At 39.1% G+C, this 115,343-nt stretch carries 85 protein-coding genes and 6 pseudogenes (2 of these 91 cut by a window edge); 33 read left to right on the top strand and 58 right to left on the bottom strand.

Annotated elements, in window-relative coordinates:
- The 3 genes in view from gyrA to EXS92_RS04025 are tightly spaced (at most 15 nt apart) and all read right to left on the bottom strand, a layout consistent with a single transcriptional unit that may run on beyond the window.
- Positions 1–2,245: the 5' portion of a DNA topoisomerase (ATP-hydrolyzing) subunit A gene (gene gyrA / locus EXS92_RS04035; protein ID WP_165515649.1), read on the bottom strand. Its footprint begins 242 nt before the window's first position; 2,245 of the gene's 2,487 nt are visible here — the first part of the coding sequence; it begins with the start codon at positions 2,243–2,245; its stop codon lies off the left edge, out of view.
- A 15-nt stretch (positions 2,246–2,260) separates the two neighbouring features.
- Positions 2,261–2,647, bottom strand: a complete 387-nt coding sequence (locus tag EXS92_RS04030) for a diacylglycerol kinase (RefSeq protein WP_165508023.1) — start codon at positions 2,645–2,647, stop codon at positions 2,261–2,263.
- Entirely contained in the window at positions 2,640–3,584 is a 945-nt protein-coding gene (locus tag EXS92_RS04025) for a hypothetical protein (protein ID WP_341848045.1), read from the bottom strand. The genes EXS92_RS04030 and EXS92_RS04025 overlap by 8 nt, the downstream gene beginning before the upstream one ends.
- Before the next feature lie 334 nt (positions 3,585–3,918).
- Here EXS92_RS04025 and EXS92_RS04020 point away from each other — a divergent pair, with 334 nt between their 5' ends.
- The 8 genes from EXS92_RS04020 to EXS92_RS03985 all read left to right on the top strand — a co-directional run bounded on the left by EXS92_RS04020 (position 3,919) and on the right by EXS92_RS03985 (position 14,159).
- Entirely contained in the window at positions 3,919–5,094 is a 1,176-nt protein-coding gene (locus tag EXS92_RS04020; RefSeq protein ID WP_165515648.1) for an acetyl-CoA C-acetyltransferase, read from the top strand.
- Between the two features lie 10 nt (positions 5,095–5,104).
- Positions 5,105–5,803: a CoA transferase subunit A gene (locus EXS92_RS04015; RefSeq protein WP_154411852.1), complete on the top strand. Its 699-nt coding sequence runs from the start codon at positions 5,105–5,107 to the stop codon at positions 5,801–5,803.
- Positions 5,800–6,423, top strand: coding sequence for a 3-oxoacid CoA-transferase subunit B (locus tag EXS92_RS04010; protein ID WP_033777786.1), 624 nt, complete (start codon positions 5,800–5,802; stop codon positions 6,421–6,423). Before EXS92_RS04015 ends, EXS92_RS04010 begins: the two co-directional genes overlap by 4 nt.
- Positions 6,424–6,442: 19 nt before the next feature.
- On the top strand, positions 6,443–7,807 hold the full coding sequence (locus tag EXS92_RS04005) for a TIGR00366 family protein (protein ID WP_165515647.1): 1,365 nt from the start codon (positions 6,443–6,445) through the stop codon (positions 7,805–7,807).
- Positions 7,808–7,935: 128 nt separating this feature from the next.
- Positions 7,936–8,946, top strand: a complete 1,011-nt coding sequence (locus tag EXS92_RS04000; protein ID WP_000465247.1) for a lipid A deacylase LpxR family protein — start codon at positions 7,936–7,938, stop codon at positions 8,944–8,946.
- Between the two features lie 245 nt (positions 8,947–9,191).
- Positions 9,192–11,333: a hydantoinase/oxoprolinase family protein gene (locus tag EXS92_RS03995; RefSeq protein WP_165515646.1), complete on the top strand. Its 2,142-nt coding sequence runs from the start codon at positions 9,192–9,194 to the stop codon at positions 11,331–11,333.
- Between the two features lie 11 nt (positions 11,334–11,344).
- Positions 11,345–13,642 carry a hydantoinase B/oxoprolinase family protein gene (locus EXS92_RS03990; protein ID WP_025275922.1) on the top strand — a complete coding sequence of 766 codons (2,298 nt, stop codon included), beginning with the start codon at positions 11,345–11,347 and terminating at the stop codon, positions 13,640–13,642.
- Positions 13,643–13,658: 16 nt separating this feature from the next.
- The gene (locus EXS92_RS03985; RefSeq protein WP_033599889.1) at positions 13,659–14,159 is read left to right on the top strand and encodes an acetone carboxylase subunit gamma; all 501 of its coding nucleotides are present in this window, start codon (positions 13,659–13,661) and stop codon (positions 14,157–14,159) included.
- Between the two features lie 218 nt (positions 14,160–14,377).
- On the opposite strand, the gene EXS92_RS03980 is transcribed toward EXS92_RS03985, so the two are convergent.
- Positions 14,378–15,037, bottom strand: coding sequence for an NgoBV family restriction endonuclease (locus tag EXS92_RS03980; RefSeq protein WP_164500171.1), 660 nt, complete (start codon positions 15,035–15,037; stop codon positions 14,378–14,380).
- A 62-nt stretch (positions 15,038–15,099) separates the two neighbouring features.
- Here EXS92_RS03980 and dcm point away from each other — a divergent pair, with 62 nt between their 5' ends.
- Positions 15,100–16,404, top strand: coding sequence for a DNA (cytosine-5-)-methyltransferase (gene dcm, locus EXS92_RS03975; protein ID WP_165515645.1), 1,305 nt, complete (start codon positions 15,100–15,102; stop codon positions 16,402–16,404).
- 78 nt (positions 16,405–16,482) lie between these two features.
- Here the strand turns inward: dcm and EXS92_RS03970 are convergent, their stop codons facing one another.
- Positions 16,483–17,295 (bottom strand): 3'-5' exonuclease, encoded by an 813-nt coding sequence (locus tag EXS92_RS03970; protein WP_165515644.1) that lies wholly within the window; start codon positions 17,293–17,295, stop codon positions 16,483–16,485.
- A 138-nt stretch (positions 17,296–17,433) separates the two neighbouring features.
- Between EXS92_RS03970 and feoB the strand changes: the two genes are divergently transcribed.
- Both feoB and EXS92_RS03960 read left to right on the top strand, forming a co-directional pair.
- Positions 17,434–19,362 carry a ferrous iron transport protein B gene (feoB, locus tag EXS92_RS03965; RefSeq protein WP_165515643.1) on the top strand — a complete coding sequence of 643 codons (1,929 nt, stop codon included), beginning with the start codon at positions 17,434–17,436 and terminating at the stop codon, positions 19,360–19,362.
- 252 nt (positions 19,363–19,614) lie between these two features.
- Entirely contained in the window at positions 19,615–21,918 is a 2,304-nt protein-coding gene (locus tag EXS92_RS03960) for a TonB-dependent receptor family protein (protein WP_165515642.1), read from the top strand.
- Positions 21,919–21,956: 38 nt separating this feature from the next.
- Here the strand turns inward: EXS92_RS03960 and fliP are convergent, their stop codons facing one another.
- Both fliP and EXS92_RS08125 read right to left on the bottom strand, forming a co-directional pair.
- Positions 21,957–22,703, bottom strand: a complete 747-nt coding sequence (fliP, locus tag EXS92_RS03955; protein WP_001210287.1) for a flagellar type III secretion system pore protein FliP — start codon at positions 22,701–22,703, stop codon at positions 21,957–21,959.
- Between the two features lie 35 nt (positions 22,704–22,738).
- Positions 22,739–22,828: pseudogene (locus EXS92_RS08125) on the bottom strand (flagellar biosynthesis protein flip); the annotation flags it as partial.
- Between EXS92_RS08125 and glmU the strand changes: the two are divergent.
- The 7 genes from glmU (at position 22,785) to EXS92_RS03920 (ending at position 30,009) form a co-directional block, all read left to right on the top strand.
- On the top strand, positions 22,785–24,086 hold the full coding sequence (glmU, locus tag EXS92_RS03950; protein ID WP_165515641.1) for a bifunctional UDP-N-acetylglucosamine diphosphorylase/glucosamine-1-phosphate N-acetyltransferase GlmU: 1,302 nt from the start codon (positions 22,785–22,787) through the stop codon (positions 24,084–24,086). The pseudogene EXS92_RS08125 and the gene glmU overlap by 44 nt on opposite strands.
- Before the next feature lie 186 nt (positions 24,087–24,272).
- The gene (locus tag EXS92_RS03945; protein ID WP_165515660.1) at positions 24,273–24,623 is read left to right on the top strand and encodes a pantothenate kinase; all 351 of its coding nucleotides are present in this window, start codon (positions 24,273–24,275) and stop codon (positions 24,621–24,623) included.
- 23 nt (positions 24,624–24,646) lie between these two features.
- Positions 24,647–25,129 (top strand): hypothetical protein, encoded by a 483-nt coding sequence (locus EXS92_RS03940; protein ID WP_165515640.1) that lies wholly within the window; start codon positions 24,647–24,649, stop codon positions 25,127–25,129.
- 170 nt (positions 25,130–25,299) lie between these two features.
- The gene (locus EXS92_RS03935; RefSeq protein ID WP_165515639.1) at positions 25,300–27,666 is read left to right on the top strand and encodes a ribonucleoside-diphosphate reductase subunit alpha; all 2,367 of its coding nucleotides are present in this window, start codon (positions 25,300–25,302) and stop codon (positions 27,664–27,666) included.
- 61 nt (positions 27,667–27,727) lie between these two features.
- Positions 27,728–28,675, top strand: coding sequence for a Gfo/Idh/MocA family protein (locus EXS92_RS03930; RefSeq protein WP_165515638.1), 948 nt, complete (start codon positions 27,728–27,730; stop codon positions 28,673–28,675).
- A gap of 56 nt (positions 28,676–28,731) precedes the next feature.
- Entirely contained in the window at positions 28,732–29,499 is a 768-nt protein-coding gene (locus EXS92_RS03925) for a sulfite exporter TauE/SafE family protein (RefSeq protein WP_165515637.1), read from the top strand.
- 3 nt (positions 29,500–29,502) lie between these two features.
- Positions 29,503–30,009: a methylated-DNA--[protein]-cysteine S-methyltransferase gene (locus tag EXS92_RS03920; RefSeq protein ID WP_165515636.1), complete on the top strand. Its 507-nt coding sequence runs from the start codon at positions 29,503–29,505 to the stop codon at positions 30,007–30,009.
- A gap of 62 nt (positions 30,010–30,071) precedes the next feature.
- Here EXS92_RS03920 and xerH read toward each other — a convergent pair whose 3' ends face one another.
- From xerH to mqnE, 20 genes and pseudogenes are all read right to left on the bottom strand, one after another.
- Positions 30,072–31,142, bottom strand: a complete 1,071-nt coding sequence (gene xerH / locus EXS92_RS03915) for a tyrosine recombinase XerH (protein WP_165515635.1) — start codon at positions 31,140–31,142, stop codon at positions 30,072–30,074.
- Positions 31,139–32,435, bottom strand: a pseudogene (locus EXS92_RS03910) (hypothetical protein). The gene xerH and the pseudogene EXS92_RS03910 overlap by 4 nt, the downstream one beginning before the upstream one ends.
- A 957-nt stretch (positions 32,436–33,392) precedes the next feature.
- Positions 33,393–33,799 (bottom strand): annotated as a pseudogene (locus tag EXS92_RS08180) (hypothetical protein); the annotation flags it as partial.
- 164 nt (positions 33,800–33,963) lie between these two features.
- Positions 33,964–35,136, bottom strand: a complete 1,173-nt coding sequence (locus tag EXS92_RS03895; protein ID WP_165515634.1) for a pyridoxal phosphate-dependent aminotransferase — start codon at positions 35,134–35,136, stop codon at positions 33,964–33,966.
- Between the two features lie 159 nt (positions 35,137–35,295).
- The gene (locus EXS92_RS03890; protein WP_120901848.1) at positions 35,296–36,108 is read right to left on the bottom strand and encodes an outer membrane protein; all 813 of its coding nucleotides are present in this window, start codon (positions 36,106–36,108) and stop codon (positions 35,296–35,298) included.
- Between the two features lie 221 nt (positions 36,109–36,329).
- Positions 36,330–38,748, bottom strand: a pseudogene (locus EXS92_RS03885) (SIR2 family protein).
- A complete protein-coding gene (locus tag EXS92_RS03880) occupies positions 38,745–43,583 on the bottom strand; it encodes a DEAD/DEAH box helicase (protein WP_165515633.1) in 4,839 nt (1,612 codons plus the stop codon). Before EXS92_RS03880 ends, EXS92_RS03885 begins: the two are co-directional and overlap by 4 nt.
- A 266-nt stretch (positions 43,584–43,849) precedes the next feature.
- On the bottom strand, positions 43,850–45,151 hold the full coding sequence (locus EXS92_RS03875) for a (Fe-S)-binding protein (protein ID WP_165513304.1): 1,302 nt from the start codon (positions 45,149–45,151) through the stop codon (positions 43,850–43,852).
- Entirely contained in the window at positions 45,148–46,521 is a 1,374-nt protein-coding gene (gene hemN / locus EXS92_RS03870; RefSeq protein WP_165515632.1) for an oxygen-independent coproporphyrinogen III oxidase, read from the bottom strand. The genes EXS92_RS03875 and hemN overlap by 4 nt, the downstream gene beginning before the upstream one ends.
- The gene (locus EXS92_RS03865) at positions 46,521–47,036 is read right to left on the bottom strand and encodes a DUF2603 domain-containing protein (protein ID WP_000413462.1); all 516 of its coding nucleotides are present in this window, start codon (positions 47,034–47,036) and stop codon (positions 46,521–46,523) included. The genes hemN and EXS92_RS03865 overlap by 1 nt, the downstream gene beginning before the upstream one ends.
- A 38-nt stretch (positions 47,037–47,074) precedes the next feature.
- Positions 47,075–48,172 (bottom strand): chorismate synthase, encoded by a 1,098-nt coding sequence (gene aroC, locus EXS92_RS03860; RefSeq protein ID WP_165515631.1) that lies wholly within the window; start codon positions 48,170–48,172, stop codon positions 47,075–47,077.
- A complete protein-coding gene (rnc, locus tag EXS92_RS03855; RefSeq protein WP_165515630.1) occupies positions 48,169–48,867 on the bottom strand; it encodes a ribonuclease III in 699 nt (232 codons plus the stop codon). The genes aroC and rnc overlap by 4 nt, the downstream gene beginning before the upstream one ends.
- Positions 48,842–49,310, bottom strand: a pseudogene (rnhA, locus tag EXS92_RS03850) (ribonuclease HI). Before rnhA ends, rnc begins: the two are co-directional and overlap by 26 nt.
- 1 nt (position 49,311) lies before the next feature.
- Positions 49,312–50,322, bottom strand: coding sequence for a tetratricopeptide repeat protein (locus tag EXS92_RS03845; protein ID WP_165515629.1), 1,011 nt, complete (start codon positions 50,320–50,322; stop codon positions 49,312–49,314).
- Positions 50,323–50,332: 10 nt separating this feature from the next.
- Positions 50,333–51,565 carry a SurA N-terminal domain-containing protein gene (locus EXS92_RS03840; RefSeq protein WP_165515628.1) on the bottom strand — a complete coding sequence of 411 codons (1,233 nt, stop codon included), beginning with the start codon at positions 51,563–51,565 and terminating at the stop codon, positions 50,333–50,335.
- Positions 51,565–52,989 (bottom strand): Asp-tRNA(Asn)/Glu-tRNA(Gln) amidotransferase subunit GatB, encoded by a 1,425-nt coding sequence (gene gatB, locus EXS92_RS03835; RefSeq protein WP_207633371.1) that lies wholly within the window; start codon positions 52,987–52,989, stop codon positions 51,565–51,567. Before gatB ends, EXS92_RS03840 begins: the two co-directional genes overlap by 1 nt.
- Positions 52,989–54,287 (bottom strand): M16 family metallopeptidase, encoded by a 1,299-nt coding sequence (locus EXS92_RS03830; RefSeq protein ID WP_165515626.1) that lies wholly within the window; start codon positions 54,285–54,287, stop codon positions 52,989–52,991. The genes gatB and EXS92_RS03830 overlap by 1 nt, the downstream gene beginning before the upstream one ends.
- A gap of 2 nt (positions 54,288–54,289) precedes the next feature.
- Positions 54,290–55,351, bottom strand: a complete 1,062-nt coding sequence (locus EXS92_RS03825) for a dehypoxanthine futalosine cyclase (protein ID WP_001987885.1) — start codon at positions 55,349–55,351, stop codon at positions 54,290–54,292.
- 1 nt (position 55,352) lies between these two features.
- The gene (gene bamA, locus EXS92_RS03820; RefSeq protein WP_165515625.1) at positions 55,353–58,118 is read right to left on the bottom strand and encodes an outer membrane protein assembly factor BamA; all 2,766 of its coding nucleotides are present in this window, start codon (positions 58,116–58,118) and stop codon (positions 55,353–55,355) included.
- 37 nt (positions 58,119–58,155) lie between these two features.
- Positions 58,156–59,238 (bottom strand): aminofutalosine synthase MqnE, encoded by a 1,083-nt coding sequence (gene mqnE / locus EXS92_RS03815; RefSeq protein WP_165515624.1) that lies wholly within the window; start codon positions 59,236–59,238, stop codon positions 58,156–58,158.
- A gap of 291 nt (positions 59,239–59,529) precedes the next feature.
- On the opposite strand from mqnE, the gene EXS92_RS03810 reads away from it, so the two are divergent.
- The 3 genes from EXS92_RS03810 to EXS92_RS03800 are packed head-to-tail and all read left to right on the top strand — an operon-like array spanning position 59,530 to position 62,018.
- Complete coding sequence (locus tag EXS92_RS03810; protein ID WP_165515623.1) at positions 59,530–60,033, top strand: ferritin; 504 nt, start codon at positions 59,530–59,532, stop codon at positions 60,031–60,033.
- A gap of 15 nt (positions 60,034–60,048) precedes the next feature.
- Positions 60,049–60,672, top strand: coding sequence for a phosphoserine phosphatase SerB (serB, locus tag EXS92_RS03805; protein WP_165515622.1), 624 nt, complete (start codon positions 60,049–60,051; stop codon positions 60,670–60,672).
- A gap of 38 nt (positions 60,673–60,710) precedes the next feature.
- Positions 60,711–62,018: a glycosyltransferase family 10 domain-containing protein gene (locus tag EXS92_RS03800; RefSeq protein WP_165515621.1), complete on the top strand. Its 1,308-nt coding sequence runs from the start codon at positions 60,711–60,713 to the stop codon at positions 62,016–62,018.
- A gap of 8 nt (positions 62,019–62,026) precedes the next feature.
- Here EXS92_RS03800 and EXS92_RS03795 read toward each other — a convergent pair whose 3' ends face one another.
- The 12 genes and pseudogenes from EXS92_RS03795 to EXS92_RS03740 all read right to left on the bottom strand — a co-directional run bounded on the left by EXS92_RS03795 (position 62,027) and on the right by EXS92_RS03740 (position 73,351).
- Positions 62,027–62,617: a uracil-DNA glycosylase family protein gene (locus EXS92_RS03795; RefSeq protein ID WP_165515659.1), complete on the bottom strand. Its 591-nt coding sequence runs from the start codon at positions 62,615–62,617 to the stop codon at positions 62,027–62,029.
- A gap of 44 nt (positions 62,618–62,661) precedes the next feature.
- Entirely contained in the window at positions 62,662–64,068 is a 1,407-nt protein-coding gene (gene aspA / locus EXS92_RS03790) for an aspartate ammonia-lyase (protein WP_001217488.1), read from the bottom strand.
- Positions 64,069–64,125: 57 nt separating this feature from the next.
- A complete protein-coding gene (gene murA, locus EXS92_RS03785; protein ID WP_165515620.1) occupies positions 64,126–65,394 on the bottom strand; it encodes a UDP-N-acetylglucosamine 1-carboxyvinyltransferase in 1,269 nt (422 codons plus the stop codon).
- A 2-nt stretch (positions 65,395–65,396) separates the two neighbouring features.
- Entirely contained in the window at positions 65,397–65,804 is a 408-nt protein-coding gene (locus EXS92_RS03780) for a hypothetical protein (protein ID WP_165515619.1), read from the bottom strand.
- A gap of 11 nt (positions 65,805–65,815) precedes the next feature.
- On the bottom strand, positions 65,816–66,637 hold the full coding sequence (galU, locus tag EXS92_RS03775) for a UTP--glucose-1-phosphate uridylyltransferase GalU (protein WP_000591482.1): 822 nt from the start codon (positions 66,635–66,637) through the stop codon (positions 65,816–65,818).
- Complete coding sequence (locus tag EXS92_RS03770) at positions 66,634–68,316, bottom strand: lytic transglycosylase domain-containing protein (RefSeq protein WP_165515618.1); 1,683 nt, start codon at positions 68,314–68,316, stop codon at positions 66,634–66,636. Before EXS92_RS03770 ends, galU begins: the two co-directional genes overlap by 4 nt.
- Positions 68,317–68,324: 8 nt before the next feature.
- Positions 68,325–68,618 (bottom strand): YggT family protein, encoded by a 294-nt coding sequence (locus EXS92_RS03765; protein ID WP_165515617.1) that lies wholly within the window; start codon positions 68,616–68,618, stop codon positions 68,325–68,327.
- Complete coding sequence (gene gltX / locus EXS92_RS03760; protein WP_165515616.1) at positions 68,615–69,934, bottom strand: glutamate--tRNA ligase; 1,320 nt, start codon at positions 69,932–69,934, stop codon at positions 68,615–68,617. The genes EXS92_RS03765 and gltX overlap by 4 nt, the downstream gene beginning before the upstream one ends.
- A gap of 164 nt (positions 69,935–70,098) precedes the next feature.
- Positions 70,099–70,752 (bottom strand): annotated as a pseudogene (frxA, locus tag EXS92_RS03755) (NAD(P)H-dependent flavin oxidoreductase FrxA).
- 1 nt (position 70,753) lies between these two features.
- Positions 70,754–71,611, bottom strand: coding sequence for an NAD(P)-dependent oxidoreductase (locus tag EXS92_RS03750; protein ID WP_165515615.1), 858 nt, complete (start codon positions 71,609–71,611; stop codon positions 70,754–70,756).
- A 14-nt stretch (positions 71,612–71,625) separates the two neighbouring features.
- Positions 71,626–72,129 carry an SRPBCC family protein gene (locus EXS92_RS07995; RefSeq protein WP_165515614.1) on the bottom strand — a complete coding sequence of 168 codons (504 nt, stop codon included), beginning with the start codon at positions 72,127–72,129 and terminating at the stop codon, positions 71,626–71,628.
- 13 nt (positions 72,130–72,142) lie between these two features.
- Positions 72,143–73,351, bottom strand: a complete 1,209-nt coding sequence (locus tag EXS92_RS03740; RefSeq protein ID WP_165515613.1) for a tRNA nucleotidyltransferase/poly(A) polymerase-related protein — start codon at positions 73,349–73,351, stop codon at positions 72,143–72,145.
- A 62-nt stretch (positions 73,352–73,413) separates the two neighbouring features.
- On the opposite strand from EXS92_RS03740, the gene queC reads away from it, so the two are divergent.
- Positions 73,414–74,091 (top strand): 7-cyano-7-deazaguanine synthase QueC, encoded by a 678-nt coding sequence (gene queC / locus EXS92_RS03735; protein ID WP_165515612.1) that lies wholly within the window; start codon positions 73,414–73,416, stop codon positions 74,089–74,091.
- 239 nt (positions 74,092–74,330) lie between these two features.
- Here queC and oipA read toward each other — a convergent pair whose 3' ends face one another.
- Positions 74,331–75,257 (bottom strand): outer inflammatory protein OipA, encoded by a 927-nt coding sequence (oipA, locus tag EXS92_RS03730; protein ID WP_165515611.1) that lies wholly within the window; start codon positions 75,255–75,257, stop codon positions 74,331–74,333.
- Between the two features lie 180 nt (positions 75,258–75,437).
- Between oipA and EXS92_RS03725 the strand changes: the two genes are divergently transcribed.
- Entirely contained in the window at positions 75,438–75,890 is a 453-nt protein-coding gene (locus EXS92_RS03725; protein ID WP_000554082.1) for a hypothetical protein, read from the top strand.
- 132 nt (positions 75,891–76,022) lie between these two features.
- Complete coding sequence (locus tag EXS92_RS03720) at positions 76,023–76,436, top strand: hypothetical protein (RefSeq protein WP_165515610.1); 414 nt, start codon at positions 76,023–76,025, stop codon at positions 76,434–76,436.
- 4 nt (positions 76,437–76,440) lie between these two features.
- Here EXS92_RS03720 and hydE read toward each other — a convergent pair whose 3' ends face one another.
- From hydE to EXS92_RS03695, 5 genes are read right to left on the bottom strand one after another with little or no spacing between them, the layout of a single operon-like run.
- Positions 76,441–77,979, bottom strand: coding sequence for a hydrogenase biosynthesis protein HydE (hydE, locus tag EXS92_RS03715; RefSeq protein WP_165515609.1), 1,539 nt, complete (start codon positions 77,977–77,979; stop codon positions 76,441–76,443).
- A gap of 1 nt (position 77,980) precedes the next feature.
- Positions 77,981–78,517, bottom strand: a complete 537-nt coding sequence (gene hydD / locus EXS92_RS03710; RefSeq protein WP_165515608.1) for a hydrogenase biosynthesis protein HydD — start codon at positions 78,515–78,517, stop codon at positions 77,981–77,983.
- Positions 78,514–79,188, bottom strand: a complete 675-nt coding sequence (gene cybH / locus EXS92_RS03705) for a Ni/Fe-hydrogenase, b-type cytochrome subunit (RefSeq protein ID WP_021177260.1) — start codon at positions 79,186–79,188, stop codon at positions 78,514–78,516. Before cybH ends, hydD begins: the two co-directional genes overlap by 4 nt.
- Before the next feature lie 12 nt (positions 79,189–79,200).
- Positions 79,201–80,937 carry a nickel-dependent hydrogenase large subunit gene (locus EXS92_RS03700; protein ID WP_165515607.1) on the bottom strand — a complete coding sequence of 579 codons (1,737 nt, stop codon included), beginning with the start codon at positions 80,935–80,937 and terminating at the stop codon, positions 79,201–79,203.
- Positions 80,938–80,946: 9 nt separating this feature from the next.
- Positions 80,947–82,101 carry a hydrogenase 1 small subunit gene (locus EXS92_RS03695; protein ID WP_000499064.1) on the bottom strand — a complete coding sequence of 385 codons (1,155 nt, stop codon included), beginning with the start codon at positions 82,099–82,101 and terminating at the stop codon, positions 80,947–80,949.
- 159 nt (positions 82,102–82,260) lie between these two features.
- On the opposite strand from EXS92_RS03695, the gene mdaB reads away from it, so the two are divergent.
- Positions 82,261–82,845, top strand: coding sequence for an NADPH:quinone oxidoreductase MdaB (gene mdaB / locus EXS92_RS03690; RefSeq protein ID WP_165515606.1), 585 nt, complete (start codon positions 82,261–82,263; stop codon positions 82,843–82,845).
- A 48-nt stretch (positions 82,846–82,893) separates the two neighbouring features.
- On the opposite strand, the gene EXS92_RS03685 is transcribed toward mdaB, so the two are convergent.
- The 4 genes from EXS92_RS03685 to ispG form a co-directional block, all read right to left on the bottom strand.
- A complete protein-coding gene (locus EXS92_RS03685; protein ID WP_165515605.1) occupies positions 82,894–84,936 on the bottom strand; it encodes a DUF262 domain-containing protein in 2,043 nt (680 codons plus the stop codon).
- 233 nt (positions 84,937–85,169) lie between these two features.
- Positions 85,170–86,228 carry a tetratricopeptide repeat protein gene (locus tag EXS92_RS03680; protein ID WP_165515604.1) on the bottom strand — a complete coding sequence of 353 codons (1,059 nt, stop codon included), beginning with the start codon at positions 86,226–86,228 and terminating at the stop codon, positions 85,170–85,172.
- An 11-nt stretch (positions 86,229–86,239) separates the two neighbouring features.
- Positions 86,240–87,445 (bottom strand): 2,3,4,5-tetrahydropyridine-2,6-carboxylate N-succinyltransferase, encoded by a 1,206-nt coding sequence (locus tag EXS92_RS03675; protein WP_165515603.1) that lies wholly within the window; start codon positions 87,443–87,445, stop codon positions 86,240–86,242.
- A gap of 2 nt (positions 87,446–87,447) precedes the next feature.
- Positions 87,448–88,527, bottom strand: coding sequence for a flavodoxin-dependent (E)-4-hydroxy-3-methylbut-2-enyl-diphosphate synthase (ispG, locus tag EXS92_RS03670; RefSeq protein ID WP_000892449.1), 1,080 nt, complete (start codon positions 88,525–88,527; stop codon positions 87,448–87,450).
- 119 nt (positions 88,528–88,646) lie between these two features.
- Between ispG and EXS92_RS03665 the strand changes: the two genes are divergently transcribed.
- From EXS92_RS03665 to EXS92_RS03650, 4 genes are read left to right on the top strand one after another with little or no spacing between them, the layout of a single operon-like run.
- A complete protein-coding gene (locus EXS92_RS03665) occupies positions 88,647–89,774 on the top strand; it encodes a succinyldiaminopimelate transaminase (RefSeq protein WP_165515602.1) in 1,128 nt (375 codons plus the stop codon).
- Positions 89,767–91,116 (top strand): UDP-N-acetylmuramate--L-alanine ligase, encoded by a 1,350-nt coding sequence (murC, locus tag EXS92_RS03660; RefSeq protein WP_165515601.1) that lies wholly within the window; start codon positions 89,767–89,769, stop codon positions 91,114–91,116. Before EXS92_RS03665 ends, murC begins: the two co-directional genes overlap by 8 nt.
- On the top strand, positions 91,116–91,478 hold the full coding sequence (locus EXS92_RS03655) for a hypothetical protein (RefSeq protein WP_000537717.1): 363 nt from the start codon (positions 91,116–91,118) through the stop codon (positions 91,476–91,478). Before murC ends, EXS92_RS03655 begins: the two co-directional genes overlap by 1 nt.
- A gap of 17 nt (positions 91,479–91,495) precedes the next feature.
- Positions 91,496–93,739 carry an endonuclease MutS2 gene (locus tag EXS92_RS03650; RefSeq protein WP_165515600.1) on the top strand — a complete coding sequence of 748 codons (2,244 nt, stop codon included), beginning with the start codon at positions 91,496–91,498 and terminating at the stop codon, positions 93,737–93,739.
- A 140-nt stretch (positions 93,740–93,879) separates the two neighbouring features.
- Here the strand turns inward: EXS92_RS03650 and ppa are convergent, their stop codons facing one another.
- Genes ppa through EXS92_RS03620 form a run of 6 tightly spaced genes read right to left on the bottom strand, consistent with a single transcriptional unit; the run spans position 93,880 to position 100,174 of the window.
- Positions 93,880–94,401 (bottom strand): inorganic diphosphatase, encoded by a 522-nt coding sequence (gene ppa / locus EXS92_RS03645; protein WP_001047374.1) that lies wholly within the window; start codon positions 94,399–94,401, stop codon positions 93,880–93,882.
- 55 nt (positions 94,402–94,456) lie between these two features.
- Complete coding sequence (locus tag EXS92_RS07990) at positions 94,457–95,791, bottom strand: glycosyltransferase family 25 protein (RefSeq protein ID WP_165515599.1); 1,335 nt, start codon at positions 95,789–95,791, stop codon at positions 94,457–94,459.
- A 57-nt stretch (positions 95,792–95,848) separates the two neighbouring features.
- A complete protein-coding gene (locus tag EXS92_RS03635) occupies positions 95,849–96,847 on the bottom strand; it encodes a glycosyltransferase family 25 protein (protein ID WP_165515598.1) in 999 nt (332 codons plus the stop codon).
- 25 nt (positions 96,848–96,872) lie between these two features.
- The gene (locus EXS92_RS03630; RefSeq protein ID WP_165512172.1) at positions 96,873–97,448 is read right to left on the bottom strand and encodes an adenylate kinase; all 576 of its coding nucleotides are present in this window, start codon (positions 97,446–97,448) and stop codon (positions 96,873–96,875) included.
- 16 nt (positions 97,449–97,464) lie between these two features.
- A complete protein-coding gene (gene aspS / locus EXS92_RS03625) occupies positions 97,465–99,198 on the bottom strand; it encodes an aspartate--tRNA ligase (RefSeq protein WP_165515597.1) in 1,734 nt (577 codons plus the stop codon).
- Between the two features lie 34 nt (positions 99,199–99,232).
- Complete coding sequence (locus EXS92_RS03620) at positions 99,233–100,174, bottom strand: chemotaxis protein CheW (RefSeq protein ID WP_165515596.1); 942 nt, start codon at positions 100,172–100,174, stop codon at positions 99,233–99,235.
- A 77-nt stretch (positions 100,175–100,251) separates the two neighbouring features.
- Here EXS92_RS03620 and ligA point away from each other — a divergent pair, with 77 nt between their 5' ends.
- The 4 genes from ligA to EXS92_RS03600 all read left to right on the top strand — a co-directional run bounded on the left by ligA (position 100,252) and on the right by EXS92_RS03600 (position 104,430).
- Positions 100,252–102,222 (top strand): NAD-dependent DNA ligase LigA, encoded by a 1,971-nt coding sequence (gene ligA / locus EXS92_RS03615; protein ID WP_165515595.1) that lies wholly within the window; start codon positions 100,252–100,254, stop codon positions 102,220–102,222.
- Positions 102,223–102,346: 124 nt separating this feature from the next.
- Positions 102,347–102,679, top strand: a complete 333-nt coding sequence (locus EXS92_RS03610) for a hypothetical protein (RefSeq protein WP_000399904.1) — start codon at positions 102,347–102,349, stop codon at positions 102,677–102,679.
- Positions 102,680–102,973: 294 nt separating this feature from the next.
- Positions 102,974–103,675, top strand: coding sequence for an ATP-binding cassette domain-containing protein (locus tag EXS92_RS03605; RefSeq protein WP_165515594.1), 702 nt, complete (start codon positions 102,974–102,976; stop codon positions 103,673–103,675).
- The gene (locus EXS92_RS03600; RefSeq protein WP_165508550.1) at positions 103,675–104,430 is read left to right on the top strand and encodes an ABC transporter permease; all 756 of its coding nucleotides are present in this window, start codon (positions 103,675–103,677) and stop codon (positions 104,428–104,430) included. The genes EXS92_RS03605 and EXS92_RS03600 overlap by 1 nt, the downstream gene beginning before the upstream one ends.
- A 63-nt stretch (positions 104,431–104,493) precedes the next feature.
- Here EXS92_RS03600 and EXS92_RS03595 read toward each other — a convergent pair whose 3' ends face one another.
- The 3 genes from EXS92_RS03595 to hefC form a co-directional block, all read right to left on the bottom strand.
- Entirely contained in the window at positions 104,494–114,060 is a 9,567-nt protein-coding gene (locus EXS92_RS03595; RefSeq protein WP_165515593.1) for a vacuolating cytotoxin domain-containing protein, read from the bottom strand.
- Between the two features lie 151 nt (positions 114,061–114,211).
- Positions 114,212–114,781 carry an outer membrane beta-barrel protein gene (locus tag EXS92_RS03590; RefSeq protein ID WP_165507956.1) on the bottom strand — a complete coding sequence of 190 codons (570 nt, stop codon included), beginning with the start codon at positions 114,779–114,781 and terminating at the stop codon, positions 114,212–114,214.
- Positions 114,778–115,343, bottom strand: partial view of an efflux RND transporter permease subunit HefC gene (gene hefC, locus EXS92_RS03585; RefSeq protein WP_165515592.1) — the end only. It continues 2,521 nt past the right edge of the window; the window shows 566 of its 3,087 coding nt (coding positions 2,522–3,087); its start codon lies off the right edge, out of view — the gene reads right to left on this strand; it ends in the stop codon at positions 114,778–114,780. The genes EXS92_RS03590 and hefC overlap by 4 nt, the downstream gene beginning before the upstream one ends.

Genomic DNA, 115,343 nt, shown 5'->3' with positions numbered 1-115,343 from the left:
GAGTGAGCTTCATGCCAATGACCCCCTTACCTCCACGAGATTGCTCCCTATACGCTTCGGCTAGAGTTTGCTTGCCAAGCCCGTTCTCGCTCACGCTCAAAAGCTTGTTGCTGTCATCGCTAATGACGACCGCACCGACAACAAAATCATTTTCATTCAGCTTAATCCCTCTAACCCCACGAGTCGTTCTTCCGATCTCGCGCACATCTTCTAGAGGGAATTTAATGAAAATACCCAAATGCGATGCGATGAGTAAATGCTTAGCGTTTTTATCCACAACTTTTGCACCCACTAATTCATCGCCTTCATCTAAAACAATCGCTCTGATACCGCTATAACTCCTATTACCGCCAAATTCACTCAAATTGGTGCGCTTCACCACGCCATTTTTCGTGAAGAAAGCTAAAGAGCGTTCATCGCTAAAGTCTTTAGTGCTTAGAGTCGTCATGATTTTTTCATCCGGAGCGAGCGAGATTAAATTCACAACGGCTTTACCCATAGCGATCCGGCTCGCTTCTGGGATTTTATAGACTTTCAAATGATACAATTGCCCCTTATTGGTGATAAAGAGCAAAATATCATGCGTGTTAGCCACAAAAAAGTTTTCAATGAAATCGTCTTCATAAGTGCTGCCTGAAAGCTTGCCTTTACCTCCACGATTTTGCTTTTCATAAGCTTTTAAATCCACTCTTTTCACATAGCCTTTATGGCTCATGCTCACCACCATAGGCTCATTAGCGATCAAATCTTCTGTGTCAATACTTTCGTAAGATTCTTGAATTTCAGTGCGCCTTGGAGAAGAAAACTGCTCTTTGACTTCTAAAAGCTCTGTTTTGACGACTTCATTCAAGCGATCTTCGCTCTTTAAAATGCCATTGAGATCATCAATAAGCTCTAGCAGGTTTTGGTATTCTTCTTTGATCTTATCCCTTTCAAGGCCTGTTAAGCGCTGCAAACGCATTTCTAAAATGGCTTTGCTTTGGATCTCACTCAAAGTAAAACGCTCCATTAAGGCGTTTTTAGCCGCTTCTGGGCTTGGGCTTGTTTTAATGAGCTGCACGATTTCATCAATATTGTCCAAGGCGATCAAATAGCCCTCTAAAATATGCGCTCTGGCCTTAGCCTTTTCTAATTCAAAAATCGTGCGTCTTATAATAATGGTTTTTCTGTGGTTTAAGAAAAGGCGCAACAACTCTAAAAGCGTGAAAATCTTAGGCTCTTTATTGTAAATAGCGAGTAAAATGATGCTAAAAGTGGTCTCCATGGTGGTGAGTTTGTAAAGGTGGTTTAAGACAATTTCACTCATCGCGTCTCTTTTTAATTCAATCACCACTCTAATGCCCTCTCTATCGCTCTCATCGCGCACTTCGCTAATGCCTTCAATTTGCTTTTCTCGCGCTAAATCGCTGATTTGTTCCACTAATTTGGCTTTATTGGTTTGAAAAGGCATTTCATCTAAAACGATGATTTCTTTATTTTTTGTTTTTTCCACATGCACTTTGGCCCGTACTTTCACGCGCCCTCGCCCCGTTTTATAGGCTTCAATAATCCCTGCTTTACCATAAATGATCCCACCAGTGGGAAAGTCAGGCCCTTTGACAAATTCCAAAATTTCATCTAATTCAGCGTTAGGGTTTTCTAAGACATGCGCTAAAGCGTCTATAATTTCATCAATCCTGTGAGGGGGGATAGAAGTCGCCATCCCTACGGCGATCCCATTAGCCCCATTGACTAAAAGGTTAGGCAGACGGCTTGGTAGAATATCTGGCTCTTTTAAGGTGTCATCGTAATTAGGCACAAAATCAATGGTGTCTTTATCAATATCCCTTAAAATTTCTTCACTCGCCTTAGTCATTCTGGCTTCAGTGTAACGCATCGCCGCAGCGTTATCGCCATCAATAGAGCCAAAGTTACCCTGCCCATCCACTAATTCCAAACGCATAGAAAAATCTTGCGCCATTCTCACTAACGCATCATAAACCGCTTTATCGCCATGGGGGTGGTATTTACCAATCACATCACCCACGATCCTAGCGCTTTTTTTGTAAGCGACTTTGGAAGTAAGGCCTAATTCATGCATCGCATACAAAATACGCCTATGCACAGGCTTTAAGCCATCTCTAGCGTCCGGTAAAGCGCGCCCTATGATCACGCTCATGGAATAGGCCAAATAGCTCTCTTCAATAGAAGAATCAATCCCCACTTCTACAATATTTTTTGTTTCATTAACTAAATGATCTTGCATGTGTCTCCCTAAAATTTAATTAAAATAAAGCGTTAAAAGATAACGCCCCCAAATCAAAGCCCAAAAAATAAGCCCTATCAGTTGGGCCGAACTGGCCATGTCTTTAGCCTTTTTGGCTAAAGGGTGGAACTCGGTGCCAGTAAAATCTACAGCCTTTTCAATGGAACTATTGATGAGTTCAACCACCACCGATAAAAAACAAGGCAAGATCAATAGCCCCCATTCTAAAAAATCTTTAGCTAGATAGCTCGCTAGAACGATGCAAAAAAGAGCCAAAATAATAATTTGCCTGAACGCGCTCTCTTCAGCCCATGCGCATTTAAGCCCGTCTTTAGAATAAAAAAGGGCTTTAAAAAGGCGTTTAAACCCTTTAGCTTTGGGCGGGACTTTGAAATCACTCATGGCTTATTGTGTAAGATTGAAAGAAATTCACGCTAAGGCTTTCTAACAAAGCGTTAAAAGTCAGCTTGGCGTTGTCTTTAGCTTGGGCGTTAAGAGCGATTTGGGATTGTTTGTCTTTAGCCATAGAAACAAAGGCTTGCAACAATCCTTTAAAATTCTGTTGGAGTGCGGTATCGTCTTTAAAACGGGATTGGAACAAGGCCATAAAATAGTTTTCTAAAGAAGCTAACGCGCTTTCATAAGAGACGCTAGGGGTTTGAGAACGCAAGCTAAAATAAGGGGAAAAAAAGCCCAAACTCTCTTTATTTTGGTAATAAAAGGCTTCTAAAACATTTTTAAGATGGCGCGCTTGGATAGAAACACCCAACTTTGGCGCTAAAAAACGTAGTTTGTCTTGCAACTCTTCTATGGCTTTAGCGTCTTTAGAACTCAAGGTTTTAAAAATATTTTTAAGGGATAGATTTTCTTGTGCCTCCATTAAACCCTCTTGAAAAAAAGTGTAAGCAAGGATATTTTCTGCATTAGTCAAATCGCATTTTAAGTTGTCATTTAAGGTTTTTTCATCTAAAGCGTTGAATTTTAAAGAGCAATTCAAGCGCGTGGGTTTCATTTTTTCTAATAAGGCATTCAAGTTTTTTAAGGGGATTTGATGGATTTTTTGCTGAATATCTTGTTCTAAAATAGGGGATTGGATTTGAGAATGGACAGAAAGGGTAAGAGAGCTTTTATCTAAAGAATGGAGCTTGATCTTTAAATTTTTAAAATCCACAATAGGGGAGTTTTGAGAATCTAAAAAACTCAGCTCTTTAGAAACGCATGCGATTTTAAAAAACCCTTCGCATTCAAAAGGAGCACCTGCAATCCCCATGCCCTTAATATGGGGGCGTTGATCCAAATAAGCGTTAAGATAAGCGGTTAAAGATTTTTTAACCGACATGCTGGTAAAGAAGATAAACACCCCTAAAAGCACGCAAATTAAAGCCCCGATAACCACCATCCAAGACATGAATTTTTTAGTCAAAAACACCCTTTATTGAAAGCATAATGGCTCTAATTGTAGCATAATCGCGCTTAAAATTAAAGAACGCTTTAATAATGTAATGATAAAAGATCGTGCAATAATCATTGAACGATAAGAATAATATTTTTGTGAAAAAAATAAACGGATCGCTCTCAATCTAAAACAAAACCTAAAACAGAATAAAACTTATTAGGGTTTCAATCACTTAAAAGTGATACTATGATGAGTAAATCAACTTAAAGGCAAAGACATGAATGAAGTGGTTATAGTGGCGGCAAAGCGTAGTGCTGTAGGGAGTTTTTTAGGCTCTCTAAAGAATGTGGGCGCTAGGCAAATGGGCGTTAGCGTGCTTAAAGACGCTTTGAACGCGAGCGGACTTGAGCCTAGCGATGTGGATTCTGTCGTTTTAGGCAATGTCTTAGGCGCTGGTTTGGGTCAAAATATCGCCAGGCAGATCCAACTGGATTCTGGCATACCCAATGACAGAAACGCTTTTAGCGTCAATATGGTTTGCGGATCGTCTATGAAAGCTATCCAATTAGCGCATGACAGCATCGTGCTTGGGTGCGATGAAGTGGTGGTGTGCGGTGGCGTGGAAAACATGAGCGCAGCGCCTTATCTGTCGTTTGACATGCGAGAGGGGAAAAGAATGGGGAATGCAAACATGATAGACTCCATGATACATGACGGATTGTGGGATGCGTTCAATGATTACCACATGGGGATCACCGCTGATAATGTCGCTCAAGCATACCACATAAGCCGAGAAGATCAAGACGCATTCGCGCTCCAGTCGCAACTCAAAGCGAGAGCCGCCATTAATGCAGGGAAATTCCAAGAAGAAATCACGCCTATTGAAATAGCGAATAAAAAAGGCGTGGTGGTTTTTAAAGAAGACGAATACCCTAGAGACACGACGCTAGAATCCCTTGCAAAGCTCAAACCCGCCTTTAAAAAAGACGGATCGGTAACGGCAGGAAATTCATCAGGGATCAATGATGGCGCGAGTATTATCATTTTATGCAGCGCTAAAAAAGCGCAAAAACTGGGGTTAAAAACAATGGCCACTATCAAGGGGTTTGGTTTGGGCGGTTGCAGTCCGGATATAATGGGCATATGCCCAAGCATCGCTATTAAAAACAATCTTAAAAATGTCAAAATGAATCTCAACGACATCAATCTTTTTGAACTCAATGAAGCCTTTGCCGCGCAAAGCATCGCCGTGTTAAAAGAGCTTGAATTAAACCCTAATATCGTGAATGTGAATGGAGGCGCGATAGCGATTGGCCACCCTATTGGCGCGAGCGGCGCTAGAATCTTAGTTACTTTATTGCATGAAATGAAAAGGAGTGGGCATGGCGTGGGTTGCGCATCGTTGTGCGTGGGCGGTGGTCAAGGGCTATCAGTGGTAGTTGAACAAAAATAAGGAGAATGAGATGAACAAGGTTATAACCGATTTAGACAAAGCGTTGAGCGGGTTAAAAGATGGGGATACTATTTTAGTGGGCGGTTTTGGGCTGTGCGGGATACCCGAATACGCCATTGATTACATTTATAAGAAAGGCATTAAGGATTTGGTTGTCGTGAGCAATAATTGCGGCGTTGATGACTTTGGGTTGGGTATTCTTTTGGAAAAAAAGCAGATTAAAAAGATTATCGCTTCGTATGTGGGGGAGAATAAGATTTTTGAATCGCAGATGCTGAATGGAGAAATTGAAGTCGTTTTGACACCGCAAGGCACGCTAGCTGAAAACTTGCGTGCTGGAGGGGCTGGGATACCCGCTTATTACACCCCAACAGGGGTTGGGACTTTGATCGCTCAAGGCAAGGAATCAAGGGAGTTTAACGGCAAGGAGTATATTTTAGAAAGAGCGATAACGGGCGATTATGGGCTTATCAAAGCCTATAAAAGCGACACCCTTGGGAATTTGGTGTTTAGAAAAACGGCTAGAAATTTCAACCCCTTGTGCGCGATGGCGTCAAAAATATGCGTCGCTGAAGTGGAAGAAATTGTCCCGGCCGGGGAATTAGACCCAGATGAAATACACTTGCCAGGAATCTATGTGCAACACATCTATAAGGGCGAGAAATTTGAAAAACGGATAGAAAAAACCACCACAAGGAGCACGAAATGAGAGAGGCTATCATTAAACGAGCGGCAAAGGAATTGAAAGATGGTATGTATGTGAATTTAGGGATAGGCTTGCCCACGCTTGTGGCTAATGAAGTGAGCGGGATGAATATCGTTTTCCAAAGCGAGAACGGGCTATTAGGGATTGGCGCTTACCCTTTAGAGGGGAGCGTTGATGCGGATCTTATCAACGCAGGAAAGGAAACCATAACCGTGGTGCCGGGCGCTTCGTTTTTCAACAGCGCGGATTCGTTTGCGATGATTCGTGGGGGGCATATTGATTTAGCGATTTTAGGGGGGATGGAAGTCTCACAAAATGGGGATTTGGCTAATTGGATGATCCCTAAAAAACTCATAAAGGGCATGGGAGGGGCTATGGATCTGGTGCATGGCGCTAAAAAAGTGATTGTCATCATGGAACATTGCAACAAATACGGGGAGTCTAAAGTGAAAAAAGAATGCTCCTTACCCTTAACAGGAAAAGGCGTGGTGCATCAATTGATAACGGATTTAGCGGTGTTTGAGTTTTCCAATAACGCCATGAAATTAGTGGAATTGCAAGAGGGTGTCAGCCTTGATCAAGTGAGAGAAAAAACAGAAGCTGAATTTGAAGTGCACTTATAGTTTATAAAAGGGGGTGTTTATGTTTTTATTAAGGCATTTGACTTCAGCGTGCGTGTTTTTAGCGTCTAAATGTTTGCCGGACTCTTTTGTCTTGGTCGCTCTTTTATCGTTTGTCGTGTTTGTTCTTGTTTATTGCTTGACAGGGCAAGACGCTTCGTCTGTCATTTCTAGTTGGGGGAATGGCGCTTGGACGCTTTTAGGCTTTTCTATGCAAATGGCCCTTATTTTGGTGCTGGGTCAGGCTCTAGCTAGCGCTAAATTAGTCCAAAAACTTTTAAAATACTTGGCGTCTTTACCTAAGGGGTATTACACGGCTTTATGGTTGGTTACTTTTTTATCGTTAATCGCTAATTGGATCAACTGGGGTTTTGGCTTAGTGATTAGCGCGATTTTTGCAAAAGAGATCGCCAAAAATGTTAAAGGGGTGGATTACAGGCTGCTCATCGCTAGCGCTTATTCGGGTTTTGTCATCTGGCATGGGGGTTTATCAGGCTCTATCCCTTTAAGCGTTGCCACCCAAAATGAAAATCTGTCCAAAATGAGTGCTGGGGTGATTGAAAAAGCTATCCCTATCAGTCAGACGATTTTTTCTGCTTATAATTTAATCATTATAGGGATCATTCTTGTAGGGTTACCCTTTTTAATGGCAATAATCCACCCTAAAAAAGAAGAAATCGTTGAGATTGATTCAAAGCTTTTAAAAGACGAATACAAAGAGATTGAACTCATTGACCACCAACAAGACAAAACAATCGCGCATTTTTTGGAAAACAGCGCTTTGCTTTCTTATCTTTTGGTTTTTTTGGGTTTTGGGTATCTTGGTGTTTATTTTTTTAAAGGGGGAGGGATTAGTTTAAACATTGTCAATACGATTTTCCTTTTTTTAGGGATTTTGCTCCATAAAACCCCTTTAGCTTATGTGAAAGCGATCAATCATTCCTCTAGGAGCGTGGCTGGGATTTTACTCCAATTCCCTTTTTATGCTGGGATTATGGGGATGATGGCAAGCCATAGCGTGGGGGGGCATTCTTTAGCGCAAATGCTTTCTTTAGCCTTCACGCACATCGCTAATGAAAAAACTTTCGCGCTCATGACTTTTTTGAGCGCAGGGATTGTTAATATTTTTATTCCGTCAGGCGGAGGGCAATGGGCGATTCAAGCTCCTATCATGCTCCCAGCTGGCCAAAGCTTGGGGGTGGATCCGGGCGTGGTTTCTATGGCTATCGCTTGGGGAGACGCTTGGACGAACATGATACAGCCTTTTTGGGCTTTGCCCGCGTTAGCCATTGCCGGTTTGGGCGCTAAAGATATTATGGGTTATTGCGTTTTGACTTTAATTTTTGTCGCTTTAGTCGTGTGTGGGGTGTTTTATTTTTTGGTGTGAGTTTTTCTTATGCCTAAAACCACGCTTTTTTCAATGGGGGTAAAAGTTTCCTCTTTTTACCTCTCAAACACCCTTATAATTCAGTCTTATTTCGTTACAATAACCCCACAATAACCTAAGGAAGTGTTTTGTTTTTCAAATTTATTTTATGTTTATCATTAGGAATATTTGCATGGGCAAAGGAAATCATTCCAACCCCTTCAACCCCACTAACGCCCTCTAAACGCTATTCTATCAATTTGATGACTGAAAATGATGGTTATATCAATCCTTACATTGATGAGTATTATACCGCAGGCAATCAAATAGGCTTTTCTACTAAAGAGTTTGATTTTTCTAAAAATAAAGCGATGAAATGGTCTTCGTATTTAGGGTTTTTCAATAAAAGCCCTAGGGTTACTCGTTTTGGTATTTCTCTCGCCCAAGACATGTATACCCCCTCACTGGCAAACAGAAAACTGGTGCATTTGCATGACAACCACCCTTATGGGGGGTATTTACGGGTGAATTTGAATGTGTATAACCGCCATCAAACTTTCATGGAGTTATTCACGCTTTCTTTAGGCACGACAGGGCAAGATTCTTTGGCCGCTCAAACGCAGCGTCTCATTCATAAATGGGGTCATGATCCCCAATTTTATGGCTGGAACACGCAGCTCAAAAACGAATTTATTTTTGAATTGCACTACCAATTGCTCAAAAAAGTCCCCCTTTTAAAGACTCGTTTTTTTTCTATGGAGTTGATGCCTGGGTTTAATGTGGAGCTGGGTAATGCGAGGGATTATTTCCAACTCGGCTCGCTCTTTAGGGCTGGGTATAACTTGGACGCTGATTATGGGGTCAATAAAGTCAATACCGCTTTTGATGGGGGCATGCCTTATAGCGATAAATTTTCCATCTATTTTTTTGTAGGGGCTTTTGGGCGCTTCCAACCCCTTAACATATTCATTCAAGGCAATAGCCCTGAAACTAGGGGCATTGCTAATTTGGAATACTTTGTTTATGCCAGTGAAATAGGAGCGGCTATGATGTGGCGCAGCTTTAGGGTGGCTTTTACAATCACTGATATTAGTAAAACCTTTCAATCCCAGCCTAAACACCACCAGATCGGCACCTTAGAATTGAATTTTGCCTTTTGATTTAATATAGGTTTAATATTTTTCTGCCTATATGATATTTATATGATATTTTTGGGTAATTTAAGATGAATATCAGTAGCGTTTTAAATGAATTTGTTACTACTTTTCACTTTATTACACCAAATTTTCCCTTATTACAAACAACTTTGAAATAAACGATTTCCATTTAAAAATCAGTCCTACTATTTGAATAGGTTACCTTGATAGGTTACCTCGAGCAACACTTTAATACAAGGAGTCTAACAATGAAAGACGCAAGAGTTCAGGTGATGGGTATTGATGCCGGTGGCACCATGACGGACACATTTTTTGTGAAAGAAAATGGCAGTTTCGTAGTCGGTAAAGCCCAAAGCAACCCAGAAGATGAGAGTTTAGCTATTTATAATAGCTCACAAGACGCTTTATCGCATTGGAAATCAGATGTCAGTAAGGTTTATCCAGAGTTGGTCACTTGCGTGTATTCTGGCACGGCGATGCTCAATCGGGTCGTCCAAAGGCGTGGGATGGAAGTGGGCCTGATTTGCAATAAGGGTTTTGAGCAGATGCATTCTATGGGTAGGGCGTTGCAATCCTACTTGGGGTATGCGCTAGAAGAAAGATTGCATATCAACACACACAAGTATGATGATCCGCTGATTCCTTTAAAAAGGATTAGAGGCGTTACAGAAAGAACCGATGTCAAGGGGCAAGTGGTTATCCCAGTGCGCGAAGAAGAGGTTAAAATTGCTGTTAAGGAGCTTTTAGAAGCAGGCGCAAAGGCTATTGTGATTTGCTTGTTACAATCTCATAAAAACGCTGAAAGCGAGCGGATCGTTAGAGATATAGCGTTAAAAGAGATTGAAAAATTGGGTAAAAATATTCCGGTATTCGCTTCGGTGGATTACTACCCTCAAAGAAAAGAAAGCCACAGAATGAACACCACTATCTTAGAAGCTTATGCGGCTGAGCCAAGCAGGCAAACTCTCTCTAAAGTCAGCAACCGCTTCAAAGAGCATGGCGCTAAATTTGATCTTCGTGTGATGGCAACGCATGGAGGCACCATTAGTTGGAAAGCTAAAGAGCTTGCCAGAACGATCGTGAGCGGCCCTATTGGAGGCGTGATCGGATCTAAATTGCTAGGCGAAACGCTTGGTTATGACAATATTGCATGCAGCGATATTGGCGGCACGAGCTTTGATATGGCGCTTATCGTTAAGAGCAATTTCAACATCGCTTCTGACCCTGATATGGCGCGTCTTGTTTTATCTCTACCGCTTGTGGCTATGGATTCTGTTGGTGCAGGTGCGGGGAGTTTTGTGCGCATTGATCCGCACAGCCGATCGGTCAAACTAGGGCCTGACAGCGCGGGGTATAGAGTTGGCACTTGTTGGAAAGACAGCGGATTAGACACGGTTTCAGTAACCGATTGCCACATTGTTTTAGGCTATTTGAACCCGGATAATTTCTTAGGCGGTTTGATCAAATTAGATGCCAACAGAGCTAAAAAACACATTAAAGAGCAAATCGCTGATCCGCTAGGCATTAGCGTAGAAGATGCGGCTGCGGGTGTGATTGAATTGCTTGATTTGGAGCTTAAAGAATACTTGCGATCCAATATTAGCGCTAAAGGGTATAGCCCATCTGACTTTGCGTGCTTTTCGTATGGTGGCGCGGGACCTGTGCACACTTATGGCTATACAGAAGGCTTAGGGTTTAAGGATGTGGTAGTGCCTGCATGGGCGGCTGGATTTAGTGCTTTTGGTTGCGCTTGCGCTGATTTTGAATACAGATACGACAAGAGCGTGGATATAGCCATTCCGCAGTATTCTTCAGACAAGTCCAAAATAGAAGCATGCAAAATCATTCAAGACGCATGGGATGAATTGACCCTTAAAGTGATTGAAGAGTTCAAGATCAATGGATTCTCTGAAAAAGATGTGATTCTAAGACCTGGATACAGGATGCAGTATATGGGGCAATTGAATGACTTAGAGATCACTTCTCCTGTGTCAAAAGCTACAAGCGTGGCTGATTGGGAAGAGATTGTCAAAGAATATGAAAAAACCTACGCTCGCGTTTATTCTGAATCAGCGTGTTCTCCAGAGCTTGGTTTTAGCGTGACTGGCGTGATCATGCGTGGTGTTGTGGCTACGCAAAAACCTGTGATTCCGGTTGAAAAAGAGCATGGTGCTACGCCTCCAAAAGAGGCCAAAGTAGGCGTTAGAAAATTCTATCGGCATAAGCAATGGGTGGATGCAGATGTGTGGCACATGGAAAAGTTACTGCCTGGAAATGAAGTCATAGGGCCTGCGATCGTGGAAGCGGATTCAACCACTTTTGTGATACCCAAAGGCTTTGCGACAAGACTAGACAAACACCGATTGTTCCACTTGAAAGAAATTAAATAAAGGAGTTCAAAATGGCAAATTTATTGAAAAACGGCAAAACTTTAAAACAAGCTAGAGATGAAATCCTAGCCAGGACAGAAAAGACAGGGCATTATAATGGCCTTAAAAAACTAGAGTTTAAAGAAAGAGATCCGATCGGTTATGAGAAAATGTTTTCTAAATTAAGAGGCGGTATCGTGCATGCCAGAGAAACGGCTAAAAGGATTGCTGCAAGCCCTATTGTTGAGCAAGAGGGTGAATTGTGCTTCACGCTTTATAACGCTGTGGGCGATAGCGTGCTGACTTCTACGGGTATCATTATCCATGTAGGCACTATGGGATCGGCTATTAAATACATGGTAGAGAATAATTGGGAAGATAACCCTGGTATCAACGATAAGGATATTTTCACCAATAACGACTGCGCGATTGGGAATGTGCACCCATGCGATATCATGACTCTTGTGCCTATCTTTCACGATGAAAAATTGATCGGGTGGGTAGGCGGCGTTACGCATGTGATTGATACGGGATCAGTTACTCCAGGATCGATGAGTACCGGACAGGTTCAAAGGTTTGGGGATGGATACATGATCACTTGCCGTAAAACAGGGGCGAATGATGAGAGCTTTAAGGATTGGTTGCATGAATCTCAAAGATCAGTAAGAACGCCTAAATATTGGATTTTGGATGAAAGGACTAGGATTGCTGGGTGCCACATGATTAGGGATTTAGTGATGGAAGTCATTAAAGAAGACGGCATTGATTCTTACATGCGATTTATTGATGAAGTGATTGAAGAAGGGAGAAGAGGCCTTATCTCTAGGATCAAATCCATGACCATACCTGGCAAGTATAGAAAGGTAGCGTTTGTGGATGTGCCTTATGCGCATAAGGATATTGGTGTGTGCTCTGAATTTGCTAAGCTAGATACGATCATGCACTCTCCAGTGGAAATCACTATCAATAAAGACGCTACATGGAAATTGGATTTTGATGGCGCGTCCAGGTGGGGATGGCACTCTTTCAATTGCAACCAAGTGTCCTTTACTAGCGGCATTTGGGTGATGATGACTCAAACATTGATCCCCACTTCTCGCATCAACGATGGCGCTTATTTTGCGACTCAATTCAGACTCAAAAAAGGGACTTGGATGAATCCAGATGACAGACGCACTGGGCATGCTTATGCGTGGCATTTCTTGGTATCAGGCTGGAGCGCTTTGTGGAGAGGCTTGTCTCAAGCGTATTACAGCCGAGGGTATTTAGAAGAGGTCAATTCCGGGAACGCTAACACTTCCAATTGGCTGCAAGGCGGTGGTATCAACCAAGATGGAGAAATCCATGCGGTGAATAGCTTTGAGACAAGTTCTTGTGGGACTGGAGCTTGCGCGATAAAAGACGGCCTGAATCACGCAGCAGCTATTTGGAATCCAGAGGGCGATATGGGCGATGTTGAAATTTGGGAAATGGCAGAACCTCTTCTTTATCTAGGCAGGAATGTCAAAGCCAATACCGGTGGGTATGGGAAATATCGAGGCGGTAACGGGTTTGAAACCTTAAGAATGGTGTGGGGTGCGCATGATTGGACCATGTTCTTTATGGGTAATGGCTATATGAATAGCGATTGGGGTATGATGGGGGGCTATCCAGCGGCTAGTGGTTATAGGTTTGAAGCGCACAACACCGATTTAAAAAACAGGATTAAAAATAACGCCAGCTTGCCTTTGGGAGGCGATTTTAACCCAACGGATAGAGATTATGAAAAGCACATTTCTCATGCGTCTCAAGTCAAAAGGGATAAGCAATGCATCACCACTGAGAACTGCTTTGATAATTACGACTTGTATTTGAATTACATCAAAGGCGGTCCTGGATTTGGCGATCCTATTGAAAGGGATTTGAACGCGATTTTAGAAGACCTAAACAGCAAACAGCTATTGCCAGAATACGCTTACAAGGTTTATGGCGCGATTGTGAGCCAGAATAAAGACGGCATTTGGGTAGGAGATGAAGCCAAAACGAAAGCCAGAAGAAAAGAAATTCTTGAAAACAGAAAGGCTAGATCCATACCGGTAAAACAATGGATGGAGCAAGAAAGAAACGCTATCCTTGAAAAAGAGGCTTCCAAACAGGTTAAGCACATGTATGCGACTAGCTTTGATCTCTCGCCTAAGTTTTTGAATGATTTTAAAACATTCTGGAACTTGCCAAAGAGCTGGAGCGTGAAAGAAGATGAGCTTGGCGTATTCACCTATGGATCTAAATACAGGATGGATTTGAGCAAATTGCCTGATGTGCGCACAGTTCTGTTGGTTGATGAGAAATAAAGAAAGGAGAATGGTCATGTCAAAATACACACAAGAACAAATTAAAAATTTAGTAGAGGGGAACTTGGATTGGAACACTGTCTTAAAAATGCTTAGCATGCCTAAAGATCATGAAAGGTTCCAAATGTATTTGAAGGTGTTGCAAGATAAGGTAGATTTTGATGACAAAATCGTCTTACCCTTGGGGCCGCATTTGTTTGTGGTGCAAGATTCTCAAAAGAAATGGGTCATTAAGTGTTCATGCGGTCATGCATTCTGTGCCCCGGAAGAAAACTGGAAATTGCATGCAAACATCTATGTGCGCGATACAGCAGAAAAAATGGAAGAGGTGTATCCTAAACTCTTAGCCAGTGATACTCACTGGCAAGTGTATCGGGAGTATATTTGCCCGGATTGCGGCATCCTTTTGGATGTTGAAGCTCCGACTCCTTGGTATCCTGTGATCCATGATTTTGAGCCTGATATAGAGACATTCTATAAAGATTGGCTAGGCATACAGCCCCCAGAAAGACATTAAAATCGCTCAATCCTTTTTATGAAGAGGCTTTATGCCTCTTCTTATGCCAAAAATTTGGAGTAGGAGTTTGTTTTTAGCGATGCGTGTCTAGTAACTTAAGGCTCATTGATGGATATTGGGTTGAATTAAGCCAAAAATATTTTTGGGGTTTAAAAAATCCAATAAATAGTTTTCCTAAAACCGATATGAAAAAATCCGCTTGAGTTATCTTGACCTTTTTAATCAAAGGATAGTGCTATATTTTCTAGTAAAATTTTATACCATTCTAAAGCTTTCTCTTCCCCTTTATAAAGTTTTAAAGTGTCATAAATAGCTTGTATAAATTCATGTGTATTTTGAAAAGCAAAAGCTTTATTAGTTTTAAAAGCACTATTAGGGCGTATGTTATAAATCATCTTTCTTTTTACTTGCACTTTTAAAGGATAATAAGATGAACGCCCTGCAATTTCATAAATTTTATGCAAATAAATTTCTTTAATTAGAATATCCCCATTTTCTTGCATCTTATAGGCAAAAATCAAGTAAAAAGTGTTTAAAATTTGTGGATTTTCTAGTAATCTATCACAATAAGACTCAAAATTTGCAATATCAAATGCGGGGTTTTTTTCGTATTGAAAAGCCTTGATTTCTAAAAACTCCCAAATTTGTAGTTCTTGATTAAATAATAAAAAATCAGGAAAACTTTGTGAATTTTTTGGTTCTTCAAATTGATAGCCAACCTGCAACATAAAATCTTTAAGCCATTCTTGCAAAACAAACCCCACTGTATCTTTAGCTTTTAAAGTAGTAGAGATATTAGCTAAACAAAAAGTAATTTTTCCTTGTGTTTTATCCCATTCAATTTGTTTTAAATCTTTATAAAGTTGTATCGTACTTATAGCTTATCCTTTTATGACTGCCAATAAGCCAAATTATAGCCAAAAACAATTATAATAACTCCATGATAGTAGAACAAGACCTTTTTACACCATTATTGAAGCCCAATAATTTTAAGCCCTATTTCACAGATCATAAAAATCAAATTGTGCGTTTTGTAGATTTATTTGCAGGTCTTGGGGGATTACGTTTGGGATTTGAACAAGCTTTATTTAGTATAGGATTAAAATCGCAATGCGTTTTAAGCTCTGAAATTAAAAAAAGTGCTTTACAAGCTTATATAAATCATTTTAAAGAAACGCCACAAGGTGATGTTACACAAATTGATACAAATGCTATTCCTAATTTTGATATTTTATTAGCAGGTTTTCCTTGCCAACCTTTTTCTAGTGCTGGGAAACGACGAGGGTTAGATGATACTAGAGGAACTTTATTTTTTGAAATCATGCGGTTTTTATTGGCTAAAAAACCTAAAGGATTTTTGCTAGAGAATGTTCCTGGACTTCTTACGCATGACAAAGGAAAAACTTTTTCCATTATGTTAGGCCACTTAAAAGAATGTGGTTATTTTGTCAATTATAAACTTTTGAACGCCAAAGATTTTGGGGTTGCACAAAATAGAGAACGCCTTTATATTGTGGGTAGTTTATCTTGTCCTATTGATTTGAATAATTTTCCTACTACAAAATGCGTTTTTAAAGATGTTCAAGAACACCACTTGGAACTTTTAAATACCCCTTTCACAAAAAAAATTTTGTCTCAATTTACTCCAAATGAACTTTATGGTAAGGCTATTAAAGATAAAAGAGGGGCTAGTAATAATATTCACTCGTGGGATTTAGAGCTAAGAGGAGCAGTTAATCAAACTCAAAAAGACTTTCTTAATCTCTTTTTAAAAGAAAGACGCAAATCTAAATATGCTATACTTTGGGGAACACCCAAAAAAGATGGTGTACCTCTTAGTTTAAAAAGTATTCAAGATTTTTTTAATCATACAGATTTAATCAATTTGTTAGATGATTTGGTTGCTAAAGGCTATTTAAAACAAATTAAAAATCCTAAAAATAACGAATTGGGTTTTGCTCTTAGTGGTGGAAAACTCTCTTTTGAATTTTCTAAAATCTTGCACCCTAATGAGCCTACTCCAACCTTAGTAGCGAGTGATATGCATAAAATGGGAGTAATAGATTTTAAAAACAAAAAGGTAGGATTACGGCGTTTGAGCATTCAAGAAGGATTAAGATTGTTTGGTTTTCCTAAAAATTATAACCTGAATACATCTTACAAAGAAAGCATGGATTTATTAGGCAATAGCGTGTGTGTACCTGTTATTCAAGCCATTAGCAAGAGACTAATAAAAATTATATAAAAAGGGATTGAAACATCTCAAAAAAGTATATAGCTAATCTTAAAAACACATTTTTTATTTTATTAAATTTATAGAATTTTAAGCAAACTCCCTAATTTCTTTCTCTAAAGCGTCAATAAAAACGCTTGAATAGGATTTTTCTTTAGGGAATTTGGCTAAAAAATCATTCAATAGCCCAAGGTATTGCTCCTTATTTAAAGCCCCTTTTAACACTTCGTATTTTAAAAAAAGCCAGTAAGTGTTAAGCACATCGCTTTGGCAATAGCTATCAATAATCTCTTTTTTCTCCTTTTGGCTTAAATTGGGGTTGTAATAAATCGCATGCACTAAATCCCCGCTCACATCAAATTTACCAGGAATATTCGTCATAGAGCAAATGCCATTCAAATTCAACCCCCTAACGGATCCATAATGGCTCAAGCTATCCATTAAATCCAAATGAAACTGCTCGCTATAGCGCGCGCGGTAATTCTCCCATTTGTTTTCTTGGCTGTAAAAAGCGTCTAAGGTTAAATTGTATTTAAGGGCTTTGAGCGTGAGTAGGGGCATATCAAAACCTCTGCCATTGAAGCTTATTAGGCGTGGTTGCTTTTCGTTAAAGTATTTGAAAAAGTCTTCTAAAAGCTCTTTTTCGCTTGTAAAACCCTCTTTATTCTCGTGTTTTTGACCAAAATTCCCCACTTTGACAAACTGCCCGTAATCATCGCCAATGACCGCTGCAATAGAGACAATTTCATGCAAATAAAGGGGCAAAAACTCGCTCCCGCTTTTTTCTTTTTGCTTTTCAAAACTCCATTCACAGATTTTTAGCGCATCATTTTCTTCTAATTGAAAATGCTCTTTACACAAGCTTATATTAGGAATGGTTTCTATATCAAACACGCACAACATCACACGCTCCTTTCGCATTTTGACATTCTTGTCTCGCTTTTATTATATAACAATTAGTCTTATAGCGCTATAGTGCTAACTTTTAAAAACTATATAACCAAAAATTAAAAAAACTTTAATGCGGAGCATTCAAACCCAATGAAAGAAATCATTGTCGCCCTTGTGGGCCAGCCTAATGTGGGGAAATCGTCCCTCATCAACGCTTTGAGTAACGCCCATTTGAAAGTGGGGAATTTTGCCGGGGTTACCGTGGATAAAATGGAAGTGAGCTTAGTCCATAAAGAGCATCAAATCACTATCATTGATTTACCAGGCACTTACGCGCTCAATGACTTCACCACTGAAGAAAAGGTTACTAAAGATTTTTTAGAAAAGGGGCAATACGATCTCATTCTCAATGTGGTGGATTCCACCAATTTAGAGCGTAATTTAGCCTTAAGCACGCAGTTATTAGGTACGAATAAAAAAATGCTTCTTGCGCTCAACATGTGGGATGAGGCGCAAAAAGAGGGCATTAAAATCAATACAGAAAAGCTTTCTCAAGAATTAGGGGTTGTGTGCGTGCCAACAAGCGCGAGATCCAAAGAAGATCGCTTGAACACAGAGCTTTTATTAGACGAAATTGTCAGGCTTTATTCTCAAAACACTGCAAACAATGAAAATATCAAAGTCCCATCTCAAAGCTTTAAAGAGTCTTTAAAATACAGCCAGAGCGCTCAAAGAATCGCTAAATCAGTGATCAGTGAAAACAAACAAAATGCGAGTTTTGAACACACTTATAAGATTGATAAGATTTTAATGCACCAGCGTTATGGGATTTTCATTTTTTTAGGGTTTATGTTTATCATTTTTTCCTTGAGCTTTTTAATAGGGGGGGGAGTGCAAAAAGCGCTTGAAGAGGGGTTTAAATTTTTGAGCGATAGCATTAAGGAAAATGTGGCTAATGAAGATTTAGCGTCTTTGGTGGGCGATGGCATTATTGGGGGAGTGGGAGCGACGGTTTCATTCTTGCCCTTAATCGTGGTGTTGTATTTTGGGATTTCTTTACTAGAGACGACAGGCTATATGAGTAGGGTAGCGTTTTTACTAGATGGGATCTTGCATAAATTTGGCTTGCATGGGAAGAGCTTTATCCCTTTAATCACCGGTTTTGGCTGCTCAGTTCCCGCTTACATGGCGACAAGAACCTTACAAAACTATAACGAACGATTGATCACGCTTTTTGTGATCGGCTTTATGAGTTGCTCGGCAAGACTCCCTATTTATGTGCTGTTTGTAGGCTCGTTTTTCCCCTCTTCAAGCGCTGGGTTTGTGCTGTTTTGCATTTATATTTTGGGGGCGGTTGTGGCGTTAGTGATGGCAAAATTACTCAAATTAAGCGTGTTTAAAGGACAGACTGAATCCTTTATCATGGAAATGCCCAAATACCGCTTTCCCAGTTGGAGAATGGTCTATTTCAGTATCTATACCAAATCGCTTTCTTACCTCAAAAAAGCCGGGACTTATATTTTAGTGGGAGCGATTTTAATCTGGTTTATGTCCCAATACCCTAAAAATGATGCGGCTATGAAGACTTACAAACAAGAAAGCTTGTTAGTGGATAAAGACACCACTCTTTCAAGCGAAGCCAAAGAAGAAAAATTAAAAGAATTAAAAACCGAATTGGATAAAAAGAATTTAAAAAATAGCGTTGTAGGGAGAGGTGGGGCGTATTTAGAAAAAGTCTTTAGCCCTATGGATTTTGATTGGCGTTTGAGTGTCTCACTTGTAACCGGATTTATGGCTAAAGAGGTGGTGGTTTCTACTTTAGGCGTGTTGTTTTCTTTAGGGGATCAAAATGAAAAATCTGACGCTTTTAGAGGGATTTTAAGAAAAGAAGTCAGCGTGCCTAGCGGGATCGCTTTTATCGTGTTTGTGATGTTTTATATCCCTTGTTTTGCAGCGACCATTACTTTTGGTAGGGAAGCTGGGGGGATAAAGTTTGTAGCGTATTTATTCATCTTCACAACCGTTGTAGCGTATGCGTTTTCCTTGATAGCTTTTTATGCGACTCAAATTTTGGTTTAAAGGCTAGCCATAAAGGGTTTTTAAACCCTTTATTGGTTTAAAATTCCACCCATTAGAAATATTAAAAAATTTTTATTTTTCTTTATATCCCAATCCTTTCTATCAACATTCGCATTAATCGGCATTTTTGATAAAAAAAGTCATTAATATTATCTAAATAATAATTTTTTAAAAATTTAAGCTAAAACTAATAATGGTTATTATAAAGTACTCCTTGTTGTAAAAAAGAATATTTTTCATAAAAGGTGGTAAATGAAAAGAATTTTAGTCTCTTTGGCTGTTTTGAGTCATAGCGCGCATGCTGTCAAAACTCATAATTTGGAAAGGGTGGAAGCTTCAGGAATAGCTAACGATAAAGAAGCGCCTTTAAGTTGGAGAAGTAAGGAGATTAGAAACTATATGGGTTCTCGCACGGTGATTTCTAACAAGCAGCTCACTAAAAGCGCGAATCAAAGCATTGAAGAAGCTTTGCAAAATGTGCCGGGCGTGCATATTAGAAACTCTACAGGTATTGGAGCTGTGCCTAGCATTTCCATTAGGGGGTTTGGTGCGGGAGGCCCAGGGCATTCTAATACGGGAATGATTCTAGTCAATGGGATCCCTATTTATGTCGCGCCCTATGTTGAAATTGGCACGGTTATTTTTCCTGTAACCTTTCAATCTGTGGATAGAATCAGTGTAACTAAAGGTGGGGAGAGCGTGCGTTATGGCCCTAACGCTTTTGGCGGTGTGATCAACATCATCACCAAAGGCATTCCTACCAATTGGGAAAGTCAGGTGAGCGAGAGGACCACTTTTTGGGGCAAGTCTGAAAATGGGGGCTTTTTCAATCAAAATTCTAAAAACATTGATAAAAGCTTAGTTAATAACATGCTTTTTAACACCTATTTAAGAACGGGGGGTATGATGAATAAGCATTTTGGAATCCAAGCTCAAGTCAATTGGCTCAAAGGGCAAGGGTTTAGATACAACAGCCCTACCAACATTCAAAACTACTTGCTAGATTCGTTGTATCAAATCAATGATAGTAATAAAATCACTGCTTTTTTTCAATATTACAGCTATTTTTTAACAGACCCTGGGTCTTTAGGTATAGCTGCCTATAATGAAAATCGTTTTCAAAATAACCGCCCTAATAACGATAAAAGCGGGAGAGCGAAGCGATGGGGAGCTGTGTATCAAAACTTTTTTGGGGACACGGATAGAGTCGGTGGGGATTTCACTTTTAGCTACTATGGGCATGACATGTCAAGGGATTTTAAATTTGATTCTAACTATTTAAATGTCAATACCAATCCTAAATTAGGCCCTGTTTATACGGATCAAAATTATCCAGGATTTTTTATTTTTGATCATTTAAGGCGTTATGTGATGAACGCATTTGAACCTAATTTGAACTTAGTTGTCAATACTAATAAAGTTAAGCAAACTTTTAATGTGGGCATGCGTTTTATGACGATGGACATGTTCATTAGATCCGATCAAAGCACATGCGAAAAATCAGATATTATTGATGGGGTGTGCCATATGCCCCCATATGTTCTTTCTAAAAAGCCTAGTAACAATCAAGAAATGTTTAACAACTATACAGCGGTATGGTTGAGCGATAAAATAGAGCTTTTTGATTCTAAATTGGTGATAACTCCAGGGCTTAGATACACCTTTTTAAACTACGATAACAAAGAGCCAGAAAAGAACGATTTTTCCGTATGGACCAGTAAAAAACAGCGTCAAAACGAATGGAGTCCTGCCCTTAACATTGGCTATAAACCTATGGAAAATTGGATATGGTATGCGAACTACCGCCGCAGTTTTATCCCCCCACAACACACAATGGTAGGCATTACTAGGACTAATTACAACCAAATTTTTAATGAAATTGAAGTGGGGCAACGCTATAGTTATAAAAATCTATTGAGCTTTAATACCAATTATTTTGTGATTTTTGCCAATCGTTACTATGCGGGAGGCTATAGTCCACAGCCTGTGAATGCTAGGAGTCAAGGGGTGGAATTAGAATTGTATTACGCGCCGATTAGGGGTTTGCAATTTCATGTGGCTTACACTTACATTGATGCGCGCATCACTTCTAACGCTGATGATATTGCTTATTATTTTACAGGCATTGTCAATAAACCCTTTGACATTAAAGGGAAGCGTTTGCCTTATGTGAGTCCTAACCAATTCATATTTGACATGATGTATACTTACAAGCACACGACTTTTGGAATTAGCAGCTATTTTTATAGCCGCGCTTATAGTTCCATGCTCAATCAAGCTAAAGATCAAACCGTGTGCCTGCCCTTAAACCCAGAATACACAGGGGGGCTAGAGTATGGTTGTAATTCAGTGGGGTTATTGCCCTTGTATTTTGTGTTGAACGTTCAAGTAAGCTCCGTTTTATGGCAAAGCGGTAGGCATAAAATCACCGGGAGTTTGCAAATCAATAACCTTTTTAACATGAAGTATTATTTTAGGGGGATTGGCACAAGCCCTACAGGGAGAGAGCCCGCACCAGGGAGATCCATTACAGCGTATTTGAATTATGAATTTTAAATTAATTTCAAGCTTTTATAGCTTGAATGTTTTTAATATTAAACCATTTTAAAACTCGCTACTAAATTTTCGGTCAATAAATTAAACCCATCTACTAAAATAAACACTAAAATTTTAAAAGGCAGAGAAATCATTACAGGCGGGAGCATCATCATGCCCATCGCCATTAAAATAGAGCTGATGACCATATCAATCACCAAAAAAGGCAAGTAGAGTAAAAAGCCGATTTGAAACGCTGTTTTCAACTCGCTTATCATAAATGCCGGGATTAAAACGCTCAAGCTCACCTCATCAGGGGTTTTAGGGTTAGGCAAATTCCTAATCCTAAAAAAAAGCGCTAGATCCTTTTCTCGTGTGTTTTTAAGCATGAATTCCTTGAAAGGCAGAGCGCTTTTTTCAAACGCTTCGGTGTAAGAAATCTTTTTATCCATATAAGGCTTAATCCCTGTATCATAAGCCTTTTTCAAACTGGGTTCCATGATGAAAAAAGTCAATATCAAAGAGAGCGAGACTAAAATTTGAGTGGGGGGGGTTTGTTGCGTGCCTAAAGCGGTCCTTAAAAAAGAAAACACCACGATCAAACGGGTGAAACTCGTCATCACTAAAATCAATGACGGGGCTAAAACTAATAGCGTGAGCAGGGCGATGACATTAAGGGTGGTTACAAGCTGCTTAGGATCATTAGGAGCGTTTAAAGAGAGATTGACGCTAGGCAGCGCGCTATCAGCGCTCATTAAAGGGCATATTAAAGGGCAAATGAGGATTAAAAAAATGAAAAAACGCAAAATTCTAGCCTTAAATCTTTGATGAAACAAAGTCAAATTATAAGATAAGGCATGTTAAAATTCCCTAAAAAAAGGATTTTAATGCTTTCTGTAATCATACTAGCCGCTGGCAAAGGCACTCGCATGCGTTCTAGCCTGCCTAAAACTTTACACACCATTTGTGGGGAGCCTATGTTATTTTACATTTTAGAAGTGGCTTTTTCAATCAGCGATGATGTGCATCTTATCTTACACCACCAACGAGAACGCATTAAAGAAGCGGTGTTGGAGCGTTTTAAGGGCGTAATCTTTCACACTCAAATCGTGGAAAAATATTCAGGGACAGGTGGGGCTATCATGCAAGAAGATAAAACGCCTATTTCTACGAAACATGAGCGGGTTTTGATTTTGAATGCGGACATGCCCTTAATCACTAAAGACGCTCTTACCCCCTTATTAGAAAGCAAGAATAACGCCATAGGTTTACTGCATTTAGCTGACCCCAAAGGTTATGGGCGCGTTGTTTTAGAAAACCATCAGGTTAAAAAGATTGTAGAAGAAAAGGACGCTAATGATGAAGAAAAAACCATTAAAAACGTGAACGCTGGCGTGTATGGGTTTGAAAGGGAGTTTTTAGAAAAATACTTGCCCAAACTACATGACCAAAACGCCCAAAAAGAATACTACCTCACGGATTTGATCGCTTTGGGTATTAAGGGGAATGAAAAAATTGACGCTATTTTTTTAGAAGAAGAGTGTTTTTTAGGGGTGAATAGCCAAACAGAAAGGGCGAAGGCTGAAGAAATCATGCTAGAAAGACTGCGAAAAAACGCCATGGACTTAGGAGTAGTGATGCAATTACCTAATAGCATTTATTTAGAAAAAGGCGTGAGTTTTAAGGGGGAGTGCGTTTTAGAGCAAGGGGTGCGTTTGATTGGGAATTGCTTGATAGAAAACGCGCACATTAAGGCTTATAGCGTGATAGAAGAAAGCCAGATTGTTAATAGCAGTGTGGGGCCGTTTGCCCATGCGCGCCCTAAAAGCGTGATTTGTGATAGCCATGTGGGGAATTTTGTAGAGACTAAAAACGCCAAACTTCAAGGCGCTAAAGCAGGGCATTTGAGCTATTTGGGGGATTGTGAGATAGGGAAAAACACAAATGTGGGGGCTGGCGTGATCACTTGCAATTACGATGGCAAAAATAAACACCAAACGATCATCGGTGAAAATGTCTTTATAGGGAGCGATAGCCAGCTAGTCGCCCCCATAACTATCGGCTCTAATGTCTTAATCGGCAGCGGCACCACCATCATTAAAGACATTCCTAGCGGTTCGTTGAGCCTTTCACGCACCCCTCAAACTAACATTGAAAACGGGTATTTTAAGTTTTTTAAGAAACCTTAATTTGCTTCAATAATGAAAAATCCTAAAATATTATAATCATTTACCTTAATCCTGTAATTTGTGAATAAACAAAACATTTATTGAGATTTTTGTGATATTTGGCTGATCTGTAACAACGCTTTTAATAGGGTTGTGGTATAAATATTCTTATCAAGGTGTGCCAAACATGCCTTGAATCTCCATTTTATGAAAGGATTTGTTATGAGTGGATTAAAAGCATTTAGTTGTGTAGTGGTTTTATGCGGTGCAATGGCTAATGTAGCTGTAGCTAGTCCTAAAATAGAGGCAAGGGGTCAGCTTGGCAGAGATATAGGAGAAGGTGTTGGAGCTGGAATGGGTGGTGCAATGGGTGGAATGATTGGGGCTCTTGGAGGTCCGTGGGGTACTGTGTTTGGTGCAGGCATTGGTGGTGGAATAGGGGCATATTCTGGGGCTGAAATAGGCGATAGGGTAGAAGATTTTATCCGTGGCGTTGATAGAGAGCCGCAAGCTCCAAGAGAGCCCACCTATGATCGTGATTTTGGGCATGACAGGTAGTTTTAGGGGAGAAAGGAGAGAGCATGAATATCAAAGAGCGTTTGAGCATCTCCGAATATCACTGGGCAATGAGTCTAGTCTATGGGGGATGTCTCTCCATAACCACTAGGATTTTGTATGAGATCAATGGTTCAGCTAGCGATCCGATCTTTGACCCTAAAAATAGCTATTATGTGTGGCTAATGACTCTAATAGCGGCTTTGTTGTCTAATTTCTTGTTCAACCCAAAAGGCAGGTCGCCAGGTTATTTGATTATTGAAACTTGGCAAGGTTTTCCCAAGTTTTTTAAAGCCATTTTTAAGGCTAGGTTTTTTGGTGCGTTTTATGACGCTGTGTTAGGAGCGAGACTAAGGGATTTTTATATGGTGCTTTTAATAATGCCCTTTGTTGTCGCTATGCATGAAATTTCAGCGTATTGCGGGAATCCTAGCAACTTTCTTGTAGAGTGTTTGGTCATTTTGGGGTTTCAAGGTTTTCTTAAGCTTTGTGCTAAATTAGGGTGGTGATTTAACTCAAATAGCATTAAATGGAGGGGGTATAAAAAATTAAAAGACTTTAAAACTCATTCTCATTAATAGAACAGATCCAACTTGAACTTTTCTTTTTCTTAAGTTTTTTATTGATACAATTCCAAATTTAAAAAACAAACGATTTAATTCAAATTTAAGGAAAAATTTTGATTACAGTGGTTAAACGAAACGGGCGCATTGAGCCTTTGGATATCACCAAAATCCAAAAATACACTAAGGACGCTACGGACAATTTAGAGGGCGTGAGCCAAAGTGAGCTAGAAGTGGATGCGAGGTTGCAATTTAGAGACAAGATCACTACTGAAGAAATCCAACAAACTTTGATTAAAACCGCTGTGGATAAAATAGATATTGACACGCCTAATTGGAGTTTTGTCGCCTCAAGGCTTTTTTTGTATGATTTATACCATAAAGTGAGTGGTTTTACAGGATATAGGCATTTGAAAGAGTATTTTGAAAACGCTGAAGAAAAGGGCCGCATCCTTAAGGGCTTTAAGGAAAAATTTGATTTAGAGTTTTTAAACAGCCAGATCAAGCCTGAAAGGGATTTCCAATTCAATTATTTAGGGATTAAAACCTTGTATGATCGCTATTTGTTAAAAGACGCTAACAACAACCCTATTGAATTGCCCCAGCACATGTTTATGAGCATTGCGATGTTTTTGGCGCAAAACGAACAAGAACCCAATAAAATCGCTTTAGAATTTTATGAAGTTTTGAGCAAATTTGAAGCAATGTGCGCGACCCCCACTCTAGCGAACGCCCGCACCACCAAACACCAATTAAGCTCATGCTATATTGGCAGCACGCCGGATAATATTGAAGGGATTTTTGACAGCTATAAGGAAATGGCGCTGTTGTCCAAATACGGCGGGGGGATTGGCTGGGATTTTTCTTTGGTGCGCTCTATTGGGAGTTATATTGATGGGCATAAGAATGCGAGCGCTGGCACGATCCCGTTTTTAAAAATCGCTAACGATGTGGCGATTGCGGTGGATCAATTAGGCACACGAAAGGGCGCGATTGCGGTGTATTTGGAAATCTGGCACATTGATGTGATGGAGTTCATTGATTTAAGGAAAAATAGCGGCGATGAAAGGCGAAGAGCGCATGATTTGTTCCCGGCTCTTTGGGTGTGCGATTTGTTCATGAAAAGGGTTTTAGAAGACGCGATGTGGACTTTGTTTGACCCTTATGAGTGTAAGGATTTGACTGAGCTTTATGGGCAGGATTTTGAAAAACGCTATTTAGAGTATGAAAAAGATCCTAAAATCATTAAAGAATACATCAACGCTAAAGATTTATGGAAAAAAATCTTAATGAATTATTTTGAAGCCGGTTTGCCCTTCTTAGCCTTTAAAGATAACGCCAATCGGTGCAACCCAAACGCTCATGCAGGAATCATTCGATCCAGCAATCTATGCACGGAGATTTTTCAAAACACCGCACCAAACCACTACTACATGCAAATAGAATACACCGATGGTGCGATAGAGTTTTTTGAAGAAAAAGAGTTGGTAACGACAGATAGTAATATCACTAAATGCGCTAACAAGCTCACTAGCACGGATATTCTTAAAGGCAAAAAAATCTATATCGCTACTAAAATCGCTAAAGACGGGCAAACGGCGGTGTGCAATCTGGCGAGCATCAATTTAAGCAAGATCAACACTGAAGAAGATATTAAAAGGGTCGTGCCGATCATTATCAGGCTTTTAGACAATGTGATTGATTTGAATTTCTACCCTAACCGCAAAGTCAAAGCCACTAATTTACAAAATAGAGCCATAGGGTTAGGGGTTATGGGTGAAGCGCAAATGCTCGCAGAACACCAAATCGCTTGGGGGTCTAAAGAGCATTTAGAAAAAATTGACGCTTTAATGGAGCAAATCAGCTACCATGCGATTGACACGAGTGCGAATTTAGCGAAAGAAAAAGGGGTTTATAAGGATTTTGAAAATTCAGAATGGAGTAAGGGGGTTTTCCCTATTGATAAGGCCAATAATGAAGCCTTAAAACTCACGGAAAAAGGGCTTTTCAACCACGCTTGCGATTGGCAAGGTTTGAGGGAAAAAGTCAAAGCCAACGGCATGCGTAATGGCTATTTAATGGCGATCGCTCCCACAAGCTCCATTTCTATTTTAGTAGGCACAACCCAAACGATTGAACCCATTTATAAGAAAAAATGGTTCGAAGAAAATTTGAGCGGGCTAATTCCTGTGGTAGTGCCTAATTTGAATGTAGAAACCTGGAATTTTTACACATCAGCCTATGATATTGACGCTAAAGATTTGATTAAAGCAGCGGCCGTGCGCCAAAAATGGATCGATCAAGGCCAAAGCATCAATGTGTTTTTACGCATAGAAAACGCTAGCGGTAAAACCTTGCATGAAATTTACACGCTCGCTTGGAAATTAGGACTCAAATCCACTTATTATTTGCGTAGCGAAAGCCCTAGCATAGATGAAAAAAGCGTGTTGGATCGCTCGGTGGAGTGTTTTAATTGCCAATAATATAAGCTTAAATAAGCTAATCTTTGCTAAAATGAGATTCAAAATTATTTAAGGAAGATGAATGCTTTTTGCTATGATTGGTTCAGGGGGGTTTATCGCGCCCAAGCACTTGCAAGCGATTAGAGATACGGGGCATTTTTTGGATTGCTCTTTTGATGTTCATGATAGCGTGGGGGTTTTAGATGAGTATTTCCCGCAATCAGAGTTTTTTACCAATATTGAAGATTTTGAAAAGCATTTAGAGCAGTCTAAGGCTATGGGTAAAGAAATCAATTATCTGAGCGTTTGCACGCCCACGCACACGCATTTTGATCACATCCGTTTCGGGTTAAGAAACGGCATAAATGTGATTTGTGAAAAACCCTTAGTTTTAGACCCTGGCGAAATACAAGAATTGAAAGATTTAGAGATGAAACACCAAAAAAGGGTGTTCAGTCTTTTGCCCTTGCGCTTGCATTGCGACACGCTGGCTTTGAAAGAAAAAATTAAAAGCGAATTAGAAAAAAACCCTGAAAAAGTGTTTGACATCACGCTCACTTATATCAGCGTTCAAGGGAAATGGTATTTTTCTTCATGGCGAGCCGATGTGAATAGGAGTGGGGGGCTAGCCACTCAAATGGGAGTGAATATCTTTGATGCTTTATTGTATTTGTTTGGAGGCGTTAAAGACAAGGTTATCAATAGAGAAGAGCCTGATTGCGTGTGCGGGATACTCTTTTTAGAGCATGCCAAAATAAGATGGTTTTTTTCCATCAATCCAGAACACATGGGAGTGGCTAAAGAAAAAGTTTATCATAAAATGATCCTAGAGGGCGAAGAAGTCAATCTCACGCAAAGCTTTGATAACCTGTATATAGAAAGCTACAAACAGATTTTAGCTCAAGGGGGGTTTGGCTTGGATGATGCTGCGGCGTCTATCAAATTGGCTTATGAATTAAGAAACCTCTCAGTCAGCGAACCCAATGAAGATTCGCATGTTTTGTGTTGCAAAAACAACGCATGCGAGTGAGGCTAATCGCTTTTTAATTTCTTTTAAGAGGGTTTTTTATTTTTTTAAGGGTTTGTATGGATATTTATGCGTTATACATAGCGATAGGGCTTTTTACTGGCATTCTATCAGGGATTTTTGGCATTGGTGGGGGGATGATCATTGTCCCTATCATGCTCGCAACCGGGCATTCTTTTGAAGAATCCATTGGTATTTCCATTTTGCAAATGGTGCTTTCATCGTTCGTTGGCTCCGTTTTGAATTTCAAAAAAAAATCGCTTGATTTTTCTTTAGGCTTGTTGATAGGGGCAGGGGGGCTGATAGGAGCGAGTTTTAGCGGATTTGTTTTAAAAATCGTTTCCAGTAAAATTTTAATGGTTATTTTCGCGCTTTTAGTCGTGTATTCTATGATCCAATTTGTTTTAAAACCCAAAAAAAAAGATTTTATAGCGGATACTAAACGCTACCATTTGCAAGGTTTAAAATTATTTTTAATTGGCGCGCTCACCGGGTTTTTTGCTATCACTTTAGGGATTGGTGGGGGGATGCTCATGGTGCCTTTGATGCATTATTTTTTAGGGTATGATTCTAAAAAATGCGTGGCACTAGGGTTATTTTTCATCTTGTTTTCTTCTATTTCAGGAGCTTTTTCTTTAATCTATCATCACATCATCAATAAAGAAGTGCTTTTAGCGGGGGCGATTGTGGGATTAGGCTCTGTTATGGGCGTGAGCATTGGGATTAAATGGATCATGGGGCTTTTGAATGAAAAAATGCATAAAGTTTTGATTTTGGGGGTGTATGGTTTGTCGCTATTGATTGTTTTATACAAACTCTTTTTTTAATTGATGGTTTTATACCACTACTATTTTAAGACCCCTAAGAGTTTCCCTTTAGAGTATTTGCATTTGTGCGCTAATGAGAGCCATTTATTAAGATTGGATTTTGATGCGAGCAATTTTTCTCATAACACCCCTATGAATACCCCATTAAAACTCAGCGTTCAAGCCTTGGAGCGTTATTTCTTGGGGCAACTTTTTGAATTTAATGCACCTTTAGATTTGATAGGGACTTTTTTTCAAAAACAAGTTTGGTCTGCATTAATGACTATCCCTTATGGCAAGACAAAAAGTTACGATGAAATCGCAAAGCTCATTAATAACCCTAGATCTTGCAGAGCTATTGGCAACGCTAATCGCAATAACCCTATTTCTTTGATCGTGCCTTGTCATAGAGTGGTGCGTAAAAATGGCGCTTTAGGGGGGTATAATGGGGGCATAGAAGTCAAAAAGTGGCTGTTAGAATTTGAAAGCAAAATTTTAAATGAGCGAGCTAAAAATTTTTTGATTTCTTAAAAATGGGGGTTTTAGTTATTTTATAGTAAAAATCCTTTTTTTAAGGAAGTAGGGGGGTGTTTTTATTTTTCTTCCCAAATGCTCGCCGCTTCTTTTAAACGTTCTTTGTCAAAATGCGTGTAAATCCTGCTCGTATTCAAGCTCGCATGCCCTAGAGCTTCTTGGACTAAAATCAAATCATGGCGTTTTTGATAAAGCAAGGTCGCAAAAGAATGCCTTAACATGTGTGCCCCATTTTTCTCCCGCCTAAGTCCGGCAAAATTGATAATACGCTCCACTTGCTTATACAAATAAGCTTGCGTTAAAGCCATGCCTTTTTGGTTGCAAAACAATAAATCGTTTTTAACGGGATACAATTCCCTTTCTGTGAGCCATTCTTTCAAAAGGCTCTCAATGTGGAAAGATTTGAGCATCACCGCTCTGTATTTATCGCCCTTGCCTTTAATCAAAATCGTATAACAGCCATTTTCTAAAGTGAAATCCTTTATTTTAAGCTGCAAGGCTTCATTAGAACGCATGCCTGTAAAAACGATGATTTTAATGAGCAGGCGGTTTCGTGCGCGCACTTTAGCGGACATTTCTATTTTATCAATGCTCTCTAAAAACTTTTCTAATTCTTCATTGTTTAAATGAGTAGGGAGCTTGTTGCCTGCGCTTTGATTGGTTCCGCTGATGTTTTTAAGCGTGATATTATAGATATAAGATTTTTCATTTCCATCTTGATTTTGCTTGTCTATATAGCTAAAAAGCCCTAACAGGGCAATCCGGTAATTTTTCTTAGTGGCTAAACTCAAACCTCCGGTATAAATACTCAAAAATTCAGCCAACATGACTTCGTCTATGCTTTTGAGCGATTTTAAAGAAAGCTTTTGAGCGTATTCGTAAAATTTGAGTAGGGGCAATGCGTAGGTGTTGATACCTAGTAATCCGGCATTACGGGCTTTTTTGCAAACTTTTTCTAATTGGCTTGAATTGATGAACGCATGATTGAATTCGTTCAAGCATTCAAAAACCTTGTTTTGATCTTTCACTTGGGAATTAGACAGGCTCGTGCATTTGTAACGCAAAAAGCGCCCTATCCATAGCAAAAGATTTTCTACAGGGTCTTTTAATTCTTCTAGGGGGTGTTTCATTTAGGGTTTTTAAACTGATCTAAATCGTCATCATGCGGCGTATCATTGGGCGTTTTTTGCGTTATAAGCGCGTTCGCAATAAGTTTGTTGCTAACTACCTCACCTTGTTTTAAATCATCAGCAATTTGATTGATTTTAAGGTTCTGTGCCGAACCTATTTTATGTTGTTCTCTCTTCAATAACTTCTCTTTCTATGCTCTCTATTTTTTCAATGTCAAAAACTTTAGGATAACTGCGCCACTGACTATGCTGAATAGATAATTTTATGTCATCCTCAAATACCCCAGTAACAATATTAGGCATGCATGTCGCTTTTATTTGAACCTTATCAATTTCCTTAAAACTCATACTACTACAATTGCCACCAGGCTGTTTTGAAAAGAATGTAGCTGCCTTATTTTTTAAGCGTGTGAGAGATTGCGGTAATTGACTAGGCACTGAGAATGTAATATCTGAGAACTCAGCCCACATCTCATTAAAATCACCAGATAAAGTGCTCACCAATTCTACCTTATAAGTGTTTTCTTTATCATGAATAGCGTTTTTACAATAACAGATCGCCTCTTGATCAAACAATCTTGCCAATAACAACAAATAATTTCTTAAATTGAATGTCTTGCTTGGCTCGTTTTGAAATACAAAAAAACTTATTTCTTTGTTAGGCAAAATATCGTTTTCTACCTTTTCTTTCCAATAACCAATCGCTTGAATATAACCAAGAAAATCACGCTTTCCATCTAAAAAAGATTTTAGGCGTTGCGTTTCTTTCACATAGTCGCTATAAGAGTATTTGTATCTAGTGATAAATCCTTGAGCAGACATGAAATCTTTCATTGTCGCTTTGCTCTTATCTGTTGTGAATTTATCCACAAAAGCTTTATTGAACGTTTTACAATTACAGAGTTTTCTATAAATGCCATCATTTTCTCTAAGGAAATCCCTAGTTAAAGAATCGCTTTTAGCTGCTTTTATAAGTGCTTTTTGCTCTTCATCAGTAAAATCCTTTGTAAAAACTCCTTTAAAAGGTCTAAACGCTGAGATAATCCCAAAAGGTAGTCCGCTCCTAATTTTCTCATACACTCTATTAAGCTTAGCGCCCTCAATTGCATAAACTTCAGCAGCATAAGCTTCAGTAGGGTTGTTCTTAATATTAGAGATTTCATAGCCAAGAAAAATCTTATCGTCCTCATCGCCAATGCCAAAAAAATCTAAAATATTTACACACAACTTATCGTCTATCACTCTAACTTTTTTATCATTTTCAAATTCTAAAAAATCATAATTCAATAACATCCAACACCTCTTTTAATTTATTTGCAAAAATAAAAACGATCCTTAAAGGCTGATTTTAGCACCAAAACTAAAACCATTCCCAAATGATGAATAGGGGGTGTTTCATTTAGGGTTTTAGCTTATTCTTTCAAGTGTGTGTCAAGAATAAAAGAGCCTTCTCTAACATATATGCTTAAAGAACCGTGGCTATAATTTTCAACAAGCCGATCAACATTCTCTAGATCCAATGCTTCTCTAGGCACTTCAATAATAAATTCTAATTTTTCATCTAAAAAGTTAACAATATCAAAGATAAAATGGAATGTATTGTAGTTGAAATTATATCGAACTCTTCTTATTAACACATAAGTGATAATTGGCGGTTGAGATGGTTGAAACGATAATTGATTTAAAGCCTCAATAATACGATTCGATAGATCTTGCTTTATTTTGTGATAATTTTTGCAATAATTGTGTTTCTAGATCCTTAGGATCTATGAAACAATAGCTAGAACCTGTATATTCCTTGCTTGCATAAAATAAAGCATTGTTGATAATTTTTTCACCAACTATCTTACCACTTTCTAAATCTTTAGCAATTTCATTGATTTTAATGTTTTGTACAGAGCTTTGCTTATATGTCTTATTCTTTTCACTCTTTCGTTGATCTCTTTCTTCAATCACTCGTGCCTTTAGTTTATTTATTGTTTCACTTGGTAGGGTTTCAGAATAGTCAAGCAAAAATGTCTCACGAAACCGCTTATAGTGCGACTTAATATCTTCCATGTGTTTTTCAAAAGTTGAGTTTATGCGAAAATCACTACTTGAATATTTATTGTCTACAAAACAATCATTATGGGGATACAATGTTATGGAGATACGATCATTTATTATTTTTTTATTTTTTATTAAAAAATCTTTATAATCTTCAATTGGATTCTCATCTAATACAAAAGAATAAAACTCATTCCTCAACTCCAAAAGAGAATCCCAAAAAGTCTTGGGGTTTGAAATTCCAATTTTAACTTTTGTAGATCCGAATTCTTTCCCAAAAAAATGCGTTCTTGTTTCTAGGAATTTTATCTCTTTTGTGTCGGTGTTTTGCGTGTCTTGCTTGTTTTCGCAATAACAAATCGCTTTTGGCTTACAATAATATGTTGTGGCTAACACCAATAAGTAGTTTTTTAAATTGAATGTCGCACTTGGCTCGTTTTCATATACAAAAAACAAGCTTTCGCGTAGCTATTCATTATTTCATCAAAATACGATGATGGTTCAATTAGTTTATTAAAAGTGATAACCCCAAAAGGCGAGCCATTATTGATCTTGTCAAAAAGCATTTGCCATTCTTCAGAATTATTGTTATGATCAAATCTTATTGCCATTTATTATTCCTTTCTCAAAAATCTCTTTTAGTTATGAAAACTACACTTTTCAAACTTTTAAATCAAACCATTATACCACGCTATGCCACTAACTACAATATAAAATCCCAAAATAAAATCCTAAACAAGATTAACCCCCCCTTTTTTTAAATACCAATTCTTTTTTATCCCTTTGATTTGACAAAGCGAGCGATGCGTTCAATCCCCTTTTCAGTCTGTTCTTCTGAGCATGCAAAAGACAAACGGACATAGCCCTCCAATCCAAAAGCCTTTCCAGGCACTAACGCCACGCCTTCTTTTTCTAATAACTCATGGCAAAATCGCATCGAATCCCCCCCACAAAGGCTGCCAATATTAATAAACAGATAAAACGCCCCATCAGGTTTCAAAGCATTCAACCCTCCAATCGCATTGATTTTTGCGTGGGCTAAATCACAGCGTTTTTCAAAAGCCTGACGCATCGTTTCAATTTCCTTATCCACCAACCCCTCAAGCGCCACAATAGAAGCCATTTGCGTGATAGAATTGATATTGGAAGTGCATTGGCTTTGCAAGTTGTTCATCAATTTGACTAACTTTTTATCCTTGCTCGCCGCATAGCCCATACGCCAGCCTGTCATCGCCACTGACTTGCTCAAGCCATTAATGGTAATGGTGCGTTTTTTCATCTCTTCACTCACCGCCGCGCAAGAAACAAACTCCCCTTTATAGACAAGCTTTTCATAAATTTCATCGCTAAGCACCCAAACTTTTGTCTCTTTCAAAACTTCGCCCAAAGCCTCTAATTCCGCCTTGCTATAAAGCATGCCGGTAGGGTTTGATGGGGTGGTGAGAATGAGCATTTTCGTTTTGGGGCTTAAGGCGTCTTTAAGCTGCTTGGGGGTGATTTTAAAATGGCTTTTTTCATCGGTTTGAATGAATTTGCTCACCCCATTGCTGTATTTCACAAGCTCAGGGTAAGTTACCCAAAAAGGCACAGGGATAATCACCTCATCGCCCTCCTCTATTAAAGCTTGAATCGCATTGAACAAGCTTTGCTTAGCGCCATTACTCACTAAAATTTCACTCAGCTCATAATCCAAGTTGTTTTCTTTTTTCAATTTAAAAGCGATCGCTTTGAGTAATTCAGGAATCCCAGCCACTGGAGTGTATTTCGTAAAGCCGTCATTTAGGGCTTTTATAGCCGCATCTTTAATCGCTTGTGGGGTGTCAAAATCAGGCTCGCCCGCTGAAAAACTCAAAATATCTTTTCCTTGCGATTTTAATTCTTTAGCGAGCGTGCTGATAGCGATCGTTGTGGATTCTGAAAGGGATTGGACTTTAGAAGAATAGGGCATGCTTAATCCTTATTAAATTTTTGGATTATCATAACATGATCAAAAAGATTTTAATTCTAATTTTCAAAAAACTTTCAAAAATGTTTCAAAAGAAAGCGGTGGTCTATGGAGAAAACTCTAATTGAAAAACTTCAATTAGAGAAAAACAAGCGTTTTAAATCAGAAATTGTAACGATACCCTACATAAAGGCTGTATTGACGGCGGTAAGTGAAGCTCAAATTCCCATGGTTAAAATAATAAACATTGATAGTAGGAATCTTCACGCCAAAGTCAAATTCTTGATGCTGGCCAATATGGGTGCGAATCCCTAAATTAAAAAGGAACTGGAAAATCGCCGGATCAAGGCTATAAGAGGTGTGCTTATAAGGGCTTTTAGTTTCCAAAAAGGCCCCTGTCGTATTACCCCAAGAGTTACCCGCGATTTGAGCCCCAAAAAAGAAACCAAAACTCGCGTCTTCTTTATTAATGACATTGTATAAAGTGTCAATACCCACACCATAAGTGAACATGTCAGACAGATTGCCCATAGTCCCTACTTTGGTCGCACATGGTTGGTGAAGCTCGCACACCCCACCATTATCTGATGTCAAAGCGTTCGCTCCAAACACGGCATGCCCATAATCCATAAAGCCGTAATAACGGGCACCAAACCATCTCTTCTCCCCAAAAAACTGCTTATAACCCACAGTAAGCCCTAAGCCTTGCATAACGGCGAGATAGTCGGTTTTACCCACAGGAAACTTAGGATAGTTAAATTCACTGCTCTTTGGGGGGTTTTTAACGCTTTGTGAAGCCTGACCGACTTGATAGCTAATCCCCAAATACCAAGCGTTTTTCTCGCCTTTCACTGCTTTATACTCTTTTGGCTTTTCCAATTGCTTTTGCACTTCTGTGCTACCTTCTGCTGCCAAAAGACTATTACCTAACACTACCGATAAACAGAGCGTTTTAAACACTACAAACTTTTTCATACAACATTTTTCCTTCTAAAAGTCTACATTTCGTATAATAATAACATAATAATCTATAAAAAACCTAAATTCTTAAGAAAAACACCCCTAAAACTTAAAATTTTAAATTTTCTAGGGGGTTTTAGCGGTTTGGCTCTGCGATTTTTTCTGTTTTTGGGGGGGTTTCTTAATAAAGTTTAATAAACTTCCAATGTTTTAAACAATGAGTATTAGGAAATAATCTATTCTTTTTTAAAACTATTCTCACAATCTTTAAGCAAAGCAAGCATCCTATCAAGCGCATCTTCTTGCATTGCTTGTTTAAGTAGTTGCTCATGAATAGGTTGTTCATTATTGAACTTTTTCGCTGTTTCTCTATTCATGTATTTATTTTTTAGTTCCAAGAATATTTTTTGATATTGCTCGCTATTTAAAATGCATACTCTGTGCATGTTGTGTGTTAGAAGTAAATAATTTTCATCTTCTTGTATTGTCTTTCTATTTTGATTCTTTTCCCAAATATTGAGCAAAAATTTTTTTACATTTTGATTGACGCTATCGTTATTCTTCGTAATGGGAAATAAATCGCAAATGAGAAAATTGGAAATGAATATCTGTGTGTCATTAGGAAGTTCCATTGTTTTTTTAATGAGCGTATTAATTAGGGCTTGTTGTATGGGATCTAGCTCAATATTATATTGTTGCAAAATATAAAGCAAATTTTGCATACAGGGTGAACCTTGTAGAATCATTAAATATCCTCCGAAATTCTCAGTTAGTTTCTTAACAAAAGAAAAGAGAATATGACACAAAATAGAAAACTTGATCTCTGTTTTAATTTCCATTTTAAATTTATTCCATTGTTTTGTAATGAAATATCCCATCGAATCGTAACCATTCCGTAGAATGTCTTCATCTATTTTTTCTTGACATATTTCAATAATAGCATCAAATACATTCTGATCCAACTCTATCCAAGCGCTTAATACCAAAAAATTCTTAAAAAGTCTGCTAAATTCAGTTTCAAATATATCAATATTAACAAATTGAAAAGAAATATTTTTAAAAATCCCTATCAAGTCAATATCCTTTTCTGTTTTAAAAATAATGTTTGTTTTTTGAAAATATTGATTGAGTTTTTGTATTAGAGTTTTGTTGTCAAAATATTTCAAGATGCAGTAAATTTGTTCTGATTTCAAAGTAATCGGTATTGCTTCATTATTGTTTCTTCTTTTTTCTTGGATCTGATATATTTCTAAAAAAGAAAAGAATATTTCAATCATTTGTTCAAAAAATTTCTTTTGATTTCCATTAATAATAAGGAAATGGAAATATTCTAATAGGGTTTTTTTGAATATTTTATCAGCTTTAGTTTGTTAGTACTTCTTCTTTTAGCTGATAGGCTTCTATCAAGTTAGTATCGAGTGTGGTGCCAATATCTCTAATATGTTTTAACTGCTCTCTTTTATAAAAAGGGAGTTCATAAAAACTCTCATTTAGATCTATTAATATTCTTTCTTTATGGTAGGTTTGTAACCTTTCCATTTCTTTATCATCAAATCTATCATAAGACAATGGCATATTATACATATTATACAGACTAATATACCAAACATCATAGTTTCTTTCACGAAAGGCTTGTTTAGAAGTTATTTTTAATACTTCAAAGGCTTGAATGCCTTTTCTGAGGTGATAGAATAAAAACACTTTTTCTAACTCATTAAGAACGCTAAAGTTTTTTAATGATATTTCATTAATTCTTTTTTTCATTGCTTCATAATCAAAATTAAAAATCATTCTTCTTAGTTGCTTGGTTGAAGAAAAGATTGCGTTGTAATTTTTAGAAATATCTGTGGGTTTAGCTTTTATTTCTTTTAGAAATTTTATCAGTTCCTCATAATGTCCTTGTTTTTCAAAATATTCTTGGGTATAAAGAATGTGAATGTTTTTATTTTTGTAAAATTCAAATTCAATCCTATCAAATTCTTTGGCTGTTTTAATAAAATAGATTGGTTTTACACTTTTTGAATGAGAATTTACCCAAGAAATAATTTGCTTTACATTTTGATCACTCAATGAGTAGCCAAGTAAAATCACTGTATCCGTTGAAAAAACTCCTTTAATATAGTTTTCAATCAAAGGGAAATACTTACTATATTCTAGATAATCTTGCTCTTTAAATACAATGTTGTTTTCATCTAAACTTCCATGCATTTTAATAAACTTTGCAAAGCCGGTTGAGCTCCCAATATCTTTATCGCTCTTTATGATATTAAAAAATCTTCCTTCTTCATTAATTGCTTGCTCAAACAGATTGTCCCAATTTGTCGTGATTAAATTTTTAATGTTCAATTTGACAATCTCCAAATGCAAATCATTTTTCTTTGCACTATCAGGGATTAGAGATTTTAAAGTTTGGTAATAAGAACTCTCTCCAAATTGATTGTAAAATTTTTCTGCAAGGACAAGGTAATCCTCATTTTTTTTAGTCTCACCATAAAGACGCTTTTGAAGCTCATTGATCAAATCACCCCATTTAGGCAATTTTGATTCAGCGCTTATTCCAGCTCCTGCGAATATGCTTAAATAGTTTTCATTGTGAGCTTTCCTAATATTGTCTATTGATGTCTCAATAAACTCTTTGTATTGTTGGCTATTCACTCAAACCTCTTCGTGCTGATCTTTTCTATCAAATCCACGCTTTTTACCGAAAGGGTGATGACCCTACAAAGGAGTTCAAAAACGTATTTGCCGCCGGCGTAATGATTCGGATTGTTTTCAATCAAGCTGTCTTTATCTTTAGTGATTGAATAGCGTTCGATCACCCAGTCAATCGCGCTTTTGCCATTCACCACATACTCAAAGGCTTTTTTAGGGATTTGAGTGATAGCGATGTTTTGGTTATAAAGGATGCGATCCCCTTTTTTATCCTTTTTCATTTGAACCACATCATAATAGCCCTCCACTTCGGCGTTCTCTAGTAGGTTATGTTTAACGCTTGTGTGCATTTCCCCATTCTCATAGTTCAAATGCAACTCTCCTAATTCTTTGCCAAGCACAGAGAGTTCTTTAAAATCCTCGCTCAAAGCGATTCGTGGCGCTTCTTTGGCGAGGGAATTTTGGTATTTTTCCAAATAGCCTTTATGGTGGAAAATCGCATAAATGTAATAAAAAATTTCTTCTTCAGTAATAGCATTATCTTTATAATGCCTCCTAAAGAGATTGAGTGCATAGCCGCTGATGGCGTTATAGCGGTTCCCCAAATCATCGTAATAATACAAGGGGTAAGCTTGGGTGTCGCCTATAAAATGCTTATCAGGGATAGCGTCCCCTATAAGTGAGCAAAAATTTCTTGTGGTTGTATTAATCACCACATTGTGCGCGCCTTTATCCGGGAAAATTTTTTTCATTGAGAAAAAACTCCAAGCAAGCTCTCGCTCGTAGTAAAAATATTGTTTGTTAAAAGGGCGATACAAACTAACAGAGATTTTTTCTTGCGAAAAATCATCAAGTTTTTTCCCTTTTATCAGTTGCGTTTTAAGATTTTGAACCCATGCGATTTTCGTTTTATCGGTGGTGATTTCTCTATCATTTAGGTGTTTGTAACGATCGGCTGGTTTGATACCTTTATCTTTAGCCGTGCGTTGTTTGAAAGCTTCCCTGAAACGCTCATTGAAGCGCTCCAAATCAGCGTTATAAGTGTCAATGCATTTTTGCACCGATTGCATTAAAGCGTTTAGCGAAAAATTATACACCCAAGGATCACGACCGCTTACCACCCCCATAGAATTAATATCAAAAATAGTATCAAATATTTTGAGTTTTGGGTCTCTTTTTAAAGGGATGAGCTTTTCAAAATCGTCATTCCTTTGGTTGATCCAATCGCCTTTGTCATTGGGGGTGATTGTTTTAAAAGCGATTGCATCTAGGTTTAAAAAGTTAGCGAGCCGATTGAGCTTTTCTTCTCTTTTCAAATAATCCCCAATATCGTAGTAATGGATCGTGCTATTTTTCACGCTTGTGTCTTTGACAAAAAAGATAATCGCTATCGTCGCCCTTGATCCGCTATCAAAAATTTTCCCTCCCTCTTTTTTAGACACTTCTCCCGAAGTGCGCTGATTGCCCCTCAAATTCAGCGCATAAAGGCGCGAAAATTCTTTGGCCACGCATTTTCTAAACCCGTCCGCGCTTTTAGAGTCAATGAAACTCCCATTCACCACAAAGCCTAGCACCCCTTTATCTCTTAAAAGATCGCTCGCCATGCGGATGCTGTGGATGAGCGTGTCTCGTGTGGTGTTCCCCACTTTAGCGGTGGAATTTTTGCCGTAAGTTTCATAAACCCATTTTTCCAGCTTAGGGTGTGAAAGGTTTTGGTTGTTGTCGTTTTCGCTTTTAGTGCCACTTGAATAAGGCGGGTTGCCTATGATGACTCTAATGTTTTGTTTTTCTATAGTGGATTTGATTTCTTTGTTTTCTTTCAAATCCTCAAATAAAGGGAATACCCCCTTAGCGCTTTTTTCTTCTAAATAATCCAAGCTGTCCGTGAGCGCGATGTTTTTGAAATTTTTTAACGAGCCATCCCTACTTTGCGCGGCTTGGGTGATGTTGATTAAAGCGATATAATAAGATAAAAGCACGATGTCAAAAGCGAACAAATGGTTTTGAAACTTCTCTTTCAAGGCTTCATCGCTAATGAGATTATTTTCTTTAGAAAGCAAACGAGCGATAAAACTCCCGGTGCCAGTGAAGGGGTCAAAAATCGTGATGTTTTTATCGTTAAAATCCGTGTTGAAATGCTTTTTCAAAATGCCGTTAGTGGCCCTTAAAATGAAATCCACCACCTCTATAGGCGTATAAACGATCCCTAGTTTTTCGCTTTGCTTTCTAAAGGCTTCTTTAAAGAAAGTGTTGTAGAGGTTTTTAATGAGTTCTTGTTGGCTTTTTTGGCTTTTGGCACGCATGGCTTCTGTTTTCACGCTTTCATAGAGGTTTTTAAGACCTTTAGTTTCTCCTTGTAATCCCAGAGTGGAGAGTTTTTGAACCATTTTATCCAAGGCTTTAGCGATAGGGTTTTGAATATTGTCCCCAAAAATCGCATCAAAAATGGGCTTAGTGATGATATGAGAGGTGATCATATCTAAGGCTTCATCTTCTTTGATGCTTTGGTGGATATTGCCTCTTAACGAAGTTAAAAAGTTGTCAAAAATTTCAGGGTTTTTTTCAAAAATATCTTTCAAGCGATGATTCAAGGTTCTTGCGATATTGCCCGTTTTTTTGGCGAAATTTTCCCAATAATTCCTGTCCCCTAATTTAGTGGGCATGACATTATACACAGCGTTCGCTAGATCTTGCAGCAAGATAGCGTCAAAAAGGGTTTTTTGGGCTTCTTTGGGATCGGATTGCTCGGTTTTATCTTTTTGTAACTCGTCATCGTCTGGATTTTTTGCGTCATCGCTCCCGAAGATTTTGATTTTTTCTTTGAAAGTGGCTTCATCAACTAAACTAGGATCATGGCTTCTTAAGGCTTTTAGCACTTTCCAAATGTTTTGGAAATTGGTGTTTTTGACGGCTTCATCTAGGTTTTTAATCTCGCTCTCTTTTAAAGCGATAGGCAAAATGATATAGCCTCTTTTCTTGTTTTTGGCTTTTCGCATCACCCTACCCACCGCTTGGATAATATCCACCATCGCGCTTCTGCCATCAAAAAAGATCACGCTATCAAGCGCTGGGACATCCACCCCCTCGCTCAAACACCTAGCGTTGCTTAAAACCTTACAAATGTTAGGCTCGAATTTATTGAGTTCTTCTAATTTGTCAAGCCTCTCCTTACAATTCATGGTGCCATCAACATGATCGATATTGATTTGTAGGTTTTTAAAACTCTTTTTCTTCAGCTCTTCATCATAGCATTCCATGATCGTTTCAAAGGAGTCTTTGATATTTTTACTCGTTTGTATGCTTTTACAAAAGCTTATGGCTCTTTGAGAAACAAAGGTGTCGGCTTTGTTTCTCAAGTCGTTGTCTTCTTGGTTTTCATCGTCTAAAGCGATCACATCCTGCTTGGCTAGCCCTTTATGCGTGCCAACGATCTTGCAAACAAATTCGTTATTGATGAGCTTTTTATCCAATTTAGTGCCTTTGGCTTCAAGCTGGCTGATCTTTTTATTCACGCTGTTAGTAACGCCGCTTAAATTTTCTGATCGCACCGCTAAAATGATGACTTTGTAATCGGTTAAGAGATCTAAAGCGATCGCTCGTTCAAAATTGAGCTTATAAATTTCTTCGCCAAAAGTCTCTTCATCGTCCATGGAATAGATAACGTTATCTTTCTCTTTGGCTTTAGCTTTGGAACTTTCGCTATACACTTTAGGCGTGGCGGTCATATACAGGCGTTTTGTAGCTTTGATATTTTCATCGCTGTGGCAAAGCGTGAAAGCGTTTTTATCGTCCCTTTCATTGGTAGAATACATAGCCCCTACTGTTCTGTGGGCTTCATCGCAAATGATGAGATCGATTCCATTCAAACCCGCTTCTTGCGCTTCTTTAATACGCAATGCGCTTTGATAAGTTGAAAAGATAATGAAGCGTTTGTTTTCTTTTTGCGCTTTTTCATAAGTGCTTAAAATGTCTTCAAGGCGGGTGGAGGGCTTTAAAGGGAGCTCAGAAAATTTAATATCGCCATTGTCTTCGTTCTTGCTCTTATTTTTCTTACTTTGCCCGGTTTTATCATCGCTGCACACGATAGAAGCGTAAAAAGGCTCGCTTTTTTCTTGCGCATATTCCCTAAAAGTTTGAGAAAGCAAGGCGATGCTTGGCGCTAGAAAAAGCGTGATCTTGGGATCTAAAGCTTCCATGATTTTTAAAGAAGTGTAGGTTTTGCCTGTCCCGCATGCCATAATGAGCTTGCCTCTAGCGTTTTTAGGGTCAGAAAAATACTCTTTGGTGGCGTTTATCGCTTCTGTTTGGTGAGGGCGCGGCCTTTTCTTATCGCATAAGGGGATTTCGTCTTCGGTTTTTGTGGGATCAAACTTTTCCCAATCAATACGAGAATAAATGAAATCCTCTTCAGTGATTTCATCAATGTCAATCCCCATTCCTGCGCTTCTGATTTGCTCAATTGCTTTAAGGGCTTCAGAGGTTAAATTAGAAGTGGAGATGATGATCCCTTTTTTAAACTTGACCTCCCCTACCCCGATTAGCAATTGGGTTAAAAAAGTTGAAATGTCGTTATACGAGATGCTGTTTTGATGGAATTTGCATTGCACGGCGATGTATTCTTTTGAAGTCGTTTGAATGACTATATCAATCCCCTTATCGCACTCCTTCCCCCTTAATTTCCAATCATACCAAAGATCAATAGACTCGTATTCGTTAGCGCTGTCATGCTCGTATAAAAATTGCTTAGAAATTTTTTCAAACAAGCTCCCTTTATGGCGAAGGTTAGGTATGGCGTGCAGTTTTTCTTTGATGAGTTCGTAGGCACTGATTTCTTGCATTTTTCATTCCTTATAGTGGCGTTAAAGTTCTGTATTATATAAAAAAATAGGATTTTAATTAACTTGCTTTATTGTTTTAGATTTCATTTTATTGTCAAACTCTTAAGGGAATAAGGGGGGATATTTTGAAATAATTCCCCCCCTACAACCCCCTTTAACAACCCCCTAACCCAAGAAGACCGCTTTTTCTAATAAGCTATCGTTTGCTTTTCGCAAGCTCTTTGATATTTTAATTGTTAAAAATGCCTTTAAGCGCTTTTTAACCTCTATTCAGCGCTTTTTAAAGCTTTAGCGATGAGTTCTAAAGGGTGTGAAAAAGAGGGGGTGTTAGGGTCGTCTAAAGACTTTAGAGCGTTGTTTAATTGCATGTGGCATGCCCCGCATTCTGCGCTCAAAATTCTAGCTTTGGTGTCCATGATTTCTTTAGCCCTGAGAAGCCCCACTTTTAAAGAAAACTCCGCCTTTTCGGTTTGCATTGTAATCCCCCCAAAACCGCAGCAATTGTCCGGCATTTCTTTAATTTCATAATGCGAATTGAGCAAATTTCGCACTTCTTTATGGGCGTTTAGGGTTTTTTTGGCATGGCAAGGGTTATGATAAGTGATAGCCTCTTTTTTTCCCTTAGGGATTTTTTCTAAAAGACTTTTTAAAGGGGTGTGTTTCTCTAAAAACACGCTCGCAAGATAGATTTTAGGCGTGATCTTTTCCAAGCGCTTCACATACAAATCCCTATCTGTTTCGCCTAAAAACACCTTGTAATAATCATTGATAAGCATGCTAGCGCATGTGGCTTCAGGCACGATGATCGCATCCACTTTATCTAAATAGCTTTCAAAACATTCTATGTTTTTTTTCACTAAAAAAAGCGTGGTGTCTTTATCGCCGGTAAAATACGCAGGCGCTGCACAGCATTCTTGCTTAGGGATGATCGCTTGAATGTTGAGCTTTTCTAAAATATACAACAAGCTTTCCCCCACTTGCTGGTAATGGTAATTGCTCAAGCACCCTATAAAGATCGCCACTTTTTGAATGGGGTTTTCTAAAGGCTTAACCTCTGTGTGCTTTTGTAAGAAACTTTTTTGATTTAAGGGAGGCAGAGCGCTTTTTTTAAAGCGTTTGAACAAGCCTTTAAACACCGCCCTAGGCTCTAAACTATCCCCTACTTGCTTGAAGATACAAGGGGCTAAAAAATGCGCAGTTGAAAACACTCTATCCATTTTTTTGCGGTTTTTTAAAAGGGAAAAATAGGATTTTTTATACCAAGCGATGCCATGCTTTTGAGCGATTTTTTCTCTGGCTTTTTCTATTAAGGTGTCTATGGGCAAATGAAAAGGGCAAATTTCCACGCAAGCGGTGCATAAAAAACAAGTTTCTAAAAGGTGTTTTAAATTCGTGTCTAATTGGAGCTTGTTTTGAGCGTTTAGGTGCATCAAATCTAAAAAGCCTCTAGGCGAAGTCGCCTCGTCTTTATGAATGCGATATATGGTGCAGCCTGGCACGCATTTAGCGCATTTAACGCAAGCGTCCCCTACTTCTTCAAAAATATTTTCATTAACATTTTCATTCATAGCGTTTTACTGAAATGTTTTTCGCCCCCACGCAAATACGCGTCAAACTCCATGGCCATGTTTCTTACGAGCATGCCCCCTGTTCTTGTCATCTCAAAGCCTTTAGAATTGAAAGAAAGCAAGCCCGCTTCTTCATAAGGCTTTAATTTTTCTAATTCTTTTTTAAAATGCGCTTTAAAATCAACAGAAAATTTTTCTTCAATCTTAGAGTAATCCAATTTTAAATTGCTCATCATCTGCATGATCACTTCTTTTCTCAACGCATCTTCTTGACTGAGCGCTACACCCCTTTCTACCGGTAAATGCCCCAAATCAAGGGCTTTTTCATAGTGGTGCAAGTCTTTATAATTTTGCGTGTAATAATCGCTCCCTTCGCCAATGCTTGTAACGCCAATGCCAATGGTTTGGGTGAATTTTTTCGTGGTATAGCCTTGAAAATTACGGCGTAACTCCGCTTTTTGAAGGGCCAGATACAATTCATTATCGCTTTTAGCGAAATGATCCATGCCTATCATTTGGTAATTGGCTTTTTCTAAAAAACTAATGAGAGATTCCAAAATCTCTAGCTTGTCTCTAGGGCTTGGCAATAAGGTTTCATCAATTTTACGCATCGTTTTTTTCACCCAAGGCACATGTGCGTAATTAAACACCGCTAACCGGTCCGGATCCAATTTCAAAACCCATTCCAAAGTTTTTAAAAAACTCTCTTTAGTCTGGTTGGGTAAGCCATAAATCAAATCAAAATTAATGGATTTGATGCCGTAATCTCTAGCGAGCTTCACGGATTCTTGAACCATTTCAAAAGGCTGGATCCTATGAATGGCTTTTTGGACTTCAAAATCAAAATCCTGCACCCCAAAACTCAAGCGGTTAAACCCCCTATCAAACAAGGTTTGCATGTGTTCTTTAGTGAAATGCCTAGGGTCAATCTCACAACTCATTTCAATATCTTGGCTGAAATTGGGGAAAACTTCTTGAATGCTTTGCGTGATTTCATCTAATTGAATGGGCGAAAAAAAGGTCGGCGTGCCGCCTCCATAGTGGAATTGCACCACTTCTCTGTTAGTGTCCATGGCGTTTTTTAAAAGGGCGAGTTCTTTTTTAAGGTAGCTGATATAGCGGACTTTTTTCTCTTCTAAACTGGTGTAAATGACTGAACATGCGCAAAAATAACACGCGCTCCTGCAAAAAGGCAAATGCGTATAAAGCGATAAAGGCATGGGGTTTTTGAGGTTGTCATGGTTAAAAAACGCCGTTTTCAAGCTCTCTTCATTAAAATTTTCTTTAAATTCCACCGCTGTGGGGTAGCTGGTGTATCGTGGGCCGGGCTTGGAATATTGTGAAAATTTTTCAAAATCAATGGTTTGCATTAAAAATTTTCCTCATCGCTATTGTCAAAATTTTCAAAATTATTCTCATTAAAAGGGGGCTGTTTGAACATGTTGTCAAAATTAAAGAATAAATTAGGGTGTTCTTTTTTGATTTGTTTGACAAAATTTAGGGTGTTGATATTGGGCAAATTCCCGTCTTTTTGGCGTAAATTTTCTAACAATTGTAAGGAAACTTCGCGCACGTCTTCAAAATCAATCGGCGCTTGGGTGATAATATCCCTTTCTAATTCCGCCCTAAGCCTGGCTTCAAAAGCCTTTCTGGCGTTTTCTGCCAAAAGAGAAATCACATTGTCCGGCACTAAAACATAATTTTTATCTTCTTCATCAGAAATAAAGTAGGCTTCATTTTTTTTGAACGCCCCTTTTTCTAATTCTAAAAGCATTTCATTAGCGCTGATTTTTTTGAGAAAGGCTCTGTTTTTTTGGGTGGTTAGGCTATGGATAAGTTTTTGTGATTTGGTTTTAGAAACTCGTTTTTTAGGTAATTTTTCCACTTTTATATCCTTTTTAAGCTGATTGTATCCAATTTCGTTTAATTCTCATTATAAATCGTTTTTAAATACTCTATTTTTGAAGTCAAATTGAGTAATACCATATCGGCTAACACCAACGAAAGCAAACTCTCACACACCACGCTCCCTCTAATCGCAATGCAAGGATCATGCCTACCCTTTAACAAGCATTCGCATTCGTTATTATTAATGTCTATGGTTTGTTGAGGTTGGAAAATGCTTGGCGTGGGTTTGAAATGCACTCTAACAATAATCTCTTCCCCATTGCTCATGCCCCCTAAAACCCCTCCGCTATGATTGCTCAAAAACCCTTTTTGACTCATTAAATCGTTATACTCTGAGCCTTTTAGTAAAGAGCTTTCTACCCCCTTGCCTATTTCAACCGCTTTCACCCCGTTAAGCCCCATCATCGCTTCAGCGATTTTAGCATCCAATTTAGCGTATAGCCCTTGACCCAAGCCAATGGGGAGTTTTTGATTGGTTTTCACGCTCCTTGCCCTAATCAAAGCCACGCCCCCGATGCTATCGTGGTTTTTGATAGCGTTTTGAATGGCTGTTTTTTGCGCTTCTTCTTGTTCTTTGTCTAAGGCAAAAATCTCGCTTTTTAAGGCGTGATTAAAATCGTAATTTTTGGCTTCAATACCCCCAATTTTAATAATCCCGCTTTCACAAACAACGCCAATTTCTCTTAAAAGCATTTTAGCAAACGCCCCAGCAGCCACTCTTATAGCGCTCTCTCTGGCCGAACTCCTCCCCCCACCCCTAAAATCCCTGATGCCGTATTTATGAAAATAAGTGAAATCCGCATGGCTAGGCCTAAAAAGGTTTTTAATGTTATCGTAATCCTTGCTCCTAGCCCTTTGGTTGTGGATTAAAAACCCTATGGGCGTCCCTGTGCTAAAACCTTCAAAAACCCCGCTTGTTATTTCCACTTTATCGTCTTCTTTTCGTGGCGTAATGAAAACGTTCCTCCCCCCTTGGCGGCGCTTCATTTCATTTTCTAATAATTCATAGTCTATTTTAATCCCGCTAGGCATGCCGTCTAATACCCCCCCTATCACATCCCCATGCGATTCCCCAAAGGTCGTGAGCCTTAAAAAACGCCCCAAAGTGTTCATTTGGCTTCCTTAAGTTTTTGAAGCGCTTGATAAGCGCATTGCTGTTCAGCTTCTTTTTTACTTTTGCCTTTAGCGGTCGCATACATTTTATCTTGAATGTATAGAGCCATTTCAAATTCTTTATGGTGATCGGGGCCTTTTTCTTGGAGTAATTGGTAAGTGGGGATCACGCAAAATTGCGCTTGGGTCAATTCCTGCAAAGCGGTTTTATAGTCCATGAACAAATGCTCCAGATCCAAACGCTTGTAAGCGCGATTGAGTAATTTTTGTATGATTTTACGCACCTTAGCTAACCCCGCTTCTAAATACACCCCAGCCATTAAAGCCTCAAAAGCGCTTGATAAAATGGAGGGTTTTTCTCTCCCATTAGAAATTTCTTCAGAAGAAGAAACGCGCAAATAATCTTGCAAAGCGATCGCTTTCGCTAATTTAGTAAAACCATGCGCGCTCACAATAGAAGCCCTTAATTTAGAGAGTTTGCCCTCATCGTATTGGTAGAATTTATGGTATAGCAACTCCCCTATCACCAAACCCAACACCGCATCGCCCAAAAATTCCAAGCGTTCATTGTTTAAAGCGAGCTTGCATGATTTATGCGTTAAGGCTTGTTCCAATAAACGCTTGTCTTTAAAAGAATACCCTAAAGCTTTTTCTAGCGTTACATAAGGGCTATTTTGAGAGCGTTTGTTTTTCATCATGTTTCCCTTTAAGTGGTCGTTTTGACCCGTTTTTGCGCCTCTAATTTAGCGAGGCTGTCGCATCGTTCATTCTCGGCATGCCCGTTATGCCCCTTGATCCAAACAGCCACAATCAAATGCCCTTTAGAGACTTTTAAAAATTCTTTCCATAAATCCACATTTTTAACTTTAGAAAAATTCTTTTTTTGCCAGTTAGCTAGCCACACATTGATCGCTTGGCACACGTATTGCGAATCGCTATAAAGCGTGATATGGCATGGGCGTTTCAAAATTTTTAAGGCTTCATTGAGCGCTCTTAATTCCATGCGGTTATTCGTGGTGAAATTTTCGCCCCCACTGATGATTTTTTCTTTATCTTTATAGCGTAAAATCGCCGCATACCCACCTGGCCCAGGATTACCCAAAGAAGAACCATCGCAAAAAATTTCAATTTCTTGCATCTTAATCCACTCCCATAGCATGCGTTTTTTTAGAGATTTTAAGCACCATATCCATAAACGCTAACTGGTAACACACAGGGCATCTATGGCTTTCAAAAGGAAAGATTTGTTTGCAATGCTTGCAGCGGTATTCAAAAGTCAGACGCGCTTTCATAGGGCTATTTAATAGAGCACGTAAAACCTCTAATTCAAAAATTTGGCAAGGTTTGTTGTCCAAAAGCAGCCCTTGAGATCGCGCGATGTCTTGCAAAAGGGCATGTTTTTCTAAAATAAAAACAGGGATATTCATATCCCATAAAAGATCGATCACATTTTCTAGCCGTTTGGTGGCATCAATTTCTTGCCAAAAAAGCTTTTCATCATGCGATTTTAAGTGATTTAAAGCGATTTTTTTCAAATCTAACGACGCTTTTGAAACATGCAAGATTTTAGCCGCCTCTTCCTTATTCTCTATTAAATGCATTAAATAGAGGTAATTTTTAATCGTTTCAATTTCAGGCACTTCTAATTCTTCCAAACATTCCAGAGTCTCTAAAGCCTTTGAATAATCTTTTTCTAATTCATACGCATGCAAAAGTTTCAACAACGCTCCCACATTCCTTGGGGAAAAGCGCAAAATTTCTTTCACGGTGTCTTTTGTTTTTTGCAAATACCCCACACTAAAATAATTTTCAGCTAATAAATCTAAAACAGCGATTTTTTCTTCATCTTTTAGGGGGCGATTCAAAAGCCCTTTTAAGATTTCAATACTCATTTCTATGTCAGCGATTTTAGAATACGCCCTGGCTAAAAACATCAAACTGGAAATTTTGGCATGCTTTAAAAGTTCGTCTAAATTCTCACTGCTCGCGTAAGCGTTTTGATTTTGGGCGAATTTTTGTAAAAATTTTTTGTTTCTCTTTCGGGTGAAATACGCCCTAGCCTGTTCTAATAGAATGACAAGAGCGATAATGAAAGTGAATAAAGCGATAGAAAATAAAGAATCTTTATAGAGGAAATTGAAGTGTTGCACAATCTAAAAATCACTCTCTAATCATCACAATCCTAGACTTAACGCGCAATTTTTCAAAATGCTCTTCTAAAATCTTATCTTTAGATTCTTCCACTAATTTTTGGGCGATGAATTGCTTGGCCTGGCTGAAACTCACTTCATTTTTACCCTTTTTTTCCTTGATATAAAAGGTGATAAACTGCCCCCCACCCCCATTCATAACGGGCGTAAAAGAGCCTTGCTCATGCGAAATAAAGACTTGAGCGATTTGGGGGTTTAGGGTTTTCATCTCTATTTTTTCATTAGCCTTACTCACCCCTGGAATTTCCAAATTAGGGTCTGCCATAGCCCTTTCTAAATCTTCTTGATTGGTGGAAGTGTAGCGCACGGTTTCTATTTCTGTGGGGATACTGAATTGCTCCTTGTGTTTGTTGTAATACTCGCGCATTTTGGTTTCAGAGCTGGTATCCACATTGGTGAGTAAGATATTACGCAACAATTCTTGCATTTCTAAATGCTCCTTAAGCTGATCCCTATAGAGTTTATAATGCCCCTCAGCCATAAGCATTTGTTTGAAATGATCCAAATCCATGCCTTGTTGTTGCGCCATCATCGCCATTTCTTGGTCTAGCTTGTCATCATCTACATGGATTTTCAAGCGCTCAATTTCTTGGTTTTTAATGCGTTCCGCAATCAAACGATCCCTAGCTTGAGCCTTACTCACTTTAGATTTTTCTTGCTCTTCTTGGATTTGATACAGCGTGATAGGCGAGCCATTAACAAGCAATGAAATGCCCCCTACGACCTTATCTTCAAGGGTGTTGTTGGTAGCGTTATTAGGATTACCAAAAATGGAATTGAATTGAGAGCTAGGGCTTGTTTCCTTATTTCTTTCAGTAGCTTGAGGGGTTGTCTCTTTTTTTTCAGGTTTTGGCGCGTTGCTTTGAACGCCTTGATTTTGAACGCCCTTACTACTCCCTTTGATTTTAGGAGGCGTGATCTTTGGAGTGGGATTTTTGGTATCCCCATGATGGACTTCTGCTCTGGGTTTTCTTTTGGCTTTTGTTTCTTTCTTTTCTTCGGGGTTTTTCTTTTCTTCTTTTTTATTTTTCAAATCCTTATTCTTCAATTCTTGGCGGATTTTTTTATCCAAAGAAGACTCTTGCTTCCTCCCTTCTAAGGCTTCTACTTTAGATTCCGGCTCTGCATAAACGATCCCAATAAACAACAAAGCCTTCAAAACATAAGAAAAAATTTTCCTCATCAACCCAATTTCTCTTTCAAAATAGCATTCACCACGCTAGGATTAGCGCCTTTTAGATTTTTCATCGCTTGCCCTACAAAAAACCCAAAAAGCTTGTCCTTACCGCTTTTGTATTCAAGCACCTTATCGGCGTTGTTTTTAAGCACCTCTTCTATAACTTTAACAATCGCTTCTGTGTCATTGACTTGAGACAAGCCCATTTGTTCAATGAGCGCATCCACATCGCCCCCTTGCTCTTCTAAAAGCTTGTCTAACACGTCTTTAGCGCTCTTGCCCGAAATCTTGCCCTCATCAATGCGTTTGGCTAAAGCGCCTAACGCATGAGCGCTAACTCCGCAATTTTCTAAAGTGGTTTCGGCTTTCAAGCGCCCTAATAATTCCACGCAAAGCCATGTTACGCTCGTTTTAGCCTTAACCCCAAGATGGAGCATGCTTTCAAAATACTCCGCCAATAAAGGATCGCTCACCAATAAATTCGCATCGTCTTCTTTAAGGTTAAAATCTTTCATGTAGCGGATTTTTTTCGCACCCGGCAATTCATTGATCTTTTGAGCTTCTTTTAAAAGCTTCTCATCAATAAAAACAGGATACAAATCCGGATCTTTAAAATAGCGGTAATCCGCTGACTCTTCTTTATTGCGCATAGAAAGGGTGATCCCTTTGGCGGTGTCAAAAAGGCGCGTTTCTTGAACCACCTCTTCATTATAACGCCCGCTTTCCCACGCCGCGCTTTGGCGCTCTATCTCGTATTCAATCGCTTTAGCGATGAATCTAAAGCTATTTAGGTTTTTAATCTCCACCCTCGTGTAAAGCTTTTCATCACCTTTGGGTCTGATGGACACATTCGCATCGCACCTGAAATTCCCCTCTTGCATGTTCGCATCAGAAATCCCTATAAAACGCACGATAGCATGGAGCTTTTTCAAATACGCTATGGCTTCTTCACTATTTTTCATGTCCGGCTTGCTGACAATTTCTAATAAAGGGGTGCAAGCGCGGTTCAAATCCACTAAAGAATAACTGCCCTCATGGATATTTTTACCGGCGTCTTCTTCCATGTGGGCTCTTTCAATACGCACGATTTTTGCGCCCTCTTTAGTGTCAATCTCTAATTTCCCATCGCTCACAATGGGGACTTCAAACTGCGAAATTTGATAAGCCTTAGGCAAATCAGGGTAAAAATAATTTTTCCTTGCAAAAATGGAATATTGGTTGATGTTGGCTTCAATGGCTGTGCCTAATTGGATGGCTTTTTTAACCACTTCTTTATTCAATACCGGCAAAGCTCCCGGTAAGCCCAAACACACAGGGCATGTGTTAGAATTAGGGGATTCTCCAAAGCTTGTAGAGCAAGAGCAAAAGATTTTGGTTTTAGTGTTGAGTTGGACATGGACTTCTAGCCCGATTACAGCTTCAAATGGCATCATTTGTCCTTCTTTTTGTTGCTCACAATGGCAAAAGTCAAGTCGTTGATTTCGGTGTGCTCTTTAATGAAATCATTGATCTCTTTCAAACTCATTTTTTGGATTTGATCCAGCAGCGTTTGGTTGAAATTTAAAGGCAAATCCAAATAAAAATAATTGTAAGTGGTGTTCAAGCGGCTAGAGATCGTTTCATTCCTTAAAGGCTCAGAGCCTAGTAAAAACTTTTTAGCGTCGTCTAATTCTTGTTGCGTCATGCCTTTTTCTATAAATTCTTTGACTATTTTTTTAACTAAGGCAACGCTTTTAGCTTGAGTGCTGAGCTTGGTTTGCAAATACCCGCTTGCAAAATGCGCCACTTTAGAAAAATTGGAACGGATATACACGCTATAAGCCAAGCCCTCTTGAACCCTGATTTTTTCCATCAAACGAGAGCCAAACCCTCCCCCAAGCACAAACATCATGACTTTAGATTTCGCTAAATCCTGTTTTAAATCCTTGATTTTAAAGGGCGCGCCAAAATACACGAAAGCCTGTTCGGTGTCTTTATAGAGGATTTTTTCGCTCTTTTGATCGCTCGTTTCAAAATAAGGTTCATTATACGCTTTACCTTGCGGCAAGAAATTAAGAGCGTTATCTAAACGCTTAAGGGTTTGATTGATTTTCAAATCGCCCCCAAGCACCACCACGAGTTTATTGAGTTCAAAAACCTTATCAAATTGCTGTTTCAAATCGTCTAGCTTGATTTTTTGAAGACTCTCTTTAGTGCCTAAAGCTGCGTTAGCTAAAGGGGTGTTAGCAAAAAGCTCTTGTTTTAAAGTCAGTTTAGCCAAATAATCAAAGTCGCTTTCTTTTTGTAAAAGTTGGGCTAACATTCTGGTTTTGACTTTTTCTAAAGCGTTTTGCGTGAAGTTAGGGGATTTTAAAAGCTCTTTTAAGCGCATGATGGCTTCATCTTCGTATTCTTTTAAAAATTCTAAAGTGATTTGCAAATCTTCTGCACTGGTATCCACATTCAAACTGATCGCTTTTTGCTCTAACGCTTGTGCAAATCCCACCGCACCAAGCTCTTTAGTGCCTTCGTTTAAAATTTGCGCGAATAGTTTTGCTAAACCTAATTGGTTTTTATCGCTTAAGCTCCCGCCCCCCCTAAAAGCTAAATGGATAAACCCCATAGGCAACAAATGGTTTTCTTCATAAATCACAGGGACTTTAGCTTGATTGATTTCTTGGTGTGTCAAAGCGCTCGCTTGTAACCCCATAAAAACTCCTAATAATAAAGTGATTAAAATTTTTTTCATTCTCATGCCTTTGCTTTAGCCGGATAACGCTTTAAGATTTCATAAGCGGTGTTTCGTTTAGCCGCCACGCTCCCAATGTCTTCAATAAGCTCTATCATTTCCGCTTCATTCATGCAAAAACTCGTTCCGGCCGCTTTCACTACATTTTCTTCCATCATCACACTCCCTAAATCATTCGCTCCAAACAATAAGGCTAACTGCCCTATCATAGAGCCTTGAGTAACCCATGAGCTTTGTATGTTTTGAATGTTATCTAAAAAAATCCTACTGCATGCCAAATAGCGTAAATACCGATTGGAACTCGCTTTTTTAATGCTTGGGATTTCTTCTTTTAAGGGGGTGTTGTTGGGCTGAAAACTCCATAAAATAAAAGCCCTAAAGCCGCCGGTTTCATCTTGCAAATCGCGTACCCTTTGTAAATGCTCCACTACATCTTCTTCATTATCCACGCTCCCAAACATCATGGTAGCTGTGCTTTTAATCCCGCAAAGATGCGCCATTCTATGCACTTCAATCCACCGATCACTGCTCAATTTTTTAGGAGCAATGACATCGCGCACCCTATCGCTTAGTATTTCTGCTCCCGCTCCTGGAATGGAGCTTAAACCGGCGTTTTTCAACCTTTCTAAAACTTCTTTTAAAGACAATTTAGAGATTTTAGAAATGTAATCAATTTCAACCGCGCTAAAACCATGAATGGTAATGGTGGGGAATTTTTGAGCGATATGGCTGACTAAATTTTCATAATAGTCTATTTTGAGCTGCGGGTGCACCCCCCCTTGAAAAAGGATCTGCGTGCCGCCAATGGCGAGTAATTCTTCAATCTTTTGATCAATTTCTTCATAGCTCAACACATAGGCGTCTTTTTCTTTTAGGGTGCGTTTGAAAGCGCAAAACTTGCAATCCACAAAACAAATATTGGTGTAATTGATATTCCTATCCACAATAAAAGTCGTCAAGTTTTCAGGGTGCAAGCGTTGCTTGATTTCTAAAGCCTTTTGCCCTAATTCTTTCAAGGGCGCGTTTTTCATTAAATCTAAAATTTCTTCTCTGTTAATGCGCATTTTAAAACCTTGTTCCCATAGAAAATTCAAAGTGTTGCGTGTAATCGTCCATGTTAGGGTTGAAGCATAGCCCTTTACATTTCTTGCCATTGCCATCGCCCCATTGGTTGAAAAACGCTATAGGGAATATGAGCACCAAAGGCCCCATGGGCGAAATCCATTCAATCTGCAAGCCTGTAGAAGCCCTCCAAGTCGCCCTTTCAAACCCAGCCCCTACAACGCCATAATCTTTAAAATTCGCTGTTGTGAGGGGAGCGTTATAGAAGAAGCTCCCCCTAGTTGGGGTTTTAAAGGTCAAGAAACCAAAGTCAAAAAACCACGCCAAACGCATTTTAGCCGCTTTTAACACCCCATAGCTTAATTCTGTAGAAGCGGTGAAGATCCCATCGCCTCCAAGCCACAAGCCAAACTCATCTTTAGGCGTAACCGATCCGTTCCTAAAGCCTCTTACCGTGGTTACGCCCCCCATGTAGAAGGTGGAGTTTAAGGGCAAGTAATCATCGGTGTTATACCTAAAGATATAGCCCCCTTGCGTTTTAAAGCGAGCGATCAAATCTATCAATAAATATTTTTGCAAATGGTGGTAAGCGGCGAATTTACCATAAACTTTAGTGTTACGGACATTCCCGCCTAACCCATTCCACGAATTGAGCGTGCCAGAGCTTGGCAAGCCAGACATCGTCGCATAGGAACTAAAGATAACCCCATTTCTAGGGAAATAATAATCATCGGTGTTGTCATAGCTCACATCAAGGGTGAAAGAGCTGGTGATAGGCGTATGGTAATCCCTATCCCAAATCCCTTTTATTTCTGGTGAAGTGGTGATCGCTCCAGGACTAGAACAATTTTCAGGTTGTAAAGGAGTTCTACCGCCTGATAAGCGGTTGATAATCACCGATGCGGGGGTAGAGCATTGCCTTGGAGCGACCACTTCATTAACAGAGGAATAGTAGCGGTTGTATAAAGGGCTGCTGAAACCAAGGAGTTTGGTAACATTCAAGTTATACCCTAAGCTCACATGGGTTCTGTTACCCAGCATGCGCCCGACATTCACCCCAAAGCCCCCGCCTTGTTGGATGTATTGGTAGCTTATCCTATAATCCGCATAAAGATTGATCGTAGAGCTATACCAGCTGTCAAAAATCCTTGGATTAGTCAAGCTCAAATTCCCCGCAAACATACGCCCCGCTCCTCTTGGCATGCCCGGATAAGATCTACCCCCCCCTGTGGCAATGTTAGCATACAAGCTCATGCTTTGCCCGGTGCCAAAAAGATTCCTTTCGCTCACGCTCCCATTAAGCATAAGCCCTCCATAAGAGCCATAGCCTAACCCAAATTGCAACTGCCCGGTGCGCCCCTCTTCTACGCTCACTAACAAATCCATAAGCGAGCTATTAACTCTTTTTTCTTCAATTTTGACTTTAGAGAAAAACCCTAAACGCCTTAAAGAATTTTCGGAATTTCTCAGTTTGGTCAAGTTGTATTTATCTTTAGGCCCTAGTAACAATTCCCTCCTAATGATCCTATCGCTCGTGCGTTGGTTTCCTGAAATGATGACATCATTGATATGCACCATATCGCCCACTTCAATACGATAAATGACTTTCACAAGCCCGTTTTTTTCATCTTTATCCAAGTCTGGCTTCACCACCGCAAACGCATAACCCTTATCGGCGATTTCGGTTTTTAAAATTTGCGCATCCGCTCTTAAATGCTCAATATTAAAGACATCTTTCCTTTTAACTTTAAGCGCTTTTTCTAAGGTTTTTAAGGGGACTACTGGGTTGTCAATTTCTATTAAAATGTCTGAAATCCTGTATTGGATCCCCTCTTTGACCTTATAATGGAGCTTAGCGTCATGGGTGGAAAAATCCGTTTTCAAAAAAGGCGAAGAAATATGAGCGTCTAAGTAACCCCTACGCATATACACATCTTGGATACGCAAAGAATCGTATTCTAATTGATCTAAGCGCAATTTTCCGTCATTCAAGCCCCACATCCAACCCATGAAATCGCGCTGCTTGTTCGCGCTCAAAGATTCAATCACACGGCGTTTTAATTTATTGCTTCCCTCATAAATGGATTGTTTGATATAAATACTATCCCCCCTATTCACATCAAACACGATTAATAACGCGCCTTCACTGACCTTTTGGGTGCGCACCTCCACCACGCTCCCATAATAGCCCTGCCCCTCTAAAGCCGTTTTTAAAGCCGTTTTAGCATGCTCTAATTTTTGCTCATCAAAAGTGTCGCCCTTTTTGATCCCCATTTGGGATTTTAAGCCGTCTTTTTCCTTTTCAGTCCCATAACCCTTGATTTCTACCCCGGCAATCCTAGCTTTTTCATCAAAATGAAACTCTAAAATGCCGTTTTCAAAAGTGGCATAAACATCTTTAAAATACCCTTGATTGAACAAAGCTAAAACAGCGGTGTCTATTTTTTTAGAATCCACAATATCGCCCACACGAATCTTTACAATTTCATTAGCGAGCATGTCAGACATGTAAGAAAGCCCGACATAAGAAATGGATTTGACTTTCATTTCTTTAGGCGTTTGACTTGATTGGGAGGTTTCTTTTTGAGCTTCATTTCTTTGGGATTCTTGAGAGACTTCTTTTGGAGAGGTCAAATCGTTTGGTTTAGAGCCGTCATTTTCTAAAGCTTCAACGCTGGTATTGATACATGCGAAAACAAGAGAGGATAGAATAAATTTTTTAATACTGATTTCCTTAATAGATTTTAGCTTGAGTGTTGTTAGTAGCATTATTATAACTAATCATTCTTAAAAACGCTAAAAATTATTAAAATTTTTGTATAAAATTATACAAACTATCCCTTTCTACCGCAACAAAACCAGCGTCCTTGATTTTAAATACCAAATCTTCTTTTTCTAAACCATGCCGGCTCTTCGCGCCTGCCGCGCTTTGAATGCTCTCTATTTCTATCGTGCCGTCTAAATCGTTAGCGCCAAATTCTTGAGCCACTAAAGCCAAATTCAAGCCCAAAGTCGCCCAATAAGCTTTAATGTGGGGGATATTGTTTAAAAGAATGCGAGATATGGCGATGGTTTTTAAGATTTCTATTGCGCTAGGGGATTTTTCCACATTCAAATAATTGTTTTCTTTTTGATACAACAAGGGGATAAAAGCGTTAAAACCCCCTTCTTTGTTTTCCACTTTATCTTTAGGGCTTTGGATTTTTTTGATCCTTAGCATGTGATCGATGCGATGGATTTTATTTTCAATATGCCCAAAAAGCATGGTAGCGTTACTCATTTTGCCTAATTTGTGCCAATAAGCATGGATTTCTAACCACCGAGAAGATCCCACCTTACCATTACAGATTTTACGCCTAACTTCTTCATCAAAAATCTCCGCCCCCCCACCCGGCATGGAATCCACCCCAGCTTTAAGCATGTCTTCTAGCACCAATTCAAAAGGCTTGTTGAATTTGGTGCTTAAAAAATGCACTTCTGCGGCGGTCATGGCCTTTAAATGCAAGTTAGGCATTTCTTGCTTGATGGTTTCAAACACCTTTAAATACCATTCATAAGAATAATTAGGGTTATGAGCGCTCACGATATGGACTTCTTTAATCCCCTTGTTGTAGGAGTTTTTAACCTTTTCTAGGATTTCTTCTAAACTCATTTCATAAGGGTTAGGGTTTTTTCTGTGGGCTGAAAAAGCGCAAAATTTGCAAGCGTCCGCGCAAATATTACTGGGGTTTAAATGCCTATTGACATTAAAATACACGATTTTTTGGTGCATGTTTTGGCGCATGTGATCCGCTGCTTCCCCTAGCGTGTATAAATCATAATCATAAAGCTTCACTAATTCTTTACTTTCAGTAACTTGATTGTCTAATACTTTTTCTAAAAAGTCCATGGTTAAATTGCCTTTCATTTTAAAGATAAACATTGTAGCATTTTTAGATTGAAGAATGCTTTTTATACATTATATAATAACCCCCTTTTAACCCCCTAATTACCAACCCTTTTTTCACCTAATTCTCATTAAATAGATTTTTATGATAAAATCTAAGCTTTATCAAGCCATTCGCTGGCGTTCTCTCTCATTTTTTGCAAGTTTTTGAAAATTTTCATACTCTTGTTTACTTTTTCATTATCATTTATGCTATAATTATGGGACAACTTAAACCAACACAAAGGAGATACTATGTTATCAAAAGACATCATTAAGTTGCTAAACGAACAAGTGAATAAGGAAATGAACTCTTCCAACTTGTATATGAGCATGAGTTCTTGGTGCTATACCCATAGCTTAGATGGCGCAGGGCTTTTCTTGTTTGACCATGCGGCTGAAGAATACGAGCATGCTAAAAAGCTCATCATCTTCTTGAATGAAAACAATGTGCCTGTGCAATTGACTAGCATCAGTGCGCCTGAGCATAAGTTTGAAGGTTTGACTCAAATTTTCCAAAAAGCTTATAACCATGAGCAAGACATCAGCAAGTCTATCGCTAACATCGTGGATCACGCTTTAAAAAGCAACGATTACGCGACTTTCAATTTCTTGCAATGGTATGTGGCTGAACAGCATGAAGAAGAAGTGCTTTTCAAGGATATTTTGGATAAAATTGAGTTGATTGGTAATGAAAACCATGGCTTGTATTTGGCCGATCAGTATATCAAAGGGATCGCTAAAAGCAGGAAATCTTAATTTTAAGGTCATTGAGTGCAAAAACTAGCCGTTTTTGATTTTGACTCCACGCTAGTTAATGCTGAGACGATTGAGTCTTTAGCGAGGGCGTGGGGGGTTTTTGATGAAGTGAAAAAGTTCACTTCACAAGCCATGAATGGCGAAACAGATTTTCATAAAAGTCTTATTTTAAGGGTTTCTAAACTCAAAAACATGCCCTTAAAACTAGCCAAAGAAGTTTGTGAAAGTCTGCCTTTGTTTGATGGGGCGCTTGAGCTTGTTAGCGCCTTAAAAGAGAAAAATTATAAGGTGGTTTGCTTCAGCGGGGGCTTTGATCTAGCGACGAATTATTATAGGGATTTATTAAATTTAGATGCGGCTTTCAGTAACACGCTGATAGTGGAAAATAACGCCTTAAACGGCTTGGTTACGGGGCATATGATGTTTTCACACTCTAAAGGCGAAATGCTCCTTTCCTTACAACGCCTGTTGAATATCAGTAAAACGAACACTTTAGTCGTGGGCGATGGGGCGAATGACTTGAGCATGTTCAAACATGCCCGCATTAAAATCGCTTTCAACGCTAAAGAGGTTTTAAAACAGCACGCCACGCATTGCATCAATGAGCCTGATTTAGCCCTAATCAAGCCTTTGATTTAAAAAAATTTTTTTGTAAAATACTCCTTTAAAGGATAACCATGTTCCAACCCCTATTAGACGCTTATATAGAAAGCGCTTCCATTGAAAAAATGGCCTCTAAATCTCCCCCCCCCCTAAAAATCGCTGTGGCGAATTGGTGGGGAGATGAAGAAATTAAAGAATTTAAAAAGAGCACTCTGTATTTCATCTTAAAACAACGCTACACAATCACCCTCCACCAAAACCCCAACGAACCCTCAGATCTTGTCTTTGGCAGTCCTATTGGATCAGCCAGAAAAATCCTATCCTATCAAAACGCTAAAAGAGTGTTTTACACCGGTGAAAACGAAGTCCCTAATTTCAACCTCTTTGATTACGCCATAGGCTTTGATGAATTGGACTTTAACAATCGTTATTTGAGAATGCCTTTATATTATGATAGGCTACACCGTAAAGCCGAGAGCGTGAATGACACCACCGCGCCCTACAAGATTAAAGACAACAGCCTTTATACTTTAAAAAAACCCTCCCACCATTTTAAAGAAAACCACCCCCATTTATGCGCAATAGTGAATGATGAGAGCGATCCTTTGAAAAGAGGGTTTGCGAGCTTTGTAGCGAGCAACCCTAACGCTCCTAAAAGGAATGCTTTCTATGACGCTTTAAATTCTATTGAGCCAGTTACTGGGGGAGGGAGCGTGAAAAACACTCTAGGCTATAAGGTTAAAAACAAGAGCGAGTTTTTAAGCCAATATAAATTCAATCTGTGTTTTGAAAACTCGCAAGGCTATGGCTATGTAACCGAAAAAATCATTGACGCTTATTTCAGCCATACCATTCCTATTTATTGGGGGAGTCCCAGCGTGGCGAAAGATTTTAACCCTAAGAGTTTTGTGAATGTGCATGATTTTAAAGATTTTGATGAAGCGATTGATTATATTAGATACTTGCACACGCACCCAAACGCTTATTTAGACATGCTCTATGAAAACCCTTTAAACACCCTTGATGGGAAAGCTTACTTTTACCAAGATTTGAGTTTTAAAAAAATCCTAGATTTTTTTAAAACGATTTTAGAAAACGACACGATTTATCACAAATCCTCAACATCTTTCATGTGGGAGGGTGATCTGCATGATCCGTTAGTATCCATTGATGATTTGAGGGTTAATTATGATGATTTGAGGGTTAATTATGATGATTTGAGGGTTAATTATGATGATTTGAGGGTTAATTATGATCGCCTCTTACAAAACGCTTCGCCTTTGTTGGAACTCTCTCAAAACACCACTTTTAAAATCTATTACAAAGCTTATCAAAAATCCTTACCTTTGCTATGCGCCATAAGGAAGTGGGTTAGAAAATAAGGCGTATTTTAAGATTGGTTAAGAAATTGAAGCGCTATTTTAAAATGCGCTAACGCTTCTTTTTTGAGCGTGGGGTTTTTGAGCATGTCTTCTAAAGCATGGGTGCTTAAAAAATGTTTGGTTTTTAAAGACACGATGCGCCCAAAGGATTCTTCTTTAGAAAGGTTTAAAAGGCGTTGGGGCAAAATCTCGCCAAATACCACAATGACTTTTGAAGCGCTGTTGTCTAATTGCCAGATTAAATGAGGCAAGCATGCGTTGATTTCTTCTTCTAAATTAAGGCTGCTAGAGTCGCATTTAAGGAGCGATAAAATACTGCAATCTTTTAAGGGGCAGTTAAAAACTTTTTGGATAATGCTCTCTAACATGGCCGCTTTTAAATTGTTTAAGAAATTTAATTGGCTATCTAGCATGGGGGTTAGCGTGATGAAAGTGAGCTTGGAAGTGGGGTTAAAAAGCCCGATCACCGGTTTTGAATGTTGGTGGCGTTTGCACAGATTGCAATTTTCTATGCCCTCATAAACTTGTTTGTTAAGGGGCTTATTTTGGGGCTTAGTAAGGTTGATATTCGTATAAGTTTCGCCCAAAAGACGCTCCATATAAAGGGAGTGTAAAGTTTGAAGGCGTGAGTGTTGCAAAGCGTTCAGTCTTTATGCTTTTTGAAAGCGTGAGGGCTTAGCATGTTTTCTGGCTTGAAAATATCATCCAGTTGCTCTTTGGTTAAGATTTTCTTTTCTAAAGCGATGTCATAGATAGAACGATCGCTTTTTAAGGCTTCTTTAGCGATCATAGCGGATTTTTCATAGCCGATATGAGGGTTTAGCGCGGTAACAATGCCAATGCTGTTAAAGACATAATCGTGGCAAATCTTTTCATTAGCCGTGATGCCTTCCACGCATTTAGTCGTTAAGGTTTCAATCGCGCGCCCTAAAATCACAAAGGAATGGAAAAGCTTGTAAGCGATCACCGGCTCAAACACATTGAGTTGCAATTGCCCTCCTTCTGCGGCTAACGCCACGCTCAAATCGTTCCCAATTACCGCAAAACACACTTGATTGACCACTTCAGGGATCACCGGATTGACTTTACCGGGCATAATAGAGCTGCCCGGCTGCATTTTAGGCAAATTGATTTCATTCAACCCGGCTCTAGGGCCTGAACTGAGTAACCTTAAATCGTTACAAACCTTAGAAAGTTTCACCGCAATACGCTTTAAAACCCCACTCACTTGCACATACGCTCCCGTGCTTTGAGTGGCTTCTATCAAATTGTTAGCCATGACAAAGGGGCGGCCCGTTACTTCTTGGATTTTCTTTTCAATCAAACTGCGATAATCCGGGTGCGAATTGATCCCTGTGCCAATAGCCGTGCCGCCTAAATTAAGCTCTCTTACCCAATTCCTAGCGTCTAAAACCTGCTCAATATCCCTATCAACCATCAAGGCATAAGTTTCAAACTCTTGGCCTAAAGTCATAGGCACAGCGTCTTGAAGCTGGGTGCGCCCCATTTTAATCACATGGGAAAATTCCTTAGCTTTTTGAGCGAAAGCGTCCCTTAAAGCCTTCATGGGAGCGACTAAATTACTCAAGCGCTCATAAATAGCGATTTTTAACGCGCTAGGATAGGCGTCATTGGTGGATTGAGAGCGGTTGACATGGTCGTTTGGGTGGCAAAATTGGTACTCGCCCTTTTGATGCCCCATGTATTCTAAAGCCAAATTAGCAATCACTTCATTCATGTTCATGTTCGTGCTTGTGCCAGCCCCCCCTTGAATCATATCCACAATGAATTGATCATGGTATTTGCCATCAATGAGCAAATCGCACGCATGGCAAATCGCAATTTTAAGCTTTTCATCAATCAAGCCTAATTGCGCGTTCGCTAAAGCAGCCGCTTTTTTGACTTGAGCAAAAGATTTGATAAAAACAGGATAACTGCAAAGCTTGTCGTTGGTGATGAAAAAATTTTCACTCGCTCTTAAAGTTTGAATCCCGTAATAAACTTCATCGCTAATTTCCATTTGCCCAATGAAATCATGCTCAATACGCATAAAAGCTCCTTATGTAATAATTGAAAAATATTCTAGCTATTGTAACCAAATCTTGAGCTATTTTTCTTTTAAACGCAACACTTTTGCCCCTAAAGCGTTGATTTTATCCTCTAACCTCTCATAACCCCTATCCAAGTGGTAAATCCTATGCACCCTACTCACGCCCTTAGCCACTAAAGCGGCTAAAACGAGAGCCGAAGAAGCCCTTAAATCGGTCGCCATCACATCGCTTCCGGTAAGCTCTGTGGATCCGCTAATGGTAGCCACATTCGTTTTCAGGCTGATATTAGCCCCCAAGCGTTGCAACTCGCTTGCATGCATGAAGCGGTTTTCAAAAAGCGTCTCTTCAATCACGCTCGTCCCCAAACACTGCGTGGCTAACGCCATGAATTGCGCTTGCATGTCTGTGGGAAAGCCTGGGTATTCTTTCGTGGTGATTTCAAAGGCTTGGCGTTTTTTAGCCGGATAAATTTCTATAGAATTTTCTTGAATGTTTAGCGAAAAACCAATTTCTATGAGCTTGTCCGTGATCGCTTGAAGATGGTTAGGGATGATACGATTGATTTTAAGCTGGCTGTTAGTGATAGCCCCCACGCACAAATAAGTGCCTGCTTCAATCCTATCCGGTATGATTTGAATATCTTTTAAATTTAAAGCGTCATTTTCTACCCCCCTAATCTTTAGCTCACTGCTACCAACGCCCTCAATTTCTACGCCCCCACTCTGTAAAAACGCGCACAATTGAGCGATTTCTGGCTCTTTAGCGGCGTTAATGATGCGCGTGATCCCTTTAGCTAAGCTTGCGGCCATGAGGGCGTTTTCTGTGCCTGTAACGCTGATTTTATCAAATAAAATATCATTCCCTTTCAAGCCTTTAGGGGCTTTTGCATGGATATAGCCTTGCTCAATTTTGATTTCAGCCCCTAATTGTTGCATCGCTTTTAGGTGTAAATCCACAGGCCTAGCTCCTATAGCGCACCCACCGGGCAAACTCACTAAGCATTCTTTAAAGCGCGCTAATAAAGGGCCTAAAACCAAAATAGAAGCGCGCATTTTACGCACCAAATCGTAAGTGGCTTCGGTGTGGCGCAGGGATTTAGCGCTGATTTGAAGCGTGTTAGGATCAAGCCATTCTAAGCTTGCACCTAAATTTTGCAACAATAACGCCATCGCCTTGATATCCACCACTTGGGGCAGAGATTTGATTTTGACTTCTTGGCGGCTTAAAAGCGTGGCGGCTAAAATGGGGAGTGCGGAATTTTTCGCCCCTGAAATTTCTACCCCCCCTTTTAAAGGGACTTGTCCTACAATCTCTAAAAAATCCAATTCTATCCTTTTTCTTTTTTATTCTTAAGGGCTAAGCCGGTAGCGTTAGCGATTTTTTGCGCATGACTAGGGTTAGCGTTTTCTAATTCTTGCCCAAAATTAATAGCGTCTTCTAATTCAAAAAATTCTGAAGCGACTAATTTTTGGATCGTTTCTAGCCACAGAGTTTCTTTGTCTTTGGGGCAGATTTTAAAGCGCTCATTGAAGTCGTTTTTCAGTTTTTCTAAAGCTGGTGTGCTTTTAAGGTTTTTGATTTGTTCGTTTAAATTTTCTAAAGAAAGGCTTTTATTAGGAATATTTTGCTTTAAAGGGGGGCGAGTAAGCCTCCAAACAAGCCCCATTAATAACACAGGCAGCAGGCATACAAAGAGGATCAAATACATGTAAGCGTAATAAGTCAAATTGCCCATGTTGATAAGATTTATAAGCGTTTTTTATAATAAGCGTTACTCGCTTCAATATAGCCTTCCACGCTCCCGCAATCGTATCGTTTGCCTTTGAATTGGTAAGCGATGATGCGCTTTCTTTTGGCTTGAGTGCGTAAGGCGTCTGTGATTTGGATTTCATTGTTTTTACCCGGTTTCGTCTCGCTTAAAATTTCAAAAATATCTGGGGTTAAAATGTAGCGCCCTATCACGGCTAGATTGCTTGGGGCGTCTTCTTGATTTGGTTTTTCTACCATGTCTTTAATCTCATACACCCCCTCTTCTAACCATTCGCCTCTGATCACGCCGTATTTTGAAACTTCTTCTAGCGCCACTTCTTCAATGGCTACAATGGAGCATTGGTATTTTTGATACAATGAAGTCATTTGCTTTAACACGCTTGGGTGATCATGGCTTATGCATAAGTCGTCGGCTAAAATCACCGCAAAAGGCTCATTGCCTATGAGGGCTTCTCCGGTTAAAATCGCATGCCCTAAGCCTTTCATTTGCTTTTGGCGCACATAGGAAAAACAGCATTTTTCTATAATGTTACGAATGCTTTTTAGGGCGTTTTCTTTGTTAGTACCTTGGATTTGATGCTCTATTTCATAGCTCGTGTCAAAATAATCTTCTAAGCTTCGTTTATTCCTTCCTGTAACGATCGCCATCACTTCACAGCCCGCTTCCATCGCTTCTTCCACAGCGTATTGGATTAAAGGCTTATCCACAATGGGCAGCATTTCTTTAGGAATGGTTTTAGTGATCGGCAAAAAGCGCGTGCCATAGCCCGCGGCAGGAAAAAGGCATTTTTTAATCACGGTTTGTCCTTTGAGTTAAGAGTTTGTTCTAAAAACGCATCAATAGGGATGAAATTCCCAAAAATTTCTTGATAAATCAAGTAATTGAGCATGACTCTAAAGCCATACATGCGAGTCTCGCTATAAGGCATAAGCTCCATGCTAAGCCATGGCTCAAAATGATTTTTTTCTTTAAATCGTTTGGAGCTTTCTAACCACCTCCTTAAAAACCCAGGCCCAGCGTTATAAGCGTAGGCGACAAAAAGGGGGTGGTTGAATTCTTTTTTCAAATGGTTCAAGTAATAATTGCCAAGTTTGAGGGCGATATTGGGGTTAAACATGTCGTTTAGATCAATGTTATCCATGCCAAGGCGTTTAGCGAAAGGCCCTACATTAAAGGGCATGATTTGCATAAGCCCCAGAGCGAACGAGCGCGAAATGACTGCCGGGAGCAAAAAGCTTTCTTGCCTAGCGATCGCATACGCCATAGCCCTTTCATCTGTATTTTGCCATTCAATAATGCCCTCATAAGGGGATAAATAATAATAAATCTTGTCTTTATTGCGTTGGCTTAAAAGATAGGTCAATTCAGGAGCGCTTTTTTCATAATACAAGCTTTTTAGCATCGCATTAAACGCGCCCTCATCTTTCAAACTCAAAGTTTTTTCCTTAAAAATTTGCCACGAAAAAGGATCGTAAGTGTTAAAAGGAGGGTTCTCTTGGCTTAAATTCTGGATGCGAGAAATGATGCGATAACTGGGCGTGGTTTTGAGTTTGCGGCTCGCATAAAGGCTATAGAGATTTAGGGCTGGGCTTTGTGAAAGGCGCTCCAAAGTTTTTTTCTTTTTAGAGGCTAAATACTGCCAAAAAATCGCTCTGTCTTTTGAAAAATCATCGTCCTTGACAACCGCTTCTGAGCGTTCAAAATACTTGAGCGCTTTAGAAGTTTTTTTGCGCAAGATCTCATTGATCCCTAGAATAAAAAAGGTTTGCGCGTTGCTTTGGGTGGCGTTACTTTTCGCTAAAGCGTCTTTAAAATGATCCAATTTAGGATCTAAGATAACCTGATAGATCAAGCGGTTAAACGCCGGGTAATCTTCATCTAAAAGGCGGTTTAACTCTTTAATAGGGATATGCTTTTCAAAAATTTGGAGCTTTTTTTCATAACTCAAATGATTGAAAAGCGCGCTAAACACTTGCGCGTTAGCCTTAAATAAAGAAGCGCTCACATGCTTACTTTGCAAAATTTCTAATTCTTCATAAAGAACAGGGTAAGCCTCTTTGATTTTTTCTTGTAAGGGCTTAAGAGTTTGAAGGGGGATTTTATCAAAATCTCTGATTTTTGATTTTAAAGCGATAGCGATACAGCTATTTTGGAAAGTGTCTGTTTCTTCTAACATGCTTTCTAAAGTGATTTGCTTGCAATAAATATCTTCAGGCAATTTGACATCAGGGCTTTTTTCTGCATTGTCTGAGCCTTTTTCTTGCATGGCCTTTTGTAGGGCGTTATTTTTATTTTGAGTCAATTCATAGGCTTTTTTAGCGTTTTCTAAAGTGGTTTTTTTATCGCTAATATAACGCCATAAATAATAATCCCTAACGATCCCGGCGGGCTTTTTTTCTAAATCTTTTAAATTGAACTCGGTTTGAGAAAAACTAACGCCAAGTGCACCGATAAAAAATAAAATAAAAAAACGCATGATTTCCTTTAAAGACTTTTGGCGAGCATAAAAAGCCATTGGATGAGAGTTAAATCCAAAAATTTCAAAACGATGACCACCACTAAAGGAGCGAAATCCAACCCGTTAAACACCAGCTTGAATCTAGAGCGTAAAAAATAAAACACCGGCTCACACAAGCGAGCGAGGATTTGCATGATGGGGTTATTGGGGTTAGGCTGCACAAAACTGATAAGCGAATAAATGATCACCACCCACATATAAATCGTAATGAGCAAGCTTAAAATCACCGCTATCGCATTAATAAGGGTAGAAAAAATCATGCTTTGAGCCTTAAAACTTCTTGATAATGGCTTTGGATATAGGGGAAAATCAACGGCAATTCAACGCCATGCGAGTTCCCGGTTAAAAGAATGCGCAAAGGTTTGAAAAAATCCTTACCCTTAAGCTGGCTCAATCGCATGGCTTCTTTTTTAAAACTTTCAAAATCCTTATACGCTTGAAAATCCATGCTTTTTAGAGCGTTAAAAAGCGCTAAACAACGCTCTTTAAAATCTTCATTTTCATAAGTTTTAACAATATCCTTTGGCTCTAAAAACAACGAAATTTTTTCTTTCAATTCTAAAAGCGTGCCGCATTCTTCTATAAACAATCTTAAAAGCCCTAAGAGGTTTTTATCTTTTATTGAAGTGAGTTCTAATAACTTTTCATCGTCTAAAAGCTTTAAATGCTCGTGGTTTAAGTGTTTTAAATATTTTAAATTAAAATGAGCCGGGGAATTAGAAAGATTTTCTAAACTAAACCACTCTATCGCTTCATCAAGACTAAAAACTTCCTTAGGCACTTTATTACCGATAGTGATGAGATAATTCACGATCGCAACCGGTAAAAACCCTTGATTCAAAAGCCATTTCACGCTGGACGCTTCGTCTCTTTTGCTCATCTTTTTACCGCTTACTTCATCTAAAATAATGGGCAAATGCGCATAAACAATGGGATTATTGGAGCCTAAAGCTTCTTGGATTAAGATTTGTTTAGGGGTGTTACTCACATGATCTTCGCCTCTAATGATCAGACTGATTTCATAGAGCAAATCATCGCATGCGCAAGCGAAATTATAAGTAGGGCTTTTATCCTTCCTTAAAAGCACAAAAGAATCCAATTCATCAGGCTCAAATTTCACTTCTTTTTTAATCGCATCATTGAAAGACACCGCATGATTTGGGGCTTTTAAACGCACCACAGGGGCATGGTTTTTGTCTTTTTCTAAAGTGGCCCACTCGTCTAAATACCTAAAAGGGCGTTTTTCATTTTTGGCTTTTTCTTTTTCTCTTTCTAAAAACTCCGCGCTCGCATAACAATAAAACGCTTTATTTTCTTTCAGTAATTTTTCTGCCATTTCTCTGTGATACTCTATATTATGGCTTTGATACACGAGCTTGTCCCAGCTTATCCCCATAAGCTTTAAAATTTCTAAAATCTCTTGGTCTTTGCCTTCAATGTTGCGCTCTTTGTCCGTGTCTTCAATGCGAATGAGAAAGGGTTTGTGTTGCTGTTTAGCCACAATGTAGTTAAAAATGGCTGCCCTTAAATTCCCTATGTGCATATCCCCTGTAGGCGAAGGCGCAAAACGAAGCATAAAAACCCTTTATTTAAAAATAGTTTTTGATTATACCCAAAGAATACTTAATTGTGTTGTGGTAGTTCTGTTTTATCAAACATGAATAGGCATCATTTAAGAGATTAGTGCTTGGCTAACGCCAAGCTCTTTATGATTGGTTATCAAAAAGCTAAAAGCGTTTTTTATTCAATCACTTCATAAATAACTTCTGTCTTCCAGCGGGTTTTAGGGGTGATTTCTTGGTTGCGATAACCAAAACAAGCCATTACCGACACGCCAAATTCCGCCGTGTTCAGATAGCCTTTTTCCTCTAAATAAGCCTCCACTTTTTCTTGATCATACCCTTCAATCGGGCAAGAATCAATCCCTAACATGGCCGCTGCCATCATCATGTTCGCCATTTGGATATAAGTCTGCTTGCTAGCCCAATCAAACAAGGATCGTTCGCTATTGAGTTTCATATCGTTCTCTTGGAAATTTTTGATGATTTGAGCGAACCTGGAATTGGTGTCATAATCCCTTTTTTTAACCTCATGCATCACTTTCTTAACGTAATCGCTGTCATAAGTAACGCCTTTTCGTGCAAGATAAATGACAAAATGGCTCGCTCCCTCTAAACCAAAAAGCGCCCCCCAGGCCATCGGTTTTAAATCTTCTTTCATGCGTTCATTCTTTAATAAAAGCATTTTCCATGGTTCAAGTCCGATTGAAGAAGGGGCTAACCTCCCCACTTCAACCAAAGCTTCCCAATCCTTTTGGGAAATACGACGATTAGGATCGTATTTTTTTGCAGCAAATCGTTAGTGCTGTAAAGCAACCACTTGTTCTCTGTCCATTTTAATGATCTCCTTTTTCTAAATAATGATAAACGACTGCCATATCCATTTCGCCTAAACCGGATTTTTCCGCTTGAGAATAAAGCTCTTGCACTTGAAGTAAGAATGGCAACTTTATCGCCTCTCCTGCTTCATTGTTAGCTAAACGAATGTCTTTGAGCATGAGCTTCAAGCTGAAAGCGGCCGGATAATTATCTTGCAACCACATGCCTTTTTTAGCTTGAAAGAGAGGCGAATTCATGCCAGATTGGCCAATAATTTGCAAAAATGACTCTGCATCAACCCCTAAACGTTTGGCTAATAGCAAAGCCTCTGAATAAGCAACCCCCATTTGAGCCAAAAGGCTATTAATGGATAACTTGGCTCTTGTCCCTTGACCAATCTTACCCAAATAAAAAATCTGACTCCCTAAATGCGCCAAAACAGGTTTGAGTTTAGAGATAACTTCTTCATCACCTGCCGCCAAAATCAATAACGCCCCGGCTTTAGCCGCGCCAACCGATCCTGAAACGGGTGCTTCAAGGTAAGTTACTTGATGCTTTTGAGCGATTTTTTCTAAAGATAAGCTTTCCAAAGGGGCGATAGTGCTCATATTCACCACGATTTTTTCAGACATCTGTTCCCAAAATTCTGGTGCTAAAACAGCATCAATCGCCGTTTTATCCGAAAGCATGGTAAAAATCAGATCAACTTTAGCGGCCAAATCTATAGGGTTAGTATAAACCGCTACGCCCTTTTCTTTTAAATAGGCCGCTTTGCTTTCTGTTCGGTTATAAACAGACACGTCTAAATTTGCATCGCACAAACGAGTCGCCATAGGAGTCCCCATAGCCCCTAGTCCAATCCATCCGATTTTCATTCAATCCTCACTTATTAGCGTGAATACGCCACTAAACCATCTAACCAAGCTTGATGGCCATTCAACATCGCATTAGGTACAGATTTCGCTAAAGCTTTAGCAGGAACTCCTGATTGGCTTTCTTGGGTTAAAATACGCACACGATCATTGTCTAATTTTTCAACTAGCCATGCGTGATACACTTCAAGATACTCATCGCCTTTAGCTTCATTCCAACCTCTCCAAGCCAAACGCAGTATGGTGTCTTTCAATTCAAACTCTTCCACTTGTGCTTCAATGAGAAAGCCAAAAGTTTCAAAACGGAAACGAGTCTTGTCTTTAAGAATGGTATTGTCTTGATTATGCATGTGGACATTCCCTGAATTTTTGTAATACTTTTCCCAACAAGACGCGTCTCTTAAATGCTGCACCACTTTATTAAAATCCAAACCTTTGACAATGACTTCATTGGACACGAAATTATCAGTCTCTCCTGGTGTCCATTTCTTAGGCCATTGAATCGCATTCATCGTTATCATGTTTTCTCTGTTTTTAATTTTTTCTGCCTATTGGCGAATGATTTATAGCATCATTAGGTAAATAATGATCTTTAACCCATTTTATCAGCCACTCTAAAGCGTTATTTTTAGGATTTTCAATGACTAAATTTAAGCATGCGTTTAAAATTTCGCCGATTTTTTGGTGTTGGTAGCCCAAGCTTTGAAGCGCGCCGCCCTTAAGGGCTAGGTGCTCTTTTTTAAAAGGCTCGTTAGCGTTAAATATTTCTTTTAATAAGCCTTTAATTTTTAAAGCGTGTTTGGGGTTTTTGAGCGCATAAAAATCTAAAGCCAAATTAAAAGGTTCTAAATCATAGTTTTTCAATAAAAATTTTAACTCTGTTTTATTATGAATATTTAAAAAAGATTTGTGGCATTCTTTAGCTTGAGCAAATAAAACACATGTTTTTTTAGGGTATCGTAGATTTTCTAAACTTTTTTGATGTTTAAAAAACCCCAATAATCTTAATTCCAGATTGAAAGGCGCGTTTTTTAAAAACCCTAAATTTTCTATTTTTTCTTGAATAACCAACTCCAAAATTTCTTGATATTCTTTAGCCACTTCATAGGCGTTTTTCCCCATAAGAAGCTTATTCAATTCACTTTGTAAGCGCTCTTTAGAAAGGTGTTTTAACAAATCCTTACACGCAAAAACCGCCCTTTTGGTGCTTGGCGCTATCTTAAAGCCTAAAGTCGCGCTAAATCGCAGCGCTCTTAAAATCCTTAAAGCGTCTTCAAAAAACCTCAATCGCGCTTCCCCCACGCATTCAATCGTTTGATTTTCAATCGCATTCTGCCCTTTAAAAGGATCAATCAGCCCTTTTGTAGGGCTATAAGCGATCGCATTCATGCTAAAATCGCGCCGCTTTAAATCGTCTGTCAAACGCATGCTAAAAACCAATTCTTTAGGCTTTCGGTGTTTGATATGCCCCTTTTCCATTCTAAAAGTTGTGATTTCATAGCTTTGATGGTTTTTAAGAGCCGTGATCGTGCCATGTTTGATACCGGTTTCTAGCACCCTAAAATGGCGCTTTAAAAGAAGCTCTTTACTTTCATTGACTAAAGCGTTTGAGGTCAAATCGTAATCTTTGGGGGTAATGCCCATCAAACAATCGCGCACGCACCCCCCTACCAAGTAAAGCTCATGAGGGGATTTTTCATAAATGTCAAACAATTCTTTTAATTCTGCTTCTAACTCAAACACGCTTTTTACTCTTAAAATTTCTTTGTGTTATTATATCTTTTTAGAATTTTTAAGGAATTTTGATGGAACAAGAAATTTGCGTGATCGGTTTTAGCGGCGGGCAAGACAGCACCACTTTAGCCGTATGGGCGAAAAAGCGTTTTAAAAAAGTCTGTTTAGTGGGGTTTGATTACGCGCAAAAACACTCTGTGGAATTAGAATGCGCTCAAAAAATCGCTTCTCTTTTACAACTCCCTTATGAAATCATCCCGTTAGATTTTTTAGAGAATATCACCCACTCCGCGCTTTTTAAAAACTCTAACGATTTAATGGGGCATTCGCATGCGCAAAATAAAGATTTGCCTAACTCTTTTGTGCCTAATCGTAACGCCATTTTTATCACCCTTTTGCATTCTTACGCGCAAAAACTGGGGGCTAGTAACATCGCTTTAGGGGTTTCGCAAGCGGATTTTAGCGGCTATCCGGATTGTAAAGAAGATTTTATTAAAAGCATCGAGCATGCCCTAAATTTAGGATCAAACACAGCGATTAAAATTGTAACACCTCTAATGTTTTTAAGTAAAGCGCAAGAATTTCAAATGGCTAAAGATTTAGGGGCTTTAGATTTGATCATCAAAGAAACGCACACCTGCTATCAAGGAGAGCGAAAGATTTTGCATGCTTATGGCTATGGCTGTGGGAAATGCCCGGCATGCCAATTGAGGAAAAAAGGCTTTGAAGAGTTTCAAGCTAAGCTGTAAAAAAATAATTTTTTAAAGAATGGGGTTTTTAAAACTTTGTTTTTATAATAAGTTTCTTAAGAGAACAGGGGATTTTGAAATAATTCCTCCTACAACCCCCAACTAAAACCCCTAACCCAAAAAGAGCGTTTTTTTAAGAGTTTGTCGCTTGATTAAGATCAAGCTGTTTTATATTTTTGTTTAAAAAATGCCTTTGAGCGTTTTTACAAAACAATCAAAGAGCGATAAAAAGCGCATTTTTAATGTTTGTTTTTAAAGTTATATGCATAGTTAAGATAAACGCTCACCACTCTTTTATAATCCAATTTATCCCCATAATCATCGCTATAGTAATTGACTTTAAACGCTGGCACTTTAACCCCTAATTCAACACTAGAACCCCCAAGATAGTTTTCATCGCCATAGCGATCAATATCGTATTCATCACTACTAAAACGAACGCCAAATTTCCCTTGTAACTGAAAGATTGTGCGGCTCTTGACTTGATTGAAAGGGGTGAGATTGTTGCTTGCAAACCAAGTGCTAGCCCCTATATCCATGCCAACCACAAGCCCTGAAGATTTTCTGATTATATGCCTTGATGCTCTTTTTAATGTGTTAGCGTCTAGCGTTCTGCCGGTCATATCTTTGTAAAATATAGAGAGCCCTTTTACCCTTCTTTCAACGTATTCTTGAGACGCTCGCTTATCGTTAGTCCAATTAATGAGCAAATCCGTATTGAAACCATAGGGTAAAAAAGCTATTAAACCGCTGCCAGGAACAGAACCAACGCCACCAAGTTGGTAACCGAAAAAAAGAGAGTGCCTAAACCCTATAATCCTTTTTTTGCCCAAAAAATATTTATACCCCAAGCTGAGTTCATTGAAAATACCGCCAGACCCGCCATTTCCTGCGAATCGGTTAGCGATTTTGTTTGAATCTTTCACTGCATTTAAGGCGTTTTGCGCATCTCTTATGGCTTTTGTGTTTTGTGTTGTAGGGAATAATGAATTTTTTGCGTTATTGATCGCTTGATTTAAGGCGTTTTCTGCTGAAGCTTTTTCGCCGATGCTACCTTGTCCTTGAATATAGCTTCCTTCTGCAAAATTTAAACCTAAATAAAATCCGTTCCTTTCAGCGTGGAGCCAAAACGAGAGAGAGAGAGTTAGTAAGAGGACTTTTTTCATGGTTTTTCTTTGGTTTAAGATTTGATATTATTGCTAGGTATTTTATCATAAAATAAGATTTTAGTATGGGGTTTTGATGAAAAACAAAGTTAAAATGAAATAACCCTAAAAACCACCGCTTAACCAACATTAAATCAAAAACATGTTAATCTTTAGTTATTTTAAAATTTAGGAAAACCCATGCATCAAAACAATAAAACTTTTTTACCCAACCAATCCGCTCATCTTTCTAAAATCGTTCTTTTTTTAAACACCGGCTTTTTAGCCTATCTGTTAAGCGCTTGTGGGGCGAATGTGCCTATAGAAGAAGTGATAGTTAAAGATCCTAAAGAAACCAAAGCCCAAGAAGTCGCCAGAGAAGAAAAAGCCATCCAGCAAGAAAACGCCACTATTGATGCGCGCACCACGCCTTTAATCAATCGTTTCACTAATTATAACGCTTATGGTTCTCTAAACGGCTTTTACAATTCAGTGGATAATCTCAATTCGCCCATGCAAAACGGCATGTATGGAGGCTATTACATGCCTTATTATTACATGCCCTATGGTTTCATGCCTTATGGGTCAGGTCTTATGCCTTATGGGCCTTATGGGTATGGAGCGCCTGGATACTTCCCTTACGCTTTTTATTGATTAGCTTAAAACAGCTTGCGCTAAACAATAAGCGTGTTGGCGTTTTTACTCAAACGCGCTTGTGTTTTCTAATGGTTATTTCTAACATGCTATGGTGACGTGATAAAGAAAGGCTATATAAGAGGAGATCTTATGCGTATAGTTAGAAATTTATTTCTTGTATCGTTTGTGGCTTATAGTAGCATGTTCGCAGCGGATTTAGAAACCGAAACCAAAAACGATAAAAAGAGCGGTAAAAAATTTTACAAACTCCATAAAAACCATGGCTCAGAAACCGAGGCTAAAAACGACAAAAAGCTTTACGATTTCACTAAAAATAGCGGCTTAGAAGGCGTGGATTTAGAAAAAAGCCCTAACCTTAAAAGCCATAAAAAAAGCGACAAAAAGTTTTACAAACAACTCGCTAAAAACAATATCGCTGAAGGGGTGAGCATGCCGATTGTGAATTTCAATAAAGCCCTGTCTTTTGGGCCTTATTTTGAAAGGACTAAAAGCAAAAAAACCCAATACATGGACGGCGGGTTGATGATGCACATCCGCTTTTAAGCCCTTATTTATAATCCAAAAACGCATGCGTTTTAAGAGCAAGGGTTTTAGGGAAATACCGCACAAACAAATCCAAAAACACTTTTTCGCCAAAGAAATCCCCAGCGATCGTTACTTCTTGGACGCTAAAATTTTGCGCATTATCCCAAATGAAATTCCCTAAAAACTCCGCTAAAGAATCCAAAATCCCCAAACTCAAAATTTCATTTTCCACGCCTGCGAGCCTGAAACTCATCGCACTGTGCATGATCTTTGAAAAGTTTAAAGCCATTTTCAAAGAATCGTCTTTAAGGATTTTATAATCAATCCTAGGGCCTTTAGGGCGTAAGCATTCTTTAGCCAAAGGAATAACGCTCTGCACGCAAAAATCTTCGCTATAACCCAAAACAAACCCTAAAATTTGAAAAAAATCCAATAAATTCGCACCCCCTAGATTGTGGTGAGAAAGCTCTACAATGCGCGCGTAAAAATCAGGGAATTTAGCCGCGTAGTTTTGTAGCATTCTGGAGGCTTTTTCATCTTGTTTGAGGAGGTTAAATATTTGATTGAAATCAAAACTAATGCTTAAAAGCGTTTTTAAAGAACCATTAGCATGCAATAACAACCTTGTAGGGCGCTTGAAACTAAAATACAAAACGATAGAATTGGGGGTTGCGCTTAAAAACTCTAATTCATCTTTAAAGGGAAGGGTAGAAAGATGGTTTTCTAACACGAAATTTTTAGCGGGTGTGATCAAGCGCTTAGGGGTTTTAAAAAGCGCTTCATAATGCAAAAGCGCTTCACAAGAACGGCTTTCATGCATAAAAACAAATTCTATACCCTCATCTTGTAAAATACGGCACAATAAATTCAATATGGGGTCAAAGGGTAGTTGGGCTATGATTTCATCGTTTTTAAAAGTGTCCTTAAACACGCTTTTTAATGAGGCTTTGATGGAGGGTTTTTCCAAACTGGCTAAATATTTAGCATCTTCTAAAGGCAATTTAGTGCAGCTCAAAACGCTAGAAAGATCGCTAAAAATAACGCTTGGAGAGGGATTTTTTAAAGAAAGGGATAATGCCCCCCTAGAAGTGAAAATAGGGATAAAATCCTGTGTTTTGAGCGCCTCTTTTAATTGGGTTAAGCAATCTATAAGCTCTTTAGGGCTATGGATTGTATCTCCTTTAAAAGCGGTGTTTTCAATCAAGCCCAGAGTATCGGCATACAAAGATGCGTTTTTGTCTAAAAAATCTTGATGCTCTTTAGCGTTCATAAAAAGGGGCTTTGAAAGGCTTGTTGTTTGGAAAAGATTTTCATCTAAAGGCTCTGTGATTTCCTTTAAAGACAAAAAGCTAAAATCTAAAGAAAAGGGCAGAATTTCGCTGAGTTTTTGCGCGAATTCTAAGGTGATCTCAGCGTTCGCTTGGAGGTAGAAAGAAGTCATGTTATCTTTATAAACGCTATAAAAACGTGCTTGCAAATTGCATGCCATTTGCTCTAAAAGGGGCGTAAAAATCAGGCTTGTTTTTTCATTAACGCATCTAAAAAGAAAGACAAACACCAATTCAAAAACCCTTATAAGAGAGTTCAGCGATACAATCTAGGGCGATATTGCCCGTGCGTTGCATTTTAACCCCCCATGCGTTGAGTTGGGTTTCTATGGCTTTTAGGGCTGTTTCTAAAGCGTTTAACATTTCGCTTGAAAGCTTGAAAGTGGTCTCGCTCCCTATCACAAAAGGCACAAGCCCCACGATAAAAGTTTTAGGCAGATCCCCTAAAAACTCCGTGAGCCTTAAAGTGTGCAGCATTTCCACTTCATGCGCGCTCCCAGCCCATGTGATTTCTTTAGGAGCGTCCTTAAAATCAAAGGCATAAACTGATCCAATTTCAACGCCTTTAGCGCTCACGCAATCTAAAATCAAAACCTTTTCATACGAAGTGATCAAAGGAATGAGTTGCTGAGCCATAGTCCCCCCATCCACAATATCCACGCTAGGGAAAAAAGAAAAATTCTTTTTAAGATAGTGGGCTAGATGCACCCCAATCCCTTCATCGCCAAAAAGGATATTTCCAATGCCTAGAATTAGGATTTTTTCACTCATTCTTTGGTATAACCATAGCCATTAATCATAGAATCCGCCCCTGAACTATCATACCGGATAGAATGGAAAAACACCATATAAACATGCACAGGGACAAACAAAATAAACCCCCAAGTCGCTAAGTGGTGGATGAAACGAACATTCGCTAACCCTCCACAAAGCGTTTCAAACCACTTAAAAGCGCTTGCTAAAAACGCCCCAAGCCCCGCATGATAGACATTATAATACAGCACTATCCCGCTCAAACTCATCAATACGATCAAAACAACCAAAGTGAAATAAGCCACGAGTTGGATAGGGTTATACAATCCTTTAGTGTGGGGTTTGCCGCTGATAAGAAAATACGCTTTCATCTGATCGATCCAAGCTTTTGGGCTTAAAAGTTGGCCAAAACTCCTGCGTTCCATCAAGCTTTCTTTAGTGAAAAAAAGATAGGTTCTAAAGATTAATGCGCTAATGAGTAAAAACCCAAACATGACATGAAAAGAGCGTACATAAGCTTGTAAAAGATACACCCCTTTATAAAAGCTGGAATTAGGCTGCAAAAAAGGGTAAGCGATGTAAAAACCTGTAGCGATTAAAGCAAAAATACTCAAAGCCCTAACCCAATGGAAAAAGCGCACAAAACCTGAATACTCTTTGTGTAAAACGACCTTATTCATTTTATCCATGCGTAACCCTTTTTAGAATTTAGCGAAATTAGGCTCTACTTTAAACTCGTTTAAAGACTGCCCTTTAAAATCCATCACATGCACTGAGCATGCGATGCATGGGTCAAAAGAATGGATAGTCCTAATGATTTCTAAAGGCTGGGTTAAATCAGCGATTTTAGTACCAATCAAGCTCATTTCATAAGCCCCCCTTTGATTTTTGGAATCCCTAGGCCCCGCATTCCAAGTAGAAGGCACTACCGCTTGATAATTTTCCACCACGCCGTTTTTAATACGCACCCAATGGCTTAGCATGCCCCTTGGCACTTGACCAATGTAGCGCCCTTTATATTCTTGATTTTTATCAATGTGATAAGGAGCGCAAGTGCTTTGATCGCTTTTTAGATTTTCCACTAACGCATCAAACGCCAAAAGACCATTATCAGCGATAGTCTTAGCTTCAATACACCTTGCAGCTGTGCGCCCAAGCGTTGAAAACAACGCCTCTAAAGGCAGTTTCGTGTCTTTTAAAAACTTCGTAGCCACTTCAGTAACATAAGGGTTTTTCGCCGCTAAACCTACCACTACGGAACTTAAAGGGCCTACTTCCATGGGCTTACTATCGTATCTGGGCGATTTTATCCAAGAATATTTATTTTTAGTGTCAAGCACTTTAGCAGGGATGATTTTATTTTCAATCCCCACGCTCTCGCCGTCTTTTAAACCGGTATAATGCGGGTTCGTTTGCCCGTCATAAGGGTGGAGTTGCACCTCTTTAGTGTCTTCATATTGATACCAAGAATGCGTAACTTCTTCTTTAATCAAACTCTCATCAATGGGGTGCAGTTTAGAAATATCCCCATCAAGCACCACCCCACTACTCAAAAGGTATTTATCCTTCCCGAGCAACACTTCTTCATAAGCGATAAAATTCCTTAAGCCACAGCCTTTAATAACGGATGGTTCGTTAGCGAACATTTCGCCCGCCATCACCAAATCAGGGTAGTAAGCATGGTTGATAAAATTGGCCACCACTTCAAACTTGCTCTTCCATTCAGCCAATCTCGTCGGATCCAATATATCCATAACACTCGTAACACCCCCCACCGTTAGGCTTTGTGGGTGAGGCTGTTTGGCCCCAAAAATAGCGGTCATTTTCGCCGCTTCCCTTTGGATTTCTAAAAGCTTGAGGTAGTGGCTTAAGACGATTAAATTTTGCTCTGGGCTTAAACGATAGGTTTTATGCCCATAATAGCCATTACTAAAAGGCCCTAAAGATCCGCTCTTAGCGAAATCACTCAAGCGTTTTTGAACCGCTTTTAATTCACCGGCACCGGTATTAATGGGATAAGGGCTGTATTTGAAAGAAAGTTTTGAAGCTTCAAAAGGGTCGGCTTTTAAAGCGCTCATAATATCGCACCAATCAAGCCCATGCAAAGTATAGAAATGCACCACATGATCATGAAAAAGTAGTGCCATGTTCATCAAAGATCGCACTAATTGCGCGTTTAATGGGGGGGTGATGCCTAGAGCGTTTTCTACCGCAGTAATACCGGCTTTATAATGCGAATAAGTGCATACCCCACAAATCCTTTGAGCGATAAAGCCTGCATCTCGTGGGTCTCTGCCCTTAATGATCGTCTCTAGCCCCCTAAAAAGCGTAGAAGAAGAAAACGCATCGGTAATCACATTATCATCATCTACGATCACTTCAATCCTTAAATGCCCCTCAATCCTGGTGATAGGATCGACTACGATTTTTTTTGACATGTTAATCCCTTACTCTTTGTTTTTGATCGCTTTAGAAAGGAGCGCATGCGCAACAATGCCAATAGCGGTTGCACTAAGCAAAGTTGTGCCGACTTTATCGGCCACTTTATCAGCCCCTAAGCCGTCAAAAGCGGTTTTAATGGAACGATTCGCTAAAGGCTCTTCAAAAGGACTCATCGTATCCCAAAAATTAGGCTCAGAACACCCTATGCACCCATGCCCTGCACCTATGGGCCAAGAAGTGTGTGAATTGAAGCGGAGTTTGGAGCAATTGTTGAAAGTATAAGGCCCTTTACAGCCCATTTTATACAAACAAAAACCCCTTTTAGCGTTTTCATCGCCAAAATGCTCCACAAATTCGCCCGCATCAAAATGCCCTCTCCTTTCGCACAAATCATGGATCCTGTTCCCATAAGCCCAAGAGGGGCGGTTATACGCATCCAATTTAGGGAGAGCCCCAAACATCAAGTAATAAAGCACATTGCCCACGATATTTTTTTCACTAGGCGGGCAACCAGGAACATTAATCACGGGTTTGTCAATGATTTTATGCAAGGGTTGCGCGTTAGAGGGGTTAGGGTAAGCCGCTTGAACGCCCCCAAAACTTGAGCATGTGCCTATGGCAAAAATAGCGGCTGCGTATTTGGCGGCTTTTCTGCACTCTTCAGCCCCCGTTTCAGCGTTTGGGCCTTGAGTGAGGAAGTATTCTGTGCCTTGGGGGATACCGCCCTCTACCATTAAAATGTAATTGTTTTTGTGCTTTTCTATGGCGTCATGCAAGCTTTTTTCAGCCTGAAAACCGCTCGCTACCATGATGGTCTCATGGTATTCTAGGTTGATGTAATCAAAGATAATGCTATCAATAGTGGGGTCTGCACTCCTTAACAAGCTCTCGCTGCAGCCGGTGCATTCTGCCATGTGCAACCAAATCACAGGCAACCTGTTAGCCACTTCTACCGCTTTCAAAGTCAAGGGAGCAAAACTAGCCGGCAAGGCTAGAGTCGTGCTCATCATGCCCGCCCACTTCAATAAATCGCGCCTAGAAATGCCCGCACCCTTAAACTCGTCTTGCAAGTTTTTATGCTCGTTATGAGCGTTAAACGAGCTGACTATCTCAAGGCGTTCTTCAATCTTTTGATAGGTCTTTTTTTCATCGTAGAACATGACCACTCCTTAATTAGAAATTTTCATTATCTTAACATAATAAAAATAATGTAGTGGCAATTGATTGTTTTTTAGTTTTTATTTAGATGAAAGGAATTTCTTTAACATTAAGTTTCATTTGGATAGAATTCCCACTTATTTTATTAAAAAAGGAACAAAATGAAAAAAGTACTCATCATTAATGGGGCCAAAGCGTTCGGGAGCTCTGGGGGAAAACTCAATGAAACCCTAACCCACCATGCAAAAAAGACTCTAGAGTCTTTGGGGCTAGAAGTGGATACAACGATCGTGGATAAAGGCTATGAAAAGAGCCAAGAAGTGGAGAAATTCTTTAACGCTGATGCGACGATTTGGCAAATGCCTGGCTGGTGGATGGGCGAGCCTTGGATTGTGAAAAAATACATTGATGAAGTCTTCACTTCAGGGCATGGGAAGCTTTATGCTAGCGATGGCAGAAGTTCGCAAAACCCCACCAAAAACTACGGGAAAGGGGGCTTGATGCAGGGCAAAAAATACATGTTGAGCTTGACCTGGAACGCTCCCATTGAAGCCTTTAACGATCCTAATGAATTTTTTGAAGGGGTGGGCGTGGATGTTGTGTATTTGCATTTGCATAAGGCGTTCCAGTTTTTAGGGCTTTCAGCGTTGCCCACTTTTATTTGCAACGATGTGGTGAAAAACCCCCAAGTGGAGCAGTATCTTAACTCCCTAACCGTGCATTTGCGCCAAGCTTTTGGTAAGTGATTTTAAAATAAGGGCTTTTTAACCCCCCCCATTTTTTGGGGGGCTTGTTTATTCCACAACAAAGTCTCTGGGATTGAGATCGCAGCCTAAGATAAGATCTTTAAGATTACTGCCCGTAGTTTGATAACTCGCATTGCTTACAAAGTAAAATCCGTATTTTTCAAAAGGCACAACCAAAGTGCCATCTCTATCCCTTAATTGCGCTTTTGCTTTATCCCAGTAAATGTATTTTTGAGACTCAGTGTAGCTTTCAAAGGCTTCTCTGGCATTTTCTAGCAAGTAGTCTATGACAACGCTAGCTAATTCTTTAGCGTTTCTTGCCATGTGCCTTTGGCCATTGGGGAGCTTGACGCTTTGAAGATTATGGTTAGTTAAGTCATCATCAAGGGTTTTATTAAGCTCTCTGGTGCGGTATTCTTTAGGCAAATCTTTAAACAATCCCACTTGACAGAATTGATCCGCTAAATATCCGCTCCTAGCTTTCACTTCCTCTATCCCCCAAGAATGGGTGTTGTTGATGAAATAGTCGTTTAAATGCAAAGAGCTGTATTCTTCCATAAGCGCTATTTTTTCCTCGTAAGATTTGTTGCTAAGCTTTTGATTTTGCCCTGATAGGGTTAGATTCCCAAAATTATTAAGGTAGTCTTGCTCAAAAGTGAAATAATCCCCCACCCTATCGCGCCATTCTTGAGTGGGGGTTTTGGGGTAGAAATGCTCCACTTCCAGATTTTCTTCTCTTGGCGGTTCGGCGTTGCTTAGCTTTTCTATCTCAAGCAAAATGAATTTGCACACTTGATTTGCTGCATAAGCGTTACGCACAAGAAACGCCGCTTTAATTCGATCGTCATTAGGAAATACCATTTGACCAACGCTCTTGCCCAAATACTGCTTCAATGCATCGGCTGAAACATTTTCTAGCTGTCTGTATAAAATATAAAGAACTTTATTAAGTGCACCGGTAGGATCTCCGCACACGCTTCGGCGCACATAGTAGCTGATAAGGATTTGCAAAATTTCGCAGAAGTTTTCATAATCCAACTTGCCTTCTTCAAAGTCTCTGGCGCAACGCAAGATAAAGGGCTTTGCCACGCCAAATTTGATTTTCACAAGATCCTTAATACGCAAGCGTAAATTCGCCAACTGCTGCGGATCCCCACGCCCTAAAAAATAATGATCTCTGTCTAAAAAGATTTGATAGATTCTGCCATATTCACGCATATCGCTCATAAGACCTTGTATATCATCAGAGAAATTGTCTCTGTGGTGGGCTTTTAGCGCGTAATACACTTCACGCTCTCCCTCTTTTAATCTATTTTCAAGGTAGATTCTTAAATAGGTGATGATAAAATCATTCAAATCCTTTTCGCCAAGCCAGTTTTCTAAAGGAACCCAATAAGTATTATAAAGATGATTCTGGTTGTCAGAATTTTCTCCCATCATCAGATAGTTGCGGATGAGATCCAGCCCTTTTAATTGCACGCCGGTAGCGTTAATGCTTTCAAACACCACTTGCGGATCGTCTTCGCCTAGCTCTAAGCCTATGGCTACGATTTTAAGTCGCAAAAACGCACCATAAATCTCTTCTATGCGATACCCCTTGCTGATATAATTGTCAAGCTCTTTGGTGAAAAATTTATAATTGTTCCTGATGTGTGATACGCCTTGTATTTCATGCGATCGATTTTGCATGACCAGATCAAAGGCTTCTTTGTCGCTTTTAATAGGCTTGAGACGCAATCTTTGTCCCGAAAGATTGAGTAGATTACCAATCTCTTTTTTTATCTCTTCATTTGGTATCTTGGTTTCTATGGCTTTAAGCAAAAGCATGAGAGTGGTAATCCTTTGCTGCCCGTCAATGATGACAAATTCTTGCAGTTGTCTTAAGCTCTTTTCATCATCAATCCAATGCAAAATATAAGTGATAGAACCCATGAAATGCGTTTTCTTATTTTGAGAAATACTGACAATATCTTGCAGTAATTTTTCACAATTTTCTTCTTCCCAAGTGTAGTTTCTCTGGTATACAGGGATAGAAAATATCGTGCCTGGTGGGGCAAAAAATTCGTTAACGGTGCTTTGTTTCGCTTCCATCGCTTTTCCTTTTAAATAAGATCAAAATCACACCGAGTATTAAATCAAAAAAAAAAGATAGCTTAAATTTTTGAAAAAGTCCTAATTTGTGGCTAAATTTATCTAAAAGATATAAAAAAGCTTTGCGCAAAGCAAGCACTAATCTCTTAAAAATGCGATCTTTAGGGGGGTTTAGTTAATGGGAGCGAGAATGGTTTCAAAATACCCCCTATTCCCTTAAGAAATTGCTATTACTAGGGTATCTCATAAGAATGATACGGCATGAACAAGCGCCCGTAATTAGGGTTCACGCGCAATAAATGCTCTTTAAAATTCCCGTAATTACGACAGCTTGACTCAAAACCATTATCGCACGCATACGAGAATAAATCCAAAGCCCTCTGATCGTCTTGAGGCACGCCTAAGCCCTTTTGATACAGCACGCCTAAATTGTTACAACTCCCCAAAATCCCCCCATCGCATGCCATTTGAAAATATTTCGCCGCGTAGTGGTTATTCAAAGGAGCCCCTAAATCCCCATTCGCATAAATCCAGCCTAAATTCGCGCACCCCATCATATCCCCAGCGTTACACGCCAAATAATTCAAATCCACTTGACTGAGTTGCGCTTTATCAATGCCATAAATATTATTCACATTAGACATCAAGCCCAGATTATAACACCCCATATCATTCCCGTTTTCGCATGAAAATTTATAATAACTCATCGCTTTGTAATAATCTTTTGGGACCCCACTCCCATTAGCAAACATCCACCCCAAATTATTGCATGCGATCATATCCCCCCCTTGACAAGCCACCGCATACAACTGCAAAGCGTTTTCTTTGTCGTTCGTATCCGCATTTTTCTTGTTTTCATACATTTGAGCCAAGTTCGCGCAAGCGGTCGCATCGCCCCCACTGCAACCCATTTCATAATAGCGAGCGGCTTTTAATCTGTTCGTTTGGATCCCTACCCCATTAGCATACATCGCCCCCACTGCAAAACACCCGGCCGCATTGCCATTATCGCACGATTGGGAAAAAAGCTTAAAAGCCCCTTGATAATCGCCCTTTTTAGCCAAATCAATACCGGCAGAAAGCTCGGTTTGAGCGTTTTCAGGCGATCCCAATTTGTCTAACAGGTTAGAGTTATCGTTTTTAGGGGTGATCTGGGTGTTAGGGTTTGGCGCGCCCTTAGCGTTAGCGGGGTTTAATTCAGGGGGCGTGTTTTTTGGGGCTTGATTGTTTTCTTCAGCGCCGCTAAGCTGTAAGACTAAAAAAACAAGCAATAACAAACTTTTTTTGAGCATTCTTTTAATCCTTAATGCAGGTTTTGATTCAACTCAATTTTTTTCACGCTCCTAAAAGCAATCAGCTTACCATTCTGGCTATTGGAACGAAAATGCACGCCATTTTTTCCGGAAAGCTCTTTGCCTTTGTAGAGATTGTTGGCATGTTTTTCTAAAGCGCTATTCACTTCTAAAAGCTTTTTAAACTCATTTTCTTCAACTTCTATCACGCTCCCGGCTAGTATGGCAACGCCTGCATCCACAATACAGCCATCGCCTAAACTAATACCGGTAACGCTATTAGCCCCTAGCAAACAATTTTTCCCGATGCTAATAGGGTTATTATTCCCTCCGCTTAAAACGCCTAAAACGCTCGCCCCCCCACCAATATCAGTGCCTGCTCCAACCACCACCGATGAAGAAATACGCCCCTCATTCATGCACACTCCCATAGCCCCTGCGTTAAAATTCACATAACTCGCCCCAGGCATTTGGGTATAACCTCCGGTGCCTAAATACGCCCCAAAGCGCGTTTTTGAGCTATCCAGTAAGCGGATATTATCAAATTCAGGGATTAATTGCATCAAATAGCGCGGGAATTTATCTATAAAATCAATGCTAGGGAAATGGCCTCGCATTTTTAAAGCCACTTCGTTCATTCTGAGCCATTCTAATTCATAAGGCTTGTTACCGCTCCAAGCCGCATTAGAAAGCTGGTTAAAAATGCCCTCTAAATTCAAACTCCTCAAAGGGGCTTTCCCTAAAGAAAGCGCTAAAAGTTTCATATACGCGCTCTCCACGCTCTCGCAAGGCTTATCTTCATACAAGATCACCAAGCGATAAAGAGACTCCCCATCGCTATTTTTCAAACGATTTTCTTCTAAAGCTTTTAAAAGCTCTAAAACCACTTGGATGTTTTTATGAGTCATTTTATTAGAATAGGCTTCATTCAAAAAGGGCGTATAAAAATCCAGCGCTTTTAACACAAAACTTTCATCAATCTCAATGACGCGCTCGCTCGCGCTCTCTTTTAGGATTTTTTCTTTAGAAAGCGAGTTGCAAAACACCGCATAAGAGCCTAAATTTTCATCTTTCCAGTTCAAAACGGGGTAAGTGGCGCATAAAATCTTTTTGGAAATGGGGGCAATATCCACTCTGGCAATGCCAAAGCCTAAAGGCTCTTTATAGTTATTAGATTGCTGGTAGTTGCTCACAAAATTTTTAAACTTATTGATCATGCCTAATCCTTTAAACTCTTTTCTCTTTCTTTAGCTAAATTTTCCACTTCTATCACAAAAGTTTCAAACAAATCCTTTTCAGCCAGTTTGTGAATGACTTTACCCTCTTTAATGATCAAACCGCTGCGATTCCCAAAAGCGATCGCCATGTCTGCATGCTTGGCTTCACCTAAAGCGTTCACCACGCAACCCATCACGCTAATGTCTAAAGGGGTTTTAATATGGCTTAGGCGTTTTTCTACCTTGCTCGCCATATCCACTAAATTGGCCTCAATGCGCCCGCAAGTGGGGCAAGAAATCAAATTAATCCCTTCTTTCAAACGCCCGCTATGGCGTAAAATCGCTCGAGCCACTTTGATTTCATTTTCTAACTCCCCTGTAATGGATACGCGCATCGTATCCCCAATGCCTTCCATTAAAAGCCCCCCTAAAGCCATGGCGGATTTGATACTGGAGCTAAAAAGATTCCCCGCTTCAGTAACCCCCAAATGGAAAGGATAGATCACAAGAGGGCGAAGCATCCTGTAAGCTTCTATGGTGCGAATCACATCGCTCGCTTTCAAAGAAATCTTAAAATCAGTAAAATCCAAATCTTCTAAAAGTTTGGCGTTATATAAAGCGCTTTCTACCATGCCTTTTGGGGTGGGTCCGTATTTTTGATCAAACTGCTTTTCTAAACTCCCGGCATTCACGCCAATTCTTATAGGAATGTTTTTTTCTTTACAAGCATCAACCACCGCTTTAATCTTGTCTTTAGAGCCGATGTTTCCGGGGTTAATCCTGATCGCATCCACGCTTTGAGCGGCAATGAGAGCGAATTTATAATGGAAATGGATATCAGCGATTAAAGGCAAAGGAGACACTTTTTTCAATTCTTTTAAGGCCAGGGCATCCTTTTCATTGCTCACCGCTACCCTCACTAAATCAGCCCCAGCGAGTTTGAGTCGGTCAATTTGATTTTTAGTGCTTTCAATATCAGCGGTTTTGCTAAAGGTCATGCTTTGCGTGCTTATGGGAGCATCACCCCCTATGGCCACGCCACCGATAAAAATTTGCTTGGTCTTAACTCTATTTTCCAGCATTAAACCTCTTCATCAGTTAAATTCTTATGCGCTATTATACTCTTTCTTGGTGGTTTCATACCATAACGCTTAAATTTTAGATAAGATTAACCATTCCATTTTAAGATTAAAGTAGCCCTATGACCTTTGAGCCTTATCCTTTTGAACGATTAAGAGCCTTGTTTAAAGAGATCACCCCTAAAAAAAGGGGGCTAGATCTAAGCATCGGCGAGCCGCGATTTGAAACGCCCAAATTCATTCAAGACGCTCTCAAACAGCATGCTCATTCGCTCAATATCTACCCTAAAAGCGCGTTTGAAGAGGGTTTGAGAGAGGCTCAAAGGGGTTTTTTTAAACGCCGTTTCAAGATAGAATTGAAAGAAAACGGACTCATCTCCACGCTAGGATCTAGAGAAGTGTTATTCAATTTCCCTAGTTTTGTTTTATTTGACTATCCAAACCCCACTATCGCCTACCCTAACCCCTTTTATCAAATCTATGAAGGATCAGCCCAATTCGCTAGAGCCAAAAGCCTTTTAATGCCTTTAGTTAAAGAAAATGATTTCACTCCAAGCTTGAATGAAAAAGAGTTGCAAGAAGTGGATTTAGTGATCTTAAATTCCCCTAACAACCCCACCGGAAGAACCCTTTCTGTAGAAGAGCTGATTAGTTGGGTCAAACTCGCTTTAAAACATGATTTTATTTTAATCAATGATGAATGCTATAGTGAAATTTATGAAAATACGCCTCCCCCTTCGCTTTTAGAAGCTTGCATGCTCGCTAATAATAAAGATTTTAAAAATGTTTTGGTTATCCATTCGCTCTCCAAACGATCTAGCGCTCCAGGGCTAAGGAGTGGTTTTATCGCTGGGGATAGTCGCATTCTAGAAAAATACAAAGCGTTTCGCACCTATTTAGGCTATACGAGCGCTAATGCGATCCAAAAGGCTAGTGAAACGGCTTGGCTAGATGATGAACATGCAGAATTTTTCCGCAATATTTATGCGAATAATTTGAAACTGGCGCGAAAAATCTTTAAAAACACGCTCATTTATCCTTATAGTTTTTATGTGTATCTGCCCGTTAAAGATGGCGAAAATTTTGCTAAAAGACTTTATCAAAATGAAGGCATTACTACTTTACCGGCTTTGTATTTAGGGCGTAATCATATCGGCGCTGACTATGTGCGTTTAGCCCTTGTCTATGACACCCCCCTTTTAGAAAAGCCTTTAGAAATCATAGAAGCTTACCGAGAAAACCATGCTTGAAACCCCAAAAGTTTTACTCAAAAACTTACAAGATTGTAAGATCCATTTTATCGGTATAGGGGGGATTGGCATTTCAGGCTTAGCCAAATACCTTAAAGCGCAAGGGGCTAAGATCAGCGGATCTGATATTGCCATAAGCCCCAGCGTTAAGTATTTGAAAGCTTTAGGCGTAGAAATTAATATCCCACATGATCCAAAGGCAATCAACAATCAAGATGCTATCATCCATTCAGCCATTATCAAAGAAGACAATACCGAAATACAAAGGGCTAAGGAATTAGAAATCCCTATTTTGTCTCGTAAAGACGCTTTGTATTCTATCCTTAAAGACAAACGCGTTTTTAGCGTGTGCGGGGCTCATGGAAAAAGCAGTATCACGGCCATGTTGAGCGCGATTTGCCCCTTTTTTGGAGCGATTATTGGGGCACATTCTAAAGAGTTTGATTCCAATGTGCGAGAGAGCGCGGATATGAGCTTGGTTTTTGAAGCCGATGAGAGCGATTCAAGTTTTTTGTTTTCCAACCCTTTTTGCGCGATTGTGCCTAACACAGAGCCAGAACATTTAGAGCATTATGATCACGATTTAGAGCGCTTTTTCTCCGCTTATAAATATTTTTTAGACCATGCTCAAAAAAGAGTGATCTATAAAGAAGATCCTTTTTTAAAAAACTATTCTAAAGACGCCATTGTTTTAGAAAAAAAAGACATTTATAATATCCAATACATTTTAAAAGACGGCGAGCCTTACACTTCGTTTGAATTGAAAAATTTGGGGGCTTTTTTGGTGTGGGGGTTAGGCGAACATAACGCCACGAATGCGAGTTTAGCGATTTTAAGCGCTTTAGATGAATTGGATTTAGAAGAAATTAGAAATAATTTATTGAATTTTAAAGGCATTAAAAAACGCTTTGATATTTTGCAAAAAAACGCACTCATTCTCATTGATGATTACGCCCACCACCCTACTGAAATTAGCGCCACTTTAAAAAGCGCTAGGATTTATGCTAACTTATTGAACACGCAAGAAAAAATTATAGTGATCTGGCAAGCGCACAAATATTCTCGCTTAATGGATAATTTAGAAGAGTTTAAAAAATGTTTTTTAGAGCATTGCAACAGGTTGATCATTTTACCCGTTTATAGCGCGAGTGAGGCTAAAAGAGACATTGATTTGAAAGCCCATTTTAAACATTATAACCCCACCTTTATAGACAGGGTGCGTAAAAAAGGGGATTTTTTAGAGCTGTTAGTCAATGATAATGTTATAGAAACGATTGAAAAAGGCTTTGTGATAGGCTTTGGAGCGGGGGATATTACCTATCAATTGAGAGGCGAAATGTAATGGGCGTAGCGGTTGTTTTATTTTTAACGCTAGTTTTATTGTTTTTAGTGTTAAGGGATTTTGGTTTAGCTAGCCCTAAACAAAAGATTTTAGCTTTTTTAATCGTGGGGATTATAGGGGCGAGCATCAGCGTTTATACTTATAAACAAAACCAGCAAAACCAACAAGAGATCGCTTTGCAAAGAGCGTTTTTAAGAGGGGAAACTTTGTTGTGTAAAGGCATTAAAGTCAATAACCAAACCTTTAACTTAGTGAGCGGGACTTTAAGCTTTTTAGGCAAAAAACAAACCCCTATGAAAGACGTTCTTGTGGATTTGGATTCTTGTCAGACGCTTCAAAAAGATCCCTTAATCCAACCCTAATGAATACCCAATGAATAATGAATAATAATAATACCCTACCCAAACCCTTAGAAGAAAGCCTGGATTTAAAAGGGTTTATCGCTCTTTTTAAAACCTTTTTCGCAAAAGAAGGGGGTATCACTCTAGAAAACGATCTCAAACAGGCTTTCACTTATCTAACTGAAGTGGATTCGATCGGTTTGATCGCCCCCAAAAGCGTGAAAGAAAGCGATCTTATTCTTATCAAACTCACCAAATTAGGGACGCTCCATCTAGATGAAATTTTTGAGATTGTCAAACGATTGCGCTACATTGTCGTTTTACAAAACGCTTTTAAAACTTTCACGCATTTAAAATTTCATGAACGCCTTAACGCCATTATTTTACCCCCATTTTTTAATGATCTAATCGCTTTATTGGATGATGAAGGGCAAATCAAACAAGGGGCTAACGCTACCCTAGACGCTTTGAATGAAAGCTTGAACCGCCTTAAAAAAGAAAGCGCAAAAATCATTCACCATTACGCCCACTCTAAAGAGCTTGCTCCTTATTTAGTGGATACGCAAAGCCACCTTAAGCATGGCTATGAATGCCTTTTATTAAAAAGCGGGTTTTCTAGCGCGATCAAAGGCGTTGTGCTAGAAAGGAGCGCTAATGGCTATTTCTATCTTTTGCCTGAAAGCGCGCAAAAAATCGCCCAAAAAATCGCGCAAATTAATAATGAAATAGATTGCTGTATCGTTGAAATGTGTCAAACTCTAAGCCGTAGCTTGCAAAAACACCTTTTATTTTTAAAATTCCTTTTTAAAGAATTTGATTTTTTAGACAGCTTGCAAGCCAGACTCAATTTTGCTAAAGCTTATAATTTAGAATTTGTCATGCCAAGCTTTACGCAAAAAAAAATGATTTTAGAAAACTTTTCACACCCCATTTTAAAAGAGCCAAAGCCCTTAAATTTGAAGTTTGAAAAATCCATGCTCGCTGTTACTGGCGTGAATGCGGGCGGGAAAACCATGCTCTTAAAATCGCTTTTAAGCGCGGCTTTTTTGAGCAAGCATCTCATTCCTATGAAAATCAACGCCCATCATTCCATTATCCCCTATTTTAAAGAAATCCACGCCATTATCAACGACCCCCAAAACAGCGCGAACAATATTTCTACTTTTGCCGGTAGAATGAAGCAATTTAGCGCTCTTTTATCCAAAGAAAACATGCTTTTAGGCGTTGATGAAATTGAGCTAGGGACTGACGCTGATGAAGCGAGCAGCTTGTATAAAACCCTGTTGGAAAAATTGCTTAAACAAAACAACCAAATCGTTATCACCACGCACCACAAACGCTTGAGCGTATTAATGGCAGAAAATAAGGAAGTGGAATTACTAGCCGCTCTTTATGACGAAGAAAAAGAACGGCCCACTTACACTTTTTTAAAAGGGGTTATTGGCAAAAGCTATGCGTTTGAAACCGCTTTACGCTATGGCGTGCCGCATTTTTTGATTGAAAAAGCGAAAGCTTTCTATGGCGAAGATAAGGAAAAATTGAATGTTTTGATTGAAAATTCCAGCGCGCTAGAAAGAGAATTAAAACAAAAAAATGAAAGCTTAGAGAACGCTTTAAAAGAGCAAGAAGATTTAAAAAACGCATGGCTTTTAGAAATGGAAAAACAAAAAGAAATCTTTCATAATAAAAAATTGGAATTGGAAAAATCCTACCAACAAGCCCTAAATATCTTAAAAAGCGAGGTCGCTTCAAAAGATACCAGCTCCATGCATAAAGAAATCCATAAAGCGAGCGAGATTTTAAACAAACATAAAACAGACCAAGAAATCCCACAAATCATAACAAGCTTTCAAATTAACGAAAAAGCGCGCTATAAAAATGAAAGCGTGCTGGTTATACAAATTTTAGACAAGGGCTATTACTTGGTAGAAACCGAGCTTGGCATGCGCTTGAAAGCGCATGGGAGTTGGTTGAAAAAAATCCAAAAACCCTCTAAAAACAAATTCAAACCCCCTAAAACCATTATTCCTAAACCTAAAGAAGCGAGCTTACGCCTTGATTTAAGGGGGCAACGCAGCGAAGAAGCCCTGGATTTACTAGACGCTTTTTTAAACGACGCGCTTTTAGGGGGCTTTGAAGAAGTGCTGATTTGCCATGGCAAGGGGAGCGGGATTTTAGAAAAGTTCGTGAAAGAATTTTTAAAAAACCACCCCAAAGTGGTGAGTTTTAGCGACGCTCCCATTAATTTAGGCGGCAGTGGGGTTAAAATCGTTAAATTGTAGTTTTTGGCGCTTTTTATGGGGAATACAAAAATCCACTTTAAACTACCCTATTTTACACCAACACCCAACAAGACAAAAGCCTTTTAAAAGAGCGTTAAAAAGGGCTTATCGCTTAATTGATCCAAAACCCTTAAAAATCTTTAGCCTTGATAGGCTTTTATCGCTTTTTCTAAAACCTTAATCGCGCTCTCTTTGTTTTCAAACCCCTTGACTTTCACCCATTTATTAGGCTCTAGATCCTTGTAAGTTTCAAAAAAATGTTTGATTTTATCCAAAGTGTGTTTGGATAAATCATCAATATCTTTAACATAGGAATGCGTGGGATCAATCTTATCTATGGGTAGAGCGAGTAATTTTTCATCCATTCCGCTTTCATCTTCCATGTTCAAAACCCCAACCAAGCGCGCTTTCACTACGCTTCCGGCTTGAAAAGCCACATCGCTTAAAACAAGCGCATCTACAGGATCGCCATCAGATCCTAAAGTGTTAGGCACAAAGCCGTAATTTGCGGGGTAATTTTGCGCCCCATAAAGCACCCTATCCACCATTAAAGCCCCGCTTTCTTTATCCAATTCATACTTGATATTAGAATGCTTGGATATTTCAATCACCACGCACAAAGAATCAGCGTCATGGCTCACTTCTAACTTCTCTAAATTCATTGCAATCTCCTTTGAATAATAAAAAAGAATTATTCTAACATAAAGCCCGCTCTTTTTAAACCTCTTTAGGGGTTTTTAAAGGAGCGTATTGTTTGCTGTATTTGTGAAAGGCTTTTAAGCACTTTTGAGCGTTGAATTTATGATAAAAAAGATTATCAAAATAGGATTTTCTAGGGGGTTTTAATGAAATGTCAGGCTTTTTTGCATTTTGAATGGTGCTATTGAAAGCATGTTTGTTTAAAGAAACAGGGCAAGGCAAATAGGTAAAATTCGCAACATTATGGTAAGTGGGGTTGTTCATAAACATATCCACCGGCTCTATGATTTTAAAACGCTCCGTGGCTTCTATAAAGGTTTTAGCGCCTTTTGGCGTGAGGTAGTAGGCGGCCGTAGTGGCCACATACACGCTGGTGAGGTAAAAATGCTCTAAAAATAGCGCTTCTTTTTCATTATCAGCGCGAGATTCCCAAAAGGTCTCTTTGATGTTTACCTCTTTTGCCAATAAGGATTCGTATTTTCCCATGAGTTCATCGTATTTTCCCATGAGTTCATCGTATTTTCCTGTGAGATCATCGTATTTTCCTGTGAGATCATCGTATTTTCCTGTGAGTTCATCGTATTTTGTGGTGAGATCATCGTATTTTCCTACGATATTCTTATACACTTCTGTCCGATCTAGAATATTTCCAATGAAGCGGTTGAGTTTTCTTTTAATTTTTCTAAAAACCACTGGATTAAAAGAGGTTTTTTGGGGTGCTATTTTGCGAGAATCAGATAGTTCTTGTCGCGTTTCCATAATAAAGTCTTGTTGTGCATCTTGTGTGGGATTGGGGGGGGGGGGGGGGGTAACTTCATGGTTTTCAATAGGCGTTTTTTCAATAGACGCTTCAGCCTCTGCATGATTTTCCATAGGCACTTCAACCTCTTCATTTTCATTCTCTGTATAGATAGGGAGAGAGCACAAATTGGTTTTATGGCCTCCCCAATAATGCCCATAGAGCCTCACAAAATCAAAAGGGCTTTTCAAGCAATCTTCTAAGGCTTGCATGAAATTAGACTCTAAGGCTATATCATCTTCTAAAATAACGATCGGTTGGTTTGTTTTAACGCATTCTTTCCACAAAAAATAATGGCTTAGATAGCACCCAAATTCTTGGGGCAATAATTCTTGATAACAATAATCAGAATGAAACCAATCGGATTTTAACATGCTTTGCGTATCATAAAGCTCTTGAACGAATTTTTCAAAATCTTCGTGTTTGGGGCTAATAGCGTCAAAGATTTGAAAAACGCAACGGCCTTTAAATTTTTCATTGGATTCTAAAACGAGTTTTTCAGTATCCAAACGCCTTTGACTTTCTTTTAAAGAAATGATATAAACTTGTGTCAAATGAACTCCTAAATATGGCATTCTGTGGCATTCTACCATAAAGTTTTTTCATTCTTTTTAAAACTCTTTAGGGGTTTTTAAAGGAGCGTATTGCTTGCTGTATTGTTGAAAGGCATTTAAGCGTTTTTTGGCATTCAAGCTATAATAGAAAAGATTCTTAAAAGTTGATTTTTTAGGCGGAAAGGGGTAAGATTTCAAGCTCTTTTTTTGGGGCTTTTGAATGGTGCTGTCTAAAGAATGCTCGCTTAAAGAAACAGGGCAAGGCACATAAGTTAGATTCGCCACATCATGGTAAGCAGAATTATCCATAAACATATCCACCGGCTCTATGATTTTAAAACGCTCCGTGGCTTCTATAAAGGTTTTAGCGCCTTTTGGCGTGAGGTAGTAGGCGGCCGTAGAAGCCACATACACGCTGGTGAGGTAAAAATGCTCTAAAAAAAAGGTTTCTTTTTCATGCGTTGCGTAATAGCTTTTTTGTATTTTTTTGAGAATATAATGAATGACTTTATGGGTAGAAAGATTTAAGAATCTAGAAACATCAAAAAATTTTTTAAATTTTTCTAAAATAGGGTTATTTTTAAAAGGATAATCAAAGGGAGGAAATACAAATTCTTTGGGCAAAACATGGAATTTTGTCTCGTGGTAATACCAATAGCACCCATAGAGTCTCACAAAATCAAAAGGGCTTTTCAAGCAATTTTCTAAGGCTTGCATGAAATGAGACTCTAGCACTACATCATCTTCTAAAATAACGACCGGTTGATCTAATTTGACGCATTCTTTCCACAAAAGATAATGGCTTAAATAGCACCCTAATTCAGGCAAAGTCAAACCAGCGCCCACATAAGAATGATACCAATCAGATTGCAATAAACTCTGGGCGTCATAAAGCTCTTGAACGAATTTTTCAAAATCTTGATGTTTAGGGCTAATAGCGTCAAAGATTTGAAAAACACAACGGCCTTTAAATTTTTCATTGGATTCTGAAACGAGTTTTTCAGTATCCAAACGCCTTTGACTTTCTTTTAACGAGATGATATAGACAGAAATCACAGCTCATTCTCCTTAAGAACACATTTTAATTCCCAAAAGACAAAATATACTCTTGCATTTCGCCCACAATCTCTTCAATGCTCCTCTCCCCATTGATCGCTTTATACACTTTCTTATTCTTGTAAAAATTTTGGATTTCAGCTAAGGGATCTAAAAACACCCGCATGCGGTTATGAAACACGACTTCATTATCATCAGCCCCCCTAGAGCGCCCTAAAACCCTTTCTTTAGCGGTGTTTTCACTCACTTTTACTTCAATCACGCTTTTTAAGATCACTTCGTTTTGAGCGTTCAATTCCTTATCCAAAGCCTGCATTTGTTCCACGCTCCTAGGATAGCCATCAATTAAAATAATCCCTTTTTCAGAGCTTTTAATCGCTGAAAGGATCGTTTCTACCACAATCTCTAAAGGCACTAATTCGCCTTGAGAAGTGAATTTCTCAATCAATAAGCCTCGCTCGGTCTTTTTAGCGCTCTCAGCCCTGAGTAAATCCCCGGTAGAAAAATGAGCGATTGTTTCGCTGTTATTCTTAGCGATAAGCTCTGCATCAGTGGTTTTACCACTCCCTGGGGCTCCAATGATCAAAAATAGTTGTTTCATATCGTATCCTTTTAAATTATTTTCTCAAGCGAATGTGTAATTCTCTTAGTTGCTCTTCATTAATGGGGCTAGGAGCGTTCGTCAATAAACATGAAGCTTTTTGCGTTTTAGGGAAAGCGATCACGTCTCTAATGCTATTGGATTTAGTCATTAGCATGATCAAGCGATCAAAGCCTATCGCAAAGCCCCCATGAGGAGGAGCGCCAAATTTTAGCGCTTCTAGCAAAAAGCCAAATTTCTTTTGCGCTTCTTCTTCATGGATATTGATCCTTTCAAAGACTTTTTTTTGCATTTCTTCTTTATGAATCCTTATGCTCCCCCCACCAAGCTCCACGCCATTAAGCACCACATCATACGCATGCGCTTCAATTTCTTCTATGTCTTCGCATTCTATATTTTTAGGCATCGTAAAGGGGTGGTGTGCGGCATGATAGCCGTTTTCGGTTTTTTCAAACATGGGGAAATTGACTACCCATAAAAAATTCAAAGCGTCTTTATCAATCAAATCAAGCGTTTCAGCCACCTTCAAGCGCAAACGCCCCATGTAATCTAACACGATTTTTTTATCCCCGGCCCCAAAAAAGACAATATCTCCAGTTTTTGCACCAGTTTTTTCTAAAATATTCTTAAGCCCCTTTTCGCTCAAAAATTTAACTAAAGGTCCTTTAATCCCATCTTCTTTAATTTGCAAATACGCCAAGCCTTGAGCCCCAAATTGGCGCACAAATTCTTCTAATTCTTTTAAAACGCTGCGGCTAAAAATGACATCAGCCCCCTTAACGTTCAAAGCTTTAATGCGTTTATTTTTAGGATCTTGCGCGATATTAGAAAAAATAGCGTTTGAGCTGTCCATAAAACAATCCCCCACTTCTATTAAAGGCAATTCAAAGCGTAAATCCGGCTTATCGCTCCCGTAATTTTCCATCGCTTCCTTATAAGGCATGCGTTTAAAAGGTTTAGAAATAGTATGCCCGATCGCTTTAAAAATCGCTTGCAACAAATCTTCCACCACGCCCATCACATCATTTTCACTACAAAAGCTCATTTCCGCATCAATTTGCGTGAATTCTGGCTGCCTATCCGCCCTCAAATCTTCATCTCTAAAGCAACGAGCGATTTGAAAATACCTATCCATCCCCCCCACCATTAAAAGCTGTTTGAACAATTGCGGGCTTTGGGGGAGTGCGAAAAATTCGCCCTCATGCACCCTACTTGGCACTAAATAATCCCTAGCCCCCTCAGGCGTGGTTTTAGACAAAATGGGGGTTTCAATCTCTAAAAAGCCCTTTTGGGCCAGAGTGTTACGAGTGATTAAAGCCACTTCGCTACGCAATTTGAAGATTTCATAGGAATTAGGAGAGCGCAAATCCAAATAGCGGTATTTCAAGCGCAAATCTTCATTCACGCTTTTATTGCCAATTTCAATCGGTGGGGTAGCGCTTTTATTTTCAATGACTAATTCTTCTAAAACGATTTCAATTTTACCGGTCTTTAGTTTAGGGTTTTCTAACCCAACGCCCCTTAAACGCGCTTTTCCTTTAGCCACTAGCACAAATTCGCTCCTAACCTCTAAAGCCTTTTCATAAGCCTTAGAGCTAGGATCACAGACGAGTTGCACTAAACCGCTTTTATCCCTTAAATCAATAAAAACCACGCCTCCATGGTCTCTATAAGTGTTACACCACCCGGCCACTTTGATGATTTTACCCACATCTTTTTCACTAATTTCTGTGCAGAAATGACTTCGCATGTTTTATCCCTTTAAATTAAAACAAAAATTAAATTTATGAAAGCGTTTTTTTAAGCATTTCATGGATTTCAAGAATGTTAGATTTTACCACAAAACCATCCGCTTCTAAAGATTGGGCTAACTGGCGGTTAGAATCGCTGCTCATGGACGAATTGATAATCACAGGAAGATGCTCAGTCCTGTGATCAGCTTTAATGGTTTTTAGCACTTCAAACCCTGAAACGTTAGGCATTTCTAAATCCGTAATGACCACGCCGACTTGTTGGTAATGTTCTTTTTCATATAAATAATCCAACAATTCCCTCCCGTTTGGAAAGGCTAAATAACGCAATTCTAAAGTTTGAACGATCTTTTCTAGGGTTTTAAGAGCGCTTAAGGAGTCTTCAGCGATTAAAATGAGTTTTTGGCTTTGAATGGCTTCTATGCAACGCAAAGTCAAATCGTCTAAATCCTTCAAGCTAGGGAAAACATCGCTAATCATTTTTTCCACATCTAAGATCTGCACCACTCGTTCTTCATCAAAACGAGTAATAGCACTAAGCTTACCCTCTTCATTAATGCCTTGTTTGTCCCCAGCGCTAATCTCAGTCCAATTTTTATGAATAATCCTTTCAATTTTTAAAACTTTTAGAGCGATGGAATGGTTAGAAAAATGACACACGATCACTAAATTATGGTCATCTTTAACGCTGCATTCTGTTAAATCACGACTCGGATCATTGGCGTTATAATGCAACCACCTTTTCACATCCACTAAAGGAATGGATTCGCCCCTAACGCTAAGAAACCCAAGCATCACGCCATCGCTCCCCCCAAGAATCTCTGTAACCTCTCCGTCATAATGGATAATTTCTCGGATCTTAAAAATATTCATGCCATAAAGTTGGGCGTCTTTTTCTGCATCTAATCTAAAGCACAGAAATTGCACTTCGTTGTTTAAGTGCAACGAAGTCGTTTTGTCAATGTCTCTTACCACCTAATTTCCCCTAAAGCCCTATCAAAGATTAAATGTTATAATACTACCCTAATTTAGTTTAAAAGGTTTTTACAAAAATGATAAAAAGCCAAAAAGAATATTTAGAAAGAATTGAATATTTAAACACCTTATCGCACCATTATTACAACCTTGATGAGTCAATCGTAAGCGATGCGATCTATGATGAACTTTACCAAGAATTAAAAGCTTATGAAGAAGAAAACCCTAATCGCATTCAGGCTAACTCCCCTACCCAAAAAGTGGGGGCCACTGCCACCAATGAGTTCAGTAAAAACCCCCATTTAATGCGGATGTGGAGCTTAGATGATGTGTTCAATCAAAGTGAATTGCAAGCGTGGTTGCAACGCATTTTAAAAGTTTATCCTAACGCTTCATTCGTGTGTTCGCCCAAACTTGATGGGGTTTCACTCAATCTTTTGTATCACCATGGCAAGCTAATAAGCGCAACCACTAGGGGTAATGGCTTAGAAGGGGAGCTTGTTACCCACAACGCTAAACACATCGCTAATATCCCCCATTCTATCGCTTATGATGGAGGAATAGAAATCAGGGGCGAAGTGATCATTGCTAAAGAGGATTTTGACGCCTTGAATAAAGAGCGCCTAAACGCTAACGAACCCCTATTCGCTAACCCTAGAAACGCCGCATCAGGGAGTTTGAGGCAGCTTGATAGCAATATCACTAAAAAGCGTAAATTGCAATTCATCCCTTGGGGCGTGGGCAAGCATTCTTTAAATTTTTTAAGCTTTAAGGAGTGTTTGGATTTTATCGTCTCGTTAGGTTTTAGCGCTATTCAATACTTAAGCCTAAACAAAAACCACCAAGAAATAGAAGAAAATTACCACACCCTGATTAGAGAAAGGGAGGGCTTTTTTGCCCTTTTAGACGGCATGGTGATCGTTGTGAATGAATTGGATATTCAAAAAGAGCTAGGCTACACGCAAAAATCCCCTAAATTCGCTTGCGCTTATAAATTCCCGGCTCTAGAAAAACACACCAAAATCATAGGAGTCATCAACCAAGTGGGGCGCAGCGGGGCGATAACCCCAGTCGCTCTTTTAGAGCCTGTAGAAATCGCTGGAGCTATAATTACGAAAGCGACCTTGCACAATTATTCTGAAATTGAAAAAAAGAATATCATGCTCAATGATAGGGTCGTTGTCATTAGAAGCGGCGATGTGATCCCTAAAATCATCAAGCCTTTAGAATCTTATAGAGACGGCTCGCAACACAAAATTGAACGCCCCAAAGTTTGCCCCATATGCTCACATGAGCTTTTATGCGAAGAGATTTTTACTTATTGTCAAAACCTTAATTGCCCGGCAAGGTTGAAAGAGAGCTTGATTCATTTTGCTTCTAAGGACGCTTTAAACATTCAAGGCTTAGGCGATAAAGTCATAGAGCAACTTTTTGAAGAAAAACTCATTGTTAACGCCTTGGATTTGTATGCTTTAAAATTGGAAGATTTAATGCGGCTAGACAAATTCAAAATCAAAAAAGCTCAAAATCTATTAGACGCTATTCAAAAGAGCAAAAACCCTCCCTTATGGCGTTTGATTAACGCTTTAGGGATTGAGCATATCGGTAAGGGAGCGAGTAAAACGCTGGCCAGATACGGCTTAAATGTGTTAGAAAAAAGCGAAGCCGAGTTTTTAGAAATGGAAGGTTTTGGGGTGGAAATGGCGCGCTCTTTAGTCAATTTTTATGCGAGCAATCAGGAATTTATCCGATCGTTATTTGATTTGTTAAACCCTAAAAATAGCGATACGGCTGAAGAAAAGCAAAAAAGCTCTTCTGTTTTCAGTGATAAAACGATTGTTTTAACCGGCACGCTTTCTAAACCACGGCAAGAATACGCTCAAATGTTGGAAAATTTAGGGGCAAAAATTTCTTCAAGCGTGAGCGCTAAAACCGATTTTTTAATCGCTGGAGAAAACCCCGGCTCAAAACTCGCTCTAGCAAAAAAACATGGCGTGAGCGTTTTGAATGAAGAAGAATTGTTAAAGCGCCTTAAGGAATTGGATTAAAATTAAAATCAAATACCCGGTTAAATTCTAAAGAAAAATTCCAATTTTCATTCTTAATGAATTTACTCACAAAATCCTATTTTATAGTAGAATGCGAAAAATAAAGATGTTTTAAGGAGCAATGATGGAACACCATAAAGCGCACACAACCATTCAGGCTTTACAAGCCAAACGCAAAAAATTGCTAACCGAATTAGCCGAATTAGAAGCAGAAATAAAGGTGAGCAGCGAACGAAGGAGCAGTTTTAACATTTCGCTCTCGCCCAGTTTGTTAGCTGAAATAGAAGAAATAGAATACGAAGAAAAAACAAGTAAAGAGCGAAGAATCAATCACAGCGTTTTACTTTCGCCCAGTTTTATGGCTAAAGTGGATGAATACATGAAAGAGAAAGGTTTTCCTAACCGCTCGCTTCTCTTTGAAAAAGCGTTGGAATTTTATATGTTAAAACACCCATAAACCAATAACGGACAAGAAACGAAAGGGTATTTAGGGTTTTGATAATGAAAAATCAAAAGCTCCGTTTCTCTTTTAGGGTCTTTCTTATTTAAAGCCTTGGCTCTGTTTATTTTTTGGAGTTTGGAGTGCTTTTTAAAATCGTTTCACTCGCTTAGAGCGTATCTATCAGTAACGCTTTTGGATCGTTTTAACAAATATTAGTTAATTTTTTAGTAATACTGCACTCAATAAAACCATCATTTGAATATAACAAACCTAAATGGGATTTTAAATCATTTCTAATAAGGGGATTTTATGATTTCTAACATCAGCATACACCCAAAAACCATGTTTAAAAACGCTTTAAATATACAAGATTTTTCATTTAAAAGTCATACTAGTACAGCCATTATTGGCACAAATGGTGCTGGAAAATCAACGCTTATCAACACTATTCTAGGCATTAGATCAGACTATAATTTTAAAGCACAAAACAATAATATTCCATACTACGACAATGTTATACCACAACGCAAGCAATTGGGAGTTGTCTCTAACCTATTCAACTACCCACCTGGATTAAACGCAAACGACCTTTTTAAATTCTATCAATTTTTTCACAAAAACTGCACTCCAAATCTATTTGAAAAAAATCTTTTGAATAAAACCTACGAACACCTAAGTGACGGACAAAAACAGCGCTTAAAAATTGACTTAGCTCTTAGCCATCACCCACAATTAGTTATTATGGATGAACCAGAAACTAGTTTGGAGCAAAACGCTCTTATAAAGTTATCAAACCTTATTAAGCTACGCAATACCCAGCAACTTACGAGCGTTATTGCCACTCATGATCCCATTGTTTTAGAAAGTTGCAAATGGGTCTTATTCCTTAAAAATGGCAACATTGCCAAATACGAACCTTTAGATTCCATATTAAAATCTGTAGCTATAACTTTTGATCTTAAAGAAAAACTGAGTGCAAAAGACTTGTTGGCATTGTTAAAGGATATTTAATGGGTGCAATTTTATCTATTTTAAAACTTGAAATTAAATCTTATTTTACTAATACAAGCGCGCTATTTTGGACTTTTATCTATCCTATTTTGATGCTCTTATTGTTAGTTTTTATCTTTTCAAAAAATACTACTGAAATTTTTTACTTTAATAGCATCATAGGTCTAATGGGACTACTCATTATTTCTAGTGCAATCTTTGGTCTTACACAAGCTATAGCAAGCTCTAGATCACATAATGTTTTCTTATTCTATGCACTATCACCAGCAACTTTCAAACAAATAACTCTTGCGCTCATTGCTTCAAGATTAATCGTTGTAATCATATACGCTTTTGTCTTTATTTGCACTTCTTTTTATGCATTCAATATCATTGCTCTCCTGAATTTTAAAACACTCATTTTTGGATTTATTAGCATTTTTTCAAGCTCATTATTTTGCTTTTGTTTAGCCATTTTTGTCGCTAAAATCTTTCAAAATGAACAAAGTATCTTAGGATTTGCCAACATTATCAATCTCTACGCAGTAATGTCTTGTAATGTGTTTGTTTCTCTAGACTATCTACCTAGTATTGGTCAGTTATTTATCAAAACTTCTGTTTTTTATCAACTTAACCAACTTTTACTAAAGGCCTTTCAAGGAATTGACCCTATACTAATACTGATAACTTCAACACTTTTTATTGTTTGTGGCATTATCCTCTTTTTACTAAGTGCTAATCGCATGCTGTTAATACCAAGAGAACGCATGCGTTAAACACTTAATCCTAACCATTTATCAATTGTTTAATGGCTCAAAAAAGGGGTAAGCCCCAACCCCTTAAAACGCTAAACGCATTCCAATATTCCCGGTAATGTTAATCATTTTGTAATCCAATCCAAACCTAGCCCCCACCCCAGCGTTCGCATAAAAGCTTTTAAACAACCTCACTTCCCCGCCTGTAGTGATGCTCGCAAAAGTGTTATAAAGCTCGCCTTTTCTGTAGCTCAAAGTGTTGTTACCAATAAAACGCACCAACTTATCCCCCATAGAATTAACTAATAAGTCTCTACCAAAGCCGCCAATCGCATAAAAATAAGAGTTTGTGTTGAAATAATGGCGGTTCTCCAAAGCAAGATCAATCGTTAAAACGGATTTTTTAGACGGATCGGCGTTCGCTTTAAACTGGTTATAGAGCGCGTTATTCATAACCCCTTCTAAACCGGTCATGCCAATATAGTAATACCTTAAACCAATTTGAGGTTTTAAAATGATGCTTTTGTTTTTAAACATGAAATCATACCCGTAATTAACTCTCGCGTTCGTCGTCCATGTGCTGTATTTATAGGACTGGTTGATCATAGAAAGCAGAGTGTCGTTGGAGCTGATTTGGGTTTTATTAGCCCCCCAAGTTTCATTGACGCTAAAAGTCAGCTCGCTCTTTTTGATAAAGGCTCTCGCATACAAGCCCATGTCCACATTATTCGATCGAGAACTAGTGATGCGTTCATAAAACCCGCTATACCCATAAGCCGCATACCCTCCAACAATTACCTCTCTAACAAAGCGATCATAGCCCACATTGACACCATAGAGCGTTCCTGTGCCATTTTCCACAAAGCTCACGCCCCCAACACCGGTCGCCCAAAGGTTGTTTTTCAATTTATCCCTTTGAGAGTATTTTAAAATCACATCCATCGCGTTAGGGGTCGCATCAGCAAATCTTTGGTTTTTGAGACTGCTCAAGCGTTCGCTAAAATCCATTGAGTCAAAAGAAGCGAAATTAGAAAGCTTGGCTAAACGGCTCATTTGTTGCGTGTAAGTGTTGAGCTGTAAAACATCAGTGGAGTTGTTTTTGAGATTGGAGTTAGAGAGCATTCCTAAAGCGCTGGTAATATCTTTCATTAAAGTAACAATGTGTTCAGTGGGATTGTCTTGCAAATAATAAGGGGCGAACAAGGGATTACCCCCTTTAGCCGCAAAAAGCTCATTCAACCACATAATGGAATTATTGCCCGCAGATTTGATTGCATTCAAACCGGTGCTACCTTGAATGTGTTTAACATAATACTCCAAACTAGGGGCTTGAATGCTCATGGGTTTATCAGAGACGGTAACTTGGATTTTATCATAAAGGATAGATGAATACACCATTTGCCCTTGATTGTCTTTAAAGCTTACCACAAGACCCCCATCTTTAATACTGACCGGTTGGTTGTCATAGCTTAGTGAATCGCCATTCAATTGCATGCGTTTGCCGTTAAAATCAATGAGGGTGTAAAGTTTGAGGTAATCGCTCAAGCTCCCCCCAAGAATCGTTTGATTATCATAGCCATAAACCATGCGATTAGCGTTAATAAGCGTGTAAGAACCCTGCTTAAGCTGGGTGTTAAAGTTGATTAAGGCTTGATTGTTATAAGACATGATCGTAGAAGCACCAGTTACATTAATAATCGTTTGATTGGTTTTATTGTTAAGATTAAAGATTAATGGCCCTTCGCTGTTAAAATTCCCCCCCACATCCAAACCATTTTCATTCGTGCTTAAAGTCGCTCCTTTAAGCACATTGAGATTACCGCTAATATCAGCCCTGTAATTAGAATTGTTGTTAAAAGCGTTATTCACGATCAAGTTGTTGGCTTTAAAAGTGGCGTTTGGCCCTAAATTTAAAGTCCCGATAGTCGTATTTTGCAAGACTTTTGAAAAATCCACTAATCCATTAGCTTTAATGGTTCCTAAAAAAGCGAAGTTATTGGCATTCACTTCTAAAGTTTCATTGGTTGGAACGCTTGAAGTTGAAGAATGAGCTTTTTTCTTGCCCATGCAATCTAAGACATTCACGCAAATTTGACCTTTTTGAACGCTAATATCGTTTCGTGGCGCGTTAAGAATTAAACCATTGGTAGCGTTTAAGGTATCTAATGAAATATTAGAAAAATCTTTAGATACAAAAGAAAGCCTGCCCTGATATTGCGTGAAATTAATCGTGTTTTTCCCGTTAAAGATAATGGACTTGCCCGCTACAAAATTCAATTCCCCCCCTGTGGCGTTACTAAACGAGCTGTTATTCACAAACACATGGTTTTTAGCCACGAAATTGAAATTCCCTTTTTGCCAAAGATTGTGCAAACCTTTAGGTTTGAGTAAAGAGCCCATGCCCAATTTCTTCAATTCATCTTGCAAGGGTTTAGGCAGTATGGATCCCAAACCTTGATGATAAACGCCTCCAAAGCCCTTATCAGCGATGATTTTATTAATCATTTGCCCTAAGACTTGATTGTTCATGATTTTATTCACTACGCCTTCGCCTAGCAAATCGTTCAACACTTTTTGACCCATTCCAGAAATCGCGCCCAATAATTCCTTACTGGGATTGGTGATGCTATTTAAAGCGATATTAACTAACACGCTTAAATCCTGCGGGCCTAGCCAAGAAATGAGCTTATTGATTAAGGGGGCTTGTTCAATCATTTGATTGAGAATATCCCCAAAGGTCGTTTTATCCAAGAAACTCTGTAAGTCTTTGGCATCAGCGCTAGAACCTATTTTATCCAGGGCTTGATTCAAGCCTCCAGGCACAAAATTATTGGCAAAAGAACTCAAACTTTGCTTGCCATACCAGTTATTGATGAAATTCTCTACATTTTCAATCCCTAAAGTTTTAACAATGAATTTTTCAAACCCTGAAGAATGGGCTTGGATTTGCTCTAAAAGCATTTGATCGATTTCTTTTCTTTTTGCCGTATCCAATGCATTTAAAAGCCCGTTTTCACCAAAAACATCGCCCACCGTTTTAGAATTTAAAATTTCCATGATCGCGTTTTTAAAAGCGCTCACGCCTAAGAGGCTATTCACTTCAGCAGGGCTAAACAAAGAGCTTAAAGTCTTAGATCCAAAATCTTTAGGGATCATGCTAGCTAAATCTTTAGGGATAGCGTTATCATTCAAGCTCTCTTCATAAACAATATTAGAAAGCGCATTCGCTAAGCCTTTTTCTCCAAAAAGCTTTTCAATACCCCCTTGCCCTAGATAAGAAAAGATTTTATCGGTCCCTTGAGCGTCAATATTGGCTTGATTGAGCACCAAATTTGTCGCGCTTTCAAAAGACACATTCGCGCTCCCTCCGCTCCCCCAAGCGTTCCCGCTGCCGATGGTTCCGGTAATGTAGATGTTTTTAGCCCTAAAATTAGCGTTAATGTAGCCTAAATAAGGTGCACTAGAATGGAGCAATTGCCCTAAATTAGTCTGCCTGAACATCTGGCAAGTGTTATCCCCAACCGCGCATGGATTTTTATACCCATCGCCTCCAAACCACACCACGCTTTTAGTGTTCGTTTGCCCTTCTTTGATCGCCCCTACCACGAGATTGCCTTGAGAGAAATGATAATTAGCCGTGTTGGAAAAATTATTGATAATACCCAATAAACTCTTCCAATTTGCTTGAGTTAAAGTGATACCATACTTTTCAAAGATACCAAAAAGAGTTTCAAAACTATTCGGGCTATTGAGATTGAGATTGTCCAAAGCCCCTGAAGCAATAAGCTTAGCCATTTTAGGCAAAAATTCCTTACCCAAACTGGCGATCACACTCAAATCTTGCTTAGTGATAGCCTGATTGTAAATGTGTAAGGCTTGTAAGGGTTGGTTTTGTGCGTTATAAGTTCCTAGTGTTTCATTGTTTTGATTAAAGCCTTTGATATTGCTCGTTAAATAATAAGTGCCAACCTTATCGCTTGTGTAATTATAGGAATTAGAGCTTTCATCATAAGGGTTTTTTTGGTAAAAATACAAGCTAGGAGCGAGATTGAACATCGCATTATTAGAAACGCCGTTTTGAGAGATCTGCACTTTCAAGCGGTTGTTATGCAAGGTTTCGGTAATGGTTTCAGTCGTGTTGAGCGGGTTAGTGAAGCTCCAAGAATGAACGCCGTTATTGAACGAGTAATCGGCCTTTTCAATCTGGATGCCATAAAAACGGATCTTCTCATAGCCGTTATTCCCTTTTAGGCCATCAATATTTTGGGCTTGCAACACATCATAAACGGAAGCTTTTTTATCCCCCCCAAATAGATTCATATAAGACAGATTCAAAATCCCTTGAGATCCAAAACTAAAATTCCCTTTAGCATTAATCGCTAGATTGTTATCGCTATTGCCTAAAAGGTTTAGAGAGCCATTCAAGAAAACGCTTTGAAAATTCAGGGTGCTGTTATTGCCTAAATCAAATGAAGCGTCTGCATTAAAAGTCGCTAATTTAGTGAAAGAAATTTGAGAATTATTAGCGTAGAAATTCACAGGGGCGTTAAAAACGCTGTTGCCATTGAAATTTAACAAGCTTGAGCCGTTGAGGTTGAAATTTGTTTCCCCCTCCACGCTAAGCGTGTTAAAGCTCGCTTGAGAACTTTCAGCCAAATTCATCGTAGAGTTATTTTCAAAAGTGGAAGCCCCTTGGAAATTCAAATGGATATTTTTAGCCCTTAAATTGAGCGTGGCTTGATTAAACTTTGCGTCCCCTTTGAAATTAATCAGGCGTGCAGAGTTGCCAAAATCAGGCGTTTTACCAAATAAAGGAATGCCATAAAAGGTTACATTAGCGTTATTGAAATTCGCTTGATTGAAGCTGACTTGAGCGTTAGGGTTTAAATTCAAGTAAGAAACCCCGTTAAAAGCGGTCGTGCCGTTAAAATTCGCTACGCTGTTGTTGTAAAAAGAAAGGCTTGAAGCGTTTTCTAAAGTCGTTTGGGTCTGATCCCCCCCAATATTGATAGCCGCATTGGGTTTGACTGAAAGCCTGGAATTATTGAAAGTAACATCCCCATTCAATGAAGACTGATTCACATTTTTAGACACATCAATCACCATTTGAGTGTTATTGAAAATAATGTTATTAGCCTTCAAATCATAGCGAATGCCCCCTCCTAAAATGGAATCAGTGAAAATCAAATCCGTATTCGCAACCATGTTCACATACGATGAACCGCTCTCAGTCGCCCCATTAATATTAGTCCAGCCACTAAAAGTGGTGTTTTCAAAAACCATGCGCCCTGAATTGAACCTAAAGCCTCCCCATGTGAAATCCCTAAAGTTAGAGTTTTTAATCTCCATAGAAAGCCTGGAATTAAAATTCGCCCATGAATGCTGGCTCGCGCTGGTTTGTAAGCCCATAGCCACGGTTTGGAAATTCGTGTAATTCAACCCATCAGCGTTCAAGGTTTCATCAGCGTTAAAATTGATCGTCGCCCCACCGCCAGCGTTAGGGTTGCCGACATTAAAGTTATTCGTTAAAAAGATATTAGTCGCGTTGAAATTGCCATGCAAATACAGCAAATTATTCTTACCAAACCAGATAGATCCGCCATTGTTATTGGCTTTTTCTTGAGCGCTCCCTAAAAGCAAAGTCCCTACCACCGTAGCCCCAAAGTTCAGCGACCACGCAAAAGCGCTAGAGCCAACAAGATTTTGATTTTTATAGGGTGCGATATAGCACACCCCAACGCACACCGGGGTTTTTCCAGGCACAAAATCAAATTGTTTTTTTAACTGATTCCAAATATCCTTAGAATCAGCGTCTGTGTGGAAAGGCGAAGAATGGATAGTGAAATATTTATAGGTGATAGAGCCCGGGTTAAAAGTTTCTTCAAAAACAAATTTTTGGCCGTTGCTCTGCGTGAATTGCACAAAATAAGTGTTGTTATCCGTTCTTAATAGAGTCCCTCTCTCGCCACCATAATGAATCAAATCCCACAAATTTTTTGAAAAAACATTATCCGCTAAAGCTTGGTTATTGTATTTGATGTTATCCCCGCTTAAAAGCGTGTAAGTGGTTTTATCGGTCAAATCCCTTTCAATGTTAAAGATACTATTATTGTCAATAGAAACTGATCCTTTAAGGCGGCTGAAAGGATCGCTGTTAATGAGCGTGTTTGTGCCTTTAAAGGTGGTGTTTTTAGTGTCGTTAAACGAATAGCTACCGCCATTAAACGAGTTATTATTGAAAATAAGGTTTTGCGCTTTGGCGTTGATATTATAAGAATTGAAGGTGTTGTTTTCTAAGGTCAGGGAATTCCCGGCACTGTTTTCACCCCCCTTATAAATCAAAGTGCCGTTATCGCTGAAATTAACATTTTTAATCACCGCATTCCCATTAGCACTAGCGTTATCCACGCCAAAATTCCCCTCTCCACTCACAGACCCCCCATTAAAAGTAATATCATTCGCTTTAAGGTTAAAGCCTCCATGCGGGGTTTGGTTGCTAAAATCTGCGTTTGTTGCATTCAAGTTGCCATTATTAACAATGAAATTCATCCATGAATTTTGCAAACCGGCTTTATCGTTATTCAAATGAGCGTTAGCGATATTCAAACGCTCTTGAGCGTTAAACACTAAAGTCGCGCCCCCACCGGTTTTAGCCCCATTACCAGAGCGAATCGTGCCGGTAATATCAATTTGATTGGCTTTAAAAACGCCTTGAATATATCCCACTAGCCCCCATTCAGCCCCCGAAGTTTTCCCAAAACCCACCACGCTATTAGAAGTGGGATTCGCTCCAGCAAGAAAAGGGGTGGTTTGGTTGAACACTAAAACGCTGTTAGCGCCGCTATAATCTTGCGTGAAAACGCCTGTGCCAGCGATCTTCCAAGTCGTCATGCCGTTGAGATAGAACACGGTGTTACTGGCGTTGTTATTGACATTTTTAAGATTAAACGCATCGTTATCAATATTTACGCAATGTGTATAGCCTAGAGTGCATAAACGAGTGAGCGTAATCCCATTATTAAAATTTTCTTTAATATAGTAAGTCAAGCCGTTATCAGTGAATTGGACATTATAAATTTTAGTATTGTTTGGCGTGGATTGATCCTTATTTACTAGCGTGCCGCTAGGGTTTTCCCCACTAATCCAACGCAACATTTGATACAAAGCGTTATTGTTATCCTTATAATCCACGCTTTTAGCGTTAAGCAATTGATAAGTCGTGCCTACGCTTAAACTGCTCAAAAGCCCTTGCATGTTAAAAACAACGCCCTTATTGAAAGTAAAAGCTGTTTGAGCGCCATTTATTTTGAATTGGTTATTCACATTGAAAGTGTCACTAGTAAAATTGACTTTAGAAGTTTTATTGAAATTAAACACGCCCCCATTGAACGAGTTCCCACTAAAATCCACTTGCTTGGCGTTAAAACTAAACGATCCGCCATTAAACGAGTTGTTATTAAAAGCGTTTGTTTGCTCTGCGTGGTTGAAACTAAACGATCCGCCATTAAATTTGTCTTCAGTAAAGGCGTTATTTATGCCATCAAAAGAATAAGAAGCGTCATCTAAAACGGATTTCTCAATGGTGGTCTTGCCTTGAAACTTAAAATTCCCGGCTAAAAAGTTCGTGTTTTTAAAAGTGTAAGTGTTTTCAGCGCCTTGAAATTTGTAATAAGCCTTGTTGAAATTCACGCCATCAAAAGCACCATTACCGGTAAAATCATACCCTCCACCCGTCCAATCGTAAAAATCAGACTGAGAAACATTAATTTTACCGCTACCAGAGCCATTCCCTAAGGCGATAAAAGTCATGTAAGAGTTTTGTGAAGTGGTTTTTAAGTTTTTAAAAGTGGCTCCAGCGATATTGACTTCAGTCGCACCCACAAAATTCAAAGTCGCCCCTCCACCGGTTTGAGCGCCATTCCCAGACATCATGTTGCCGGTGATATAAACCCTATCGGCTGTGAAAGTGCCGGTGATATAGCCTGTTTTCCCCCAATTGACTCCCTCATACCCCCCAAAACGCACCGTGCTGTTAGATTTAGGGATTGCGCCATTAGCCCAAGGGGTCGTAGCGTTAAAGACTAAAGCGCTGTTTTTCCCGCCATAGGTTTGAGTGAATCTCGCTTGCGTGTAATTCCAAGTGTTCAAGCCGTTAAGATAAAAAATCGTATCAGCCCTATTATAGTTAATATTTTTTAAATTAAAGACATTGTCATGGATATTCACGCTATTGGTGTAGTAAATATTGTTCGCGCCATAATAGACGGATTGCAAAACAATGGAATCAGGGCTAAAAATTTGTCTGAAATGATAGAGCGTGCCGCCTAAATTGTAGGTTACATAGTAAGTGTGGGTGTTGTTATTTGAACTTGTATGATTTTTATCAGCGTCTTTTGTGGCTTGCGTGTTTTTAAGCCTGATGATATTCCATAAATTATTCACATCATTGTAAGCGATAGAGCCATTTTTCATGCTAAAAAGCGTGTAAGCACTCCCTATGCTAGGCGTGTAATTTTGAATATTAAAAATCGCATTAGGATTAATAGTAACTTTACCGGTCATATTCAAAAAGGGTGAAGTGGGGTTGTTGATCGTGGTCGTGCCTTGAAAATTAACATGAGCATCAGATCTATCAAAAACGAACCAACCCCCATTAAAGGTCAAATTATTAAAAGTAATATTATTTGCATTAAGAATATAGGCATTCCCTATAGTATTAGTGTTGCCATTAGGCATGCTCCCCAGAGTGCTGTTATTAAAGGTAACGCTATTGGCGTTAAGATTGAGCTTGTAATGATTGATATTAGAGTTAGTGAAAGTGATACTCCCCCCAATACCATTCCCACCCTTATAAGTGAGCGCGCCATTATTATTGAAAGTTACCCCGCTAATGGTGGTTGCGCCATTGCTATCCACGTTATCAAAGCCAAAATTCCCACCATTGACGCTCCCACCATTATAAGTAATCTTTCGCCCCATAACATTAAAGCCCCCATTAGGGGTTTGGTTGCCAAAATCCGTGTTTGTCAAATTCACGCTATTGTTGGAAATCAAATTGATCCAAGAAGTTTGTGTCCCAGCTCTGTTATTTTGAAAATAAGCCCCATTAGCGTTTAATTCGTTTGAGCTTTCAAAAACCAGTATCGCACCTCCGCCAGTTTTCCATTCATTGCCCGATCCAACAGCTCCTGTGATAAAAATGTCTTTTGCCTTAAAAACCCCTGTAATAAAACCTACATAGCCCTTTTCCCCAAACCACACAGAAGAATGATTGGGCGTTGCGGAAGCGTTTTTTGTCCCTATATACAATTTGCTGTTGTTGTAGTTTTGCGTAAAACTCCTATTCCCCCCAGCCCAAGTGCGTAAGGGGCTGATATAGTAGGATTTGTTGTTATTGTTTTCATTCACGCTGTTGAGCCAATACACCGAACTATTATAATCTTCAGCGCTCAAAGCCGAAACAAACCCAAGCCCTAAGAAGATTTTTTTATTAATGGATAGAGAAGGATTTGAATGCGTTTTTAAGGAATAAATTATCAAAGGCGAGTTTTTGATTGTGTATTTTTTAGCGATTTTCTTTTTAATGCCCTTAAAAGAGCGGTTTTTACTAAAGCGTTCCTTTAAATCTATTTTGCTATTTCTATAAGTCATATTTTGAACCCTTTCATGTGGTCATACTCGTTGTTATATTTTTTGATGCTATCCATTATACAATTTAATTAAAAACGGCACGATCTCCTTATATCATTAAGGATCTTATCTTATTGATAACGACCACCAATAGGCTATTTTTTATTCTCTCTTAAAACATATAACTATAAGCCGCATGGATAAAAACGCTCTCTAAAAAATAAGAATTTTTAAAAGAATTTCTGGTGTTTGAAAAAGGGATGTTAGCCCCAAGCTCTACGCGGTGGTGGCGATCGATCGTGCTGCCAAGCCCCACATTAAACAAGCCGTTATAACCCATAAACGAACTATTTTTCATGCCTAAATGATCGCTTTGATAAAAATACCCTATCCCAAGCCCCCCATACACCCCAAAGCTGTATTTTTTGTAAGTGTAAAAATCGCTCAACACGTCCATATTTAAGCTCAATAAAGAAGTGTTAATCGTGTGCAATGCGGTGGGTTTGATCGCCATAAGGTAGGAAAATTCACCCCTTAACGCTAAAGCTTTAAAAAAAGCGAATTGATACCCCCCTTTAGCCCCCCATAAAAAAGCTGTATAAGAAGAATCGCTAGCTGGTTTTGGGGTTATTTTAATGGGGGCTAAACCCACCATAGCCCCAAAATAAATATGACTTTTTTTAGGCTCAAACGCCCCTAACAAGCCCGCCCATAAAGCCAAAATGAAAACAATCTTTTTCATTCTAAAGTTTTTTGGTTTTGATAAAACCGCTTGAGTTTGTCGTCTATGGGAGCGAGCAAACGATAAAACACCGGCACAATGAGTAAGCTTAACACCATAGAAATCATTAAGCCCCCACTCATCGCAATCCCTATAGGGGATTTCATCGCTGCTCCATCCCCACTCGCTAACGCTAAAGGCAGCATGCCGCAAACCATCGCAATGGTCGTCATTAAAATCGGTCTTAAACGGGTTTTGCCGGCAAATAAAATGGCTTCTTGGATATTTAAACCTTTTTTACGCTCTTCATTCGCCACATCAATTAAAAGCGTGGCGTTTTTACCCACCATACCAATGAGCAAGATCAAGCCTATCATAGAAAACATGCTCAAAGGCTGATGGACTAAACCTAGAGCGAAAAACGCCCCTGAAAAGCTTAAAGGCATGGTAACCATGATGATAAAAGGCTCTAAAATGGACTCATACAACGCCGCTAAAATCATATAGATCAACACAAACGCTGTCGCTAAAGCGACTAAAAACTCCCCATTGGTCTCTTTAGCGTTATCCGCTTCACCGGTGA

It is taken from the genome of Helicobacter pylori, assembly GCF_011175115.1.
GTDB lineage: Bacteria > Campylobacterota > Campylobacteria > Campylobacterales > Helicobacteraceae > Helicobacter > Helicobacter pylori_DF.
This window is presented reverse-complemented; position numbering and strand designations above follow the sequence as displayed.

Coding starts and splice junctions, on each gene's coding strand:
- EXS92_RS04030 (WP_165508023.1), bottom strand. CDS start 2,647: ATGAGTGATTTCAAAGTCCCGCCCAAAGCTAAAGGGTTTAAACGCCTT.
- EXS92_RS04025 (WP_341848045.1), bottom strand. CDS start 3,584: ATGTCGGTTAAAAAATCTTTAACCGCTTATCTTAACGCTTATTTGGAT.
- EXS92_RS04020 (WP_165515648.1), top strand. CDS start 3,919: ATGAATGAAGTGGTTATAGTGGCGGCAAAGCGTAGTGCTGTAGGGAGT.
- EXS92_RS04015 (WP_154411852.1), top strand. CDS start 5,105: ATGAACAAGGTTATAACCGATTTAGACAAAGCGTTGAGCGGGTTAAAA.
- EXS92_RS04010 (WP_033777786.1), top strand. CDS start 5,800: ATGAGAGAGGCTATCATTAAACGAGCGGCAAAGGAATTGAAAGATGGT.
- EXS92_RS04005 (WP_165515647.1), top strand. CDS start 6,443: ATGTTTTTATTAAGGCATTTGACTTCAGCGTGCGTGTTTTTAGCGTCT.
- EXS92_RS03995 (WP_165515646.1), top strand. CDS start 9,192: ATGAAAGACGCAAGAGTTCAGGTGATGGGTATTGATGCCGGTGGCACC.
- EXS92_RS03990 (WP_025275922.1), top strand. CDS start 11,345: ATGGCAAATTTATTGAAAAACGGCAAAACTTTAAAACAAGCTAGAGAT.
- EXS92_RS03985 (WP_033599889.1), top strand. CDS start 13,659: ATGTCAAAATACACACAAGAACAAATTAAAAATTTAGTAGAGGGGAAC.
- dcm (WP_165515645.1), top strand. CDS start 15,100: ATGATAGTAGAACAAGACCTTTTTACACCATTATTGAAGCCCAATAAT.
- EXS92_RS03970 (WP_165515644.1), bottom strand. CDS start 17,295: ATGTTGTGCGTGTTTGATATAGAAACCATTCCTAATATAAGCTTGTGT.
- feoB (WP_165515643.1), top strand. CDS start 17,434: ATGAAAGAAATCATTGTCGCCCTTGTGGGCCAGCCTAATGTGGGGAAA.
- EXS92_RS03960 (WP_165515642.1), top strand. CDS start 19,615: ATGAAAAGAATTTTAGTCTCTTTGGCTGTTTTGAGTCATAGCGCGCAT.
- glmU (WP_165515641.1), top strand. CDS start 22,785: ATGCTTTCTGTAATCATACTAGCCGCTGGCAAAGGCACTCGCATGCGT.
- EXS92_RS03945 (WP_165515660.1), top strand. CDS start 24,273: ATGAAAGGATTTGTTATGAGTGGATTAAAAGCATTTAGTTGTGTAGTG.
- EXS92_RS03940 (WP_165515640.1), top strand. CDS start 24,647: ATGAATATCAAAGAGCGTTTGAGCATCTCCGAATATCACTGGGCAATG.
- EXS92_RS03930 (WP_165515638.1), top strand. CDS start 27,728: ATGCTTTTTGCTATGATTGGTTCAGGGGGGTTTATCGCGCCCAAGCAC.
- EXS92_RS03925 (WP_165515637.1), top strand. CDS start 28,732: ATGGATATTTATGCGTTATACATAGCGATAGGGCTTTTTACTGGCATT.
- EXS92_RS03920 (WP_165515636.1), top strand. CDS start 29,503: ATGGTTTTATACCACTACTATTTTAAGACCCCTAAGAGTTTCCCTTTA.
- xerH (WP_165515635.1), bottom strand. CDS start 31,142: ATGAAACACCCCCTAGAAGAATTAAAAGACCCTGTAGAAAATCTTTTG.
- EXS92_RS03895 (WP_165515634.1), bottom strand. CDS start 35,136: ATGCCCTATTCTTCTAAAGTCCAATCCCTTTCAGAATCCACAACGATC.
- EXS92_RS03890 (WP_120901848.1), bottom strand. CDS start 36,108: ATGAAAAAGTTTGTAGTGTTTAAAACGCTCTGTTTATCGGTAGTGTTA.
- EXS92_RS03880 (WP_165515633.1), bottom strand. CDS start 43,583: ATGCAAGAAATCAGTGCCTACGAACTCATCAAAGAAAAACTGCACGCC.
- EXS92_RS03875 (WP_165513304.1), bottom strand. CDS start 45,151: ATGAATGAAAATGTTAATGAAAATATTTTTGAAGAAGTAGGGGACGCT.
- hemN (WP_165515632.1), bottom strand. CDS start 46,521: ATGCAAACCATTGATTTTGAAAAATTTTCACAATATTCCAAGCCCGGC.
- aroC (WP_165515631.1), bottom strand. CDS start 48,172: ATGAACACTTTGGGGCGTTTTTTAAGGCTCACGACCTTTGGGGAATCG.
- rnc (WP_165515630.1), bottom strand. CDS start 48,867: ATGAAAAACAAACGCTCTCAAAATAGCCCTTATGTAACGCTAGAAAAA.
- EXS92_RS03840 (WP_165515628.1), bottom strand. CDS start 51,565: ATGAGGAAAATTTTTTCTTATGTTTTGAAGGCTTTGTTGTTTATTGGG.
- gatB (WP_207633371.1), bottom strand. CDS start 52,989: ATGCCATTTGAAGCTGTAATCGGGCTAGAAGTCCATGTCCAACTCAAC.
- EXS92_RS03830 (WP_165515626.1), bottom strand. CDS start 54,287: ATGAAAAAAATTTTAATCACTTTATTATTAGGAGTTTTTATGGGGTTA.
- EXS92_RS03825 (WP_001987885.1), bottom strand. CDS start 55,351: ATGCGCATTAACAGAGAAGAAATTTTAGATTTAATGAAAAACGCGCCC.
- bamA (WP_165515625.1), bottom strand. CDS start 58,118: ATGCTACTAACAACACTCAAGCTAAAATCTATTAAGGAAATCAGTATT.
- mqnE (WP_165515624.1), bottom strand. CDS start 59,238: ATGGACTTTTTAGAAAAAGTATTAGACAATCAAGTTACTGAAAGTAAA.
- EXS92_RS03810 (WP_165515623.1), top strand. CDS start 59,530: ATGTTATCAAAAGACATCATTAAGTTGCTAAACGAACAAGTGAATAAG.
- EXS92_RS03800 (WP_165515621.1), top strand. CDS start 60,711: ATGTTCCAACCCCTATTAGACGCTTATATAGAAAGCGCTTCCATTGAA.
- EXS92_RS03795 (WP_165515659.1), bottom strand. CDS start 62,617: ATGGAGCGTCTTTTGGGCGAAACTTATACGAATATCAACCTTACTAAG.
- aspA (WP_001217488.1), bottom strand. CDS start 64,068: ATGCGTATTGAGCATGATTTCATTGGGCAAATGGAAATTAGCGATGAA.
- EXS92_RS03780 (WP_165515619.1), bottom strand. CDS start 65,804: ATGGGCAATTTGACTTATTACGCTTACATGTATTTGATCCTCTTTGTA.
- EXS92_RS03770 (WP_165515618.1), bottom strand. CDS start 68,316: ATGCGTTTTTTTATTTTATTTTTTATCGGTGCACTTGGCGTTAGTTTT.
- EXS92_RS03765 (WP_165515617.1), bottom strand. CDS start 68,618: ATGATTTTTTCTACCCTTATTAATGCGATAGCGGTGATTTTAAGCTTG.
- gltX (WP_165515616.1), bottom strand. CDS start 69,934: ATGCTTCGTTTTGCGCCTTCGCCTACAGGGGATATGCACATAGGGAAT.
- EXS92_RS03750 (WP_165515615.1), bottom strand. CDS start 71,611: ATGAAAATCGGATGGATTGGACTAGGGGCTATGGGGACTCCTATGGCG.
- EXS92_RS07995 (WP_165515614.1), bottom strand. CDS start 72,129: ATGATAACGATGAATGCGATTCAATGGCCTAAGAAATGGACACCAGGA.
- queC (WP_165515612.1), top strand. CDS start 73,414: ATGGAACAAGAAATTTGCGTGATCGGTTTTAGCGGCGGGCAAGACAGC.
- oipA (WP_165515611.1), bottom strand. CDS start 75,257: ATGAAAAAAGTCCTCTTACTAACTCTCTCTCTCTCGTTTTGGCTCCAC.
- EXS92_RS03725 (WP_000554082.1), top strand. CDS start 75,438: ATGCATCAAAACAATAAAACTTTTTTACCCAACCAATCCGCTCATCTT.
- EXS92_RS03720 (WP_165515610.1), top strand. CDS start 76,023: ATGCGTATAGTTAGAAATTTATTTCTTGTATCGTTTGTGGCTTATAGT.
- hydD (WP_165515608.1), bottom strand. CDS start 78,517: ATGAGTGAAAAAATCCTAATTCTAGGCATTGGAAATATCCTTTTTGGC.
- cybH (WP_021177260.1), bottom strand. CDS start 79,188: ATGGATAAAATGAATAAGGTCGTTTTACACAAAGAGTATTCAGGTTTT.
- EXS92_RS03700 (WP_165515607.1), bottom strand. CDS start 80,937: ATGTCAAAAAAAATCGTAGTCGATCCTATCACCAGGATTGAGGGGCAT.
- EXS92_RS03695 (WP_000499064.1), bottom strand. CDS start 82,101: ATGTTCTACGATGAAAAAAAGACCTATCAAAAGATTGAAGAACGCCTT.
- mdaB (WP_165515606.1), top strand. CDS start 82,261: ATGAAAAAAGTACTCATCATTAATGGGGCCAAAGCGTTCGGGAGCTCT.
- EXS92_RS03685 (WP_165515605.1), bottom strand. CDS start 84,936: ATGGAAGCGAAACAAAGCACCGTTAACGAATTTTTTGCCCCACCAGGC.
- EXS92_RS03680 (WP_165515604.1), bottom strand. CDS start 86,228: ATGCTCAAAAAAAGTTTGTTATTGCTTGTTTTTTTAGTCTTACAGCTT.
- EXS92_RS03675 (WP_165515603.1), bottom strand. CDS start 87,445: ATGATCAATAAGTTTAAAAATTTTGTGAGCAACTACCAGCAATCTAAT.
- ispG (WP_000892449.1), bottom strand. CDS start 88,527: ATGCTGGAAAATAGAGTTAAGACCAAGCAAATTTTTATCGGTGGCGTG.
- EXS92_RS03665 (WP_165515602.1), top strand. CDS start 88,647: ATGACCTTTGAGCCTTATCCTTTTGAACGATTAAGAGCCTTGTTTAAA.
- murC (WP_165515601.1), top strand. CDS start 89,767: ATGCTTGAAACCCCAAAAGTTTTACTCAAAAACTTACAAGATTGTAAG.
- EXS92_RS03655 (WP_000537717.1), top strand. CDS start 91,116: ATGGGCGTAGCGGTTGTTTTATTTTTAACGCTAGTTTTATTGTTTTTA.
- EXS92_RS03650 (WP_165515600.1), top strand. CDS start 91,496: ATGAATAATAATAATACCCTACCCAAACCCTTAGAAGAAAGCCTGGAT.
- ppa (WP_001047374.1), bottom strand. CDS start 94,401: ATGAATTTAGAGAAGTTAGAAGTGAGCCATGACGCTGATTCTTTGTGC.
- EXS92_RS03630 (WP_165512172.1), bottom strand. CDS start 97,448: ATGAAACAACTATTTTTGATCATTGGAGCCCCAGGGAGTGGTAAAACC.
- aspS (WP_165515597.1), bottom strand. CDS start 99,198: ATGCGAAGTCATTTCTGCACAGAAATTAGTGAAAAAGATGTGGGTAAA.
- ligA (WP_165515595.1), top strand. CDS start 100,252: ATGATAAAAAGCCAAAAAGAATATTTAGAAAGAATTGAATATTTAAAC.
- EXS92_RS03610 (WP_000399904.1), top strand. CDS start 102,347: ATGGAACACCATAAAGCGCACACAACCATTCAGGCTTTACAAGCCAAA.
- EXS92_RS03605 (WP_165515594.1), top strand. CDS start 102,974: ATGATTTCTAACATCAGCATACACCCAAAAACCATGTTTAAAAACGCT.
- EXS92_RS03600 (WP_165508550.1), top strand. CDS start 103,675: ATGGGTGCAATTTTATCTATTTTAAAACTTGAAATTAAATCTTATTTT.
- EXS92_RS03595 (WP_165515593.1), bottom strand. CDS start 114,060: ATGACTTATAGAAATAGCAAAATAGATTTAAAGGAACGCTTTAGTAAA.
- EXS92_RS03590 (WP_165507956.1), bottom strand. CDS start 114,781: ATGAAAAAGATTGTTTTCATTTTGGCTTTATGGGCGGGCTTGTTAGGG.